Origin of the sequence: Glutamicibacter uratoxydans (assembly GCF_006539925.1) — a bacterium.
GTDB lineage: Bacteria > Actinomycetota > Actinomycetes > Actinomycetales > Micrococcaceae > Glutamicibacter > Glutamicibacter uratoxydans.
Genome location: NZ_BJNY01000016.1, coordinates 1 through 89,422, shown reverse-complemented (window position 1 = coordinate 89,422; position 89,422 = coordinate 1). Strand labels below are relative to the sequence as shown.

The 89,422-nt window shown below is 59.3% G+C and carries 95 protein-coding genes, 1 tRNA gene and 2 pseudogenes; 29 read left to right on the top strand and 69 right to left on the bottom strand.

Annotated features, from left to right (window positions below; genetic code table 11):
* Positions 1-62: 62 nt before the first annotated feature.
* Together mscL and coaA are read right to left on the bottom strand one after the other, a co-directional pair.
* Positions 63-461 (bottom strand): large conductance mechanosensitive channel protein MscL, encoded by a 399-nt coding sequence (mscL, locus tag AUR04nite_RS13765; protein ID WP_141366044.1) that lies wholly within the window; start codon positions 459-461, stop codon positions 63-65.
* 94 nt (positions 462-555) lie between these two features.
* Positions 556-1,515, bottom strand: a complete 960-nt coding sequence (gene coaA / locus AUR04nite_RS13760) for a type I pantothenate kinase (RefSeq protein ID WP_141366041.1) — start codon at positions 1,513-1,515, stop codon at positions 556-558.
* A gap of 168 nt (positions 1,516-1,683) precedes the next feature.
* Between coaA and glmS the strand changes: the two genes are divergently transcribed.
* The 3 genes from glmS (at position 1,684) to AUR04nite_RS13745 (ending at position 5,588) form a co-directional block, all read left to right on the top strand.
* Complete coding sequence (gene glmS / locus AUR04nite_RS13755) at positions 1,684-3,552, top strand: glutamine--fructose-6-phosphate transaminase (isomerizing) (protein ID WP_141366039.1); 1,869 nt, start codon at positions 1,684-1,686, stop codon at positions 3,550-3,552.
* Positions 3,553-3,642: 90 nt separating this feature from the next.
* Entirely contained in the window at positions 3,643-3,996 is a 354-nt protein-coding gene (locus AUR04nite_RS13750; protein WP_141366037.1) for a holo-ACP synthase, read from the top strand.
* Between the two features lie 98 nt (positions 3,997-4,094).
* Positions 4,095-5,588: an NAD(P)H-hydrate dehydratase gene (locus AUR04nite_RS13745; protein WP_170184212.1), complete on the top strand. Its 1,494-nt coding sequence runs from the start codon at positions 4,095-4,097 to the stop codon at positions 5,586-5,588.
* A 34-nt stretch (positions 5,589-5,622) separates the two neighbouring features.
* Here AUR04nite_RS13745 and AUR04nite_RS13740 read toward each other — a convergent pair whose 3' ends face one another.
* From AUR04nite_RS13740 to truA, 5 genes are all read right to left on the bottom strand, one after another.
* Positions 5,623-6,648, bottom strand: a complete 1,026-nt coding sequence (locus tag AUR04nite_RS13740) for a hypothetical protein (RefSeq protein WP_218024688.1) — start codon at positions 6,646-6,648, stop codon at positions 5,623-5,625.
* A 376-nt stretch (positions 6,649-7,024) separates the two neighbouring features.
* The gene (gene glmM, locus AUR04nite_RS13735) at positions 7,025-8,374 is read right to left on the bottom strand and encodes a phosphoglucosamine mutase (RefSeq protein WP_141366031.1); all 1,350 of its coding nucleotides are present in this window, start codon (positions 8,372-8,374) and stop codon (positions 7,025-7,027) included.
* 154 nt (positions 8,375-8,528) lie between these two features.
* The gene (rpsI, locus tag AUR04nite_RS13730) at positions 8,529-9,029 is read right to left on the bottom strand and encodes a 30S ribosomal protein S9 (RefSeq protein ID WP_141366029.1); all 501 of its coding nucleotides are present in this window, start codon (positions 9,027-9,029) and stop codon (positions 8,529-8,531) included.
* Between the two features lie 38 nt (positions 9,030-9,067).
* A complete protein-coding gene (gene rplM, locus AUR04nite_RS13725; RefSeq protein WP_141366027.1) occupies positions 9,068-9,511 on the bottom strand; it encodes a 50S ribosomal protein L13 in 444 nt (147 codons plus the stop codon).
* 315 nt (positions 9,512-9,826) lie between these two features.
* Positions 9,827-10,774 carry a tRNA pseudouridine(38-40) synthase TruA gene (gene truA, locus AUR04nite_RS13720; protein ID WP_141366025.1) on the bottom strand — a complete coding sequence of 316 codons (948 nt, stop codon included), beginning with the start codon at positions 10,772-10,774 and terminating at the stop codon, positions 9,827-9,829.
* A gap of 146 nt (positions 10,775-10,920) precedes the next feature.
* On the opposite strand from truA, the gene AUR04nite_RS13715 reads away from it, so the two are divergent.
* The 4 genes from AUR04nite_RS13715 (at position 10,921) to AUR04nite_RS13700 (ending at position 13,071) form a co-directional block, all read left to right on the top strand.
* Positions 10,921-11,289, top strand: a complete 369-nt coding sequence (locus AUR04nite_RS13715; RefSeq protein ID WP_141366023.1) for a hypothetical protein — start codon at positions 10,921-10,923, stop codon at positions 11,287-11,289.
* Between the two features lie 315 nt (positions 11,290-11,604).
* A complete protein-coding gene (locus AUR04nite_RS13710) occupies positions 11,605-11,868 on the top strand; it encodes a hypothetical protein (protein ID WP_141366021.1) in 264 nt (87 codons plus the stop codon).
* A 144-nt stretch (positions 11,869-12,012) separates the two neighbouring features.
* Positions 12,013-12,432 carry a hypothetical protein gene (locus tag AUR04nite_RS13705; protein WP_141366019.1) on the top strand — a complete coding sequence of 140 codons (420 nt, stop codon included), beginning with the start codon at positions 12,013-12,015 and terminating at the stop codon, positions 12,430-12,432.
* A 204-nt stretch (positions 12,433-12,636) separates the two neighbouring features.
* Positions 12,637-13,071: a hypothetical protein gene (locus AUR04nite_RS13700; RefSeq protein WP_141366017.1), complete on the top strand. Its 435-nt coding sequence runs from the start codon at positions 12,637-12,639 to the stop codon at positions 13,069-13,071.
* Between the two features lie 126 nt (positions 13,072-13,197).
* On the opposite strand, the pseudogene rplQ reads toward AUR04nite_RS13700, so the two are convergent.
* The 20 genes and pseudogenes from rplQ to AUR04nite_RS13600 form a co-directional block, all read right to left on the bottom strand.
* Positions 13,198-13,644 (bottom strand): annotated as a pseudogene (gene rplQ, locus AUR04nite_RS13695) (50S ribosomal protein L17); the annotation flags it as partial.
* Between the two features lie 83 nt (positions 13,645-13,727).
* Entirely contained in the window at positions 13,728-14,729 is a 1,002-nt protein-coding gene (locus AUR04nite_RS13690) for a DNA-directed RNA polymerase subunit alpha (RefSeq protein ID WP_141366012.1), read from the bottom strand.
* 166 nt (positions 14,730-14,895) lie between these two features.
* On the bottom strand, positions 14,896-15,297 hold the full coding sequence (gene rpsK, locus AUR04nite_RS13685) for a 30S ribosomal protein S11 (protein WP_022874114.1): 402 nt from the start codon (positions 15,295-15,297) through the stop codon (positions 14,896-14,898).
* Positions 15,298-15,340: 43 nt separating this feature from the next.
* Positions 15,341-15,715, bottom strand: a complete 375-nt coding sequence (gene rpsM, locus AUR04nite_RS13680; RefSeq protein WP_141366009.1) for a 30S ribosomal protein S13 — start codon at positions 15,713-15,715, stop codon at positions 15,341-15,343.
* Positions 15,716-15,866: 151 nt separating this feature from the next.
* Positions 15,867-15,980: a 50S ribosomal protein L36 gene (gene rpmJ, locus AUR04nite_RS13675; protein WP_071894985.1), complete on the bottom strand. Its 114-nt coding sequence runs from the start codon at positions 15,978-15,980 to the stop codon at positions 15,867-15,869.
* A gap of 125 nt (positions 15,981-16,105) precedes the next feature.
* The gene (infA, locus tag AUR04nite_RS13670) at positions 16,106-16,327 is read right to left on the bottom strand and encodes a translation initiation factor IF-1 (RefSeq protein WP_047119658.1); all 222 of its coding nucleotides are present in this window, start codon (positions 16,325-16,327) and stop codon (positions 16,106-16,108) included.
* 237 nt (positions 16,328-16,564) lie between these two features.
* A complete protein-coding gene (gene map, locus AUR04nite_RS13665) occupies positions 16,565-17,398 on the bottom strand; it encodes a type I methionyl aminopeptidase (protein WP_141366006.1) in 834 nt (277 codons plus the stop codon).
* A 108-nt stretch (positions 17,399-17,506) separates the two neighbouring features.
* Complete coding sequence (locus AUR04nite_RS13660; protein WP_141366003.1) at positions 17,507-18,079, bottom strand: adenylate kinase; 573 nt, start codon at positions 18,077-18,079, stop codon at positions 17,507-17,509.
* Complete coding sequence (secY, locus tag AUR04nite_RS13655) at positions 18,076-19,380, bottom strand: preprotein translocase subunit SecY (RefSeq protein WP_141366000.1); 1,305 nt, start codon at positions 19,378-19,380, stop codon at positions 18,076-18,078. Before secY ends, AUR04nite_RS13660 begins: the two co-directional genes overlap by 4 nt.
* 257 nt (positions 19,381-19,637) lie before the next feature.
* Positions 19,638-20,090, bottom strand: a complete 453-nt coding sequence (gene rplO, locus AUR04nite_RS13650) for a 50S ribosomal protein L15 (protein ID WP_141365998.1) — start codon at positions 20,088-20,090, stop codon at positions 19,638-19,640.
* Between the two features lies 1 nt (position 20,091).
* Positions 20,092-20,298 carry a 50S ribosomal protein L30 gene (gene rpmD, locus AUR04nite_RS13645; protein ID WP_141365995.1) on the bottom strand — a complete coding sequence of 69 codons (207 nt, stop codon included), beginning with the start codon at positions 20,296-20,298 and terminating at the stop codon, positions 20,092-20,094.
* Between the two features lie 5 nt (positions 20,299-20,303).
* Entirely contained in the window at positions 20,304-20,981 is a 678-nt protein-coding gene (rpsE, locus tag AUR04nite_RS13640; protein ID WP_174787890.1) for a 30S ribosomal protein S5, read from the bottom strand.
* 29 nt (positions 20,982-21,010) lie between these two features.
* Complete coding sequence (gene rplR, locus AUR04nite_RS13635; protein WP_141365990.1) at positions 21,011-21,382, bottom strand: 50S ribosomal protein L18; 372 nt, start codon at positions 21,380-21,382, stop codon at positions 21,011-21,013.
* A 2-nt stretch (positions 21,383-21,384) separates the two neighbouring features.
* Complete coding sequence (gene rplF / locus AUR04nite_RS13630) at positions 21,385-21,921, bottom strand: 50S ribosomal protein L6 (protein WP_141365988.1); 537 nt, start codon at positions 21,919-21,921, stop codon at positions 21,385-21,387.
* Between the two features lie 20 nt (positions 21,922-21,941).
* The gene (gene rpsH / locus AUR04nite_RS13625; RefSeq protein ID WP_141365985.1) at positions 21,942-22,340 is read right to left on the bottom strand and encodes a 30S ribosomal protein S8; all 399 of its coding nucleotides are present in this window, start codon (positions 22,338-22,340) and stop codon (positions 21,942-21,944) included.
* Between the two features lie 57 nt (positions 22,341-22,397).
* Positions 22,398-22,967 (bottom strand): 50S ribosomal protein L5, encoded by a 570-nt coding sequence (gene rplE, locus AUR04nite_RS13620; RefSeq protein ID WP_141365983.1) that lies wholly within the window; start codon positions 22,965-22,967, stop codon positions 22,398-22,400.
* Positions 22,967-23,311: a 50S ribosomal protein L24 gene (gene rplX / locus AUR04nite_RS13615; RefSeq protein WP_141365981.1), complete on the bottom strand. Its 345-nt coding sequence runs from the start codon at positions 23,309-23,311 to the stop codon at positions 22,967-22,969. Before rplX ends, rplE begins: the two co-directional genes overlap by 1 nt.
* A 2-nt stretch (positions 23,312-23,313) precedes the next feature.
* Entirely contained in the window at positions 23,314-23,685 is a 372-nt protein-coding gene (gene rplN, locus AUR04nite_RS13610) for a 50S ribosomal protein L14 (RefSeq protein WP_013349674.1), read from the bottom strand.
* 473 nt (positions 23,686-24,158) lie between these two features.
* Positions 24,159-25,109 (bottom strand): endonuclease/exonuclease/phosphatase family protein, encoded by a 951-nt coding sequence (locus tag AUR04nite_RS13605; RefSeq protein WP_141365978.1) that lies wholly within the window; start codon positions 25,107-25,109, stop codon positions 24,159-24,161.
* Between the two features lie 52 nt (positions 25,110-25,161).
* Positions 25,162-25,665 carry a VOC family protein gene (locus tag AUR04nite_RS13600; protein WP_246055529.1) on the bottom strand — a complete coding sequence of 168 codons (504 nt, stop codon included), beginning with the start codon at positions 25,663-25,665 and terminating at the stop codon, positions 25,162-25,164.
* 67 nt (positions 25,666-25,732) lie between these two features.
* Between AUR04nite_RS13600 and AUR04nite_RS13595 the strand changes: the two genes are divergently transcribed.
* The gene (locus AUR04nite_RS13595) at positions 25,733-26,530 is read left to right on the top strand and encodes a helix-turn-helix transcriptional regulator (protein WP_141365976.1); all 798 of its coding nucleotides are present in this window, start codon (positions 25,733-25,735) and stop codon (positions 26,528-26,530) included.
* Between the two features lie 72 nt (positions 26,531-26,602).
* On the opposite strand, the gene AUR04nite_RS13590 is transcribed toward AUR04nite_RS13595, so the two are convergent.
* From AUR04nite_RS13590 to rpsL, 17 genes are all read right to left on the bottom strand, one after another.
* Entirely contained in the window at positions 26,603-26,980 is a 378-nt protein-coding gene (locus AUR04nite_RS13590) for a hypothetical protein (RefSeq protein WP_141365973.1), read from the bottom strand.
* Positions 26,981-27,119: 139 nt separating this feature from the next.
* Positions 27,120-27,407 carry a 30S ribosomal protein S17 gene (rpsQ, locus tag AUR04nite_RS13585; RefSeq protein WP_141365970.1) on the bottom strand — a complete coding sequence of 96 codons (288 nt, stop codon included), beginning with the start codon at positions 27,405-27,407 and terminating at the stop codon, positions 27,120-27,122.
* Positions 27,407-27,676 (bottom strand): 50S ribosomal protein L29, encoded by a 270-nt coding sequence (gene rpmC, locus AUR04nite_RS13580; protein WP_141365967.1) that lies wholly within the window; start codon positions 27,674-27,676, stop codon positions 27,407-27,409. The genes rpsQ and rpmC overlap by 1 nt, the downstream gene beginning before the upstream one ends.
* Positions 27,677-27,678: 2 nt before the next feature.
* Positions 27,679-28,095, bottom strand: a complete 417-nt coding sequence (rplP, locus tag AUR04nite_RS13575) for a 50S ribosomal protein L16 (RefSeq protein ID WP_141365964.1) — start codon at positions 28,093-28,095, stop codon at positions 27,679-27,681.
* A complete protein-coding gene (gene rpsC, locus AUR04nite_RS13570; RefSeq protein ID WP_141365962.1) occupies positions 28,096-28,884 on the bottom strand; it encodes a 30S ribosomal protein S3 in 789 nt (262 codons plus the stop codon).
* Positions 28,885-29,247 carry a 50S ribosomal protein L22 gene (rplV, locus tag AUR04nite_RS13565; RefSeq protein ID WP_141365960.1) on the bottom strand — a complete coding sequence of 121 codons (363 nt, stop codon included), beginning with the start codon at positions 29,245-29,247 and terminating at the stop codon, positions 28,885-28,887.
* A 60-nt stretch (positions 29,248-29,307) separates the two neighbouring features.
* The gene (gene rpsS / locus AUR04nite_RS13560; RefSeq protein WP_022874134.1) at positions 29,308-29,589 is read right to left on the bottom strand and encodes a 30S ribosomal protein S19; all 282 of its coding nucleotides are present in this window, start codon (positions 29,587-29,589) and stop codon (positions 29,308-29,310) included.
* A 12-nt stretch (positions 29,590-29,601) separates the two neighbouring features.
* Positions 29,602-30,441: a 50S ribosomal protein L2 gene (gene rplB, locus AUR04nite_RS13555; protein ID WP_141365958.1), complete on the bottom strand. Its 840-nt coding sequence runs from the start codon at positions 30,439-30,441 to the stop codon at positions 29,602-29,604.
* A gap of 32 nt (positions 30,442-30,473) precedes the next feature.
* Positions 30,474-30,776, bottom strand: a complete 303-nt coding sequence (gene rplW, locus AUR04nite_RS13550) for a 50S ribosomal protein L23 (protein WP_141365956.1) — start codon at positions 30,774-30,776, stop codon at positions 30,474-30,476.
* The gene (gene rplD / locus AUR04nite_RS13545; RefSeq protein WP_141365954.1) at positions 30,773-31,375 is read right to left on the bottom strand and encodes a 50S ribosomal protein L4; all 603 of its coding nucleotides are present in this window, start codon (positions 31,373-31,375) and stop codon (positions 30,773-30,775) included. Before rplD ends, rplW begins: the two co-directional genes overlap by 4 nt.
* A 4-nt stretch (positions 31,376-31,379) precedes the next feature.
* Entirely contained in the window at positions 31,380-32,030 is a 651-nt protein-coding gene (gene rplC / locus AUR04nite_RS13540) for a 50S ribosomal protein L3 (RefSeq protein ID WP_141365952.1), read from the bottom strand.
* 20 nt (positions 32,031-32,050) lie between these two features.
* Positions 32,051-32,359: a 30S ribosomal protein S10 gene (rpsJ, locus tag AUR04nite_RS13535; protein ID WP_013349689.1), complete on the bottom strand. Its 309-nt coding sequence runs from the start codon at positions 32,357-32,359 to the stop codon at positions 32,051-32,053.
* Between the two features lie 414 nt (positions 32,360-32,773).
* Positions 32,774-36,646 (bottom strand): hypothetical protein, encoded by a 3,873-nt coding sequence (locus tag AUR04nite_RS13530; RefSeq protein ID WP_141365950.1) that lies wholly within the window; start codon positions 36,644-36,646, stop codon positions 32,774-32,776.
* A gap of 187 nt (positions 36,647-36,833) precedes the next feature.
* The gene (tuf, locus tag AUR04nite_RS13525) at positions 36,834-38,024 is read right to left on the bottom strand and encodes an elongation factor Tu (RefSeq protein WP_141365948.1); all 1,191 of its coding nucleotides are present in this window, start codon (positions 38,022-38,024) and stop codon (positions 36,834-36,836) included.
* A 240-nt stretch (positions 38,025-38,264) separates the two neighbouring features.
* On the bottom strand, positions 38,265-40,379 hold the full coding sequence (gene fusA, locus AUR04nite_RS13520; RefSeq protein WP_141365946.1) for an elongation factor G: 2,115 nt from the start codon (positions 40,377-40,379) through the stop codon (positions 38,265-38,267).
* 69 nt (positions 40,380-40,448) lie between these two features.
* Positions 40,449-40,919: a 30S ribosomal protein S7 gene (rpsG, locus tag AUR04nite_RS13515; RefSeq protein ID WP_038992204.1), complete on the bottom strand. Its 471-nt coding sequence runs from the start codon at positions 40,917-40,919 to the stop codon at positions 40,449-40,451.
* The gene (gene rpsL / locus AUR04nite_RS13510) at positions 40,919-41,293 is read right to left on the bottom strand and encodes a 30S ribosomal protein S12 (RefSeq protein WP_013349694.1); all 375 of its coding nucleotides are present in this window, start codon (positions 41,291-41,293) and stop codon (positions 40,919-40,921) included. The genes rpsG and rpsL overlap by 1 nt, the downstream gene beginning before the upstream one ends.
* 561 nt (positions 41,294-41,854) lie before the next feature.
* On the opposite strand from rpsL, the gene AUR04nite_RS13505 reads away from it, so the two are divergent.
* On the top strand, positions 41,855-42,316 hold the full coding sequence (locus AUR04nite_RS13505; RefSeq protein ID WP_141365944.1) for a hypothetical protein: 462 nt from the start codon (positions 41,855-41,857) through the stop codon (positions 42,314-42,316).
* Positions 42,317-42,406: 90 nt separating this feature from the next.
* Here the strand turns inward: AUR04nite_RS13505 and AUR04nite_RS13500 are convergent, their stop codons facing one another.
* Both AUR04nite_RS13500 and rpoB read right to left on the bottom strand, forming a co-directional pair.
* Positions 42,407-46,297 (bottom strand): DNA-directed RNA polymerase subunit beta', encoded by a 3,891-nt coding sequence (locus AUR04nite_RS13500; RefSeq protein ID WP_141365942.1) that lies wholly within the window; start codon positions 46,295-46,297, stop codon positions 42,407-42,409.
* A gap of 76 nt (positions 46,298-46,373) precedes the next feature.
* The gene (gene rpoB, locus AUR04nite_RS13495; RefSeq protein ID WP_141365940.1) at positions 46,374-49,880 is read right to left on the bottom strand and encodes a DNA-directed RNA polymerase subunit beta; all 3,507 of its coding nucleotides are present in this window, start codon (positions 49,878-49,880) and stop codon (positions 46,374-46,376) included.
* Positions 49,881-50,434: 554 nt separating this feature from the next.
* Between rpoB and AUR04nite_RS13490 the strand changes: the two genes are divergently transcribed.
* A complete protein-coding gene (locus AUR04nite_RS13490; RefSeq protein ID WP_141365938.1) occupies positions 50,435-50,932 on the top strand; it encodes an aminoacyl-tRNA deacylase in 498 nt (165 codons plus the stop codon).
* Here AUR04nite_RS13490 and AUR04nite_RS13485 read toward each other — a convergent pair.
* The 8 genes from AUR04nite_RS13485 to AUR04nite_RS13450 form a co-directional block, all read right to left on the bottom strand.
* Positions 50,904-52,055 carry an acyltransferase family protein gene (locus AUR04nite_RS13485; protein WP_246055528.1) on the bottom strand — a complete coding sequence of 384 codons (1,152 nt, stop codon included), beginning with the start codon at positions 52,053-52,055 and terminating at the stop codon, positions 50,904-50,906. The two genes, AUR04nite_RS13490 and AUR04nite_RS13485, sit on opposite strands and share 29 nt — an antisense overlap.
* Positions 52,056-52,213: 158 nt before the next feature.
* Positions 52,214-52,588, bottom strand: coding sequence for a 50S ribosomal protein L7/L12 (gene rplL / locus AUR04nite_RS13480; RefSeq protein WP_141365934.1), 375 nt, complete (start codon positions 52,586-52,588; stop codon positions 52,214-52,216).
* A 71-nt stretch (positions 52,589-52,659) separates the two neighbouring features.
* The gene (gene rplJ, locus AUR04nite_RS13475) at positions 52,660-53,181 is read right to left on the bottom strand and encodes a 50S ribosomal protein L10 (RefSeq protein ID WP_141365932.1); all 522 of its coding nucleotides are present in this window, start codon (positions 53,179-53,181) and stop codon (positions 52,660-52,662) included.
* 859 nt (positions 53,182-54,040) lie between these two features.
* A complete protein-coding gene (gene rplA / locus AUR04nite_RS13470; protein ID WP_141365930.1) occupies positions 54,041-54,742 on the bottom strand; it encodes a 50S ribosomal protein L1 in 702 nt (233 codons plus the stop codon).
* A 140-nt stretch (positions 54,743-54,882) separates the two neighbouring features.
* Positions 54,883-55,314 (bottom strand): 50S ribosomal protein L11, encoded by a 432-nt coding sequence (gene rplK, locus AUR04nite_RS13465; protein WP_141365928.1) that lies wholly within the window; start codon positions 55,312-55,314, stop codon positions 54,883-54,885.
* Positions 55,315-55,441: 127 nt separating this feature from the next.
* On the bottom strand, positions 55,442-56,263 hold the full coding sequence (gene nusG, locus AUR04nite_RS13460) for a transcription termination/antitermination protein NusG (protein ID WP_141365925.1): 822 nt from the start codon (positions 56,261-56,263) through the stop codon (positions 55,442-55,444).
* A gap of 73 nt (positions 56,264-56,336) precedes the next feature.
* Positions 56,337-56,585 carry a preprotein translocase subunit SecE gene (secE, locus tag AUR04nite_RS13455; protein WP_141365923.1) on the bottom strand — a complete coding sequence of 83 codons (249 nt, stop codon included), beginning with the start codon at positions 56,583-56,585 and terminating at the stop codon, positions 56,337-56,339.
* A gap of 117 nt (positions 56,586-56,702) precedes the next feature.
* Positions 56,703-56,775: transfer RNA gene (locus AUR04nite_RS13450), tRNA-Trp, on the bottom strand.
* Positions 56,776-57,036: 261 nt separating this feature from the next.
* Between AUR04nite_RS13450 and AUR04nite_RS13445 the strand changes: the two genes are divergently transcribed.
* Entirely contained in the window at positions 57,037-58,236 is a 1,200-nt protein-coding gene (locus tag AUR04nite_RS13445) for a pyridoxal phosphate-dependent aminotransferase (RefSeq protein ID WP_141365921.1), read from the top strand.
* Between the two features lie 89 nt (positions 58,237-58,325).
* On the opposite strand, the gene AUR04nite_RS13440 is transcribed toward AUR04nite_RS13445, so the two are convergent.
* Both AUR04nite_RS13440 and AUR04nite_RS13435 read right to left on the bottom strand, forming a co-directional pair.
* Positions 58,326-58,994: a LuxR C-terminal-related transcriptional regulator gene (locus AUR04nite_RS13440; RefSeq protein ID WP_407646705.1), complete on the bottom strand. Its 669-nt coding sequence runs from the start codon at positions 58,992-58,994 to the stop codon at positions 58,326-58,328.
* Complete coding sequence (locus tag AUR04nite_RS13435; protein WP_141365918.1) at positions 58,991-60,259, bottom strand: ATP-binding protein; 1,269 nt, start codon at positions 60,257-60,259, stop codon at positions 58,991-58,993. The genes AUR04nite_RS13440 and AUR04nite_RS13435 overlap by 4 nt, the downstream gene beginning before the upstream one ends.
* A 126-nt stretch (positions 60,260-60,385) precedes the next feature.
* Here AUR04nite_RS13435 and AUR04nite_RS13430 point away from each other — a divergent pair, with 126 nt between their 5' ends.
* The 4 genes from AUR04nite_RS13430 to AUR04nite_RS13415 all read left to right on the top strand — a co-directional run bounded on the left by AUR04nite_RS13430 (position 60,386) and on the right by AUR04nite_RS13415 (position 63,537).
* Positions 60,386-61,732: a PspC domain-containing protein gene (locus AUR04nite_RS13430; RefSeq protein WP_141365915.1), complete on the top strand. Its 1,347-nt coding sequence runs from the start codon at positions 60,386-60,388 to the stop codon at positions 61,730-61,732.
* A 13-nt stretch (positions 61,733-61,745) separates the two neighbouring features.
* The gene (locus AUR04nite_RS13425) at positions 61,746-61,994 is read left to right on the top strand and encodes a hypothetical protein (protein ID WP_141365912.1); all 249 of its coding nucleotides are present in this window, start codon (positions 61,746-61,748) and stop codon (positions 61,992-61,994) included.
* A gap of 48 nt (positions 61,995-62,042) precedes the next feature.
* Complete coding sequence (locus AUR04nite_RS13420; protein WP_141365909.1) at positions 62,043-62,285, top strand: PspC domain-containing protein; 243 nt, start codon at positions 62,043-62,045, stop codon at positions 62,283-62,285.
* Between the two features lie 223 nt (positions 62,286-62,508).
* Positions 62,509-63,537, top strand: coding sequence for a 6-phosphofructokinase (locus AUR04nite_RS13415; protein ID WP_141365906.1), 1,029 nt, complete (start codon positions 62,509-62,511; stop codon positions 63,535-63,537).
* A 75-nt stretch (positions 63,538-63,612) separates the two neighbouring features.
* Here the strand turns inward: AUR04nite_RS13415 and ygfZ are convergent, their stop codons facing one another.
* From ygfZ to AUR04nite_RS13400, 3 genes are all read right to left on the bottom strand, one after another.
* On the bottom strand, positions 63,613-64,695 hold the full coding sequence (gene ygfZ / locus AUR04nite_RS13410; RefSeq protein WP_174787887.1) for a CAF17-like 4Fe-4S cluster assembly/insertion protein YgfZ: 1,083 nt from the start codon (positions 64,693-64,695) through the stop codon (positions 63,613-63,615).
* 2 nt (positions 64,696-64,697) lie between these two features.
* Positions 64,698-65,312: an FABP family protein gene (locus tag AUR04nite_RS13405; protein WP_141365903.1), complete on the bottom strand. Its 615-nt coding sequence runs from the start codon at positions 65,310-65,312 to the stop codon at positions 64,698-64,700.
* Between the two features lie 282 nt (positions 65,313-65,594).
* Complete coding sequence (locus AUR04nite_RS13400) at positions 65,595-66,335, bottom strand: hypothetical protein (RefSeq protein ID WP_141365900.1); 741 nt, start codon at positions 66,333-66,335, stop codon at positions 65,595-65,597.
* 127 nt (positions 66,336-66,462) lie between these two features.
* On the opposite strand from AUR04nite_RS13400, the gene AUR04nite_RS18350 reads away from it, so the two are divergent.
* From AUR04nite_RS18350 to asd, 9 genes are all read left to right on the top strand, one after another.
* Positions 66,463-67,131 carry a response regulator transcription factor gene (locus AUR04nite_RS18350; protein WP_141365898.1) on the top strand — a complete coding sequence of 223 codons (669 nt, stop codon included), beginning with the start codon at positions 66,463-66,465 and terminating at the stop codon, positions 67,129-67,131.
* Between the two features lie 50 nt (positions 67,132-67,181).
* Positions 67,182-68,138 (top strand): mycothiol synthase, encoded by a 957-nt coding sequence (mshD, locus tag AUR04nite_RS13390; protein WP_141365896.1) that lies wholly within the window; start codon positions 67,182-67,184, stop codon positions 68,136-68,138.
* An 84-nt stretch (positions 68,139-68,222) separates the two neighbouring features.
* Positions 68,223-70,439, top strand: a complete 2,217-nt coding sequence (locus AUR04nite_RS13385) for an RNA degradosome polyphosphate kinase (RefSeq protein WP_141365894.1) — start codon at positions 68,223-68,225, stop codon at positions 70,437-70,439.
* The gene (locus AUR04nite_RS13380) at positions 70,439-71,446 is read left to right on the top strand and encodes an NUDIX hydrolase (protein WP_307723235.1); all 1,008 of its coding nucleotides are present in this window, start codon (positions 70,439-70,441) and stop codon (positions 71,444-71,446) included. Before AUR04nite_RS13385 ends, AUR04nite_RS13380 begins: the two co-directional genes overlap by 1 nt.
* A 114-nt stretch (positions 71,447-71,560) precedes the next feature.
* Positions 71,561-71,893 carry a GNAT family N-acetyltransferase gene (locus AUR04nite_RS13375; RefSeq protein ID WP_141365892.1) on the top strand — a complete coding sequence of 111 codons (333 nt, stop codon included), beginning with the start codon at positions 71,561-71,563 and terminating at the stop codon, positions 71,891-71,893.
* A gap of 60 nt (positions 71,894-71,953) precedes the next feature.
* Positions 71,954-72,757: a thymidylate synthase gene (locus tag AUR04nite_RS13370; protein WP_141365890.1), complete on the top strand. Its 804-nt coding sequence runs from the start codon at positions 71,954-71,956 to the stop codon at positions 72,755-72,757.
* Positions 72,754-73,317, top strand: a complete 564-nt coding sequence (locus tag AUR04nite_RS13365; RefSeq protein ID WP_141365888.1) for a dihydrofolate reductase — start codon at positions 72,754-72,756, stop codon at positions 73,315-73,317. The genes AUR04nite_RS13370 and AUR04nite_RS13365 overlap by 4 nt, the downstream gene beginning before the upstream one ends.
* A gap of 8 nt (positions 73,318-73,325) precedes the next feature.
* Positions 73,326-73,553 carry an NF038396 family protein gene (locus tag AUR04nite_RS13360; protein WP_141365886.1) on the top strand — a complete coding sequence of 76 codons (228 nt, stop codon included), beginning with the start codon at positions 73,326-73,328 and terminating at the stop codon, positions 73,551-73,553.
* A 112-nt stretch (positions 73,554-73,665) separates the two neighbouring features.
* Positions 73,666-74,784 (top strand): aspartate-semialdehyde dehydrogenase, encoded by a 1,119-nt coding sequence (gene asd / locus AUR04nite_RS13355; protein WP_141365885.1) that lies wholly within the window; start codon positions 73,666-73,668, stop codon positions 74,782-74,784.
* Positions 74,785-74,861: 77 nt separating this feature from the next.
* On the opposite strand, the gene AUR04nite_RS13350 is transcribed toward asd, so the two are convergent.
* The 7 genes from AUR04nite_RS13350 to AUR04nite_RS13320 form a co-directional block, all read right to left on the bottom strand.
* Positions 74,862-75,407, bottom strand: a complete 546-nt coding sequence (locus AUR04nite_RS13350) for a GNAT family N-acetyltransferase (RefSeq protein ID WP_141365883.1) — start codon at positions 75,405-75,407, stop codon at positions 74,862-74,864.
* Between the two features lie 33 nt (positions 75,408-75,440).
* Complete coding sequence (locus AUR04nite_RS13345) at positions 75,441-76,502, bottom strand: UDP-N-acetylmuramate dehydrogenase (RefSeq protein ID WP_141365881.1); 1,062 nt, start codon at positions 76,500-76,502, stop codon at positions 75,441-75,443.
* A 26-nt stretch (positions 76,503-76,528) separates the two neighbouring features.
* Positions 76,529-77,755, bottom strand: coding sequence for an MFS transporter (locus AUR04nite_RS13340; protein ID WP_141365879.1), 1,227 nt, complete (start codon positions 77,753-77,755; stop codon positions 76,529-76,531).
* Positions 77,731-78,171, bottom strand: coding sequence for a MaoC family dehydratase (locus AUR04nite_RS13335; protein ID WP_141365877.1), 441 nt, complete (start codon positions 78,169-78,171; stop codon positions 77,731-77,733). Before AUR04nite_RS13335 ends, AUR04nite_RS13340 begins: the two co-directional genes overlap by 25 nt.
* Positions 78,172-78,173: 2 nt before the next feature.
* A complete protein-coding gene (locus AUR04nite_RS13330; RefSeq protein ID WP_141365875.1) occupies positions 78,174-78,620 on the bottom strand; it encodes an FAS1-like dehydratase domain-containing protein in 447 nt (148 codons plus the stop codon).
* Between the two features lie 110 nt (positions 78,621-78,730).
* On the bottom strand, positions 78,731-79,012 hold the full coding sequence (locus AUR04nite_RS13325) for a hypothetical protein (protein ID WP_141365872.1): 282 nt from the start codon (positions 79,010-79,012) through the stop codon (positions 78,731-78,733).
* 100 nt (positions 79,013-79,112) lie between these two features.
* Positions 79,113-80,054 (bottom strand): DUF2797 domain-containing protein, encoded by a 942-nt coding sequence (locus AUR04nite_RS13320; RefSeq protein ID WP_170184209.1) that lies wholly within the window; start codon positions 80,052-80,054, stop codon positions 79,113-79,115.
* A gap of 279 nt (positions 80,055-80,333) precedes the next feature.
* On the opposite strand from AUR04nite_RS13320, the gene AUR04nite_RS13315 reads away from it, so the two are divergent.
* Positions 80,334-81,053: a GTP pyrophosphokinase gene (locus AUR04nite_RS13315; RefSeq protein WP_141366047.1), complete on the top strand. Its 720-nt coding sequence runs from the start codon at positions 80,334-80,336 to the stop codon at positions 81,051-81,053.
* An 85-nt stretch (positions 81,054-81,138) separates the two neighbouring features.
* On the opposite strand, the gene AUR04nite_RS13310 is transcribed toward AUR04nite_RS13315, so the two are convergent.
* Positions 81,139-81,543 carry a MaoC family dehydratase gene (locus tag AUR04nite_RS13310; protein ID WP_218024687.1) on the bottom strand — a complete coding sequence of 135 codons (405 nt, stop codon included), beginning with the start codon at positions 81,541-81,543 and terminating at the stop codon, positions 81,139-81,141.
* Positions 81,544-82,293: 750 nt separating this feature from the next.
* Here AUR04nite_RS13310 and AUR04nite_RS18445 point away from each other — a divergent pair.
* Positions 82,294-83,088, top strand: a complete 795-nt coding sequence (locus tag AUR04nite_RS18445) for a tyrosine-type recombinase/integrase (protein ID WP_141365865.1) — start codon at positions 82,294-82,296, stop codon at positions 83,086-83,088.
* A 228-nt stretch (positions 83,089-83,316) separates the two neighbouring features.
* Here the strand turns inward: AUR04nite_RS18445 and AUR04nite_RS13300 are convergent, their stop codons facing one another.
* Entirely contained in the window at positions 83,317-84,324 is a 1,008-nt protein-coding gene (locus tag AUR04nite_RS13300) for an Lrp/AsnC family transcriptional regulator (RefSeq protein ID WP_141365863.1), read from the bottom strand.
* A 188-nt stretch (positions 84,325-84,512) separates the two neighbouring features.
* On the opposite strand from AUR04nite_RS13300, the gene AUR04nite_RS13295 reads away from it, so the two are divergent.
* The 3 genes from AUR04nite_RS13295 to AUR04nite_RS13285 all read left to right on the top strand — a co-directional run bounded on the left by AUR04nite_RS13295 (position 84,513) and on the right by AUR04nite_RS13285 (position 89,051).
* Entirely contained in the window at positions 84,513-85,886 is a 1,374-nt protein-coding gene (locus AUR04nite_RS13295; RefSeq protein ID WP_170184208.1) for an MFS transporter, read from the top strand.
* Positions 85,883-87,055, top strand: coding sequence for an amidohydrolase (locus AUR04nite_RS13290; RefSeq protein ID WP_141365858.1), 1,173 nt, complete (start codon positions 85,883-85,885; stop codon positions 87,053-87,055). Before AUR04nite_RS13295 ends, AUR04nite_RS13290 begins: the two co-directional genes overlap by 4 nt.
* A gap of 520 nt (positions 87,056-87,575) precedes the next feature.
* Complete coding sequence (locus AUR04nite_RS13285; RefSeq protein WP_141365855.1) at positions 87,576-89,051, top strand: cation:dicarboxylate symporter family transporter; 1,476 nt, start codon at positions 87,576-87,578, stop codon at positions 89,049-89,051.
* A gap of 162 nt (positions 89,052-89,213) precedes the next feature.
* Here AUR04nite_RS13285 and AUR04nite_RS18175 read toward each other — a convergent pair.
* A pseudogene (locus AUR04nite_RS18175) lies at positions 89,214-89,422 on the bottom strand (class I SAM-dependent methyltransferase); the annotation flags it as partial.

Here is an 89,422-nt window from a genome sequence, read left to right as displayed (position 1 = left end):
GGGGATAGCAGCCGTTGGACGACTGCTATCCCCGCCTGCAGACGAGTGATGATGAAAGTTCTTTAGCGCAGAGACTTGAGCTCGTCGCGGATCTGCTCCAGCAGTGCCAGCTGCGGATCTGGCTCTGCTTCCTCTTCTTCTGCGGTGATGCCGCGCTTGCGGTTGAGCATTTCGGTGGCCTTGTTCATTGGCAGGACCAGTGCGAAGTACACGGCGGCTGCGATGAGCAGGAAGTTGACCAGGGCGGTCAGGAAGACACCGAACTTGATCTCGACACCGTTGATATCAACCAACAGGAAAGCGTCGAAGTTTGGCGAGCCGACCAATGCTGCGATCAGTGGCATCAAGATGTTGTCCACCAAGGCAGTTACTACTGCGCCGAATGCAGCGCCAATGACCACGGCAACGGCCAGATCGACAACGTTGCCCTTCATAATGAAATCGCGGAATCCCTTAAGCATGTTTAGAGCATACACAGATGACTACTAGCTGAGGGCGTTTTTCAGGCCAAAAATTCGAAGTATTTGATGAATGCACATGTGAAGTTCACGAAACTTAGATCTTTCGCAACAGCATTCGGCGCACAGAGTGGTCCGCATCCTTGCGCAGCACCAGCTGCGCCCTCCCGCGGGTGGGCAGCACATTTTCCTTCAGGTTCGGCTCGTTGATGCTGCGCCAAATCCCGTGCGCTGTTTCCCTGGCTTCTTCGTCGGTGAGCTTTGAATAACGGTGGAAATAGCTGGCCGGGTCGGAGAAGGCGCCGGAACGCAGCTTCATGAAGCGGCGGATGTACCACTCTTCAATATGCTTGGTCTTCGCGTCGACATATACGGAGAAGTCGAAGAAGTCGCTCAAGGCAAGGCCGACGGTTCCATCCGAACGGGTGCGCGCAGGCTGCAGCACGTTCAAGCCCTCGACGATCAGCACCTGCGGCGAGCGCACCCACTGGCGCTGGCCCGGAATGATGTCATAGGTCAGGTGCGAGTACACCGGGGCGCTGACTTCCTTGGCACCGGACTTCACCGCAGAAACGAACTTGAGCAGGGCCCGGCGGTCATAGGATTCTGGGAAGCCCTTGCGGTGCATGATGCCGCGGCGCTCCAGCTCGGCGTTCGGGTAGAGGAAACCGTCGGTGGTAATCAGCTGCACGTCCGGGGTTTCAGGCCAGCGGCGCAGCATTTCGCGCAGCACACGTGCGGTGGTGGACTTGCCCACTGCCACCGAACCTGCAACACCGATGACGAAAGGGGTGCGGCTGGTCTGCTCCCCGAGGAAGGTGGTGGTGGCCCGGTGCGTGGCCCCGGCCCCTTGGACATAGAGGTACAGCAGGCGGCTAAGTGGAAGGTAGACGTCGCGCACTTCCTGAAGGTCCAAGGCATCGCCCAGACCGCGCAGCCTCTCGATGTCATCGAGGTTCAGAGGCTGTTCCATCTGGTTGGAGAGTCGCGCCCAGGTAGCTCGTTCAAGATCTACGAACGGCGTGATGGTCGGTTCGAGTGTGTCGCGTGGTTCCACGAGGTCAAATTCTGCCAAGAATTAGTGCTCCAGCTCAAATACCGCTAACCCCGCTCCCAGTAATCCAGCGGATTATTACCCGGATTAGTGATCCATCACACGATCTTTTTTGAGGGGTGCACCACGATTAGTAACGCCCCCTTGGCCCGAACCGGTAGTCTTTTTCCCATGTGCGGAATTGTAGGATATGCAGGAACCTCCAGCGCTGTCGCCGATCACGGCGCACTGGACGTTCTAATTGAAGGCTTGCGCCGATTGGAATACCGCGGCTACGACTCTGCCGGCGTGGCAGTAGTAGCCGATGGCGCAATCCATGCCAGGAAGAAGGCCGGCAAGCTGGTCAACCTGGAAAACGAAATTGCTCAGGAGCCACTTCCCGAGTCGATGACCGGCATCGGCCACACCCGCTGGGCCACCCACGGCGGCCCAAGCGACGGCAATGCCCACCCCCACCTTGCCGACGGCGGCAAGCTGGCAATGATCCACAATGGCATCATCGAGAACTTCGCAGGCATCAAGGCCGAGCTCTTGGCCGATGGCGTCGAGTTCCTCTCCGAGACCGACACCGAGGTTGCAGCGGCCCTGCTGGGCAAGGTCTACGCCGAAGCCGACGGCGACCTGACCCGTGCCATGCAGCTGGCAGTGCAGCGCCTTGAAGGCGCATTCACCCTGCTGGCAGTCCACCAAGACCACCCGGGCGTCGTTGTGGCGGCACGCCGCAACTCCCCGCTGGTGCTGGGGCTGGGCGATGGCGAAAACTTCCTGGGCTCGGACGTCTCCGGCTTCATCGACTTCACCCGTCGCGCAGTGGAGCTCGGCCAGGACCAGATCGTCACCATCACCCCCGACTCCCACTCGATCACCGACTTCGACGGCAACCCTGCCGAAGGCAAGGAATTCACCGTCGACTGGGATGCGGCCAGCGCTGAAAAGGGCGGCTTCCCTTCCTTCATGGAGAAGGAAATCTTCGACCAGCCTGCAGCCGTGGCAGACACCCTGCTGGGCCGTGCCGACGCCGAGGGACGGCTGACCCTTGATGAGCTGCGCATCGAGCCTGAGAAGCTGGCGAAGATCACCAAGATCGTCGTGCTTGCCTGCGGCACCAGCGCCTACGCCGGCTCCGTTGCCAAGTACGCCATCGAGTCCTGGTGCCGCATCCCGGTAGAGGTGGAGCTCTCCCATGAGTTCCGCTACCGCGAACCAATCGTGGACAAGAACACCCTGATCGTCTCCATCTCCCAGTCCGGCGAGACCATGGATACCCTGATGGCCGTGCGCTACGCCAAGGAACAGGGCGCCAAGACCCTGTCCATCTGCAACACCAACGGGTCCACCATCCCGCGCGAGTCCGATGCTGTGCTGTACACCCACGCAGGTCCGGAAATCGCAGTAGCCTCCACCAAGGCATTCCTGGCACAGATCACCGCAACCTATCTGCTGGGCCTGTACCTGGCGCAGTTACGCGGGAACCTGTTCTCCGGGCAGATCAAGGACATCCTTGCCGACCTTGCCAAGATCCCCGCAAAGATCCAGGACATCCTGGACCGCAGCGGCGAAATCAAGGACCTCGCCCGCTCCATGGCCGAGTCCAAGTCGGTGCTGTTCCTCGGCCGCCACGTGGGCTACCCGGTTGCCATGGAAGGCGCGCTGAAGCTCAAGGAAATCGCCTACATCCACGCCGAAGGCTTTGCCGCCGGCGAGCTGAAGCACGGTCCGATTGCGCTGATCGAAGAGGGCCAGCCGGTCTTCGTGGTGGTTCCGTCCCCACGCGGCCGCGACTCACTGCATTCAAAAGTCGTCTCCAACATCCAGGAAGTCCGCGCCCGCGGCGCCAAGACCCTGGTGATTGCAGAGAACGGCGACAGCGCGGTCAAGGACTACTCGGAATGGGTCTTCTACGTTCCGGAGACTCCTACCCTGCTGATGCCGCTGCTGGCCACCGTACCGCTGCAGATCTTCGCCTGCGAATTGGCTACCGCCAAGGGCTATGACGTGGACCAGCCGCGTAACCTGGCCAAGTCGGTCACCGTGGAGTAATCCTTCACCAAGCACTGATTGCGGGTCTTCCATGTTGAATGGGAGGCCCGCAATTTTTTTGCCCCGAAACTGCTGGATAAACTGGAAGGCATGATTGCAGGAATTGGTGTAGACATCGTCGACGTGCCGCGCTTCGGCCGGCAGCTTGAAAAGACACCGAAACTGCGCGACAGGCTCTTCACCGACGTTGAGCGCGACCTTCCGCTGCGTTCCCTGGCCGCCCGCTTTGCCGCCAAGGAAGCCATTGCCAAGGCACTTGGCGCACCCTCGGGGATGAACTGGCAGGACTGCAGCATCATCAAGGACGCATCGGGCGACCCGCAGATCCACCTGATCGGTTCCGTGCAGGAAGAAAGCGAACGCCGCGGCATCACCTCATGGCATTTGACCATGTCCCATGACGGAGACATGGCCATCGCCATGGTCATTGCCGAGAAGTTGTAGATCACAGGCGACACGGATCGCATTAAACTGCTGGTTAGCGCCGCCGGGTGAGTATTGTTTGACTTATGATCCCTGTCTACAGTGTTGCGCAAGTACGTGTGGTTGAATCTCAGGAGATTGCTCGCCGCGGCGATGCCACGTTGATGAAACTGGCCGCCACCGCGCTGGCCAGCGAAGCTGTTGCCATGCTTGATGAGCACCCGCTGACTACCCAGAGCCTGGTTGTGGGTTTGATCGGCCCGGGCAACAACGGTGGCGACGGCCTCTACGCCCTGGCGCAGCTGGCTGAACTGGGATGCTCAATTCTTGCGCTGCAATGCACCGACAAGATCCATGCAGAGGCACTGGCAGACTATACGAAGGCTGGGGGCACATTGCTGCCGCTTTCCCAGGGCCAGGATGCACTGGCCAACGCCTCGCTGGTGATCGATGCGATCTACGGCATCGGCTACCGTCCCGGCGCCGACCTTCCAAATCTTCCCCGCGGAGCCCGCGTGCTCGCCTGCGACGTCCCCTCTGGACTTGACGCAGCCACGGGCCTAGCCGATGACGACGTACTGCTGGCTGAACGCACGCTGACCTTCGGCGCCATGAAGACCGGCCTGCTCATCGGGGACGGACCGCTGGTTACCGGTGAACTTTCGGTTGCGTCACTAGACTTCGACTTCTCAGAACAGAATGCCCAGACCCAGCTGGTGGATGAAAACGTTGCCCGCGAGCTTCTGGACCAGCACCGCTCCTGGCGCGACGCTGGACGGCACAAGTACCAGCGCGGCGTCCTCGGCCTGATTGCCGGCTCGGAACTCTACCCGGGAGCCGCACAGCTAACTGCCCGCGCCGCGGTGAACTGCGGCGTCGGCCTGCTGCGCACCCACGTGCCGGAAGAAATTGCTGGCTTAGTTGCCGCTGCGGCACCTGAAACCGTGCCGCTGGATGACGAGCAGATCCGCGAGGCATTGTCTTCCGCCCGCCGCTACCTGCATGGGCGCGGCGCTAAGATCTCTGCCTGGGCCATTGGCCCAGGACTGGACAGCCGTACTCCCCCAACCGGCATCATCGCCGATGTGTTCACCAGCCGTCAGCCGGCGGTCATCGATGCCTCCGGCCTTGAACTGGTGCCTACCGGACCGAGCGAGCAGCCTCGCGTGCTGACCCCTCATGCCAAGGAACTGCGCATGCTTCTGCGCCGTGCCGGAGTCAGCGTGACCACCGAGGAAATCGCTACCGATCCGGTGCGATGGACCCGATGGGCTGCGCTGGCCTATAACGCGGTGGTTCTGCTCAAGGGCCCCACCAGCTACATTGTGGCTCCTAACGGCAGCAGCCTGGTTGTGTGCCACGGAGCGGCGCAGCTGGCTACAGCTGGCAGCGGAGACGTGCTGACAGGCATCCTCGGTTACCTGCTCTCGGACAGCTCCATCACCGGCGTCAGCGGCCTGCAGACAGTCTCCAATAGCCGAATGATGGAACTGACTGCCTGCGCGGCATCCATCCACGGATACCTCGGCCGCATCACCGCCAAGGATGGCACCGTCAGCGCGTCGCGCCTGATCGACCGCTTGCCGGCAGCCATGAAGGAATTCGGGTTCTAGCAGATCCTCCGTCAGGCACTTTGGCCCGTCTTAGCTATTGCACGGCTAAATAAGCTAAGACCAAAGTGAACATTCCGGCCATCAAAATAATGGCGCTATAGCTCCAAAATGTCCAAGTCTTTTTGGCTCTGCCCTTCGGTGTACGCGAGAGAACAAACGCCGCAGCCAGCACGAGCGGCAGCAGAATCGGCAGCATTGCGGTCCAAGAGCCCAGGCCCTTGAATTTAAAGACTCCACTGGCGCCATAGAGCGCGAGGAACAATGCGGGCACACCGATGCCTATCGAGAACACCACGGCCAACACGTTGAACCGCGACTGTGCATCCGCTTCGCGAGAACTTGAGATTCCCACCACCGAAGAAACCAACGCTTGGATAGTCTGCGATTCCCTTTCCATCTGAAGCTGGAGTTGCAGGCACTGCCTGATAGCAGCATCATGTTGCCGAATCCATGGGCGCATCTCAGAAGTTGCAGGTTGCTCTTTAATAAGCAGTGTTGGGTCCTGCAGCTTTCGGTATCCGTGGTAAACGTCGCGATCGTACTCATAGACACGCAGGCCTTCACGGACTGCTTCACGCGCCTGATCGGCGACCTTGCTGCTGATGATATTGAATTGGAGTAGCTGCGCTGTAATTTCTGTAAAATCTTCCAGCGCATTTGAATTGCTGCTGGATTCAGCGAGACGGGACTCCAACTCATAACGGAGGTTTCGGATATCCACCACATTCTCACGAGACATCTCACAAATTGCCTTAGCCGCCGAAGGCAATAGATGTTCTCCGCGGTGCTCTACTTCGTGCTCTATGACATTCCTAAGTTCATTCCCGATAAAGTTCAATTCGGGGCAGTCACCTGAATTGGGCACCGTTGCTTCTGAGAAATGCACTATCGGAGTCCATGCAGACTTCTTGGTTCTTGACTTACGTTTAGAGTCTGCACGTGAAGTCAGCCGCCAAACGTCTGAGATAACAGTCTCCAACCTCAGCTCATCATCGTGTGTGAGCAACATAGTGCAATAGCCGACACCAATGACATGTTTCCCTTCGCCGACCTCAGTCATGCTGAAGATCGGGACTACGCGCAGATCCTTTGGCACAACTATGGCACCGCAGTCATTGGTGTATCTAAACGTCGAGCGCGCCACTTTAGAATTGCCAAAGTGCACCTGGCAGTCTCCGTTGAAGTTAGTAATCAATGCATCCTCGAATATTGCTCCTACATGGGCATCTCCAACCTAATCGATGTCTGTCCCTTTACCCAGTGACGCTATCGAATATTTCAGCTCTATGAGATAACTGGTTGGCTTCATCTTTGAGTACAGTGCGAAACTGACATTGTGAATTGAATGTGCCATACAAGGACAAGCATCAAAAACAAAGCAAAACGCCCCGCAGATCGTCATCAGTGACAATCTGCGGGGCGTAGCGCGCTGTGTATTAGTCCAGAGACAGGTGGGCTGAAACGGCCGCTGCCAGTACTTCAGCTTCGGCCTGGGCATGTTCTGGGGTAGCGGCTTCCACCATGACGCGGACAACCGGTTCGGTGCCCGAAGGGCGCAGCAGCACGCGCCCTGTGGAGCCCAGACGGGCTTCTACAGCAGCGATGTCGCGCTGCAGCGGCTCGGAGTCGGCAACGCCTGCCTTGTCCACTCCGCGTACGTTGATGAGCACTTGGGGCAGGACGGTGAGCACCGAAGCAAGCTCCTTGAGGGTCTTGCCGGTCTCCTTCACGCGCGCCGCAATCATCAGGCCGGTGAGCACGCCGTCGCCGGTAGTTGCGTACTGGCTGAAGATCACGTGGCCCGACTGTTCGCCGCCCAGCGAGTAGTTGCCTTCCTGCATGCCTTCCAGCACGTAGCGGTCACCCACTCCGGTCTGCTTCAGCGTGATGCCTGCGGCATCCATCGCAAGCTTGAGTCCGAGGTTGCTCATGACGGTGGCTACCAGGGTGTCGTCCTTGAGCTCGCCGCGTTCCTTCAGCGCAATGGCCATGATCGCCATGATCTGGTCACCGTCGACGACATTGCCTTCGTGGTCTACAGCCAGGCAGCGGTCCGCGTCGCCGTCGTGGGCGATGCCAAGGTCTGCCTTGTGTTCGATGACCGCGGCCTGCAGCTTCTCCAAATGCGTGGAGCCGTAGCCGTCGTTGATATTCACGCCGTCCGGCTCGGCGCCAATGACCACTACCTGGGCGCCGGCGGCCTTGAAGACCTCTGGGGAACAGCCCGAGGCCGCGCCGTGGGCGCAGTCAAGGACGACTTTGAGCCCCTCAAGGCGGTTGGGCAGCGACTGCAGCAGGTGCACGATGTAGCGGTCTTCCGCATCCGCGAAGCGTGCGACGCGGCCTACCTCTCCGCCGGTGGGGCGGGGCTTCGGCATCTTCAGACAGGCTTCGATGGCGTCTTCCAGCGCATCGTCAAGCTTCTTGCCTCCACGGGCAAGGAACTTGATCCCGTTGTCCGGCGCGGCGTTGTGGGAGGCGGAGATCATCACGCCGAAGTCTGCATCCAGGTCGCCGACCAGGTACGCGGCAGCCGGGGTCGGCAGGGTGCCGGCGTCTTGAACGTCAACGCCCGAGGCGGCAAGGCCTGCTTCGATGGCAGCCGAAAGGAAGTCGCCGCTGATGCGCGGATCCTTGGCCACTACCGCCACAGGTTTTCGCTCGCCTTCAGACTGGCTCAACCCCAAAACTACCGCAGCTGCTTGTGCGAGTTCCATCGCCAGCTCCGGAGTCAACAATTCATTTGCTTTTCCTCGGACACCATCGGTCCCAAATAACCTTGCCATCGTAATCAATCATAAGCCTTGGAATGCCCTTTGCCTTGAAAGTACGGGCGGTTTGAAGCTTCCAGTTCCCTCGGTGTTCTCGCGGTTAAACGGCCAACGGCCCCACAACTCCCGAATGGGAGTGTGGAGCCGTTGGGGCAAACCTTGTAAAGGTTTAGCGCTTCGAGAACTGCGAAGCCTTGCGGGCCTTCTTCAGACCAGCCTTCTTGCGCTCGATGACGCGTGCGTCGCGGGTCAGGTAGCCAGCCTTCTTCAGTGCTGGTCGGTTAGCCTCGCGGTCGATCTCGTTCAGTGCACGGGCGATGCCCAGGCGCAGTGCGCCAGCCTGACCGGAGATGCCGCCGCCGTGGATGCGGGCGATAACGTCGTATGCGCCTTCCAGACCCAGAACCTTGAAAGGCTCGTTAACATCCTGCTGGTGCAGCTTGTTTGGGAAGAAGTTGTCCAGTTCGCGACCGTTCAGGGTCCACTTGCCGGAGCCTGGGATTAGGCGAACGCGGGCAATAGCCTGCTTGCGGCGGCCAACAGCTGCACCTGGAACGGTCAGCGGAGCACGCTCGGTCTCGACAGCAGCGGTCGAGGCAGTGGTCTCGGTGGTGTAGGTCGAAGGAGCTTCGCCTTCGAATTCAGTGATCTCTTCAGCGTTCTGAGCCACGATAATCTCCTATTAAGTATTTCTTCTCGGGGCCAGGACTACTGAGCGACCTGGGTGATTTCCAGTGCCTTCGGGGCCTGAGCAGCGTGTGGGTGCTCGGAGCCACGGTAGACCTTCAGCTTGGACAGCTGGGTAGCTGCAAGCTTGTTCTTTGGAATCATGCCCTTGATGGCCTTCTCAACTGCGAGAACTGGGTTCTTCTCCAGCAGGTCAGCGTAGTTAACGCTCTTCAGACCACCTGGGAAGCCCGAGTGACGGTAAGCGCGCTTGTTCTGCAGCTTCTTACCGGTCAGAGCAACCTTTTCGGCGTTGATGATGATGACGTGGTCGCCCATGTCCATGTGTGGAGCATAGGTTGGCTTATGCTTGCCGCGCAGCAGGGTTGCGGCCTGAACTGCGAGGCGGCCGAGGACTACGTCGGTAGCGTCGATGACGAACCACTGACGGGTCTGGTCAGCCGGCTTTGGGGTGTACGTACGCACAGTAATTGCCTTACGTTGTTTCGTTTCTGGTCAAACAGTCGCAAGTCCGAAGGCGGTGAGATCCCCCGGTTACGAGCACTGTCGTGTTGTTCTTGTGTTTGGACCAGTACGTCAGGTGAGGACTGATATTGACCGGCCGTCCATATAGTGTTCGCGCACCCAGCAGACCAGCGGCTATGCAACTAAACCGTCACGCTTGGGTGTGTAGTGTCGAACGTGGACATACACAACTCATAAAAGTTTAGCTGATTAAAGTGTTTACGGCCAAAATTGCCCGACCCTCGTGAGCAACAACACCCTTAATCCACGCGGGTTTCAGCCCTGCTGATCCTCGGCCGCAGGCATCGACTCGACGTCGTCGTGCTCTCGCTTAGCTCGGGTCTGGGCAGCCCTGGCAGCAAGCTGGTCATCATCCGGGTAGTACACCTGCTCAAGGACCAGCGCCCGAGGGTGGGAGAGCTTGGTTTTTGAATCCCTGACCATTGCTTGAAGCCGACTTGCGACAAACCCTGGTTCTTCGCGCCCATCCCCCACCATCATTGCCGCGCCAATCAGTGCGCGAACCATGTTGTGGCAGAAGGCATCTGCTTTCAGGTGGGCAACAATCAGTCCGTCTTCGCCGCGCTCGAAGGTGAACTCCTGCAAGGTGCGGATCGTCGTCGCATCGGGGCGAGGCTTGCAGTACGAGAGAAAATCGTGGCGGCCCAGCACGCTTTGCGCTTCAGCATTCATGGCTTCGACATTCAGCGCCGAGCGGTGCCACGTTGTCAGATGCCGAGTCAGCGGATCCCAGCGTTCCAGGCCGTCTGCAATGCGGTAGGAGTAGCGGCGGGCAAGCGCCGAGAAGCGGGCGTCGAAGCCTTCTGGAGCTACCTGGGCTTCATGGACCCAAACGGCTCCGTCTTGACGGCCGAGAATACCGTTAATCCGACGTACCAGTGCTGGACCTGGAGCCAGCGGAGCACGGCGCGGCAAAGCGTCGAATTCGTCCTGGGTCAGGTCGAAGTGCACAACCTGGCGGCGTGCATGCACTCCTGCATCGGTGCGGCCGGCAACAACAACTCGAACCCTGCGCCGAATCAGCGTTTCAAGAGCTTCTTCGACCAACTGCTGAACTCCGATGACGTTAGGCTGACGAGCCCACCCGCTGTATGCGGCACCGTCATAACCCAAAACCATACGCATGCGGATCCATGCTGGCGCCTGCGTTGAACCAAGTGCTGTGGTGCCAAAAGGATCAATGGCTTCAGGATGCGAACTCATATATCCCATTATGCTCACCAGCAAGCAGTCGGTCCCAATCCAACCAGTGCGAAATACCTGACGCCGCATTACGGATGAACAGTGATTCGCCTGAATCTTCATCCCCGAAAAGGGAAAGTTGAAACTATTTATTAGTGTTCAAACGAATGCCGTCCGCCGTTGTCCAGCCAATGGACAAGCTGGATCACAGGAAGCGGCAGACGTTGAAAAAGTTTGCCACAGCACTCGCCATGCCAGCATTTCTCTTGATGACCCTAGCCAGCTGCAGCGCCCAACTTACTGCGACGGATACGCGCAACTATTTCAAAGAACAGATGGCAGCTTCAGATGTCAAAAGCACGTACTTGGCAAAGGAAGAGCTGGAGGGATCGATCAATAAGTTGGCCGTGCTCTTCAACAACGCATCTGCCAAGGCGGCTGATGCTCAACTGCTGTCAATCGACATGAACTCTTCGCCGACACTTCAGAAACTCTTGATCAAAAGACTGACGAAAAACTCTATGGCCAGCCATTAACAATTCGTATCCGCCGGCAACAATTCGTATCCGCCGGCGACTACTTTGCCAGCTCCTGCAAAGACTTCGGCGACTTCAAATAACACCGCTGCCAGACTAGTGCTCCCAAATCCGAATATAGACGGATAGACTCCAGTTCAAGTGATGCATCGCCCCGAACCGGAGATGGCTATGAAACGTACTCAGTTCGCAGCTGTTCTTTCAGCTGCAACTATAAGCGCCTCTCTGCTGTGAGTCTGCAGTGCGCAGCTGACTACCCAGGAGACTTGCGAGTACATCAGTTCCAGGGTCAGCGCTCCGGAACTGAACCAAACATTGGCAGATCGCAAAGATGTTGAGAAGATCTCGAAGACCGCCAGCGGCATTCTCGACGATGCAGCACAGCGTACCGGGGATGAGAAACTTCGTGATGCGCTGGTGATTCTCTCTGAATCGACCAAAGAGACGCTGCGGCAGTACAAGGCACACATGTCTGGTGGAACCGTTAGCGAACAAGAAGACTCAATGTACGATGCCAGACGGTATGAAACAGCCTCCTATTTCTTGACTGCGTGTCCGGGCATCAGCCCGTTCAGCTAACCTTGTTGGATTACAGTCAGCCTACTCATGGGGAGCACTACCCATTTTCGGCATTTCTGATACTCAATCAGTTGGCCATATGAAAGAGTGGAGACAACGGATTAGATTCCGATCATCGCCCAAATCTTGAAAGAGAGTTCCCCCATGAAGAAGATGCGTATCGTTTCACTCGTCGCCGCTCCCCTGATCGGCCTGACCCTGCTCACCGGCTGTGGCTCGTCCAACACCGCATTGTCTGACGACGCAGCGTGCAAGGAGCTGCGCAGCTCTCTGGAGTCCGTCGGCGCCAACATGAGCGCCGACTTTGACCCAACTAAGGACTTGGCCAAGCTGAAGGAAGCAGCCCCGAAGATCCAGGACATCGCCGACCGTACCGAGTCTGACTTCAAGACCCAGCTGGGCACCGTGGCCAACGGCTTCAAGGCAGTCGGCGATTTCATCGGTGATGATGGTCAGCTGGACATGGCCAAGATTATGGCTTCGAACGATGCTCAGAAGACCTTTACCGACATGGGTCCAGCCATCAACAAGGTCAGCGAAGTCTGCGGCGACACCCTGCGATAGTCACGCAGCTTGGCATTCTGAGATCCGTCTTCCTCGAGTTCTCGTTTACGTGAATGCTGTGGATTCCAACTGATTGTGAAAATCCGCCACTTTGCTAGGGCACAGTACTTCATCGAAGTCCTGTGCCCTTCGTTTAGATATCGACCGCTCGGTACCTCGACAACTTGTCAGCTCAGGACACCAGCTTTTTTCAAGGAGCATGCGATGCCATTGAGAGTCTTCGCCGCGGCAGCTCTCGTGCTTTCAACTGCAGCCATCACCGGTTGCTCTGCGAAACTTCCAGCAGCTGACACTTGTTCGCATTTTTTGGACAAGGCCGCCAAATCGGGTTTGGGAGAAAATCTTGCCGCAGCGAATAGAGCGATGGTCTCTGGTGACTATGGCATGGCAATAAAGCCCTATCGCGATTACGCTTCGCTGCTCTCCAAGGCAACCGATGATAGTTCCGATGAACAGCTTGCCACTTCCCTCAGAGCTGTTGCCGGCTGGTCTGATCGCATCGCTTCAATCTTGGGAGACGAAAGTCTAGACCGGACGTCGAAAGGGAAGCAGCTCACCGAGCAGTTGTTGAGCGCCGAATTCCAGGAGCAGTCACGTTCCCTCTATCGGGTTTGCCCTGGTATTGAGGAGCTCGGCTAAATCGCCTGGTGCTTTAGGACCGTGCTGCCTCTACGTGGTCGCCGCTCCAGTTTTCAGGCATAAAGAAATCCCTCCGTGAATTTCACGGAGGGATTTCTTTATGTGCTGAGCACTAAAGAGGATTTAGGCCTCTTCGGTTGCCTCTGCAGCCTTCTCGGCAGCCTTGGTGGCTTCCTTGACGACAGCCTGCTTTGGCGAAACTGGCTCCATCACGAGCTCGATAACAGCCATAGGAGCGTTGTCGCCCTTGCGGTTGCCGATCTTGGTGATGCGGGTGTAGCCACCGTTGCGGTCAGCCATTGCTGGTGCGATGTTCTCGAACAGCTCGTGAACGATCGACTTGTTGGTGCGCGAACGCGAAGCGATCACGGACTGGACGCGGCGACGCGATGCCAGATCCCCGCGCTTTGCGAAGGTGATCAGGCGCTCTGCGTGTGGACGCAGACGCTTTGCACGGGTCAGGGTGGTGGTGATCTTCTTGTTCTCGAAGAGCTGTGCGGACATGTTAGCGAAAATCAGTCGCTCATGTGCTGCACTGCCGCCGAGACGCGGACCCTTGGTAGGGGTAGGCATGGTAGTTCTCCTAGATGAATAACCCGTTCCGAACGGTCATAACCGTGCGGACGGATGAAGTAGTGTGTCGCGAGACGAGGTCTTTACAGACCTTCGTCGTAGTCGACGCCATCATCGATGGCGCTACGAGCGGCCAGATCGAAGCCTGGAGGGGAATCCTTCAGTGCTAGACCCAGTTCAACAAGCTTTGCCTTGACTTCGTCAATGGACTTTGCACCGAAGTTGCGGATGTCCATCAGGTCGGCCTCGGAGCGAGTTACGAGTTCACCCACGGAGTGGATGCCCTCACGCTTCAAGCAGTTGTACGAACGAACAGTCAGTTCCAGATCTTCAATCGGCAGAGCCATGTCTGCAGCCAGGGCTGCGTCGGTTGGCGATGGGCCGATCTCGATACCCTCAGCTGCGGTGTTCAGTTCGCGGAACAAACCAAACAGCTCAACCAGGGTGGTGCCTGCGGATGCAACTGCATCGCGCGGGGTGATCGATTCCTTGGTCTCCACGTCGACGATCAAACGATCGAAGTCGGTGCGCTGCTCAACACGGGTAGCCTCCACGCGGAAGGTCACCTTCAGCACTGGGGAGTAGATCGAATCAACTGGGATACGACCGATCTCGCCATCAGCGCTCTTGTTCTGCGATGCAGACACGTAGCCGCGGCCGCGCTCGATGGTCAGTTCCATGTCGAACTTGCCATTGGCGTTGAGGGTCGCGATGTGCAGATCAGGGTTGTGGAACTCCACACCGGCTGGCGGGGTGATGTCCGCTGCGGTGACGACGCCTGGGCCCTGCTTGCGCAGGTAGGCGACGACTGGCTCGTCGTGCTCGGAAGACACGGACAGGTTCTTGATGTTAAGAACCAGTTCGGTGACGTCTTCCTTGACACCGGCTACGGTGGTGAACTCGTGCAGTACGCCGTCGATACGAACGCTGGTGACAGCTGCACCAGGGATCGAGGACAACAGGGTACGACGGAGCGAGTTACCTAGGGTGTAACCAAAGCCTGGCTCCAGCGGTTCGATAACGAAACGGGAGCGGTTCTCGGCAACTACTTCTTCGGTCAGGGTTGGGCGCTGCGTAATGAGCACTTACATTTCCTTTCAGCGAGCGTCCGCTATATGACGCCTCACGGGGGTGGAAACGACGGTAGCCTTCAGGTGGCCGTTCGTCTTTTGCAGGCAGTGAGTCCAAGATAGTCACCGAGGCGTCAGTAGACACTTCGGTGACTTCCTTAGGCTTAGCCTAGCGAATCAATTAGACGCGGCGACGCTTCGATGGGCGGCAACCGTTGTGTGCGCTTGGGGAAACATCCTGGATGGATCCAACCTCAAGACCAGCAGCCTGCAGCGAACGGATCGCGGTTTCGCGTCCCGAGCCTGGGCCCTTGACGAAAACGTCAACCTTGCGCATGCCGTGCTCCTGAGCGCGCTTTGCAGCAGCTTCAGCAGCCATCTGGGCAGCGTATGGGGTCGACTTGCGCGAACCCTTCATGCCTACCTCGCCGGCCGAAGCCCACGAGATAACAGCACCAGTTGGATCGGTGATCGAAACAATGGTGTTGTTGAAGGTGCTCTTGATATGCGCCTGTCCCTGCGCAATATTCTTTTTGTCCTTGCGACGCGGCTTACGTACCGCTCCACGAGTCTTTGGGGGCATTTCTTCTCCTACGAAAAAGGTTTATAGATTAGGCCGCTAAAATTTAGCGGGCCTTCTTCTTACCGGCTACGGTGCGCTTCGGGCCCTTACGGGTACGAGCGTTGGTCTTGGTGCGCTGACCGTGGACCGGCAGGCCCTTACGGTGACGAAGACCTTCGTAGGATCCGATTTCAACCTTGCGGCGGATGTCGGCCTGAACCTCGCGGCGCAGGTCACCTTCCACCTTGTAGGTGCCTTCGATGAAGTCACGCAGCTGAACCAGTTCAGCGTCGGTGAGATCCTTCACGCGGGTGTCCGGGCTGATGCCGGTGGCCGCGATGGTCTCTTCTGCACGGGTCTTGCCCACGCCGTAGATGTAAGTCAGCGCGATGATTACGCGCTTCTCGCGTGGAATGTCCACGCCTGCTAAACGAGCCATATGTTGGCTACCTTTCAACGAACGGAGGTCTGGAGCAGTACCTTCCGCGAGTTTCCTCGCGGCCCCGGCCTCCGAATCCGGGGGTATACAGCACTTTCGTGCTGCGGCACTGCCTATTTTCGACTACGCGTGGGAATCCCGAAGAACGGGATTAGCCCTGACGCTGCTTGTGGCGTGGGTTCTCGCAGATCACCATGACGCGACCATTGCGGCGGATTACCTTGCACTTGTCGCAGATCGGCTTCACGCTTGGGTTAACCTTCAAGGGTTACTCCTCTTGCGGTTGCAGTTATTTGTGGAGCAGTAAAAAGCTTATCCAAGAACATTGCTCTAGCGGACGTTTTGCGATTGAACGCACAACATCCGCTAGGAAAGTCTTTTCAGTGCTGTTTACTTGTAGCGGTAAACGATACGACCTCGGTTGAGATCGTATGGGCTCATTTCAACCTGCACTCGGTCCTCTGGGAGGATTCGAATGTAGTGCTGACGCATCTTACCCGAGATAGTGGCGAGCACCACGTGTCCATTTGGCAGCTCCACGCGGAACATCGCGTTCGGCAGCGCTTCGGTCACAGTGCCCTCTACCTGGATGACACCTTCCTTCTTGCCCATTTTCCCCGCTAACTTTGGTTGTTGAGGATCACCCTCAACAAGTAATTGGTTCAAGTTCGCAACCAATGCGTCCAAGACCTGAAGTTTTGGGCGCACTTAAATAGCGAACCAACAAATAACAATACGCTATTGATTCTTCAATGGCCAATTCGAGTCGGCTTTTAAAGTGTTAGATCCAGCACTACGGCAGTTCGCCGGTGCTGGATCTAATCTGCGCTGTTGAGTTGCGGCTTGGCGCTATGGACGGATTGGCGATGGAGTCACGCCGAAGGGAGCAAGCCCAGCTTCTCCCCCGTCGTGGGCTGAGAGCACCCAGATGCCGCCCATGTGGAAGGCGACCGTGTGCTCCCACTGCGAGGCGTTGGACTTGTCGTTGGTGACAACCGTCCAGTCGTCTTCCAATACCGAGGTCTCAATGCCGCCGCGCACCAGCATCGGCTCGATGGCCAGCGCCATGCCCGGCTTGATGCGCGGGCCGCGGTGGCCGGAGTTGTAGTTCAGCACATCGGGCGCCATGTGCATGGCGGAGCCGATGCCGTGGCCGCAGTAGTCTTCCAGGATGCCCAGCTCATCGCCTGGCTGGCTGGTGACGAAATCGTCGATAGCTTCGCCGATCTGCCCGATGAACCGTGCATTGGCCGCGGCGGCGATGCCGGCCCACATGGCCTGCTCGGTGATGTCGCTCAAGCGCTGGTCTGCGGGGTCGATGTTCTTGCCGACCAGCACGGTGCGCGCCGAGTCCGAATGCCAGCCGTTGACGATAGCGCCGCCGTCGATCTTCAGCACGTCCCCGTCCTTGAGCTCGTACTCCGAAGGGAAGCCATGGACCACTTCGTGGTTGACCGAGGCGCAGATGGTTGCCGGGAACCCGTGGTAGCCCAGGAAGTTGCTGGTGGCGCCGTGGCGTTCAAGCACCTTGGCGAAGACCTTGTCGATGGCCGCGGTGGTCACTCCGGGCTGGGCCTTGGCGACAGCCTCGTCCAATGCCTCTGCCAGCACCAGGCCGGCTTCACGCATCTTCAGGATTTCCGAGTTGGATTTGTATTCAATGCGAGGCTGTCCAAAAGCCAAGATGACTCCCCTGGTTGTTCATGGGCTGATATAGGTAAAAAGAGCGCAGGGACCGTGCGGCAGCTGCATTGCTGCCTGTTCACGATCCCTGCGCGCTGCGCCTAGGACTTAGGCGTTGACGTTCAGTGCGGCCAGCACGCGGTCGGTGACCTCGTCGATGGCGCCGATGCCGTCGACCTTGCGCACGATGCCGCGCTCTTCGTAGCGGTCGACCACGATGCGGGTCTCAGCGTGGTACAGGCTCAGGCGGTGGCGGATGACGTCTTCGGTGTCATCTGCACGGCCTTCGATCTCTGCACGCTTGAGTAGGCGGGCAACCAGCTCGTCGTCGTCAGCGGTCAGCTGCAGCACCGCATCCAGCGCGATGCCCTTGGCTGCCAGCATGGCATCCAGTGCGTCGACCTGGGCGCTGGTGCGTGGGTAGCCGTCCAGCAGGAAGCCGTTGGCTACGTCGTCCTGGTTCAGGCGGTCCTCGACCATGTTGTTGGTGACCGAGTCCGGAACGAAGTCACCGTTGTCGATGTACTTCTTGGCTTCGATGCCCAGCGGGGTGCCGCCCTTGACGTTGGCGCGGAAGATGTCGCCGGTGGAGATCGCGACGATCTCCAGGCGCTCGGAGATCTTTATGGCCTGGGTGCCCTTGCCGGCACCTGGGGGACCAATGATTAGCAGTCGACTCATCGCAGTAGCCCTTCGTAGTTTCGTTGCTGCATTTGAGCATTAATTTGTTTGACGGTCTCGAGGCCAACACCAACCATGATGATGATCGAGGTTCCGCCGAATGGGAAGTTCTGGTCTGCGTTGATCAGCACGAAGGCGATCAGCGGGATCAACGCCACGAATGCGAGGTACAGCGAACCCGGGAAGGTGATGCGGGAGATCACGTACTGCAGGTATTCGGCGGTCGGCTTGCCGGCGCGGATGCCCGGGATGAAGCCGCCGTACTTCTTCATGTTGTCAGCCACCTCAACAGGGTTGAAGGTGATGGCCACGTAGAAGTAGGTGAAGCCGATGGTCAGCAGCGTGTAGACCAGCATGTACCACGGCGACGAGGTCGAGGAATGGGTCTGCAGCCACATGGCCCAGCCTGGCAGGGTGCCGTCGTCGTTCGTGTTGAACTGGACGATCATCTGCGGCAGCGCCAGGATCGAGGATGCGAAGATCACCGGGATCACGTTGGCCATGTTGACCTTCAACGGGATGTAGGTGGAGGTTCCGCCTACGGTGCGCCGGCCGATGGTGCGCTTAGCGTACTGCACCGGCACGCGGCGCTGAGACTGCTCCACGAACACGATCAGTGCCACGATCAGCAGGCCGATGGCCAGCACGCCAAGGAAGGTGGCCCAGCCCTTAGTCTGCAGAATGGAGGACATCGATGCAGGGAAGCCCGAAGCAATCGAGATGAAGATCAAGATCGACATGCCGTTGCCGACGCCGCGTTCGGTGATCAGCTCGCCCATCCACATGATCAGGCCGGTGCCTGCGGTCAGCGCGATGATCATCAGCATGATGACCATCAGGGAGTCGTCTGGAACCAGCGGCAGGCTGCAGCTTGGGAAGAGGTTTCCGGTGCGCGCCAGGGTGACCAGCGTGGTGCCCTGCAACAGGGCCAGTGCAATGGTCAGGTAGCGGGTGTACTGGGTGAGCTTGCCCTGTCCGGCCTGGCCTTCCTGGTGCAAAGTCTCAAAGTGCGGAATAACCACGCGCAGCAGCTGCACAATAATGGCAGCCGTAATGTACGGCATGATGCCCATCGCAAAAATGGAGACCTGCAACAGGGCACCGCCGCTGAACAGATTCACAAACGAATAGAGTCCACCGGTGGTGTTTCCCATAGCCAGACACTGCTGAACGTTGCTGTAGTCAATGCCCGGAGCCGGGATGAAAACACCGATGCGGTAGATCGCAATGATCCCGATCGTGAACAGCAACTTGTTGCGCAGGTCAGGCGTCCGAAAAATTCGGGCTATGGCGCTGAACAAGCGTCCTCCTGAAGTATGTTCCAAAGTCTAGTTGTCAGATATGACATAAGACCTAAATGATTCTAGCCGTCCAAGGTACTTATCCGCCAAACAGGCGACACGAAAAGTGGCCTGGTTGCGCTGATCTGTCATAAATACGACCTGATCAACTTCGGCTTTCGCAGATATGTGAAGAAATTCTTTCACGGATAGCAAAATTCCCCGCACACATTGATTGCTCAACGTGTGCGGGGAATTTCAGCAGCTTACCCGGTAAATTACAGGGTGTTAGCCGAGCCGCCAGCAGCGACGATCTTCTCGGATGCGGAAGCGGAGAAGGCGTCAACCTTCACGTCAACCTTGACCGAGATCTCGCCGGTGCCCAGGACCTTGACAGGCTGGTTCTTGCGAACGGCGCCCTTGGCAACCAGTGCCTCGACGGTGACTTCGCCACCCTCTGGGAACAGCTCCGAGATCTTGTCCAGGTTTACAACCTGGAACTCGACGCGGAATGGGTTCTTGAAGCCGCGCAGCTTTGGCAGACGCATGTGCAGCGGAAGCTGTCCACCTGCGAAGCCTGCCTTCACCTGGTAACGAGCCTTGGTACCCTTGGTACCGCGGCCGGCGGTCTTACCCTTGGAGCCTTCACCACGACCAACGCGGGTCTTGGCGGTCTTGGCACCCTCTGCTGGACGCAGGTGGTGAACCTTCAGTGCTTTTTCTTCAGCCATGTTACTTAGCCTCCTCAACCTTCAGCAGGTGCGGGACCTTGTTGACCATACCAACGGTCACTGGGTCAGCGGTGCGGACAACGGTCTGTCCGATACGTTTCAGACCCAGCGAACGTACTACGCTGCGCTGTGCCTCAGTGCCACCGATGATCGACTTGATCTGGGTGATTTCCAGCTTGGCGTCGCTTGGAACAATGTTCTTAGCCATTGAGATTAAGCACCTGCCTTCTGGGACTGGATGTGACGCAACATTGCTGCTGGTGCAACCTCGTCCAGCGGAAGACCGCGGCGAGCTGCAACAGCCTGAGGCTCTTCCAGAGCCTTCAGTGCAGCGATGGTGCCCTGAACGATGTTGATCTGGTTCTGCGAACCCATCGACTTCGACAGGATGTCGTGGATGCCTGCGCACTCCAACACGGCGCGCACTGGGCCGCCGGCGATAACACCGGTACCTGGAGCGGCTGGACGAAGCATGACGACGCCAGCGGCGGCCTCACCCTTGACCATGTGTGGAATGGTGGTGCCAACGCGTGGAACGCGGAAGAAGGACTTCTTAGCCTCTTCAACGCCCTTGGCGATAGCAGCAGGAACTTCCTTAGCCTTGCCGTAGCCAACGCCGACCAGGCCGTTGCCGTCGCCGACAACTACCAGAGCGGTGAAGCTGAAGCGACGACCACCCTTGACGACCTTGGAGACGCGGTTGATAGCTACAACGCGCTCAAGGAACTTGTCCTTGTCTTCGTTGCGGTTATCCTTCTGGTCGCGACCGCGGCCACGACCTTCACCACGACCGCGGCCTTCGCCGCGACCGCGACCCTCGCCACGGCGGGATCCGGCGTTCTCGGTAGCGGGAGCAGCTGCAGTCTCGACTGCCTCAGTAGCTTCAGACACCTGAGTTTCCTTCTTGTTAGTTGCTTCGCTCACAGTGCCAGCCCACCTTCACGTGCGCCGTCAGCAACAGCAGCCACGCGGCCGGTGTACTTGTTGCCGCCGCGGTCGAAGACAACAGCCTCAACGCCTGCAGCCTTGGCACGCTCTGCAACGAGCTCGCCAACGCGCTTGGCCTTTGCGGTCTTGTTGTCCTCGCTTGCGCGAAGATCTGCTTCCATGGTCGAAGCGCTGGCCAGGGTGATACCCTTCGAGTCGTCAACGATCTGTACGAAGATGTGACGTGCCGAGCGGTTGACGACCAGGCGTGGGCGGAGTTCGGTACCGACGATGCGCTTGCGCACACGCAGGTGGCGGCGACCGCGCTGAGCGGACTTGCTCTTACCCTTGATTCCGATAGCCATAATTACTTACCAGCCTTTCCAGCCTTGCGCAGGATCTTCTCGCCGGCGTAGCGGATGCCCTTGCCCTTGTAAGGCTCGGTCTTGCGCAGCTTGCGGATGTTGGCAGCAACTTCGCCGACCTGCTGCTTGTCGATGCCAGCAACGGTGATCTTGTTGTTGCCCTCGACAGACAGGGTGATGCCTGCTGGTGCTTCTACGTTGACTGGGTGGGAGTAACCCAGAGCAAGCTCCAGGCCGGTTCCCTTAGCCAGCACGCGGTAACCGGTACCGTGGATTTCGAGCTTCTTCTCGAAACCATCGGTCACACCGATGATCAGGTTGTTGATCAGGGTGCGGGTCAGACCGTGCAGCGAACGAGCCTCGCGGGTGTCGTTCGGGCGTGCAACGGTAACAGTGTTCTCGTCCTTGGAAACGGTGATCGGAGCCGAAACGGTCAGCGAAAGCTCACCCTTCGGGCCCTTGACGGCAACATTCTGGCCATCAACGTTCAGTTCAACGTTTGCAGGAACGGTGATCGGAAGACGTCCAATACGTGACATAGTGTTTTCCTTCCTTCCCGTTACCAGACGTAGGCGAGGACTTCCCCACCCACGCCCTTCTTTGCAGCCTGACGGTCAGTAAGCAGACCGGAGGAGGTGGACAGGATAGCAATGCCAAGACCGCCAAGTACGTGTGGCAGGTTGGTGGACTTTGCGTAAACGCGAAGACCTGGCTTGGAGATACGGCGTACGCCAGCGATCGAACGCTCGCGCGATGGGCCGTACTTCAAAGTGATGGTCAGCTTCTTGCCAACTTCAGCAGCCTCTTCCTCGAAGGAGGCAATGTAGCCCTGTTCCTTCAGGATGTTGGCAATGCGCACCTTGAGCTTGCTCGACGGCATCGACACAGTGTCGTGGTAAGCCGAGTTTGCGTTGCGCAGACGAGTCAGCATATCTGCGACTGGATCTGTCATAGACATGTGGGCTTCAGCCCTTCCTCGTTACGGTTTCCTTAGCGGACCTGTAACGTAGTGAGATTAGTTGTTGGTCTTGAATGGGAAGCCCAGAGCCTTAAGCAAGGCGCGGCCTTCGTCATCAGTCTTGGCGGTGGTCACCACAGTGATGTCCATACCGCGCACGCGGTCGATCTTGTCCTGATCGATTTCATGGAACATCGACTGTTCGGTCAGACCGAAAGTGTAGTTGCCATTGCCATCGAACTGGCGGTCGCTCAGGCCGCGGAAGTCGCGGATACGAGGCAGTGCCAGGGTGATCAGGCGATCAACGAATTCCCACATGCGATCGTTACGCAGGGTGGTGTGGGTACCGATCGGCATGCCTTCGCGCAGCTTGAACTGAGCGATCGACTTGCGGGCACGGGTAACCACTGGCTTCTGACCGGTAATTGCGGTCAGATCGCGCACGGCGCCTTCAATGAGCTTCGAGTCCTTGGCGGCCTCGCCGACACCCATGTTCACGACAACCTTGGTCAGGTTAGGAACCTGCATTGGGTTAGCGTACTTGAACTGCTCCTGCAGTGCAGGGCGGATGTCTGCGGCGTACTTAGCCTTCAGACGTGGCTGGATCTTGGTGGCTGCTTCAGTCATTACAGATCCTTTCCGGAAGCCTTGGCGTAACGAACGCGTACAGTCTTGGACACGCCGTTCTTTTCTACGGTTTCCTCGCGGAAACCAACGCGGGTTGGCTTCTTGGTTTCTGGATCAACCACAGCAACGTTCGAAACGTGCAGTGGAGCTTCAACAACCTCGATGCCGCCGGTGGCGTTACCGTTCTCGTTCTGGCCAGCCTTGGTGTGCTTGGTGACGCGGTTAACGCCTTCAACCAGTACACGAGCGTCGGTTGGGAAGACCTTCAGTACCTTGCCCTGCAGGCCCTTGTCCTTGCCGGCGAGGATCTGAACCAGATCGCCCTTCTTGATCTTTGCGCCCATGGTTACAGCACCTCCGGAGCCAGGGAAACGATCTTCATGAACTTCTTGTCACGAAGTTCGCGACCCACTGGGCCGAAAATACGAGTGCCACGAGGATCGGCAGCGTCACCCTTGAGGATCACTGCAGCGTTCTCGTCGAACTTGATGTAGGAACCGTCTGCACGACGGATTTCCTTCTTGGTGCGAACGACGACAGCCTTGACGACGTCGCCCTTCTTTACGTTGCCGCCAGGAATTGCATCCTTGACGGTAGCGACAATGGTGTCGCCAATGCTTGCGTAGCGACGCTTCGAGCCACCGAGCACACGAATGGTAAGGATTTCCTTAGCACCGGTGTTATCGGCAACCTTGAGTCGCGACTCCTGCTGAATCACTTCTTACTCCTGTCGTCTCGCTGGTTCTCATAAATGAGCCTTGCGGAACGGATATGGTCTCCACGATACGATCGCTTACCCCCACCGACGCGGGCGCACCGAATGCTGATCCCAAATGGCGGCAGGGCCGAGGCGTAAAATATCGAGGCTGTGTTGTGCATCCGGAACGTTTTCCGACCGCACTGCATCATGCCGAAGGTGGATAGTCCTCGAACATCATGCGCACAGATTCTTAAGTCTAGCCTAGAGTGGCGCGAATCTGAAATGGTGTGGTAGTGCGAATTGGCGCGTTCTTCGTCACACTCGCCATACAGAAGATCCCCGTAATATCAACGTTTCGACGTTGCGTGCATCTGAGCCAGATGGAACTCCACTCCCCCGCGATGGCGCATTGAACGCACTCCTGTGCCACGTAGATGGACACTTTCAGAAATTCTTGAGCACTCCCACAGCTCCTGGCTGCGAAGCCTCTACTACAAGCTGGAACGTACTGTCACGCTCAGGGCCAAATGATCGGATCCGGCGATCTTGATGCTCCGTGCATCCAAGACACTCATTCCGCGGGCAAGTACACGATCGATCCCCATAATCGGCGGATACTGGCGATCTGCTGGCCAAGTGTTCAGCGGCCACATCGTATTTTCCGCAGACATGTCCGCTGCCAATCGCCTGAACTGTGGATGAGTCCTCGTTGCGTTGAAGTCCCCGGCGAGAATGACCGGCTGCATTCCCTGCTGCCTGGCCCAGCGGTTCAACTGGTCAAGACCATGCTCCCACCGTTCTGCGTCATCCAGCGGCGGATAAACGTGCACTCCAACAACACTGAACACCCCCGAAGGCGAAGCAATATCAACTACCGGGAACCCGTACCAGCCAGTTTTCTGCGCGCTGATTTCTTCCTGACGTTCGGTCATCGGATAGCGAGAGAAGACGACGGTATCGCGGTCTCCCCCGGTCGGCACCGTGCCGCTGCGATGGCTCAGCACTTCGAGTGCGTTGAGCTTACCGATGGAGGCAATCAGCGGCTCGCTGGTTTCTACGAGTACCAGCACATCAGGGTCAGCCTCGCGTATGGCTTGGGCCAGCTGTAGCGGGTCAGCTTGAGCCCGCCCGGCGTTGAACGAGAAGACCTTCAATTCATGGTTTCCATTGCTGCCATTAGGCGCAGCACCGCTGAAGTGCACCAGGGGAAGTATGCCTACAAGCAACAGCGCTGCAGTGATTCCCGATGGCAGCCAACGCCTGCGGATCAGCGCGGCGATGATCGCGAAGACGATAATCGCCAGCAGCCATGGTTGGATTGCTTGGATCCGAGGGAGAAAGCCCGCCGCCAGCCACGGCATGTAGGGCAAAATCCCGATGAAGATGCAGCAGACACAAAGGACCGCCCAAAACCAGTTGCGGTTTGGACGGTCACTTTTCATGGTTCCAGACTATGCGAAAGACATTCCCGGCTCCCGCATTGAGCAACAGGCCTTACTGTTCAGCAGCCCATTGAGCCACCCGTCGAGCGCTTTCTTCCTCGGACAAGTCCTCAATCCTGCTGAGGATCGTCCAGCGTATTCCGAATGGGTCGATGATCGAAGCAAAACGGTCACCTGAAACGAAATTCATGGCGGGTTCTCGAACTGTTGCGCCCGAGTCGACTGCTTTGGCAAGCACGGCGTCGACGTCCTGGCAATAGAGCCCCATCGAATAGCAGGCGCTCGGCGCCGCGGGCGGAGGCACCAGGCCATAGTCCGGGCTCGGCTCGCCGATCTGAAGATGGCCTTGGCCGAAATCGATTTCCGCATGAACGACTACACCACCCAATTCGGTGGCATCAACAACCCTTGCGCCGAAGACGCCCGTATAGAATTCCAGAGCCTGCGCTGCTCCTTGGACCGCAAGAAAAGGTGTCAAAGTAGTGACTCCGTTGGGCACTCCAGCTGTGGCGTGGTTTCCAGTGATTCCCTTGGCTGGGAGATTCTCCATTTCCATGTCTCAAGGCTATGGGCTCATGGCATCCTTGTGCTTGTAAATTTGCGACAACCTTGAGGTGTGCTTGATGACTGGCATCGTTGACAAGCGCGGGGTCCTGTATCCGGCCCGGCTGCCCGAGTTCGAGCGCATTTTGCCGCCTAAAGATTTGAGCGACCGAGTCTATTGGTTCTGGATTTCGCGCTGGAGTATCGCTCCGGGACGTGTTTCACGGCAGCAGCTTTTGCCGTTCCCGCTGATGAACCTGGTGGTCCAGCCGGATGAAATTACCTTGGCCGGACCCGCCAGCGGTGCCTCTCACAAGGATCTCTCCGGGCAGGGGTGGGCAGTTGCCGCATTGCTGAAACCCGCGGCTGGCTTCGTATTCAGCAAGACCCTGCACACTCCAGTGAAGGACCTGCTGGACAGCGAGGTAGCTTACCCTTCCCCGGATTTGGCGGGCGATATCCGAGAACTACACTCCGACACGGGGCTGCGCCAGCTTAATCAGGAATGTGTGGATGTGTTCAGCACCTGGATCCAGCGATCGACTGAACAAGTTGACGCTACCGGCCTGCAGGCAAACTCCTTCATAGAATTTGTCTCTGCCACTCGGTCAATCATTCGCGTCGATCAAGTGGCCGAGCAGCTGAATATGACACCGCGCAGCCTGCAGCGCCTCTCAATGAAATACCTAGGGCTTTCGCCACTCAGTGTCATTCGCAGGTATCGCCTTCAAGAAGCAGCGCAGCAGCTGCGCGAGGATCCTGGAACATCCATAGCGCAGATCGCCGTGAACTTGGACTACTCGGATCAAGCACATCTAGCCAGCGACTTTCGCAAGGTCCTTGGTTTTAGTCCCAGCAATTACCGGCTGTCGGGCTGACCCGCCAGCGGTGCTCGTCTTCCCCGGTTCAGCTTCATGAAGAACTTGGAAACTAAAAGGTCCACGACAGCGCTAGACCATCCCCAAACGACTCCACAGTTCATCTCGTTCCTCTCCGCTGATCGGTCTCGCTGCAAAAGTAGTTTCCTTGCCGTTCTGAGGGTCATCGGCGACAAAGGATCCGCTCAAGAACTCTTCAACGGTGTACCACCCCGGGCCATAGTCCTCTTCTAGCTGTTCCTGGGTTCCATCGTCCCAATGGACTTGAAACCACATTTGCTCTTGTTTTTCCCAGAAAATGGGAAATGAACGCATCATGCCGATCGAGGTTGTCACCCATCCCCTTAATTCGCCATTGAACGACAATTCCCATACGGCATCACGGAATACGTCTAACCTAGCGTCACGCGGCCAGTTAGTTTCGTCGAACCACTTCTCAATCCAGTTCATGCCCCTGTTTCGATTTCGCTTCTAGTGACAACGCTGCGGGGACTCATTGCACGGCATGCAAAAACGCCCCGGCCTCATCTTGCGATGATACCGGGGCGTTTTCAGCAATTCACGTAATCCGTGAGATCACCAAGAAAGCTTACTTAGCCTTCTCAACGATCTCAACGAGACGCCAGCGCTTGTCAGCGGACAGCGGGCGGGTCTCAGCGATTACAACCAAGTCACCGATGCCGGCCTCGTTGTTCTCGTCGTGAGCCTTCACGTTCTTGTTACGACGCATAACCTTGCCGTAGAGGGCGTGCTTAACACGGTCCTCAACGTCAACGACGATGGTCTTCTGCATCTTGTCGGAAACCACGTAACCACGGAGGGTCTTGCGGTCGTTGCGCTCGGTTGCGTCAGCCACACCGTTCTCCTTCTCGCTCATTACTTAGCTTCCTTGCCCTTTTTGGTCTCTTCAACCGGGACAACGACTTCCTGACGAATGCCCAGCTCGCGCTCGCGCAGCACAGTGTAGATGCGTGCGATGTCGCGCTTGACGGACTTCAGGTTGCCATGGGTCTCGAGCTGGCCGGTGGCCGACTGGAAACGCAGGTTGAACAGTTCAGCCTTGGCCTTCTTCAATTCCTCGTTCAAACGAGCGTTATCGAAGCCGTCCAGGGACTCGATGTTAAGGTCCTTAGAACCGATAGCCATCCCTATTCACCACCCTCACGACGTACGATGCGTGCCTTCATCGGCAGCTTGTGGATCGCAAGGCGCAGAGCCTCACGAGCTACTTCTTCACTGACGCCACCGAGTTCAAACATGACTCGTCCTGGCTTGACGTTGGCGACCCACCACTCAGGTGAACCCTTACCGGAACCCATGCGGGTTTCAGCAGGCTTCTTGGTCAGCGGACGGTCTGGGTAGATGTTGATCCACACCTTACCGCCACGCTTGATGTAACGGGTCATGGCGATACGCGCGGCTTCGATCTGACGGTTAGTCACATAAGCCGGGGTAAGCGCCTGGATACCGAACTCACCGAAAGTTACGGTGGTTCCGCCCTTGGCAGCGCCCGAACGCTTCGGGTGGTGCTGCTTGCGGAACTTTACTCGACGTGGGATAAGCATTTAAGCCTCTCCTCCTTCCGCAGCCGGAGCTGCAGCAGCGCCCTTGTTGCGGTCGTTGCGACGACGACGCTCGCCACCACGTGGACGATCGTTGCCGCCACGGCCGCCACGAGCTGGAGCAGCAGCAGCCTGCTGTGCAGCCAGTTCCTTGGCGGTGACGTCACCCTTGTAGATCCAAACCTTCACGCCGATGCGGCCGAAGGTGGTCTTGGCTTCGAACTTGCCGAAGTCGATGTTCGCGCGCAGGGTGTGCAGCGGCACACGGCCTTCGCGGTAGAACTCCTTGCGCGACATTTCAGCGCCGCCCAAACGACCGGAGCACTGAACGCGGATGCCCTTGGCACCAGCGCGCATTGCCGACTGCATTGCCTTCTTCATCGCACGGCGGAATGCCACGCGGGAAGCAAGCTGCTCGGCGATGCCCTGGGCGACCAGCTGGGCCTCCATGTCAGGGTTCTTGACCTCGAGGATGTTCAGCTGAACCTGCTTCTTGGTGAGCTTTTCCAGCTCGCCGCGAATGCGGTCAGCTTCGGCGCCGCGGCGGCCGATAACAATGCCCGGGCGAGCGGTGTGGATATCCACACGCACGCGGTCACGGGTACGCTCGATCTCTACGCGGGCGATGCCTGCGCGGTCCATACCGTCAGAAAGCAGTGCACGGATCTGCACGTCTTCCTTGACGTAGTCAGCGTAGCGCTGACCTGGCTTGCTGGAATCGGCGAACCAGTGCGACACGTGGTCAGTGGTGATGCCGAGACGGAAACCGTTCGGGTTTACCTTCTGTCCCATTTAGTTCTCCCCACCCTTCTGGGTTGAAACAACCACAGTCACGTGGCTGGTGCGCTTCTTGATCTGGAATGCGCGACCCTGTGCACGCGGCTGGAACCGCTTCATGGTCGGACCCTCGTCAACAAACGCCTCGCTGATGTACAGCTCGTCCTCATTGAATGCTTCACCTGCGCGGTCCGCGGCGGCACGGGCGTTAGCCACTGCCGATGCAACAACCTTGTATACCGGCTCCGAAGCTGCCTGTGGGGCGAACTTCAGGATTGCCAGTGCTTCGTTGGTCTGCAGACCACGAACAAGGTTGACGACGCGCCGGGCCTTCATAGGCGTCACGCGGATATGGCGCGCAATTGCCTTGGCTTCCATTGCTTTCCTTCTCTCGTCTTTCGAAGAAGTGCTAAGCGATCACTAGTTCCCTTGCGGGGACTAGCGGCGCTTGCCCTTCTTGTCGTCCTTTACGTGGCCACGGAACGTGCGGGTTGGAGCAAACTCACCGAGCTTGTGACCAACCATGGATTCGGTAACGAACACAGGAATGTGCTTGCGACCGTCGTGCACGGCGATGGTGTGTCCCAGCATGTCCGGGATGATCATCGAACGGCGGGACCACGTCTTGATGACGTTCTTGGTGCCCTTTTCGTTTTCAGCAACGACCTTCAGGAACAGGTGCTGATCGACGAAGGGGCCTTTCTTCAGGCTGCGTGGCATGTTTCCAGGCTCCTATCGCTTGTTCTTGCCGGTCTTGCGACGACGCACAATGAGCTTGTCGCTTTCCTTGTTCGGACGACGGGTGCGTCCTTCACGCTTACCGTTAGGGTTGACCGGGTGACGACCACCGGAGGTCTTACCTTCACCGCCACCGTGTGGGTGGTCGATTGGGTTCATAGCCACACCACGCACGGTTGGGCGAACGCCCTTCCAGCGCATACGGCCGGCCTTGCCCCAGTTGATGTTGATCTGCTCGGCGTTGCCAACTTCGCCGATGGTTGCGCGGCAGCGCACATCAACGTTGCGGATTTCGCCGGAAGGCAGACGCAGCTGGGCGAAGCGACCTTCACGGGCTACGAGCTGGATCGAAGCACCAGCGGAACGTGCCATCTTGGCGCCGCCGCCTGGGCGAAGCTCAACAGCGTGAATCACGGAACCAACCGGGATGTTACGCAGTGGCAGGTTGTTGCCTGGCTTGATATCAGCGTTCGGACCGGCCTCAACGGTGTCACCCTGGTTGAGGTTGTTCGGAGCGATGATGTAGCGCTTGGTGCCGTCCACGTAGTGGAGCAGCGCGATGCGTGCGGTACGGTTCGGGTCGTACTCGATGTGAGCGACCTTTGCCGGAACGCCGTCCTTGTCGTGACGACGGAAGTCGATCACGCGGTAAGCGCGCTTGTGTCCGCCACCCTTGTGACGGGTGGTGATCTTACCGGAGTTGTTGCGGCCGCCGCTCTTGGTGAGCGGGCGAACCAGCGACTTTTCCGGAGTCGATCGGGTGATTTCTGCGAAGTCGGCTACCGACGAGCCGCGCAGGCCCGGGGTAGTCGGCTTGTACTTACGAATTCCCATTTATTCTTATTCCTCGTTAAAGTGGTCTCCGCTTAGGAAAGCGGACCGCCGAAGATGTCAATCGAACCGTCCTTCAGGGTGATGATGGCACGCTTGGTAGCCTTGCGTGCACCCCACCCGAAGCGGGTGCGCTTGCGCTTACCTGCACGGTTGATGGTGTTTACGGAGTCAACCTTGACGTTGAAGATAGCTTCAACGGCATTCTTGATTTCCGACTTGTTCGAACGTGGGTCGACCAGGAAGGTGTACTTACCTTCGTCGATCAGACCGTAGCTCTTTTCCGAAACGACTGGTGCGATGACCACGTCGTGTGGAGCCTTGGAGAAGGTGCTCACTTGGCTTCCTCCTTCTGGACCAGGGCATCGAAGGCAGCCTTGGTGAAGACTACGTCATCCGAAACCAGAACATCGTAGGTGTTCAGCTGGTCGACGTACAGAACGTGCACATCTGCGAGGTTGCGCACGGACAGTGCAGCAACATCGTTGGCGCGATCGATGACGACAAGCAGGTTCTTGCGCTCAGTCAGCGAGCGCAGGGTTGCCAGAGCGTCCTTGGTCGATGGCTTCTCGCCAGCAACCAGGTTCTCAATCACGTGGACGCGGTCGAAGCGTGCGCGATCAGACAGGGCGCCGCGCAGAGCAGCAGCCTTCATCTTCTTCGGGGTGCGCTGCGAGTAGTCACGTGGGGTTGGACCATGGACGATGCCGCCGCCGGTCATGTGAGGAGCACGGATCGAACCCTGACGAGCGCGGCCGGTACCCTTCTGCTTGAACGGCTTGCGACCTGCACCCGAAACCTCGGAGCGGTCCTTGGTCTTGTGGGTACCCTGGCGGGCAGCAGCAAGCTGTGCGACGACAACCTGGTGCAGCAGCGGGACATTGGTCTGTACGTCGAAGATTGCTGCAGGCAGCTCGACGTTAAGTGCCTTAGTCATTTACTTATGCTCCCTTCACGGCGGTGCGTACGAGGACGACGCGGCCGCGGGCGCCTGGAACGGCACCCTTGATCAGCAGGAGGTTCTTCTCAGCGTCGATAGCGTGAATGGTCAGGTTCTGAGTGGTTACACGCTCAGCACCCATGCGACCGGCCATCTTCTGTCCACGGAAGACGCGACCTGGGGTCGATGCGCCGCCGATGGAACCTGGCTTACGGTGGTTCTTGTGAGCACCGTGGGATGCGCCAACGCCCGAGAAGTTGTGACGCTTCATGGTACCGGCGAAGCCCTTACCCTTCGAGGTGCCTACGACGTCGACCTTCTGGCCGGCTTCGAAGATCTCGACGGACAGTTCCTGGCCAGCTGCGTACTCGGCAGCGTCTGCGGTGCGCAGTTCTACCAGGTGACGACGTGGGGTCACGCCAGCAGCTTCGAAGTGACCAGCCAGTGGCTTGGTTACCTTGCGAGGATCGATCTGGCCGTAGCCGATCTGAACTGCGGTGTAGCCATCGCGGTCAGCGTTGCGAAGCTGGGTGACAACGTTGCTATCAGCCTGCACGACGGTGACAGGGATCAGGTTGTTGTTCTCGTCCCAAACCTGGGTCATGCCGAGCTTCGTGCCCAGCAGGCCCTTAACATTGCGGGTTGCGGTCATAGTTTTCTCGCCACCTCCCCTTAAAGCTTGATTTCGATGTTGACATCCGCTGGCAGGTCGAGACGCATCAGCGAATCAACAGCCTTCGGGGTCGGATCGACGATGTCGATCAGACGCTTGTGCGTGCGCATTTCGAAGTGCTCACGGCTGTCCTTGTACTTGTGTGGCGAACGGATAACGCAGTACACGTTCTTCTCCGTTGGCAGCGGCACTGGGCCGACTACGGTTGCGCCTGCGCGCGTTACCGTCTCAACGATCTTCCGAGCAGAAACGTCAATGACCTCGTGGTCATACGACTTCAGCCGGATGCGGATTTTCTGTCCCGCCATGGCGTCATGCCTCTTTCTGATAGCACTATTTACAAGTTCTGTGCCTAATACGGGCTCTTGCGAGCCGGCACGCCTTACTCTGCGGCTGAATCCGGATAAATCCGGGTTCCTCAACCCCAGGAGGCTCCGACCCCCGAAGTCGGGCGTGTCGCAAATATTTTTGACACGCGTCGACCATCAAAGTTTTCACTTTTATCGAAGGCCTTATAGTTTGAAGCAGTTGTATCGATCCCGAACCCCAGGCATTATCCTGCGTGAGAGTCGATCCCGGTCGTTCAAACCAGACCGATTACCCTGTCAGACAGGGATCGGGTTGCACTGAAGCAACTTATCTAGTCTGACAGGTCGGCGGTGATCGCGCAAATCATTTGGGCGCATCGAGGCCCGTGATCTTGACCTCACCGCGTCCGGCGGCTATTGCCCCGGACGGTCATCTGCCTCATCAGGCCTGTTGGGCTGCCGGTTTTGCGGGTTCATCCACGGCATCGGGTTCGCGGCTGGCGGCTGGTGCTCGGGCCGCTGCTGCATCTGCGGCGGGCCCGGCTGGAAGTGCGGCTGCACTGGATGCCGTGCAGGAAGGTTCTGGGACGACAAGTCTTCTTGCTGTTCGGCAGGCTTGCGGTCTACGCGCACCAGCTTGCGCACTGCCACCACGATCAGGCCGATGCCCAGCAGCACGAGCCAGAGGAATGCCATGGAGCGCAGCGTCCACAGGATCGCTAGGGTAATTGCCGCAGCTCCCCACCAGATATACAGCTTGCGCCCCAATTTCAATCCCCAGGAAATCAACGCCGCGAAGAAGACCAGTGCGTAGGTGCGGGTCAGGCTGTTGCCATCGACCATGTTCAGCAGCATCACCACTGACACCAGCGCGCTGGCGGCCATGACGTATCCGTGGTGCAGCTGGCCCAGCGGCCGGTAGACGCGCCAGGCTGCAAGTGCTGCGATCACCAGGCTGAAGTAGGAGCACATCACATCTGCTGCAGGCACGTGGTCCAGGATGCTGTAGCTGTTCATGGCCAGCACAGCTGCCAGCGCGAAGAGCACGTCCACGGTGAACACGTTCAGACGCGCGGGAGATTCAAAAATGCGCAGGCCCACGACCGCGGCGAAGATCAGCACCGCGCCGCTGATCACCGGAATTACTGTGTAGTTGTCCAGGTGCAGCAGGAAGCCTGCGGCGAATACCGCGGCAAGGCACATCAGCAGGTACAACCTTGAAGATTCGGCTGCCGCCTCCTTCGAAGGATACCCGCCATTGGGATAACTGGGAGCAGGATCGGCGAAGCGTCCATGCGCTGCCGCCAGGAGCCCCAGCACCAGCCCGATGCCCAGCAACACCCAGGCGGTGTCGATGCTGCCCGAGGCGTAGTAGAGCTGCTCGGAGCGCCACAGGTCCACCCAGCTCCTCAGCCCTACAAAGAGGAACAGCGGGACTGCGATGGCGAACCATGCAACCTTTCGGGTGTGCACCATGGCGGCAAAGAACACCGCCGCCGCCAGCAATGCTGCCACCACCCAGCCCGCGTATGGATCCCAAGCCAGAACCATCCCCAGCGGAAGGAACATCGCCAGCCCGGTGGCATAGGTCAGTGAACCGACAGCACGCTGCAGCCATTCGGCAGCCAGTCCAAGCACTGCAATCAGCAACAGCAGAGCCATGGCGGTGTTTTCCGTCCACCAGGCGGTCCTGATCCATCCGGTCTGGTCGGCAAAGTGCCAGGCAGGAACCTGGGCCAGTGCAGTCAGGGCAACCACGGGGGCGCAAAGGTAGAACTGGCGGGCCTGGCGCAGTTCGCGGTCAGCAGCGAAGGCCGCGGCGCCGTAGATGCCCAGCAGCATTGCGGAAAGCAGCAGCACTCCCCTGTCGACCATGAACGCGGTTGCCGCGTACCCCACGATTGACGCCGGCAGGAACACGAGCATGGCGATCGCGATCACCCGCAGTTCCGCGCGAAGCCCCGTACCGGCTCGCCAGCTGGCGGCCAGGCGGAGCAGCTGCGGGACAGCCAGGGACAGGAGGAAGAAGGCGAACTTGCCGTGCACGTCGAAGTGCATGCGGTCCACAAACCAGTAGATGGCGCTGGAGAAGACGAGCTGCGCGCAGGCGGCATAGGCAATCTTCCATCCTTGCTCGCCCGCTTTTCTGGACTCGCGCAGGAAATAGCCAAGCAGCAGCAGCGCGACAAGTTCGGCCACCGGCCACCACTGAGGCAGGAAGCTGAGCCCATAGCCGGCCAACAGGCCGAGGCCCGCCACCATACGGATAGCTGCACCCAGGCGGCTACCGTATGAGGCAGCCGCGGTGTACTTGACGGCGCTGGCGATGACCAACAGGGTGAAGAGCACCAGGCCGGCAGTATACCAAGCCGAATCGATGATGCCTGCTACGGAGCTGTCATGGTACGGCGAGCTGACATGTGTTCGCAGCAGCACCAGGCTGATCAGCACCACGAGCGCCGAGCCAGCGATGCGCGGCAGCCTTGCCCCTGCGGCGGCCCAGCCGCCCTGGACACCAGTCCCGCCAGTTCCGTTTGGCCGGGCAATGTCAAGGATCCACCAGGCGAAAGCGGCGGCCCACACGCCAAGCGTGCTCGCCAGAGCCAGGGTGCTGGAGAGGTTGGTGACCAGTTCCGTGTCCACGGTGTAGCGCAGCAGTGCTCTGGCGGCGAAAAAGCCGAACACCAGGCTGCTCCCCCAGCTCGCCAGAGCGTAGGCAAGCTTGGTGTGGCCCTGGGCCCTGCGCTGCAGGGCAAGGAACAGAACGAATGCCAGCAGGAGCGAAACCAGCGGGCGCTGCGGGTTCATCACGGCAACGCCAATCGGAGACAGGGCGAGCAGCAGCAAAGCGGCAGCTTCGATCTTCGCGTTGCGCATCAGCGCCGACACACTCATCAGCATCAGCACCGGCACCGCCGCAAAGCTGATCCAGGCAAGGCCGGTCCCGGTTGGTTCGAGAACATAGGCCATCGCCGTGGCCAGCAGGACCAGTGCCCACAGCACCGCACGTTCGGCCCGCCACAGCGATGCCGAAATCTTCAGCAGCTTGCGGTAGGAACTCGAATACACCAGGACCAGCACACCCTGGATGCCCAAGGCCAAAGCCAGCACCACGGCGGCGGCCGAGGAACGCAGTCCCAGCACGCTGCAGGCGCTGACCAGCGTGACCATCGCGGCGGCCCGCGCCCCGAAGAATCGATAGGCCCGCAGGTTGTCGAAGAGCTTGACCGACAGCAGCAGCTGTACGGTGAGCAGGAAACCTGCCCAGAGGATCTGGGAATCGCTCAGTTCGGTGAACAGCACGGCACCCAGAGCGGCGACCAGCAGCGGCAGCAGCTGCGCGGTGGCGCTGGTGGCTTCGAAGAAGAGCGAGCCCCGCACGGCTTTGCTTCGGGTAGCTGCAAGCATCAACAGGATCGAGAGCACCAGCATCAGGAGCAGGTAGTAGAACACGCCTCGCTGCAACGTGGCCGCGGCGGCCATGGCGGTGCTGACCAGTATCAGCACGGCAACCCACGCCAGGACCCTTGAACGGAGGCGGATGGTGGCAAAACCGACGGCAACGGTTCCGATGACGGAGAAGATCAGCCACACGCTGGGGCCGCTCAGTGCCACGGTGTTGTAGGTGGCGATGGCGCTCAGCGGCAGCAGGGCCAGTCCCGTGCCGGCGAAGGCAGCCGCCGCCGGACGCAAGGACTTTTTGGTGGCGTGGACGATCAGGCCGCCGGCATAGAACGCTGCGGCGAGGACAAACAAGCCGACGACTTTGGCCAGCGGCGGGAGTGCGAAACTCAGGAACAGTGCACCTGCGGCGACGATCAGCAGGGCTGCCACATACAGAGTGATGTTGATGTTGCGCAGTTCGCGTTCGCGTTTGCTCAGCACCTTCACGGGAGCAACCATCTTCTGCGCTGAAGCTGGAACCCGCTGAATGACCGGGGTGCGCTGCAATGCAGGGTTCGCTGCAGCAGACGCAGCGGCTGATTGCGCATAGCCTGGATGTTCGGGGACAACAGGTTGAACCGGCGCTTGGCTGTTGGACAGGCCATTAGAAGTACCGACCCACTGATCCTTCAGGGTGGTTCCTTCGTTTGCCGGAGGGGCGTTCGGCTGTCCGGGGCGCCGCTCGCTCATGTAGGCGATGGCCGCGTCGTAGCCTTGGCGCCAGGCTTCAGCGCGGGCTTCCTGCATCGGCTGCGCGTCGACCGGCACCTTCCGACCGCCGACCTTGTAGCCGATGAAAAAGCTGATCGCCATGAAGACCAGGAAGATCACAACACCGAGCATCGGCTTTCCCCTTAAGCGAAGCGAGTAATATTAGCCGAATACTTACTCGACTACCATCAATTAGACCACCTTGTTGAAATACTCTCCACTTTGAACGCGGCTTAAATCAAAGAACCCCGCTTGCCTCACAAGGAGGCAAGCGGGGTTCTTTAGAAGATCAGTAAAGATCTACATCATCAAGTAATGACTACTTGGTGATTGCGGTGACCTTGCCCGAACCAACGGTGCGGCCGCCTTCGCGGATAGCAAAGCCGAGGCCCTCTTCCATAGCGATTGGCTGGATCAGCTCAACCGACATTTCGGTGTTGTCGCCTGGCATAACCATTTCGGTGCCCTCTGGGAGGGTGATAACGCCGGTAACGTCGGTGGTGCGGAAGTAGAACTGCGGACGGTAGTTCGAGTAGAACGGGTTGTGACGTCCGCCTTCGTCCTTCGACAGGATGTAGACGTTTGCATCGAAGTTGGTGTGTGGGGTGATGGAGCCTGGGGCTACAACAACCTGGCCACGCTCAACGTCGTCGCGCTTCAGACCGCGAAGCAGCAGACCACAGTTCTCGCCTGCCCATGCTTCGTCGAGCTGCTTGTGGAACATCTCGATACCGGTAACGGTGGTCTTCTGGATTGGGCGGATGCCAACGATTTCAACTTCCGAGTTGATCGCCAGGGTGCCACGCTCGGCGCGACCGGTAACAACGGTACCGCGGCCGGTGATGGTGAAGACGTCCTCGATTGGCATCAGGAATGGCTTGTCGCGATCGCGAACTGGATCTGGGATGAAGCTGTCAGCAGCGTCCATCAGTTCCTCGATCTTAGCAACCCAAGCTGGATCGCCTTCCAGAGCCTTCAGAGCCGAAACGTGGATGACTGGTGCGTCGTCGCCATCGAAGCCCTGGGAGGACAGAAGTTCGCGAACTTCCATCTCCACGAGCTCGAGCAGCTCTTCGTCGTCAACCATGTCGGACTTGTTCAGTGCGACCATCAGGGTTGGAACACCAACCTGGCGGGCCAGCAGAACGTGCTCGCGGGTCTGAGCCATTGGGCCATCGGTTGCGGCAACAACCAGGATAGCGCCGTCCATCTGAGCAGCACCGGTGATCATGTTCTTGACATAGTCAGCGTGGCCTGGAGCATCAACGTGTGCGTAGTGACGCTTCTCGGTCTGGTACTCGATGTGCGAGATGTTGATGGTAATACCGCGCTGGCGCTCTTCCGGAGCCGAGTCGATGTTAGCGAAGTCGCGCTTCTCGTTCAGGTCTGGGTACTTGTCAGCCAGAACCTTGGAGATAGCTGCAGTCAGAGTGGTCTTACCGTGGTCAACGTGACCGATGGTACCGATGTTAACGTGCGGCTTGCTGCGCTCGAACTTTGCCTTTGCCACAAGTTCCTCCTAGAAACATTTACAGAAGACATTTTTCGTCTGCGCGGTTCGCAAACGAACTGAACTTAGTCTACTGGGGGCGTGGATAAATATGGAAATTTCGGTCCTCTGCGGGCCCTGCATGTGATGCAAATCCCTCGTTGGCCGTTTGCGAGGCCGGCTTCAAGTGTTATCCGCCGGCCTCGCGATCGGCCACTTCCCCGCTACGGGGGTCACGGCCAAGTTTTTGTTCCGGGACGATTACTCGCCGCGGGACTTCTGGATGATCTCGTCGGCAACTGCCTTCGGGACCTCAGCGTAGCTGTCGAAGGTCATCGAGTAAACTGCACGACCCTGGGTCTTCGAACGCAGGTCGCCGATGTAGCCGAACATCTCGGACAGCGGCACGCCAGCGCGGATGACCTTGACGCCAGCAGCGTCGGACATCTCCTGGATCGAACCACGACGGGAGTTCAGGTCGCCGATAACGTCGCCCATGTACTCTTCCGGGGTACGAACTTCAACGGCCATCAGTGGTTCAAGCAGAACAGGGTTAGCGCGGCGTGCGCCTTCCTTGAATACCTGGGAGCCAGCGATCTTGAAGGCCATTTCCGAGGAGTCGACGTCGTGGTAAGCGCCATCGATGAGGGTAGCCTTGACGCCAACCAGTGGGTAGCCTGCGAGGATACCGTACTGCATTGCGTCCTGGATACCTGCGTCAACAGATGGGATGTATTCACGAGGAACACGACCGCCGGTAACAGCGTTCTTGAACTCGTAGGTTACGCCGTCCACAACTTCCAGAGGCTCGAAAGTAACCTGGACCTTTGCGAACTGGCCCGAACCACCGGTCTGCTTCTTGTGGGTGAAGTCGACCTTCTCCACAGCCTTCTTGATGGTTTCGCGGTATGCAACCTGTGGCTTACCAACGTTTGCTTCCACGCGGAATTCGCGCTTCATGCGGTCCACCAGGATGTCCAGGTGAAGTTCGCCCATGCCGCCGATTTCGGTCTGGCCGGTGTCTTCGTTCAGGGACACGGTGAAGGTTGGATCTTCTGCGGACAGCTTCTGGATAGCGGTCGACAGCTTCTCCTGGTCACCCTTGGTCTTTGGTTCGATGGCCACGAAGATCACTGGATCCGGGAAGGTCATCGACTCAAGAACGATTGGGTTGGCTGGATCGCACAGGGTGTCACCGGTGGTGGTGTCCTTCAGGCCGATCACAGCGTAGATGTGGCCTGCGTGGATCTCGTCTACCGGATTCTCCTTGTTGGAGTGCATCTGGAAGAGCTTGCCAACGCGCTCCTTCTTCTGCTTGGTGGAGTTCAGCAGCTGTGCGCCGGACTCTACCTTGCCGGAGTAAACGCGGATGAAGTTCAGCTGGCCAAAGAATGGGTGGGCTGCGATCTTGAACGCAAGTGCCGAGAATGGTGCATCCTCGGAAGGCTCGCGCACCAGTTCGATGCTTTCGTCCTTTGGATCGTGGCCGACCATTGCGCCCACGTCGAGTGGGGATGGCAGGAAGTCGATCACTGCATCCAGCATTGGCTGTACGCCGCGGTTCTTGAAGGCCGAACCACAGAATACTGGGTAGGCTTCCGAGTTCACGGTCATCTTGCGGATGCCGGCCTTGAGCTCCTGAAGGGAGATCTCTTCGCCTTCGAGGTACTTCTCCATGAGCTCTTCGGACGACTCAGCGACGTCTTCGATCAGCTTGGCGCGGTACTCTTCAGCTTTTTCCTGCAGGTCTGCAGGAATTTCGCGGGTCTCGTAAGCAGCACCCAGGGAAACGTCGCCCTTGGCGTCGCCTTCCCAAACGAATGCCTTCATGCTCAGCAGATCCACAACGCCGATGAAGTCGGACTCGGAGCCGATTGGCAGCTGCATAACCAGCGGCTTGGCACCCAGGCGCTTGATGATGGTGTCTACGGTGAAGTAGAAGTCAGCGCCCAGCTTGTCCATCTTGTTGACGAAGCAGATGCGTGGAACGTTGTACTTGTCAGCCTGGCGCCAAACGGTCTCAGACTGAGGCTCAACGCCTTCCTTGCCGTCGAATACTGCTACGGCGCCATCGAGCACGCGCAGCGAGCGCTCCACCTCAACGGTGAAGTCAACGTGGCCAGGGGTGTCGATGATGTTGATCTGGTTCTTGTTCCAGAAGCAGGTAACAGCAGCGGAGGTAATGGTGATACCGCGCTCTTTCTCCTGCTCCATCCAGTCGGTGGTCGAAGCACCGTCGTGGGTCTCACCGAGCTTGTGGTTCACACCCGTGTAGAAAAGGATGCGCTCAGTAGTAGTGGTCTTACCAGCATCGATGTGAGCCATGATGCCGATATTGCGGACCTTGTTCAGGTCAGTAAGCACGTCCTGTGCCACGTTGTCTCCCTAAAAGGTGGTGCTGGGATTGCTGGGCGCCCGTAGACGCCCAGCAATCTCATGCGATTCTTACCAGCGGTAGTGGGCGAAGGCCTTGTTGGACTCAGCCATCTTGTGAGTGTCTTCGCGACGCTTCACAGCGGCACCCAGACCGTTCGATGCATCGAGGATCTCGTTCATCAAACGCTCAATCATGGTCTTCTCGCGGCGAGCCTTCGAGTAGCCAACGAGCCAGCGCAGAGCCAGTGCGGTTGCACGGCCTGGCTTGACTTCTACTGGCACCTGGTAGGTCGCGCCACCAACGCGGCGGGAACGAACCTCAAGGGCAGGGCGGATGTTATCCATAGCCTTCTTGAGGGTCGAAACAGCGTCGGTGCCGGACTTAGCGGCTGCGCCTTCGAGTGCACCGTAAACAATGCGCTCTGCAGTGGACTTCTTGCCGTCTACGAGTACCTTGTTGATCAGCTGGGTGACCAATGGGGAATCGAAAACTGGATCAGAAACTAGTGGGCGCTTTGGCGCCGGACCCTTACGAGGCATTACTTACCATCCTTCTTTGCACCGTAGCGGGAACGAGCCTGCTTACGATCCTTCACACCCTGGGTATCCAGAGCACCACGAACAATCTTGTAGCGGACACCTGGCAAGTCCTTCACACGACCACCGCGAACGAGCACGATGGAGTGTTCCTGCAGGTTGTGGCCGACACCTGGGATGTAAGCGGTAACCTCAACGCCACCAGCAAGGCGCACACGTGCGACCTTACGAAGTGCCGAGTTTGGCTTCTTAGGGGTGGTGGTGTACACACGGGTGCACACGCCACGGCGCATTGGGTTGCCCTTCAGGGCAGGGGCCTTGGTCTTGACGACCTTAGGCGAGCGGCCCTTGCGGACCAGCTGCTGAATAGTAGGCACTTGCGTGTCCTTCCATTGTCTAAGTTCTTCGGCGCGGCAACACCGCGAAATCCGGAAAGGATCCACACTGCGCTGCAGCACTAACTGCTTGCTTTACCGCCCTACTCAAGACTGAATGTCTTCAGGCGTGCGAAAGTGTGGCATTCGTTGCGCAACCTACCCGCAACCCGGACCGTGTCCATTTTGCCACACATAAAACAATTGCTTTAAGACTAGCATTAATCAGCGCGCATGCCACGAACAGTAAGCTATCTCACCGAACGGCACCGTGCGACTACTGCTTGGCACCTTCTCGGCAAGACAACAAAACCACTGTGGCACCCCATCTTGAACACGGACCCGAAGTTGCATGACCATCAGCTGAACAGCAGCGCATCAACCAAGAATATTAGTCGTTTTATCACCTGATGTTTTTACATCTAGAGTCTCTAATTGCCGACCACTCCCCCATCGAGCAAAAAGCTGTAGCCGGCTGGTTGATTTGTCACCGACCTATTTCCCAGAGGTGATTAACTCTATCCGTTAGGCTGTATAGAAACAGTCTTTCGGGAAGGATCACCTGTGGGTGAAAAACAAGGCAAAGACGGAATCTTCTCCACGGCGGGAAGTGTCATAATCGTCGTACTATTGCTGTTGGTCATCCTGCTTCTCATCAGTCTTCCGCTGGTGGCAGGAATCGGCACAACGATCTGGATTTTCGGTTCAGAAGCAGTCAGGGATTCTCTGGGCGCGTGGCTGATCCCCTGGGCTGCCGGCAGTTTAGTCGCAACGTTCATCGTGACCGAAATTGTCGAGGCGAAACTCAAGAAGCACTCAAGCGCAGGAAAATTCACCATCGAAGCTGCTTCCTACACTGCATCCCTGGGCGTCATGGCATTGTGCTATTCCGGGTTCTTCGTCTCGTGGAAACTAAGCATGATTGCCGCCTTGTTCTCCCATGCGGTGATGATCCCGCTGTACCTATTGCTGGCAAAGCTGCCGGATCCGCAAAAGAAGCGGCCCGCGGCAGCTGACGAGGATTAGCCAGCTACCCCAAAAGGCAAAGCGCCCGCCGACACCATTGCTGGTGCCGGCGGGCGCTCTACGTTCTAACCGAAGCTAGGGCCTTCCGGTTTAGCGGAAGTCCGAGCCGTGGTCGTAGTCGTCCATCGAGATGGCACGGAACTCAGGCGACAGGCCGCCGTCCAGTGCATCGTCGTAGAGACCCGAGGAGAAGGCCGAGGTGCCGGTGAACAAAGTTGCCTTTGCTTCATCGGTTGGCTCGACGTCAACCTGGGTGTAGCGGTCCAGGCCGGTACCGGCCGGGATCAGCTTACCGATGATGACGTTCTCCTTCAGACCGCGCAGCGGATCTTCCTTGCCCTCCATCGCAGCCTGAGTCAGGACGCGGGTGGTTTCCTGGAAGGAAGCAGCCGACAGCCACGAGTCGGTGGCCAGCGATGCCTTGGTAATACCCATCATCTCGTCACGACCTGCAGCTGGGCGCTTGCCCTCTGCAACAGCCTTGCGGTTCGCCGCGGTGAAGCGCGAACGGTCTGCCAGCTCACCTGGCAGCAGTTCGGTTTCGCCGGACTCGATCACGGTGACGCGACGCAGCATCTGGCGGACGATGACTTCCACGTGCTTATCGTGGATGCCTACACCCTGGGACTGGTACACGTCCTGAACCTCGCGGACCAGGAACTTCTGAGCCTCACGTGGGCCCAGAACTCGCAGTACCTGCTTTGGATCCAGGGTACCGCTGGTCAGCTGGGTACCAGCCACGATGGACTGGCCCTCTTCCACCAGCAGGCGGGCGCGGCGCAGAACCGGGTAGGCCTGCTTCTCGTCGCCGTTGTCCGGGGTGACAACTACACGCAGCTGCTTCTCGTCGTCCTCGATCGACACGCGACCGGTGACCTCGGACATCGGAGCCACACCCTTAGGGGTACGGGCTTCGAACAATTCCTGAATACGAGGCAGACCCTGGGTGATATCGTCAGCCGATGCAACACCACCGGTGTGGAAGGTACGCATGGTCAGCTGGGTGCCAGGCTCACCGATGGACTGTGCGGCGATAATGCCAACGGCCTCGCCGATGTCAACGGTCTTGCCGGTAGCCAGCGAACGGCCGTAGCACAGTGCACAGGTTCCAACAGCGGAGTCGCAGGTCAGCACCGAGCGGACGCGGATCTCATCGACGCCTGCGTCATACAGGGTGTCGATCAGCACGTCGCCCACATCGGAACCGGCTGCTGCCAGTACGTTGCCTTCGGCGTCCTTGACGTCGGCTGCCAGCGTACGGGTGTAGGCCGAGTTCTCTACGGTTTCGTGCTTGATGCGAACACCGGTGGAGGTGTCTGCAATGGCAACGGTCAAACCGCGCTTGGTACCGCAGTCCTCTTCGCGGACAATGACATCCTGCGAAACGTCCACCAGACGACGGGTCAGGTAACCCGAGTTAGCGGTCTTCAGCGCGGTATCGGCCAGGCCCTTACGAGCACCGTGGGTAGCGATGAAGTACTCCAGAACCGACAGGCCTTCACGGTAGGAAGACTTAATCGGGCGAGGAATAATTTCACCCTTAGGGTTGGACACCAGGCCACGGATACCGGCGATCTGGCGCAGCTGCAGCCAGTTACCACGAGCCTTGGAGGTCACCATTCGGTTAATGGTGTTCAGCTCTTCCATGCCGTTCTTCATCGCCTCGGCAACCTCGTCGGTAGCCTTGGTCCAGATGTCGATCAGGTCTTGGCGGCGCTCGGTGTCTGCAATCAGACCCTTGTCGTAGGCTGCCTGCACCTTGCGGGCACGTTCCTCGTATGGCTCAAGGATCTGCGCCTTGTTCATGTTCGAGGTGATGTCCGAGATCGCCACGGTGACGCCCGAGCGGGTTGCCCAGTGGAAACCGGCATCCTTCAGGTTGTCGAGGGTTGCTGCTGCAATGACCTTCGGGTAGCGCTCTGCCAGATCGTTGACGATCTCCGAGAGTGCATCCTTGCCTGCCACGCGAGCCACCCATGGGTAGTCCTCAGGCAGGGTGTCGTTGAACAGCACCTGACCCAGGGAGGTCTCCAGCAGTGCCGGGGTGCCTGGCTCCCAGCCCTCAGGGGCTGGCTGCTCGGCGGAAGGCACGAAGTTCTCTACGCGGATCTTGATCGGAGCGTTCAGGTGCAGCTCGCCGCGGTCCTTGGCCATGATGGCTTCAGATACCGAGGTGAACACGCGGCCTGCGCCGGTCTCGTCTTCGCGCTTGGTGGTCAGGTGGTGCAGACCGATGATCATATCCTGCGAAGGCAGGGCTACCGGACGGCCATCCGAAGGCTTCAAGATGTTGTGCGAGGACAGCATCAGGATGCGTGCTTCAGCCTGGGCTTCTGGGCTCAGCGGCAGGTGCACTGCCATCTGGTCGCCGTCGAAGTCAGCGTTGAACGCGCCACACACCAGAGGGTGCAGCTGCAGGGCCTTGCCTTCAATCAGCTGTGGTTCGAAGGCCTGGATGCCCAAACGGTGCAGGGTTGGTGCACGGTTCAGGAGTACTGGGTGCTCGGTGATGATCTCTTCGAGAACATCCCACACCTGTGGGCGGTAGCGCTCGACCATGCGCTTTGCGCTCTTGATGTTCTGTGCGTGGTTGAGGTCAACCAGGCGCTTCATCACGAACGGCTTGAAGAGCTCCAGAGCCATCTGCTTAGGCAGACCGCACTGGTGCAGCTTCAGCTGCGGGCCGACCACGATAACCGAACGGCCCGAGTAGTCAACGCGCTTGCCGAGCAGGTTCTGACGGAAACGACCCTGCTTGCCCTTGAGCATGTCGCTCAGGGACTTCAGCGGACGGTTGCCCGGACCGGTGACCGGACGGCCGCGGCGGCCGTTGTCGAACAGCGAGTCAACAGCTTCCTGCAGCATGCGCTTTTCGTTGTTCACGATGATCTCAGGCGCACCGAGGTCAAGCAGGCGCTTGAGGCGGTTGTTGCGGTTAATCACGCGGCGGTACAGGTCGTTCAGGTCCGAGGTGGCGAAGCGGCCGCCGTCGAGCTGAACCATTGGACGCAGTTCCGGCGGGATCACTGGAACGGCGTCGAGCACCATGCCCTTTGGCGAGTTGCCATTGGCCAGGAATGCGTTGACGACCTTCAGGCGCTTGAGGGCGCGAGCCTTCTTCTGGCCCTTGCCGTTGTCGATGATCTGCTTGAGCTCTTCGGCTTCACCGGCAAGGTCGAAGTTCTCCAGGCGCTTCTGGATGGCTTCTGCACCCATGGAGCCTTCGAAGTACAGTCCGTACTTCTCGCGCATGGTGCGGTAAAGGCCTTCGTCGCCTTCGAGGTCTGCAACCTTCAGGCCCTTGAAGCGCTCCCAGACCGCGCGCAGGCGCTCGGCCTCGGCCTTGGCGCGCTTGTCGATCTGCAGAACAGTCTTCTCGGCCAGGGTGCGGGCCTTGTTCAGCTCGGCGTTCTTGGCGCCGTCTGCTTCCATGCGCTCCAGCTCTGCTTCCAGGTCGGCTGCAACAGCCTTCTTGTCGGCTTCGGCGTTGGTAGCCAACTGGCGCAGCTCAAGATCGTGCTGTGCCTGCAGGTTTGGCATTTCTGCGTGGCGGCGGTCCTCGTTCACGGAGGTGATCATGTAGGCGGCGAAGTAGATGACCTTTTCAAGGTCCTTCGGAGCCAGGTCCAGCAGGTAGCCCAAGCGCGAAGGAACGCCCTTGAAGTACCAGATGTGGGTCACAGGAGCTGCAAGCTCGATGTGGCCCATGCGCTCGCGGCGCACGTTGGCACGGGTCACCTCAACGCCGCAGCGTTCGCAGATGATGCCCTTGAAGCGCACGCGCTTGTACTTGCCGCAGTAGCATTCCCAGTCGCGGGAAGGGCCGAAAATCTTTTCGCAGAAAAGACCGTCCTTCTCCGGCTTCAGGGTGCGGTAGTTGATGGTTTCAGGCTTCTTAACCTCGCCGTAGCTCCACGCGCGGATTTCGTCCGCGGTGGCAAGGTTAATGCGCATGAGGCCAAATGAGGAATCGGTGGACATAGGGTCCTTTTCTCTCTTCTATGGTGTCTGAAGTCGATATGAATGAAGTGTTGTGCGGGCCGGTGCGGCCCGCAGACTACACCTCTTCTACGGAGTTTGGCTCTGACCGGGAAAGGTCAATGCCCAACTCTTCAGCGGCACGGAATGATTCCTCGTCCGATTCGCGCATTTCGATGGTGTTGCCGTCGGTGCCAAGCACCTCGACGTTCAAGCACAGCGACTGCATTTCCTTGATGAGCACCTTGAACGATTCCGGAACACCTGGCTCCGGTACGTTCTCGCCCTTGACGATGGCTTCGTACACCTTCACACGGCCGTGGATATCATCCGACTTGATGGTCAGGATTTCCTGCAGCGTGTAAGCGGCGCCGTAGGCCTCCAGCGCCCAAACTTCCATTTCACCGAAGCGCTGGCCACCGAACTGGGCCTTACCGCCCAGCGGCTGCTGGGTGATCATGGAGTATGGACCGGTGGAGCGGGCGTGGATTTTGTCGTCCACCAGGTGGTGCAGCTTCAAGATGTACATGTAGCCGACCGATACCGGATCCGGGAACGGCTCGCCGGAGCGGCCGTCGAACAGGCGGGCCTTGCCGGAGTTGCCGATCAGGCGCACGCCGTCGCGGGTCTTGTTGGTCGAGTCCAGGATGCCGCGGATTTCTTCTTCCGAAGCGCCGTCGAAGACCGGGGTTGCCACGGTGGTGGAATCGGACTGGCGAGGCAGGTTAGGAAGATCCTTGACCCACTCTGGCTCGTTCTCGATGTTCCAACCCTGCTTAGCAGCCCAGCCCAGGTGGATTTCCATAACCTGGCCGACGTTCATACGACCTGGCACACCCAGTGGGTTCAGCACGACGTCCAGCGGAGTGCCGTCCTCGAGGAATGGCATATCCTCCAGCGGCAGGATCTTGGAGATAACACCCTTGTTGCCGTGGCGGCCTGCAAGCTTGTCACCGTTGGTGATCTTGCGCTTCTGGGCAACGTAGACGCGCACCAGCTGGTTCACACCAGGGCTGAGCTCGTCGTCGTTGTCGCGGTCGAAGATGCGAACACCGATGACGGTGCCGGACTCGCCGTGCGGAACCTTCAGGGAGGTGTCGCGCACTTCGCGGGACTTCTCGCCGAAGATGGCGCGCAGCAGGCGCTCTTCAGGGGTCAGCTCAGTCTCGCCCTTAGGGGTGACACGGCCTACCAGCACGTCGCCGGCCTCGACCTCTGCACCGATGTACACGATGCCGCGGTCATCCAGCTGGGAGAGGATGTCTTCCGAGACATTCGGGATGTCGCGGGTGATTTCCTCGGCACCCAGCTTGGTGTCGCGGGCGTCGACCTCGTGCTCTTCGATGTGGATCGAGGTGAGCACGTCTTCGAAGACCATGCGCTGGGAGAGGATGATCGCATCCTCGTAGTTGTAGCCTTCCCAGGACATGAATGCCACGAGCAGGTTCTTGCCCAGGGACAGCTCGCCCTTGTCGGTGGACGGGCCGTCGGCGATGATCGACTGGTACTCCAGGCGGTCGCCCTCAGACACGCGAACGCGCTGGTTGTAGGCGTTGCCCTGGTTGGAGCGGGCGAACTTCATGATCGGGTACATGGACTCGGTGCCGTCGTCGTTCATGACGACTACCAGGTCTGCGGAAACCTCGGTGACCACGCCTGGCTTCTGGGCCACGACGGAGTCGCCGGCGTCGATTGCAGCGTACTTCTCCATGCCGGTACCCACCAGCGGGCGCTCGGAAGCCAGCAGCGGCACGGCCTGGCGCTGCATGTTGGCGCCCATCAGTGCTCGGTTGGCATCGTCGTGCTCGAGGAATGGAATCAGGGCGGTTGCCACGGACACCATCTGGCGAGGGGAAACGTCCATGAAGGTCACTTCAGAGGCGTCGACGATGACAGGCTCGCCGCCGCCGCCCTTTTCACGCACCAGCACGCCGTCTTCGATGAAGCGGCCGTTCTCATCCAGAGGCGCGTTGGCCTGTGCGATGTAGTGCTGCAGCTCGTCATCGGCGGTCAGGTACTCCACAGCGTTGGAGACAACGCCGTCGGTGACCTTGCGGTATGGGGTTTCGATGAAGCCGAAGGCGTTGATGCGGCCGTAGGTTGCCAGCGAGCCGATCAGACCAATGTTCGGACCTTCGGGAGTTTCAATCGGGCACATACGTCCGTAGTGGGACGGGTGCACGTCTCGAACTTCCATGCCTGCGCGGTCGCGCGACAGGCCGCCTGGGCCCAGAGCCGACAGGCGGCGCTTGTGGGTCAGGCCGGCCAGCGGGTTGTTCTGGTCCATGAACTGCGAGAGCTGGGAGGTTCCGAAGAACTCCTTGATCGCGGCGACAACCGGACGGATGTTGATCAGGGTCTGCGGGGTGATGGCCTCGACGTCCTGGGTGGTCATGCGCTCGCGCACAACACGCTCCATACGGGACAGACCGGTGCGGACCTGGTTCTCGATCAGCTCGCCAACAGCGCGGATGCGGCGGTTGCCGAAGTGGTCGATGTCATCCACGTTCACAGGGATGTCGACGATCTCGCCCTTGCGGGTGCCGGAGACGGTCTTCTCACCTGCGTGCAGGGCGACGAGGTAGCGGATCATTGCCACCAGGTCGTCCAGCGAGAGCACCGAAGCGTTCTCTGCGTTGACAGGAGTCTCCACGCCCAGCTTGCGGTTGATCTTGTAGCGGCCAACCTTGGCCAGATCGTAGCGCTTAGGCTCGAAGTACATGTTCTTCAGCAGTGCCTGGGCGGCTTCGACCGTTGGAGGCTCGCCTGGACGCAGCTTGCGGTAGATGTCCAGCAGCGCTTCGGACTGGTCCTTGATGTTGTCCTTCTCAAGGGTGGCGCGCATCGAGTCGTACTGGCCGAATTCGGACAGGATCTGCTCTTCGCTCCAGCCAAGGGCCTTGAGCAGGACGGTGACCGACTGCTTGCGCTTGCGGTCAAGGCGAACGCCGATCTGGTCGCGCTTGTCGATTTCCAGCTCGAACCATGCACCACGCGATGGGATGATGCGAGCCGAGTAGATGGTCTTGTCACTGGTCTTGTCCGGTGCGGACTCGAAGTACGCGCCCGGGGAACGGACCAGCTGGGAGACGACGACACGCTCGGTGCCGTTGATGATGAACGTGCCCTTTTCGGTCATCAGCGGGAAATCGCCCATGAACACGGTCTGCTGCTTGATTTCGCCGGTTTCATTGTTCATGAATTCGGCCTTGACGTACAGCGGTGCCGCGTAGGTGGCGTCGCGATCCTTGCACTCAGCAATGGTGTACTTCGGATCAGCGAACTCCGGATCCGAGAAGCTCAAGGACATGGTGTCCTGGAAGTCCTCGATTGGGGAGATCTCCTCGAAGATTTCAGCCAAGCCGGAGGTGTTGGGGACACTGGTGTCGCCAATAGCTTCGGCTGCTGCCAGGCGCTCTACCCAGCGCTGATTGCCGACGAGGCGGTCAAAGCTCTCGGTCTGCAATGCCAGCAGGTTAGGCACTTCAAGGGGTTCGTGAATCTTTGCAAAAGAAAGTCGGCCAGCGTATGCAGCATCGCGAGCCGAACTAGCGGTTTGGTTGTTAGGGTTGCTCGAGGCGACCAAGATGGATCCTTCCAAAGACCGTCAGGTTTCCTAACGCTTACCGTGATAAGGTGCCTGTCTTAGGACAGGTCCTCATTTTTCGACCACGCAGCCCACCGCTATATGAAGGTTGCGCGCGCAAACAGTAAGGCGCAAATTTCCACTCTACAGTAGGTTTTTCGGGTTGTCGATACCTGTCGCCCAAATCCGTGCTATAGTTTTCCGTTTGCCTTAAACCCACCGGACGTTCAACTCCGGAACCCAACACTTGTCCTGCGCCGACCACGCGCGAGCGGCACCGGAATTCTTCGACTTTTCCCACATGATCAACGGATTTTCCATGATTTAGGATAATCTCCGGCAAACCTCCGACAGGCCGTCTTGAAGTGCCGCAATCCCTGAGCCAAATGGTGGTGTGCATTTGATCACTCATGTCCCAAAAGTCCGACTTTTGGTTGCTTCTGCATTAAATTCAGCTGCCGGCACAGCCGGAATAGGCTTCTGCACCAATGACGTGCACTAGGCTCGTTGCTAAGTTGAACACTGCCCCTGGATGAAAGCCGAGGAAGCACGCGATGAGCGAACTGCAGGATTCGGAAGCACTGACCCGCGTCATGCTCGACGCCACTCGGCGCAATATCCCCATCGAGGTGGTGCCCCGCGCCAAGGCGAATTCGCTGGAAGAAGCCGCGCAGCTGCTGGGCGTGGTTCCGGAGCATCTGCTTAAGACTCTGGTGCTCAAGCGGTCGGATGGAACCTTCGTGTTCGCGTTGATCCCGGGAGGCAGGAAACTCGACTGGGCGAAGATCCGCACGGTGCTGCAGGTCAACAAGCTTTCGCTTCCTGATGCAGACACGGCGCTGGCTGTCACCCACTACGTCCGCGGCACCATCACGCCCTTCGGGTCGCACACTGTATTGCCCGTGCTGATAGACTCCAACGTTTTCGAGGAGCCTATCCCGGAGAAGATCGCTCTGGGCAGCGGCGACCCAGGCTACGGGCTACTGGTCGCCCCCGATGCCCTTGCCGCAGGCTTCGAAGCAACTATTGCTGATATTTCGGTCCCGCAATAGGGGTGCCGACCTGGCCGCGGCGTTTGGAGAACCAGCCTGCGGCAGCGGTGAGCGCATTAGTCGTCGCGTTGCGCAGCTTGAGACCAACCGGCTTCTCCACATATCGGGCAACCACGTAGGCCCAGGCAAGCATCAGAACAATGGTGCCAATCAACAGCACATACTTGTTCACCCATGGGTGTAGCTGGTTGATAATCCACCAGCCCCAGATCTCATGGAAGAGGTAGAGCGGGAACGTCAACGAGCCGGCGACCATGAGCCACTTGGTCTCAACCTTGTTCAGCGGCGTCAAGGTGAATAGAGCCAGCAGTCCCACGCACAGCACCACTAGGAGCTGGTAATGCCAGGCCGGCACCTGCATATTGGACAGGCTCAGCGCGTCGCTGCTTCCCTTGATGCCGGTGAAATAAGCGGCGATCACGGTATTGAAACCCACCAGCAGCCAGCGAATCATGCTGTGCCCCTGCTTGTAGATGAGGTAGATGACCATCCCGGCGGAGAAGAGGGCGGCGTACTGGCCAGCAATCCAGTCCTGGAGCTCGGTCAGTTCGGTGAAGTGCAAGAGGAATCCAGCCGACGGCCACAGCACGGACAACGCCATGATGTAGCGGTCTTTCGCCAGCCCGAGGGCGAGCATGACGCCCAGCAGTATGTAGAAGCGCAGCTCTACCCACAGCGTCCAATACACGCCGTCCAGATCTTCAATATTGAAGGCCCCCTGCATCATGGTCAGGTTGGGAATGATGTCGCTCGGTGCTCGGCCTTCGCCGATGCGCGGCCAGAGCACAAAGCACAGGATGGCCGCCGCGATGACCGCTAGCCAATAGGCAGGGTAAAGACGGCCAACACGCGAGCCAATAAAGTGGGCGACGTTTCGTCCCTGAAGCGACATCAGGATCACGAAGCCCGAGATCAGGAAGAACAGCTGCACACCGAGCTGCCCATAACGCGTCACAGCCGAAAGCAGCGGCCACACATCAGGGGCGTATGCGCCCCAATAGCTATGTCCCCAGGCAGTGTAGTGATACAGCACGACCAACAGGGCTGCCATAATGCGCAGCCCATCCAGCAAGCCCAGCCGTGGCCTTGCGCTCTTGTTAACTAAGATCTCGCGTTTTGACACAAAAACAAGAATAAACCTTACAGATACATAATTCCTGTTAATAGAAACGTTATATAGCTTTTATACAGAGATGTACAAGAGTTTCTCAGTTAACGGCCGAAGGCCCACAGGCAAAAACCTGTGGACCTTCGACAATAAGTTGCGAGTGACCGCTGAACTTACTTAACGGTGACGGTAGCGCCGGCAGCTTCCAGAGCTTCCTTAGCCTTCTCGGCAGCGTCCTTTGCAACACCCTCAAGCAGAGCCTTTGGAGCGCTGTCAACGAGCTCCTTAGCTTCCTTCAGGCCCAGGGAAGTGATTGCGCGAACTTCCTTGATCACTGCGATCTTCTTGTCGCCAGCCGACTCGAGAACTACGTCGAATTCGGTCTGCTCTTCAGCAGCAGCTTCGCCACCGGCAGCTGGGCCAGCAACGGCAACAGCAGCAGCGGTAACGTCGAAGGTCTCCTCGAATTCCTTAACGAATTCCGAGAGTTCGATGATGGTCATTTCCTTGAATGCGGAAAGCAGCTCTTCGTTGGTGAGCTTCGCCATGGTCGGCGTCCTTTCGGTTTTGGCCCAAAGGCCTATGAATTTGGGTTACGTTGCGAGAGAATCGCGAAAGCTTAGGCTTCTGCCGGAGCTTCCTCGGCAGCAGCGCCACCGTTCTCTTCGAGCTTTGCGCGCAGAGCGTCGACGACACGAGCAGCGGCGGAAGCTGGAGCCTGCAGCACAGCGGCAACGCGTGCCAGCTGGGTCTCGCGGGATTCCAGTGCAGCCAGGGCTGCAATGCCGGCGTTGTCCAGTGCCTTGCCTTCGAACCAACCGGTCTTGATAACCAGCTTGTCGTTGGTCTTGGCGAACTCCGTGAGGCTCTTAGCGGCAGCAACTGCATCGCCCTTGATAAAGGCGATTGCGGTTGGACCAGCAAGCGCGTCATCGAATGCATCGATGCCGGCTTCCTTCGCTGCGATAGCGGTCAAGGTGTTCTTAACAACGGCGTACTTGGTCTCCTGACCAAGCGAGCGGCGCAGATCCTTGAGCTGTGCAACGGTAAGCCCACGGTATTCGGTCAAGACAGCCGCAGTCGAATCTTTGAAGTCAGCAGTGATCTCTTCAATCGCTGCAGTCTTGCTCGGGGTTGCCATAACACTCCTTCCGGGGATTTGTTCGGTACCGTTTCATAACCGGCGAGGCCATAAAAAAGGCCCCGCGCAGGAGCACAGGGCAGTTTAACTCATTCAAAGTCAAAACAAATCTATGAAACCTGCGTTGGTTGTCCATGCGGACCTTTAGGGGCAGGTATTGCAACATGCCCAACCGACGGTCTTCGGTATTTCTATTTTATGCACGTGTTGGCGCGCACTCCAAATCCAGAGGGCTGTGGGATGCATGAGCTTGATCACTCGCCTGCCGCACGGATTAAAAAGACAAGGCCTGCGGCTAGCACTTGGGGGACGCTAGCCGCAGGCTACTTGTCGACGAATTGGCTTGGGGAAACCAACCCGCCCAGCGTCTGCATAGTCTTGGGGGTCCCATGCAGACACCGCTGAATCAATCAGTGCTTAAATCCTAACATTCAGAACTCATAGGATTGAACGCAAAGCCGCTATTTTTTAACTATTTTTCGTTTTTCGCGTCACGATTTGCGGATTCGCCTATGCATCCAGCGCGCTAAGCGCTTAATGAACAAGCTTCGGACGACATTCACATCTTGTAATGTACGCACCACTTGGCAAAACGGAGGAAATTACTCAGCTTTCCTTTCACTTTTCATGCCCTTCCTTGCTGGATATTAGTATCTTCGAGCAGTCGAGTTCTGGGTCCTGCATCGCTGAAAATGAACGCAAAGGCAACAGGAGTCAAAATTCAAGCTGTGCGCGGTCTTCCACTGCAATAGCAACTCAAGCTGCCGGTAATTCAATTGCCATGAATTATTGTTTCAATTAAAAAAATCCGGGGCATCATCACTTTCGTGACAATGCCCCGGCTCTTTAGCTATAAAGCTTAGACCTCAACGCGGGTTACGTTCGGGTCAACAGGGATGCCTGGACCGAAGGTGGTAGCGATGGTTGCCTTCGAGATGTAGCGACCCTTCGAAGCCGAAGGCTTCAGGCGCAGAACCTCATCGAGTGCAGCTGCGTAGTTCTCGGTCAGCTGCTTGGCATCGAAGGATGCCTTGCCGATGATGAAGTGCAGGTTCGAGTGCTTGTCGACGCGGAAGTCGATCTTGCCGCCCTTGATGTCCGAAACAGCCTTGGCCACATCCATGGTCACGGTGCCGGTCTTAGGGTTTGGCATCAGGTTGCGTGGGCCCAGGATCTTGCCCAGGCGGCCAACCTTGCCCATCAGGTCTGGGGTAGCAACTGCTGCGTCGAAGTCGGTCCAGCCGCCCTGGATCTTTTCGATCAGGTCGTCCGAGCCAACGAAGTCTGCGCCAGCTTCGCGAGCTGCCTCAGCCTTGTCGCCGTTAGCGAATACTACGACGCGAGCGGTCTTGCCGGTGCCGTGTGGAAGGTTCACGGTACCGCGAACCATCTGGTCGGCCTTACGTGGGTCAACACCCAAGCGGAAAGCTACCTCAACGGTGGAGTGTGCCTTCTCGCCCGAGATTTCCTTAGCCAGTGCGATTGCCTCGGCTGGGGCGTAAACCTTGTCAGCCTCGATCTTTGCCGCGGCGGCTACATATGCTTTGCTGCGCTTTGCCATCTGCGTTATCTCCTTATGCAGTCGTGGTCATATGGACCGCGCCCGGTCCTGCCACGGACGGTAAGTTCGCCAGGGAACTTATCGCCTTAGATTGAATTCTTTGGTGCCGTTCACCCAAGGGTGAATGACCGAAGGCGTTATTAGCCCTCTACGGTCACGCCCATGGAGCGAGCGGTGCCGGCGATGATCTTTGCTGCAGCAGCCAGATCGTTAGCGTTCAGGTCAGCCATCTTCGAGGTAGCGATTTCCTCTACCTGAGCCTGGGTCAGGTTGGCAACCTTGTTGGTGTGCGGAACACCCGAACCCTTAGCAATGCCAGCAGCCTTCTTGATCAGCTCTGCTGCAGGTGGGGTCTTGGTGATGAAAGTGAACGAACGGTCTTCGTACACGGTGATTTCAACTGGAATCACGTTACCGCGCTGCGCCTCGGTGGCAGCGTTGTAAGCCTTGCAGAATTCCATGATGTTGACGCCGTGCTGGCCAAGCGCTGGACCGATTGGAGGAGCTGGGTTAGCAGCACCTGCCTGGATCTGCAGCTTGATGAGTCCGGTGACCTTTTTCTTTGGGGCCATGTCGGGTCCTTCTACTCTTGCGGTTCCCACAGCACAGGAGCGTGGTGCGGGGGTTGGCTGTCGTGGCGCGACAGCCGAACGCGCCCGCACCTCAAAAGCAATTGAAGTGGGGCACGAAGACTTAATACTACTGGATCTTGGTGACCTGGTTGAAGTTCAAGGTCACTGGGGTCTCGCGTTCGAAGATCGAAACGAGCACTACCAGCTGCGATGCGTCCAGCTTGATCTCGGAGATCGTCGCCGGCATAGTTTCGAACGGACCGTCGTTGACGATGACCGATTCGCCGACCTCGAAGTCCACGGTGACCTCGGTGATTGGAGCACGGCCAGGCTTTGCAGCGGACGGCTGTTCCACCGGATCGATCACGGTGTGCTCAAGCATGGAGAACACTTCGTCCAGGTTCAGCGGGTTCGGATCATGGGCGTTGCCAACGAAGCCGGTGACGCCTGGAGTGTGTCGAACAACACCCCACGAAGCGTCGGTGAGCTCCATACGGACCAAAACGTAGCCCGGGATGCGCACGCGGCGGACGATCTTGCGCTGGGTGTTCTTGACCTCAACGACTTCTTCCATTGGAACCTGGATCTCGAAGATGTAATCTTCCATGTCCTGGGTCTGGATGCGGGTTTCGAGGTTGACCTTGACGCGGTTCTCGTAGCCTGCGTAGGTGTGGATGACAAACCAGTCGCCTGGAAGACGGCGCAGCTTGGTGCGGAATTCTTCCTTCAGCTTTGCAACCTTGGCGGCAGGATCTTCTTCCTGATCCTGTTCTGCTTCGGCTTCTGCGTCATCTGCAGCATCCTCTACGGATTCTTCAACAGGTTCGGTGGCCTCTACGGTTTCGTCGAAGTCAACCAGCTCGGTTTCCTCCACCTGATCGCCGGCGGCTTCAACGAACTCGTTTTCGACCTCGTCACTAATCTGCGGTTCGAGTTCCTTGTCGGACACTGCGGATCCTGCTTTCTTTGACTGGATGACACTAAAATTGCCTCGGAGCGATTATACCGCCGAGGCAATCAAATTACTGTTCTACTTGCCGTGTGAACAGGAGGATCGAACCCTGTCCGAAAACGAAGTCGAACGCCGTGACAATTCCGATAACTACCAAAACGAATGCCAGAACGACTAGGAAGTAGTTCACCAGTTCGCTGCGGGTTGGGGTAACAACCTTTTTCATCTCGGAAATTACTTGGCGCAAGAACAGAATGATGCGGGCGAAGAAGCCCTTCTTCTGCTGACCCTTGCCAGAGTTATATGCAGCGTCTGTCACGTTGCTCCTCGTTTCAATTTTTTTGGCCAGTTGAAACAATCACGGTGTGTCGCAGCCGATGACGACCACAACACACCGTGACGTGAGATTCTCGCTGAGCGATTTATCGCTACTGCGCAGGGCAGACAGGACTCGAACCTGCAACCTGCGGTTTTGGAGACCGCTGCGCTACCAATTGCGCCACTACCCTTTAGAGCATTGCTCCCGTTGAAAGATCTTACCGGACTTGGCGCTTTCGCGTTTTCGCCGGCTGCCTTTGCAACGAGAAATAACTCTACGCAACGAAATCCAAAATGTCGAACTGGCGGCATCCAGTGTGGCGCAGAACGCATTTTTTGCCGATTCAAAACGTGTTGCTAGGTCATTTTCCTGCAGCGTGATTCGATCGACAGCTGTGGGATCTAGACTGGAAGCATCAGCAACCCTCGTAGACTTCAGGATGAAATTTTCTATGTCCAGAATCTCTCGCCGCATCGGCGCTATTTCCGAATCAGCCACCCTCGCAGTTGACGCCAAAGCCAAGGCGTTGAAGGCGGCGGGCCGCCCAGTGATCGGATTCGGCGCTGGTGAGCCAGACTTCCCCACTCCGGACTACATCGTCGAGGCCGCAGTTCAGGCGGCCCGCGATCCGAAGAACCACCGCTACTCCCCCGCAGCAGGTCTTCCAGAGCTGCGCGAAGCCATCGCAGCGAAGACCCTCCGCGACTCAGGATACGAAGTATCGGCATCCCAGGTTCTGGTGACCAACGGCGGCAAGCAGGCCGTGTACAACACCTTCGCCACCCTGCTGGATCCAGGGGACGAGGTCATCGTCCCTGCTCCCTACTGGACCACCTATCCAGAGGCAATCCAGCTGGCCGGCGCCAAGCCGGTGGAGATCTTTGCAGGCCCAGAGCAGGGCTACAAGGTCACCGTCGAGCAGCTGGAATCGGTACTGACTGAACGCACCAAGATCCTGCTGTTCGTTTCCCCGTCGAACCCTACCGGCGCCGTGTACACCCCGGAGCAGGTTCGCGAGATCGGCCTCTGGGCTGCCTCCAAGGGCCTGTGGGTTGTCACTGACGAGATCTACGAGCACCTGACCTACGGCGATGCATCCTTCAGCTCCATCGCCACGCTGGTTCCAGAGCTGGAAGACCGCGTGGTCATCCTCAACGGCGCAGCAAAGACCTACGCCATGACCGGCTGGCGCGTGGGCTGGATGATCGGCCCGAATGACGTCATCAAGGCCGCCACCAACCTGCAGTCCCATGCCACCTCCAACGTTTCCAACGTGTCCCAGCGCGCGGCGCTGGCCGCGGTGGCAGGCCCGTTGGATGCGGTCAATGAAATGAAGCTTGCCTTCAACCGCCGCCGCCTGGCCATCGTCGAGGGCCTGAACTCCATCAACGGCCTGCACTGCCCAACCCCGGATGGCGCATTCTACGCCTACTCCGATGTCCGCGAACTGCTGGGCAAGGAAATCCGCGGCGTCGTGAACAACACCAGCGCCGAACTGGCGGCCTTCATCCTTGAACAGGCCGAGGTTGCTGTAGTTCCAGGCGAAGCTTTCGGCCCTTCAGGCTACATCCGCATGTCCTACGCACTGGGCGACGCAGATCTTGCAGAAGGCGTACAGCGCATGATCTCGCTGTTGAACGAAGCCAAGTAGCTTCAGCGCTAGGCCACCAACCAAAGGCTGGGCCCCGGAACGTCGAGTTCCGGAGCCCAGCCTTTGGCGTTTCCCCGCCAGCTGCCGCGCTAGAGGATTTTGCGCTCCACTGCCCAGCGGGTCAGTTCGTGCCGGTTGGACAGCTGCAGCTTGCGCAGCACATTGGACACATGGGATTCGACGGTCTTGACCGAAATAAACAGCTCCTTGGCGACTTCCTTGTAGCTGTAGCCACGGGCGATCAGCTTCATGACCTGCAGCTCGCGGTCGGTGAGCAGGTCAAGCTCCTCGTCGATTTCGGCAATTGACGCGTTCGAGCCGAAGGCATCCAGGACAAAACCCGCAAGCCGCGGCGAGAACACCGCATCGCCGGAGGCCACCCGGCGCACCGCGTCCGAGATCTCTTCACCGGAAATGCTCTTGGTGACATATCCGCGGGCGCCGGAGCGGATCACCAGCACCACGTCCTGGGCGGCGTCGGAGACGCTGAGCGCCAAGAACTTGGTCTGCGCGAAAAGGTGAGCGCAGGCCTTGAGCACTTCGGCTCCGCCTCCGCCCCGGCCGCCGGGCAGGTGCACGTCAAGCAGCACCACATCGGGCCGCTCGCGCTCGATGACCTCTATTGCCTGTTCCACGCTGCCTGCCTCGCCGACAATCTCCAGATCATCGGCCAGATCTGCGCGCAGGCCCGATCTGAAGATGGCGTGGTCGTCAACCAGTACAACCCGGTAGCCTGCTTCTGCTGCTTGATTCATCATGCTTTCTTGTCTTCTTGTTCCGCCAGCCGAGGCATGCTCAGCTGGACCTCCGTGCCGTCTTCGCCGCTGCGGATTTTCGCGGTGCCGCCAGCCCTGCTCATGCGCCGCAGGATCGATTCGCGCACCCCGTGCCGGTCATCGGGGATCGCGTCCATGTCAAAACCTGCGCCGCGGTCCCTGATGAACACTTCCACCTCGGTCTGCGTGCAATCGATAAACACCGAGATCTTGCCCTCCGCATGCTTGGCGGCGTTCATCATCGCCTCGCGGGCGGCCGCCACCAGCGATTGCTGGCCTGCGAAGACCTCTGCGGAGCCCGCAGAAATCACGTCGATGTCGCGCAGCATCAGCTGCTCGATATTCTCCGCTTCATGCTGGATTTCCACCACAACATTTTCTTCATCCAGGTCCTGCTCGCCGTAGAGCCACTGGCGCAGCTCGCGTTCCTGGACCCTGGCCAAGGTGCGCACCGCCGCAGGCTCTTCGCTGCGCTTTTGGATGACCGCCAGGGTCTGCAGCACCGAATCATGCAGGTGCGCGGCGAACTCGGCCCGCTGGGCCGCGGCCTGGCGGCTGCTGCGCTCGGCGAGGAAGTCGCGCCAGAGCTTGGCGCCCCACGGCAGCATCACCACCGCGGCGCCCGCCAAAATCCCCACGGCGGTCAGCAGACCGCCGAACAGGTCCGAGGTGCTTACCGTCCCGCTCAGGATGGCCAGCAGCCCGCCGATGACCAGCAGCAGCCCGACGCTGAGCCGGATGGCCAGGGAGGTCCTGGCCCTGCGGTCGTTCTTGGCATCGCTCTGGTCCACCTGCATCCAGGCCAGCAGCACGCCGGCGGCGATGCCGATGCACGGCCAGATCAAATCCCAGCGGATGTCCCAGCCGGCCCACTGTCCCCAGGCAAGCACCGCGAGCACCAGCATCGACGCCCCGATCAGCGCATCGCGCCAGCGGCCCATCCCGGCAGCGTTCTCGCGGGCGGCGAACAGCCCCTGCTGCACCCGGGACATCTCCTCGGACAGGGTGCGGCTCCTGGTCCCCCAGGAGCGCTCTTCATCCGCCTGCGCCTCGGCGACGCTGGGCGTGAAGACCCACAGCCAGCCGTAGAGCAGCGCGCCTACTCCGCCCAGTACGCTCAAGGCGATGAATCCCACGCGCACATAGTTCACCGGAACGTCCAGGTGCTCGGCCAGTCCCCCGCAGACGCCGGCAATCATTCGATTGTCGCTGCGCACAATGTCATGCCGAGGTGTTGGGGTCTGCATAGGTATAAGTCAAGCACGAAAACACCGATTACGTAGGGAATCTAGGGGTTGGCCCGGCTACCCCTAGGCAAAGATCAGGGTAGCCCCTCATAGCGGCCGGGGCGGCGCCTGCGGGAAAATTGATGCATGAGCAACCAGAGACCAGCATCCGGCGGCGGCTTCTTCAGCCAGATGCGCAAGACGCAGATTGTCCGCCAGGATTCACAGTGGCTGGGCGGGGTGTCCGCCGGCATCGCCCAGCGCTACAACATCGACGTGGTGCTGGTGCGCGGCGTCGTCGTCGCGCTGAGCATCCTCGGCGGCCTGGGCCTGGTGCTCTACGCCTTGGCGTGGGCCCTGCTGCCCGATGCCAAGGACCAGATCCACCTGGAGCAGGCGCTGGCCAAGAACTGGACCAGCGGCATGACCGGATCGGTCGTCATGCTCGCCATCGGAGTCTTCCCCGCCCCCTGGTTCCTGGACACGATCGCCCCGGTGCTCTGGCCCGTGGTGATCGTGGCGGCGGTGCTCTTCGTGGTCTTCTCCCGCCGCAACACCAAGTTCGAGAGGCCTAATAAGGCCAGCTCCTCTTCCGGGCCGCAGGGCTTCAGCGCGGCGGCCCCATCCGCCGGGGCCAGCGACGAGGACCTGACGGTGCACGGCAGCATTGTCGAAAAGAACTGGAGGAGCGACCAGCAGTCTTTTAGCGCACGGGCCTCGGCACAGAGCACCGAGCCGAAGCCCGCCCAGCAGCCAACAGCACCCAATGACTTTCAGGAGTACACCATGGGATCCCAGTACCAGGCACCGAGCGATCCTCTGCAGCCTGGCAGCGAGCCGACCGGCTCCTATGACTACACCAGCCACAACCCTGCACAGCAGGCCAAGGCGGAGCGCAAAGCGCGGCTGGCGCCCCCGGTTCCGGGCTGGGCCGCCACCACGGTGGTGGGCCTGACCGTCCTAGTGGTTGCCGGGGTGCTGGGCCTTGACTACCTGGGCATCATGGATCTTCCGGGCAGCGGCTGGGGCATCGCACTGGCCGCCGGGCTGCTGATCGTCGGATTGTGCATCGTGCTCGCCTCTGCCGCCAAGCGCACCAGCGGAGGGCTGCTTGGGCTCGCCATCCCGCTGCTGGTGCTGACGCTGATCTTCGGCAACAACATCGGCTCCTCCACCGATGCGGCGCCGGACAGCACGGACTCCGGCCGCTCCTACAGCGCGGTGTTCAGCAACTCGACAATTGACCTGAGTGACATGTCGGGAATCGCCGAAAACACCACGGTGGACGTCAGCTCCGTCTTCTCCAAGGTGGACCTGAAGCTGCCGCCGATGGTGAAGGTCAAGGTGCTGAACAACGGCGTCTTCATCTCCGACCTGGACGGGGAACTGCCACAGGACCGCTACTCGATGTCCGAGCAGACCCCGACCCTGACAGTCAACGTCACCGGCGCCTTCTCCAGCATCGACGCTTCCGTCTACACTCCGAACTCTTAAGGAGCCTAAGGTAATGAACACTCAACCCACCCGTGAAACGAAGTTCCCCACCGGAACTCTGGTCTTTGGACTGATCCTGATGGTCATTGCCGCGGTCTCGCTGAGCAAGAACCTCTTGAACTGGAGTCTGGACACGCCATTGCTGTTCATCGGAGTGTTCGCCCTGGCCGGCATCGTCATGATCGTCTCGGGCATCACCTCTGCCCTGCGCCGCAGCGAACGCAGCGACAAGATCCCGCCGCCGGCGAACCCCAACTTCTAGATCCACTGCGACAACCAGATCCCACCCGACAACCACCAAGGAAAAACCATGGACAAGTTCTTCAATTCCCTCCGCTCGATGCCGCTGCGCCGCGGCCCGGCCCGCATGGCAGGCGGCGTGGCAGGCGGCATCGCCGACAAGTTCGGCTGGGATGTGACCATCGTGCGCATCATCATGCTGGTCTCCTTCCTGCTTCCGGTGCTGGGCATCGGCGCCTACATCGTCGCCTGGCTGCTGATCCCGGCTCAGGACGACACCATCATCCTGCAGAAGTGGCTGCGCAAATTCTAGGATGCGCAGCGCGGCGCTCCGGGCGGGCTCATCTGCGGCTTTGGCCGCGGGCGAGCTCGCCCTTGTGGCGTTAAGCACGTACACTTAAACTCAAAGTCGATGCTCAATGGCGCGCGAAATCGAGTCGGATCCATACGGGAACCGCTGCCACGCTGCTATGGGTCTGAGCACCGACCTCCGCAGCCAGGTGGCAGCGCATCCCATCCTTAGCAAGCGAGGGTAAATGCGCATTGGAATCATGACCTCCGGAGGCGACTGCCCCGGCCTGAACGCCGTCATCCGCGGAGCAGTGCTCAACGGTATCAAGAGCTACGGCCACGAATTCGTGGGCTTCCGCGACGGCTGGCGCGGGGTCAAAGAGGCAGACTTCTTTGAACTGCAGCGCAGCGCCGTGCGCGGCATCTCCAAACAGGGCGGCACCATCCTGGGCACCTCCCGCACCAATGCCTTCGAGGGCGAGGACGGCGGGGCCGAGAACATTGCGGCAATGCTCGCCAAGAACAACATCGACGCGCTGATCGCCATCGGCGGCGAGGGAACCCTGGCCGGGGCCCAGCGCCTGTGCGAAGCGGGGCTGCCGATCGTCGGGGTGCCCAAGACCATCGACAACGACCTGGACGCCACCGACTACACCTTCGGCTTCGACACCGCGAACCAGATCGCGGTGGAGGCCATCGACCGGCTGCGCACCACCGGAGATTCGCACCACCGCTGCATGGTCGCCGAGGTCATGGGCCGCCACGTGGGCTGGATTGCCCTGCATGCGGGCATGGCCTCCGGAGCCCACGCCATCTTGATCCCGGAGGTCTCCACCTCCATGGACCAGATCTGCCAGTGGGTCAACGAGGCCCACGAACGCGGCCGCGCCCCGCTGGTCGTAGTGGCCGAGGGCTTTGTGCCCGAAGGCATGGAGGAGGCCTTCTCGGTGCGCGGGCTGGACACCTTTGGCCGGGCCCGGCTGGGAGGCATTGGCGAAATGCTGGCCCCGCTGCTCGAGGAGCGCACCGGCATTGAAACCCGCGCCACGGTGCTGGGGCATATCCAGCGCGGCGGCGTGCCAACTGCCTTCGACCGGGTGCTGGCCACCCGGCTGGGCATGGCCTCGGTGGATTCGGTCAGCGAAGGCGCCTGGGGCACCATGGTGGCCCTGCACGGCACCAAGGTGAACCGCATTCCACTGCGCGCGGCGCTGAACAACCTCAAGCGGGTGCCGCTCGAACGCTACAACGAGGCGAGCATCCTGTTCGGCTAAAGCTGCGGCAGACGCGAAAATGCCCTGGATCCATCGAAGGATCCAGGGCATTTCCAGTCTGCGGCAGATGCCTGGCTAGGCGCCGGGCGGGGTGCGCAGGAAGCCGGTGAAACGGCCCGCGACCTGGCCTGCGTCGGTGGCGACGATGACCTGCTGGGCCGCCGGGTAGACGCTGTCCCCGTCAACGACCGAGAGCACCTCTCCCGGATCCACGTTGCGCTTGATGACGCCCAGGGCGATGGGCCCCTCTTCAAAGTGCAGCGCAGCGGAGGTCACGCGCCCCACGGTGCGCTCCCCCAGCTTGATCTCGGAGCCCTCCGCCGGCAGGGTGTGCATCGACCCGTCGAGGTCAAGCAGCACGATGCGCCGCGGCGGGTGGCCGATGTTGTGCACGCGGGCGATGGTTTCCTGGCCCTTGTAGCAGCCCTTGGACAGGTGCACCGAGGTGCGCAGCCAGTCCAGCTCGTGCGGAATCGTCTTGTCGTCGATTTCTGCGCCGAAGCGCGGCTCCCAGGCGGCGATGCGCAGCGCTTCGACTGCCATCATGCCTGCCAGCTGCTCTTCGCCGGCTGCCTGCTCCAGCTCCTCCAGCTGAACGATGTGCAGGAACCAGGGGCGCTCGGCGCCCGGGTGGTCTTCGCGCGAATACGCCCAGCCCCCGGCGCTGACGCCGGGCCACGGATCCTGCCAGACCAGCTGGCCAGCCGTGGGGATTTCGCGGGTGGCGGCAAGCACGCCGTGGGTCGCCGACAGGTTCTTCACCTCGACGCGCAGCATAAAGCGCATGGAGTTCAAGAACTCTTCCAGCGCGGCCCCGCGTCCCGGCTCCACGATCAGCAGCAGCCTTTCGGCGCCGACCAGCACCTTCATCTCGTGTTCGATGCGGCCCTGGACCGAGAGCAGCAGCGCCTGGGTGCTGGCACCCGGTGCAAGGCTGTTGATCCGCTGGCTGCTGAGGGTGTCGAGCCAGCTTTGCCGGTCGGCTCCTGAAATTTCAAGCACGTCGAAGTGCGACAGGTCGGCAATCGCCTCGCCCCTGAACAGCCGGCGCGCTTCGCGGGTCGGCGCCCCATAGTGGGCCGCCACTCCGGCGTCCACGCCGCCTGCCTCCACAGCGCCTTCGCGCTGCAGGAGAATTGAACGGTAGTTTTCGCTCATCGTCAGTTCGCCGCTTCGCTGCCTGCCACGCGCTTGAGCGCGGCTGAGGCGTGGGCCTGCAGGTCCATGTTTCCCTCGGAAACATCCCAGCGCCAGAACAGTTCACCGTTGACCAGCCCGTAGATGCGGGTGGACGAGGCGTACTGCTTCGCGTGCTTGCTGCGCAGCAGCCCCTCGGTGGCCAGCTGAACGCGCGGGCCGTTGATCAACCCGTAGTACAGCTCGGAAACGCCGCCGGGGCGCACAATATGCGCCTGAATGTTGAACCCGTCATCGGTGTGCAGCTCCTGGACATCCTGTGCCGAACGCAGCACCGGGAAGATGTCGCCGGGCATCATGCCAGGGCCTGCATCCGCCTCGTGCTGTTCGCGCGCCAGGGACCAGAATCCGGTTTCGATGGTCAGCAGGCGCAGCTTGTTGCCCTGCTCATCGGCAAGCCACGATTCGCTGCGGTATTCCAGGTAGGGCGCCCCGCTGTCGCGGAAGACAACCTGCTGCCAGAAGTATTCGTCGTCGGCCTCGCCCTCGCCCAAACGACCCATGCCTTCCCAGGTGCCAATCAGCCACGCAAAGGGGACAAGTTCGGGGGTGAGGTCTGTTGGAAGCTCAAACGCCATGGGCTATTCGCTCCTTTTGAAAGTCGGCAAATAAAAACAGCGCACACGTTCTCGTGTGCGCTGTCAGTTATTTCTGGCCCTGGAACAGACGCTTGACGACCAGTCCGGCGAATCCGGCCATTCCCAGTCCAGCGATGACTACGAGGGCCTGGAAGAAAATCTCGAGTGCAAGGTAGTTTTCATTCATGGCTTCATCTTAGCGCGAGCTAAGTTCTCCTTGCGACATCTGCGTCCAAATCATGGTGATCAAACTGCCAGCGGTTGATTTGCTAGCCGAAATGTTCAGCCGAAATGCAATAATTCAACGGCGTACCAACTGGTCGCGCCCGAGATTAAGATCATGCCCACGGCCACCGCCAGCACCCCGGTGAAGTTCTTCACGCTGCGCGTGGACAGCGCCATCGCTCGAATCGCCGCAACCAAAATGCCGGCAACCAGGCCGATCACAGCCCCCTCGTACCAGGCCATGCCCAGCGGAAAGGCCGTCGCAGCGGCGCCCAGCGCGCCGGCCGCCAGCGGACCGAAGCCCAGGGTGATGCGGTTGGGCAACCGCGTCATCGCAAAAACACCCGAACCCAGCAGGCCGAGCACGGTGACCAAGGCCAGTGGGAACCCAAAGCTGGTAGTTCCGGCGGCCGCCCATGAGGAGCCGAGCACGGCCATCACCACGCCGGTGGTTCCAGCCACCACGGAGGACATGCGCCCCTGGGCTTCCGCGCCGCGCTGCACCTGGCTGATGAACACCAGCAGCACGCCGGCGGCGATGACCTCGATACCGTGGGACATCGGCGAATCGCCGGGCATGAAGAGCGTGGCGGCAGTGGCCGCGGCGGAACACAAGACCAGGATGGCGCTTAGCGCCCACCGTGCGTGCGCGCCGACAAGCCGGGGCCAGGCATAGGCGAATACCAGCTGCAGGACCAGGGCGGCCGCGCCCATGGCCCAGTCGACCGCCCCGATGCCTGCAGCACCCAAAAGCAGGGCCGAAGCGAGCAAACCGCTCAGTAGTACCTTGATTCTCAAACTTAGATTCCTGACCATTGTGTCGACGCACCTGTGTCTTCACATGCGCGCACCAACTGTTCCATTCCTTATACTGTCACACGTAAAAACGATTTTTTAGCAACCATCTGGCAGGGGGTCTTAGGCTGTGGCGCACCTACTGCTGCTGACAAATCATTCTGAGAACGCCTCCGAAGTGCTTCCGGCGCTGGAATTGCTGCTCCACGAGATCACCTGCCTTCCGGCGCGGACCGAGTCACTGGCCCAGCTGGCGGAGGTCCAAGGAGTCATCCTCGATGCCCGCACCGATCTGGTGGCGGCCCGCTCCCTGGCACAGGTGCTGCACTCGACGGTGAAGCTTCCGCTGCTGCTGGTGCTGGGCGAGGGCGCGCTGAGCATCGTCAACGCCGAGTGGCACTGCACCGACTTCATCCTTCCCACCGCGGTCCCCGCAGAGCTGGAGGCCCGCATCCGGCTCATGCTCGCCGCCGCAGCGCCGGAAGCTGAAGAGCCGGTGCAGATTTCACACCGGCTGGGGCTGGTGATCGACGAGCTGAGCTATACGGCGAAAATAGATCACCGGGTGCTGGATCTGACCTATAAGGAATTCGAGCTGCTCAAGTACCTTGCGCAGTTCCCAGGACGCGCTTTCACCCGTGAACAGCTGCTGCATGAAGTGTGGGGCTACGACTATTACGGAGGCACCCGCACGGTCGACGTCCATGTGCGCCGCCTACGCGCAAAACTGGGCACCGACCACGAACAACTGATTGGAACTGTCCGTAACGTGGGGTATCGATTCCACACCGAGCAATAACATTTCTCCATCTGTAGCGAGTCGCGGCGCCGAGCGGATATCGTGTGAGCATGAGTGAACAGCCGCAGAACACCGTGTCCCTTCTCAAGGTCCTTGGCGAGCTGGAACAGCAGACGCTGGCCGAGGTACGTAATTTAGCAACTGCCGCCCTGGAAGCCGACGGCAATCCGCCGCTGAGCGACCAGACGCTCGTAGCCCTGGGCTCCGAGGCTTCCGATGATTCGGTGATCTCGCTGCTGGCCCAATCCGGCCGCGGCGCAGAATCGCATATCAGCGGCATCATCGTGGCCATCCGCGACGAAGGCTCCGGCCGCTGGGTCGTGGAGCTGGTGGTCCATCCGGCGGACCGCGGCACCGGCATCGGGCGCCAGCTGCTCCAGGCGCTGGGCGGCGAAATCGACCTGGCGCAGATCAACACCTGGGCCCATGGCGACCATGAAGCCGCACGCAAGCTGGCTGAATCCATCGGGCTGTCCCGGGTCCGCGAACTGTACCGGATGCGCCGCGAAGGCACCGACTCGCTGGAGGAACCGGTGCTGCAGCGCGGACTGAGCGTGCGCACCTTCCGCGTGGGCGAGGACGAGTCGGCATGGCTTGAAGCCAATGCGCGGGCCTTCGCCCACCACCCTGAACAGGGTTCGCTGAGCCTCGCGGACCTGGACGCGCGGATGAACGAGAGCTGGTTCGACCCCTCCGGCTTCTTCCTGGCCTTCGACCCGGATGAGCGGCTGGTCGCCTACCACTGGACCAAGATCCACCCGGCCTCCGCCGACGCGGTGCGCCCCATGGGCGAGGTCTACGTCGTGGGCGTGGTGCCCGAGGCGCAGGGCCTGGGCCTGGGCCGGGCGCTGACCATCACCGGCATCAACTACCTGCTGGAGCAGGGCGTGGATCCGGTGCTGCTGTATGTGGATGCCGACAATGAACCGGCGGTCAAGCTCTACCGTTCGCTGGGCTTCACGCTATGGGATGCCGACATCATGTACGGCCCCGAACAGATAGACTAATACCAATGCGCGGTCCCGGTGCGCCGGGGCCGCCCAATTTCGCCGTACTTGGCCTCCACTTGCAGGAAGAAGTGAGTTCAGCACATGACAACCACCCCGAAGCAGCCACCAGCACAGTTGCGGGATGTCCCTTCTTCAAAGGTCAACGAGGACCGCATCGAACCGGCCGGCTCCCTGCCTGACCTGCACCCCGAAGGCGGCTTCGAGAACGAGCGCTTCCTGGACCGCGAGCTGAGCTGGCTGCACTTCAATGCCCGCGTCCTGGAACTTGCCGAAGACCCCGACCTGCCGCTGCTGGAGCGGGTGAACTTCCTGTCGATCTTCGCCTCAAACCTCGACGAGTTCTTCATGGTGCGCGTGGCGGGCCTCAAGCGCCGCATCGCCACCGGCCTGGCGGTGCCCGCCGCCAACGGCATGAACCCCATCGACCAGCTGGAGCTGCTGCTGACCAGCGCCCACGAGCTGCAGACCCGCCATGCCAAGGTCTACTCGGATTCGGTGGCCCCCGACCTTGCCTCGCACGGCATCCGCATCACCGGCTGGGATGACCTCTCCGCCGCCGAGCAGAAGACCCTGTCCGAGTGGTTCGTCGCCCAGGTCTTCCCGGTGCTCACCCCGCTGGCGGTGGACCCGGCGCACCCCTTCCCCTACATCTCCGGGCTCTCGCTGAACCTTGCGGTGGTGGTGCGCAATCCGCTGACCGGCAAGGAGCTGTTCGCCCGCCTGAAGGTGCCGGACACCATCTCCCGGCTGATCAGCATCGACGGCCCGCGCGCAGCGCATTCATCGCACCGCTCAGCGCGCTTCATCGCGCTGGAAGACCTGATCGCTGTGCACCTTGAGCTGCTCTTCCCCGGCATGGAGATCGTCGAGCACCACTTCTTCCGCGTCACCCGCAACGAGGACCTGGAAGTGGAAGAGGACGACGCCGAGAACCTGCTGCAGGCCCTGGAAAAGGAGCTGCTGCGCCGCCGCTTCGGCCCTCCGGTGCGCCTTGAAGTGGTGGATGACATCAACCCGCAGATCATGGACCTGCTCACCCGGGAACTGGGCGTGGAAGAGGACGAGGTCTTCAAGCTTCCGGCCCCGCTGGACCTGCGCGGCATGGGCGTGATCGCAGGGCTTGACCGCACCGAGCTGCACTACCCCAAGCATGTGGGCCATACCTCCCGCTTCCTGAACGAGTCGGAGACCGCCAAGGCCGCGAACGTCTTCGCCGCGGTGCGCCGCCGCGACATCCTGCTGCACCACCCCTATGACTCCTTCTCCACCTCGGTGCAGGCCTTCCTGGAACAGGCGGCCGCGGATCCCAAGGTCATGGCCATCAAGCAGACCCTGTACCGCACCAGCGGCGACTCCCCCATCGTCGATGCGCTGATCGACGCCGCGGAGGCCGGCAAGCAGGTGCTGGCACTGGTGGAGATCAAGGCCCGCTTCGACGAGCAGGCGAACATCACCTGGGCGCGCAAGCTGGAGCAGGCGGGCGTGCACGTGGTGTACGGCATCGTGGGCCTGAAGACCCATTCCAAGCTCTCCCTGGTGGTGCGCCGCGAGGGCGACAAGCTGCGCCGCTACTGCCACATCGGCACCGGCAACTACCACCCGCGCACCGCCCGCTACTACGAGGACTTCGGCCTGCTCACCAGCGACGACGAGGTCGGCGAGGACGTCTCGAAGCTGTTCAACCAGCTTTCGGGCTACGCCCCGCGCTCCACCTACAACCGCCTGCTGGTCGCGCCGCGCTCGGTGCGCACCGGACTGCTGGCGCACATCGAGCAGGAGATCCGCAACGCCCAGGCCGGGGTGGACGCCAAGGTGGTCATCAAGGTCAATTCCATCGTGGACGAGGCAATCATCGACGCCCTCTACCGGGCCAGCCAGGCCGGGGTGAAGGTGGACGTGATCGTGCGCGGCATCTGCGCGCTGCGCCCGGGAGTCCCGGGGCTGAGCGAGAACATCCAGGTCCGCTCGATCCTGGGCCGCTTTCTGGAGCACAGCCGCGTGTTCATCTTCGCCAATGCCGGGGACCCGCTGGTGTACATCGGCTCCGCGGACATGATGCACCGCAACCTCGACCGCCGCGTCGAGGCGCTGGTCTCGCTGAGCAATGAGGAAGACATCGCCGACGTGATCTCGCTGATGGACCGCTATGTGGACGACGGCACCGCCTCCTGGCACCTGAACGCCGACGGCCAGTGGGACCGCCACTACAAGGACGAGGAGGGCAATCCGCTCTCCGATGTGCAGTTCTGGCTGATCCAGGACCACTTCCAGCGGCGAAACAGCGGGCGCAACAGCTAGTGAATGAATCCAAAGCCCTGGACGCCGTGGAACGCGTGCGCGAACTGCACCGTTCCTGCGACGCCGAGGAAATACGACTAGGCAGCTTCGACATCATCGCCGCCGGGGCCATCCCCTGGCGGCTGGTCGACGGTTCCCTGCAGGTATTGCTGATCCACCGCCCCAAGTACAACGACTGGTCCTGGCCCAAGGGCAAGCTCGACGAGGGCGAGTCAATTGCCGAATGCGCGGTGCGCGAGGTCGACGAGGAGATCGGGCTTCAGATCACCCTGGGACTGCCTCTGGCCGCCACCACCTATTCGGTGCGCCAGCGCACCAAGGTGGTGTACTACTGGGCGGCCAAGGTCGCGCCCGGCACCGCCATCAGCCCCGACGGCGGCGAATGCGACGCGGTGCAGTGGGTGGCTGCTAAGCAGGCGGCGCAGTTCCTGACCAACCCGGCAGACAGCGCTCCGCTGGCAGACCTGGTCGCCGCGCACAAGGCCGGACACCTGGCCGCCAAGCCCTTCCTGCTCATCCGCCATGCCAAGGCCAAGCCGCGCGGCAAGTGGACCCGGGCGGAGGGCGAACGCCCGCTGGCCGCCACCGGACGCCGGCAGGCCCAGGCGGTCGCCCGGCTGCTGGAGGCCTGGAAGCCGGGCCACGTGGCCTCCTCGCCGTGGATGCGCTGCGTGCAGACCGTCGCACCCTATGTCTCCGCCCATGCGCTGAAGCTGAAGTCCATCCGCGCGGTCACCGAGCATGCGGCCAACCGGCATCCCAAGGCCGCAGCCCGCGCGGTGCGCAAGCTGCTGGAGAAGAACCGCTCCCAGGTGCTGTGCACCCACCGCCCGGTGCTGCCCCTGGCCTTGAAGGTCCTGGCCGGCCACAGCTCCAAGCAGGTGGCCCGGGTGCTTCCCGAGGCTGACCCCTACCTTGAGCCCGGGAGCCTGATTGTGGCGCACCACCTGCCAGGGTCCAAGGAGCGGATCATTTCCCTTGAGGTGCACACCCCGTACCACGATTAGCGGCTCGTTCGTTCAGAGCATTGCCGCTAGTCATTGCATCTATTGGCGATTGCGGCTATGACTGTTAACTAAGAAGGTTCGCCGCGCGGGCGGCCAGGGAGAAAGGGCCGGATCATGAGCGCTCATCAGCCGCAGCAGCCAGTGGAAAAGATCGTGCACCAGGGGCTGCGCCTTGACCATGAAGAAGACCGCGGACGCTATGCCCTGTGGCAGGGGCCCACCTACGTCGGCTTCATCGGCTACCACCGCGAAGGTGATGTGGCGACCATCCAGCACACCATCGTCAATGAGGAATTCGGCCGCCGCGGCTACGCCCGCGCGCTGGTCACCCTGGTGCTTGACCAATTGCGCAGCGAGGGCGTGAAGATCGTCCCGGAGTGCAGCTATGTCCAGGACTACCTGCGCCGCTACCCCGAGTACCAGGACATGGTGGTCGCCGCCGGCTAGCGGCAGTGGCCTGGCTTACCTTCGGGCCGGAGAAAACCTGTGGTGCACTAAACTGTTGGGGTGAGCATTCTGACCCCGTATGAAGACCTCTTGCGCGACGTTCTGGAGAACGGAGCAGCCAAGGAAGACCGCACCGGCACCGGCACCCTATCGGTGTTCGGACGACAGATCCGCTTTGATCTTTCCGAATCCTTCCCGCTGGTCACCACCAAACGCGTGCACTTCAAGTCGGTGGCCGCCGAGCTGCTGTGGTTCCTGCGCGGCGAATCCAATGTGAAGTGGCTGCAGGACCAGGGCGTGCGCATCTGGAACGAATGGGCCGACGAAAACGGCGAACTGGGCCCGGTCTACGGGGTGCAGTGGCGCTCCTGGCCCACTCCCGACGGCGGGCACATCGACCAGATTTCGCAGCTGGTGACGTCGCTGAAGGAGAACCCCGACTCGCGCCGCCACATCGTCTCCGCTTGGAACGTTGCAGAAATCCAGAACATGGCACTGCCGCCCTGCCATGTGTTCTTCCAGTTCTACGTGGCAGACGGCAAGCTCTCCTGCCAGCTCTACCAGCGCAGCGCAGACATGTTCCTGGGCGTGCCCTTCAACATCGCCTCCTATGCGCTGCTGACCATGATGCTTGCCCAGCAGCTGGACCTGGAGCCTGGCGAGTTCATCTGGACCGGCGGCGACGTGCACATCTATACCAACCACCTTCAGCAGGTGCGCGAACAGCTTTCCCGCGAACCCTACCCCTACCCGAGCCTGTCCTTCGCTTCGAAGCCTGCCTCGATCTTCGACTACAGCCTCGATGACTTTGTCGTCAACGGCTACCAGCACCACCCGACTATCAAGGGAACCGTCGCCGTATGACCCCGGACCCACGCCACGCCGCCACACCCGCAACACTGGTGGGAGCCATCTGGGCCCAGGCCAAGAACGGCATCATCGGCGCCAACGGCACCATGCCCTGGCATGTTCCAGAAGATCTGGCGCACTTCAAGCGCACCACCGCAGGCCACCCGGTGATCATGGGCCGCACCACCTGGGATTCCTTCCCCGCCAAGTTCCGCCCGCTGCCCGGCCGCGAGAACATCGTGCTGACCTCGCAGCAGGACAAGCACGATGAGCTGCGCGAGGCTGGCGCCCTGCCGGTGGCAAGCCTTGGCGAAGCTTTGGCCTTGGCCAAGACCTGCAAGGGCGGCGAAGAAATCTGGATCATCGGCGGCGGCAAGGTCTACGCGCAGGCCATGGACCTGCTCGACGTTGCCGTGGTGACCAAGCTGGACCTGGACGTCGATGGCGACACCCGCGCCCCGGTGCTCGACGCCAGCTTCACCGCTGGCGCCTGCGAGCCGGAGAATCCCGCCTGGCTGGAATCATCCACCGGCACTCGATACCGTTTTGAAACCTGGCTGCGCACAAAGGACTGACACCGCCAATGAAAAAATACATCGCTGACCTCAAACAGCACTCAGAGGCACTGTTTGTCCTCGGCTACATGCTTTTCCCATTGCTGGCGTTGGTCGTCGCGGTGCTTGGATTCTTCCTGGTGCTGGGCGGCCACAAGATCTTCGGCATCATTCTGCTGTTCGTCCCCACCCAGATCTTCATCTTCAGCGCCTATTGGGCGATCAAGAACCGCAAGCTGCTGCTTGAGGAGAAGTAGTACTTTCGCTTCGCCGAATCACACTCGAACCCTGCTGGGGCTCGGGTGTGATTCTGCTTTAACTCCTGTAACGAACCGGGGCCAAGGACCTGATTCCACCTACCATGGAGACATGACTTCATCTGTTGGTTTTGTTGGTTACCGTGGCATGGTTGGTTCCGTGCTGATGCAGCGCATGCTCGAAGAGGGCGATTTTGCGCAGATTGATCCAGTGTTCTTCTCCACGTCCAATGCCGGCGGCAAGGCCCCGGCATTCGCCGAAGGCGCAGACGCTCTGCAGGATGCCTATGACATCCAGACACTGGCCAAGCTGCCGATTATTGTGACTGCCCAGGGCGGGGACTACACCACCAAGGTGCACAGCGAACTGCGCAAGGCAGGCTGGGACGGCCTGTGGATCGACGCGGCCTCCACCCTTCGCATGAACGACGATTCGGTGATCGTGCTCGACCCGATCAACCGCAATGTCATCGACCAGTCGCTGACCGCTGGAGTCAAGGACTTTATCGGCGGCAACTGCACCGTCTCCTGCATGCTCATGGGCTTGGGAGGCCTGTTCAAGAACAACCTGGTCGAGTGGGGCACCGCAATGACCTACCAGGCGGCTTCCGGTGGCGGCGCACGCCACATGCGCGAACTACTCACCCAGTTCGGCGACATCAACTCCTCGGTGGAAACCGAACTTGCCGACCCGGCCAGCGCCATCCTAGAGATCGACCGCAAGGTGCTTCAAACCCAGCGCGGCGGCCTCGATGCTTCCCAGTTCGGCGTGCCGCTGGGCGGCTCGCTGATCCCATGGATCGACTCGGACCTGGGCAACGGCCAGTCCCGCGAGGAGTGGAAGGCAGGAGCAGAAACCAACAAGATCCTGCAGACCAGCGGCAGCCACCACATTGCCATGGACGGGCTGTGCGTGCGCATCGGCGCCATGCGCTCGCACTCGCAGGCGCTGACCCTGAAGCTGAAGGAAAACCTTTCGGTCTCCGAGATCGAAACCCTGCTGGCAGAAGACAACGAATGGGCCAAGGTGGTCCCGAATGAAAAGGAAGCCACCGTCGAGCAGCTGACCCCGGTGGCGGCCTCGGGCACCCTTGACATCCCGGTGGGCCGCATCCGCAAGCTGGAGATGGGCCCGGAGTACATCTCCGCATTCACCGTGGGCGACCAGCTGCTGTGGGGCGCTGCGGAGCCGATCCGCCGCATGCTCGCCATCGCGCAGGGCCGCCTCTAAACAAGCAGAGCGGGCCAGAAGCACAAAGCATAGCGCCGGCGTTCGAACACATTATTCGAACGCCGGCGCTATCGCAATTAAGGTGCAGCTGGCTCCGCAGCAGCCCATTCATCGCGCAGCAGCGAATACAGCAGCTGGTCATGCCACGCTCCGCCGCGCCACTGGGCTTGGCGGACGGTGCCTTCCAGCGTGAACCCCAGGGATTCCAGCACCCGCTGTTCTGCAATGTTCTCGGCGGCCGTTGTTGCCTGGATCCGGTGCCGCGGATAGTGGGTGAACAGGTAGTCGACCAGCAGGCGCTGGGCAGTGGTCCCGATCCCTTGTCCTCGGTAGTCGGCGAAGATGCCCACCGCGATTTCCCAGCAGGCCGAGGTGTTCGCCCGGCCCCAGGTGGTGCTGGTGAACCAGTCGACCTTCCCGACGATCTCATCCTGGAAGGCAATGGCCAGCGCGCCGTCCTGGGCGCCGATGAACTGGTCCTGGGCCAGCCTGGCGCGCAGCTTGGCGGTGTTCCAGAAGCCGAACCACTGGGATTCGCCGGCGCCTTCAAGGCACTGGAACTGCGACTCGATTTTCACGATGTCTGCATCCACGAGTTTTCGCAGCGCAACTTCCCCGGCCATCTGTTCCCGCTTTTCTTCGCTTGTTCTGTGCTGCTAGAGGCTCAGCCCGATCAGCAGCGGCTCGTTCACCAGCTTAATGCCGAAGCGCTCCTGCACCCCGGCACGCACCGCACGGGCCACCGCAAGAATGTCCTGCGCACTGGCCTCCCCGCGGTTGGTAATGGCAAGGGTATGCTTGGTGGACAGCGACGCCCGGCCGCCGGCCAGCTCAAACCCGTCCGTGCCTTCCAGCCCATAGCCCTTGGCGAACCCCGCCTGGTCGATCAGCCAGGCGGCGGAGAGCTTGACCATCCCAGGCTCGGCCACTGGGTAATTCGGCGCGTTCTGCGGCAGCTGTTCCAGGATCCCCTGTTCCACAATCGGGTTGGTGAAGAAGGAGCCCGTGGAGTGCGAGTCAGCATCCTTGGCCTCGTACACCATGCCCTTGGAGCGGCGAAGATCCAGCACCGTCTGGCGGACCTTGGCCGCTTCGGCGCTCTGCCCTGCCTCCACCCCGAGGCGGCGGGCGAGCTCCGCATAGCGGATCGGCGCAGAGGACTCGCTGCGCGCCAGCGTGAAGGCGACCTCAAGCACCACGTAGCGCGGCGAACCGTCAACGCTGGTCTCCTTGATTAGCGAATGGCGGTAGGAAAAGTCCAGCTGCTGGTTATCCAGCATCATGACCGCGCCTTCGCGGCGGTCCCATACCCGCGCCCAGGCAAGGCTCTGCGAGACGTCGGCGCCATAGGCTCCGACATTCTGCACCGGGGTGGCGCCGGCGCAGCCGGGAATGCCGGACAGCGCCTCCAGGCCGCTCAAGCCCTCCGCCAGGGAATACTCGACCACCGCATCCCAGTTCTCGCCGGCGGCCGCGAGCAGCAGCACCTTGTCCTCCCCCAGCTCTTCGAGCCGGATGCCGCGGGTGGCAATCTGGACGGCGGTGCCTACGTAGCCTGCGTCGGCGATGACCAGGTTGGACCCGCCGCCGATCAGCAGCACCTGCTCGCCGCGGGCGTCCGCCTGCTGCACAGCCTCGATGAGCTGTGCTTCGGTATCGGCGCGCACCAAGCGCTGTGCCGGGCCGCCGACGGCGGTGGTGGTCAGGTTCTTGAGCATTGGGAAGTACTTTCGGTCGAAATTCGTTATTCAGCAGTCTTGGCCCGGTAGCCGGCCGCATTGTTTGACAGGGCAAATGCCACCACGACCAGCACCGCGATGCATCCGAGCGCCGGCAGCAGGCCGATCGCCCCGGCCAGCAGGCCCAGCAGCGGCGGGCCGCCGAGGAACGCGGCATAGCCGATGGTGGAGACCACCGATACGCGGGCCGCGGCATGGACCGGGTCGTCGGAGGCAGCGCTCATGGCTAGCGGGAAGGTCAGCGCTACGCCCATGCCCCAGATGGCCAGGGCGATGAAGGCGAGCACCAGGTTCCCGCCGAAGGCGAAGAGCAGCAGGCCAACAAAGGCGAAGACCGCGCTGACGCGGATCATGAAGACCCTGCCCCTGCGCAGGATCATGTCCCCCGAGAGCAGCCGGGTCAGCGTCATGGCGGTGACAAAGGTTGCATAGCCCAGCGCGCCGGTGGCCTCGCTGGTGTCGTAGCCGTCGGCGAGCGCCAGCGCCACCCAGTCCCCCGCTGCGCCTTCGGCGAGCGCCATGCCCAGCACCAGCACACCGAGCAGCACGGTTTGCGGCTCTTTCCAGGTGTCCTTCAGGGACTTGCTGTTCGATGCGCTGTTCGTGCTCGAGCGGCTCGAGTCCTCGCCAAAGTAGCGGGCCGAGTAGAGCACGATGCCGATGACCAGCAGGCCCATGAGCGCGTAGTGCACGCCCAGCGGCAGCGCAATGGCCGCCGCCCCGGCGCCGATGCCTGCGCCCACGACCGTGCCGATGGAGAAGAAGCCGTGCAGGGCGGGCATGATGCTGCGCTGCAGGGCCCGCTCCATGGCTGCGCCCTGGACGTTGGAGGCAACGTTCCAGGAGGCGGAGCCCAGGCCCTGGATGAACAAGATCAGGGCGGTGAGCGTGGTGGAGTGCAGGATGCTGGCCGCAGAGCCGACGCCCAGCAGCCCTAGCCCCGAGACCGTCGCCCCGACGCGCATCACATTGGAGGCGCCGAACTTCATCACCAGGTGTCCGGCAAAGGAGACGGAGATGAAGGAGCCGGCGCTCATGCCCAGCAGCAGCAGGCCGACCTGGGCGTGGTCCAGTCCCAGCCCGTCGCGGACGGTGGGCAGGCGGGAGACCAGTGTTGCCAAAATCAGGCCGCTGGCCAGGTAGGCGGCCATCAGCCCGTTTCTCCAGTGCTTTACAGCCGCCGGAGCGTCAGGTGGCGGGGTCTGGTTCAGAGCTGCACCACTGCCTGGCATTTGAGCAGCACCTTGGCGCCGTTGGCGGAGACCGCCAGGTCGACGCGGGCGGTGCGGGCCTCGGCGTCCAGTGCGCCGATCTTGCCTTCCACCTCGATGGTGGTTCCTTCAAAGTCCGACGGGTTGGTGCCTTCCGGGTCCTCGACCACTACCGGCTTGGTGAAGCGGGTCTGGTAGTCGATGACGGCTGCCGGGTTGCCCACCCAGGTGGACACCAGATCGATGACCGAGCCCATGGTGAACATGCCGTGGGCGATGACCGATGGAAGCTCTACCTCCTTGGCGAAGCGCTCGTTCCAGTGGATCGGGTTGAAGTCTCCCGAAGCTCCTGCGTAGCGGACCAGGTCTGCGCGGTTGACCGTCACGGTGTGGGTGCCGATGACCTGTCCCTTTTCAAGGGTGTCGAAGTTGATCATGATTAGTCCTCGGCTCGTACCAGAAGGGATGAAACGGTGGTGGCGATCTTTTCTCCGCCCACGGTGGTGATTTCCGCGCGGGTGGTGATCATGGCGCCTGCGCCCATTTCGCGGATCTGGTCCACGTAGAGTTCGGCGAGCAGTTCGTCGCCGGCAACGATGGGGCGGTGGTGGGTGAAGCGCTGGTCGGCGTGCACCACGCGGGAGAAGTCGATGCCTGAGGCCGGGTCTGCGATCAGCTGCGCGTCGGCGCGCTGGGCGATGATGATGGCGAAGGTTGGCGGTGCGACGACGTCGCTGTAGCCCAGCTTGCGGGCGGCTTCCACGTCATAGTGTGCGCGCGAGGTCGCCTTGGTTGCTGCTGCGAATTCGCGGATCTTCTCGCGTCCTACCTGGTAGGACTCGCCAGCGGGATAGATGCGTCCCGCCAGATCAGGGTTGATGCCCATTGATTCTCCTGAATGTGGTGACTTGTTCGGGTGGTGCGGCCGCCTGTTGCTGAGCGCTGTGCCTTGCGGCCCGGCCGCGGAAGTTCGGTTCCCTGCCTGGGACAGGATTTCTAGCTGCCGGACTTGTTCTGTTTGTCCTTCGCCTCGCGGGGGTTTCTGACCAGCTCGTTGGCGATGCGCCAGTTGCGGGTGTCGCGTGCGCGGACTACCAGCCCTGCAAGATGGCAGATCATGCCGACTGCCAGCAGGCCAATGGCAACATACACGACGGGGCGGATATGGCTCAGCGAACCGATGATGGTCAAGATGATCCCCAGTCCAATCAATCCCATCGCAGAAAAGACGAGCTTTTTGTAGTGCGGTGAGGCCGCTTCCCAGGGAGTGTTGGTCATAGCTTCCAGTCTAGTTCAGTCGCTCCGCGCGGCGCTGGCGCCATTGGCCCATTTCTGGTGAGAACGCCCACGCAGTGTCGGGAAGATGTCAGCGCAGCTTCTAGAACAGCGCGGACTGCTCCTGCTCGAATTCGCCGTACTCGTCGCTGAGCGCGACATTCCTCGTTTTCAGCTCGGCTGCATCGATGAGGCGCAGGCTGCTCTGTTCCCCCTGGTCGACGAGCAGGCTCTGCCCCAGTACTCCGCGGAGCCTGAACTTCATGGTGCTGTCGGCAACGGCTGCAGTCCATGTGTGCAGTGTGCGCGCGTCCCATGCCGCAACAACCGGTTGAGCGAAGTTCGGCTGTTCCCAGCGTTCGTCGCGCAACTCGATTCCGTAGGCGTCCAGACCTCGCTGGCTGCTGAGGAATCCGCGGGCCTGCTGGGCCAAGTTGCTGTTCAGCTCGTCGAGCTGTGCATAGTTGAATTCCCAGCTGGTCAGTCCCTTGATCTTGGACTTCTGCCGCACCTGCTGGCTGAGGCCGACATGTTCGGTCACGAGATCTTCGAGGACTCTGATCGCGGCTCCGTCCGGAGCCTTGGCGATGTATCTGGCAATGACGGCGCCCTGTTGTGCCAGGCGGCTCCATTTGCTCTGGGTGGAGGTGGTTCCCACCTTGGTGGCGCCGTGGGCAAAACTGGCGATGTAGAGGAAATGCGGCTGCTCCAGATACTTCTTCAGGCCAGCTGGTGCTTCACCTGTCTTGTGGAAGTGGTGCATGAACTTGGTCTGGTCCAGCCTGCGGCACCCCTCGCATTGGGTTCCTGTGCGGATCGCCTTGTTCTTGGGGCAGGGAATCGTGTTTCGGCTGCCATCGCCGTTCATCGTGACGTATCCCAGACAGAATTTGAGTTCGCCGACGCTGACTCGCAAGTGGCGGTTTGCTTCCAAAGCTTCGTTGATCCAGGTATCCCCTCGGCGCAGCCTCAATGTGGGTGCCGGCTCGTGCTCAGAGAAGCTGATCCCATGGCACAGCTGCCGGCCTGCATTCTCGAATTCCATCTGCTGCCTTTCCACGATGAGTCGCATTCAACCCTAAGGCAGAGCCTTACGTGCTGCCGAACTAGAAACCATGCCAACAAGAAATCTCTGATTTTGTTGCACTGTCGCTATCCGTATTCCTAGCACGGCGCTCTAGTATGAGGTCAGAAGCCATCAAACGCTGTGCACGATGGTGTTAGACAATTAGAGGTGATCGAGATTTCAACTCAAAACTCAGACTCAGGGGCATCCGGCCCGGTAACAGTTCCGGTAAGCGCTATTGCTAACCCCGAACTGCAGATGATGGCTAAGAAGTTCCAGCAGCAGTTCCAACGCTTCATGATGGAGCATCAGTTTGCTGTGGATGAGATCCTCACCAAGGTGTCCATTCTCCGCGAAGAATTTCTGTATCTTCACAAGTACAACCCGATCGAACACGTCAGCTCCCGGGTGAAGTCCCCGGAGAGTATTGTCCGCAAGGTTGCTAAGCGCCAGATTCCCCCGACCTTCGATGCCATCCGCGAGAACATCAGCGACATTGCCGGCGTTCGAATCACCTGCAGTTTCGTCAAGGACATCTACAAGGTGCTCAATACCTTGACTTCCCAAAATGATCTCAAGGTCATCCAGATCAAGGATTACATCAAGAATCCGAAACCCAACGGATACAAAAGCGTCCACGCCATCGTACAGATTCCGGTGTTCCTGTCCGAAGGCCCTGTAGATATCACCGTTGAAATTCAGATCCGCACCATCGCTCAGGATTTCTGGGCGAGCCTGGAACATAAGATCTTCTACAAGTACGAAGGCGAAGTTCCCGAGCATCTAGTTGAAGAGCTAGCTCGGGCAGCCCGGGTGGCGGAGAAACTGGACATGAAGATGCAGCGGCTGCATACGGAGGTCCACGGCCACGACGTCAACAGCCAAGAAAACGACGATAACCGAGGCTTTGACGATTCGGTTCTCAAAGAATTGCTGATGATTGCGCAGCAAGGCGCCAAGCCCGCTGATAACGAGTAGAAAGGCACTAGTTGAGTGCCGTTTCATCAGACATCTGTTGAAGCGGCACTCATTGCTTTATGCAGAACCTTCTGCCGGTGCGAAGCTAAATTCTCTCGCTTGGCATCACAAGGCTTTTCGACTCGGCCATCACGCAAAGTTCCCCAGTGCTATTGCGCAGTTCTCCATGCAGTGAGATCAAATCTCCCCCTAGCTTTGATGCAGGTTCGATTTTTTTGATAACCCAATCGGCCGTGACTTGATCGTTTGCCAGTACTGCTCGACGAAATTGAAAATTGAATTCTAGGCCCAAACCGGTGCCCCGCTCTGTCAGGTATGATCCTACCATTCCCATCATCAACGCCGAGTAGTGGGTACCGCTGACGATAAGACCGCCAAACCGGCTGTTGCGTGCAAATTCTTCGTCGTGGTGCAATGGGCTGTAGTCGCCAGCAAGAGCAGCAAATTGTTTGACGTTCTGGGCGTTGAATTCGAACGTCTTCGTAAACACCTCGCCGACACTATACGTAGTACTTGGCAAAAGTCTCCTCCTTTGATGCGGTGCCTTATTCATGGGACGCAAGCCGAAAGAAAAGCTTGAAAAGGAGTCAAGAAACGGTCAACGTACTGTTCCGAGCACTTTACGATGCCCTCTGGCTGTGTTCGTCCCTTTGCGGACACACTCTGATCCAACTGTAGCGTCCGCTGGGGTGACGCAAAGAAGCCGAAGTTGCTGACAAGGGCGCCCGCAGTTTTACAGCATGGAGGCTATTGCGGAAGAAGGACCCCGAGCCAGCTCGGGGAGGGCTGGTCAGGTTGGACAGATTCACTGCTAAAACCTGCTGGAAATGGTGGTTTGAGTCGGAGCTCTCCCCGGCCGAGGCACCACTTCTGTCCTTTAGCCCCCTATAGGCTAGGCAATCCCATTTTCACCGAAAACGAGCAGGCCCTGACGTGGACACGTCAAAGTCAGGGCCTTAATTTCGGTAGCGGTGCCGGGACTCGATCCCGGGACCTCACGATTTGAAGTTTTAGAGCGCTCTTTCACTAATGTTGGATCTCTAAAATTCATTTAGACCCGGAAATTCGTTACTCAATCCCGCACTCGTGATATTTAGCTCAAACCGTGAAAAAGCGACCTCAGAACCACTCTCAATTAAGAACCTTTCGATCTTCAAAGATGAAGATTGACAAGGGGATTCTCACGAATCCCCTTTTTTCGCATTTAACCGGTTCTTTCAGAGGAGAGTAAGAAGGTGGATTGGGAACCACAGTAATCGACTGGTTAGATTGGCTCAAAGTTGCCAGGCGTGAAGATACGGTAAAAACACGTCAATACTGGATCGAGAGATTCCGAAAAGAACACCAGCACGTTTTCGAAAGCCCATTGGATGTGCCGACAGGCCAAATTGTTCGATGGCTAACAAATCCGTCCTGGGAACCACAAACCCGACGAAGCGTGGCAGCTACCATCAGGGGTTTCTACAACTGGATAGAACTCATGGATGAAGACATCAAGAACCCGACGACAAAGCTTCCGTCCATCCGGGTTCCACGCGGAATTACAACACCAGCGCCCCACGAAGTGATTTCCCGGGCGCTTTCACGATTTGATGATCCAGAACTGCAGAGACTGGTGGCACTTGGGATATACTCCGGCCTGCGAAGAATGGAAATCACGACGCTATACACCAGCAACATTTGGGGGTCTAGATTAAAGATCGTTGGCAAAGGCGGCAGGGAACGCCTCATTCCAATTCACGACGGATTGGCTCCACACCTATTTGAGGTGAAGTCAGGATGGTTCTTTCCTAGAAGATACACAGGACACCGTCATCACGACTTCATTGGCCGAAGAATTCGAACGGCACTCGGGAAGCCATGGCACACACATTCACTACGCCACCGCTTTGCTACGGATTTATACACGGCCACCAAAGACATTCGCGCCGTTCAACAACTCCTCGGCCACTCTTCAATTTCAACAACCGAAATTTACCTCATGCTCATGACAGATGATCTTGACCTAGCGCTACAGCAACTACCTCGGTATTAGGACGCAAAAGCATGATGATCAAATAGGAGCGCCCTGAACCTTTCAGCGTTACACGCGCTTCAGGTTCAGGGCAACACATTCACATTGACCTTCAGTGTGTTCATCCTGCTTGCCCCTTCCCTAAACGTTCTCGATCTCAGCAATTCGAAAGCAGCTCTCTGGATTCACGCATACCCAGCTAGTGAACGCAAAGTAATTTTGACATCCCAGCGTAGAGAAAACACCTGCTTACACCAATGGAATTGCCAATCCTTTGACACGACGTCCTGCATCATCAAGGATCTGCCCACCACGTTTTAAGGTTTTCAGTGCAATAAACCGATCCTGAACATAACTTTGCGGTGACAGTTTCTGAACTGTAATTTCATGGACATGGGAGGCATTCAGATCACGCAACCAAAACGTGGCGGCAAGATTCGACGAGTCAATCGTCCTTGCGCTAACCCTGCAAGCAGAGTCGTTGGCTAGAGCCTGGCCAACTTGATCCACGTCGATAGGGGGCACCGACCAGGAGATATTGAAGTCCTTTAACCCTCTGCTCGTCAATTCACCGCTGTCACAACGAAACGCTACTAGTCCACTGGCTACGAGCCTATGCACTCGTCGCTGAATAGTTTGAGCTGAGACGTCTAGAAGATTTGCTAGGTGCTGCCAGCTCTGCCGAGCGTCGATAAATAGGAGTTCAACGATTGCAGTATCGAGGCCATCTGGTTGAAAGTACCCAATTTCAGCGGTTTCAGATTCATTGAACTTTTGCTTATCGACTGCAGCGAGGGTACCGCTGCTCCATTCATTCGCTTGACGGTAGATCTTAGAAATGGGACTGATGTGTCGGCTTCGCACTCCGGGCAGTCTCCTGAATATCGTCTGCAACGCATCCATTCCGGCATGGTGTGACGCCGCGAAATAGTCGACATGAAATTGACGATGGTGGGTAATAAGCGCCACGGTGCCAAATGCTGGTTCAGCACAAAGCGCCTTTGCGAGCTCATCCTCCTGCCCTGGTTCGCATTCAATAGCAATGAAGGCAGACCACCCTGTTTCCAAGAATCGAGCTCCAGGTATAACCGTTGTCCATGCCACTCCTTCCGATTGCATCAGATCCCAGCGTCGCGCAACGGTAGAGCTGGAGACACCTAGGATTTGCGCCAGTTTAGTGAATTCGACTCGCGGTTGAACTTCAAGAGCGCCGACAATGGCAAGATCCAGCTCCGATCCAATGGAGTATTTTGGCATTACTGACTCTTCTTTGGAGGAAATCTAACATTTTGGAGAAAGCTCACGGATCATTTTTACACTTGTGATGGTTGGCACACAAGGTGCCTCGCATCACTTCAAGGTTGGGAATGACAATGGACAAACCTATATCCTCTGTGGCCAAGACGGCACCTAGGGGTACGTTTATCGGGCTGTTAATAGTTCTAGTGACGATTGAATCTCTCAGTGGCGTTGTACAAGGCTTTCTTAACCCGATACTCCCGGCGCTGGGCCCAGTGTTCGACATTGATGCCCCGACGATCAATGGCATTTTCCTCATCGCCAATGTGAGCTTTGCAGTCCTCACGCCGTTGATCTCACGGTTAGGTGACAGCTTCGGATATAAACGCGTCCTACTCATTTCCACCCTGCTTGTAGCCGCCGGCGTAGGTCTGCTGTCTTTCGTCCCAAGTCTGACCGCAATCATTATCGGCGTCATCCTGATCACCTGCGTCGTGGGATTCATTCCACTAATGATGGGCATATTGCGGCTTTCACATCCCGATGAAACACGACGAGGCGTCAGCTATTTGATCGGCACCCTAATGGTCATGGTCGGTCTCGGCGGATTGGTCGCGGGTATTTTGGGAGCCGTAGATCCTCTGCGTGGATTCTGGGTCGGGATTCCATTCGCGGTGGCGGCAATTATCTGCGCACTGCTCTTGCCAGATGTTCCTAGGCCAGACAAGGAGCCCATCGCGATATTCCCCATGGTCAGCTGCCTGCTCGGAATCATCCTCTTCATGGCAGGATTGTCAATGGCACCCGACTGGGGATGGGCATCGTGGAAAACACTAACCTGCGTGGTACTCGGTACAGGGCTGTTGGCGACATGGGCCTTGATGGATTCACGGTCAGACGATTCGATACGGCGCTTCACTGATCTGAGGATGCTCAAGCTGCGTTCTATTCGAAGCGTATCAATAGCGACTTTCTTCTTCGGTTTCGCATCGATTAGCTACTTCGGCACCAACGGTCTTGTTCTTCACTCTGAACGTGCGTCGACCGGCTATGGATTTGATTTCTCTCCCATGGTTATCGCAGTAATACTCGCGGTGACTTCCCTGTTCTCGCTGTTCTCTTCGCTCAGTGCTGGACAGATGATGAATCGGATTTCTGAACGCGCAGCGCTGGTTTCCTCTGGTGCGCTTTTGGCTTCAGGGTTCGTGGTGTTCCTTATCGCCGGCGACACTTTGATTGGCTATCTTGTTGGTTTCAGCGTCTTCAACCTTGCGCTCGGTTCTTACCAGAGCGCAACGAGAGCTCTCAGCGTTGAAGGTGTTCCGGTCGAAGAAACATCTTCGGCGGCTGGCATCAATGAGCTGGCATTGTCGGTTGGTATTGCCTGCGGGGCTGCCGTCATCAAGATGCTGTCTAGTATGAACGTCGATGCACAAGGTGCTATCACGGCCAATGGCATTCACGTCATCTGGGGCACGCTAGCCATTGCAGCAGCCATTGCTGCCTTGGCCGGCAGCCGCTATCCCAAGCGCCAGTTCACCCGACCTATCCGACAGGCAGAAGGGAGCGACATCCAGTGAGCACGAATCCAGGACTATCAGGATTGATGGAACAAATTACCGCTTCTCTTTCAAAGATCAAGAACGAGGTTGTCGAGTTAAGTCATCAGATACATCAGAATCCTGAACTCAGCGGAGAAGAATTCTTCGCACGTAAATCAACTATTGCTGTCCTGCAGAGGCATGGATTTATCCTGGACCGACAGCAACCCAGCGCTCCAACCGCCTTCAGTATGCGTAAAGGTTCCGGACAATTGGTCGTGACCCTTTGCGTTGAATATGATGCGCTACCAAACATTGGGCATGCTTGCGGCCACAACGTCAACGCTGCGTCCAGCGTGGCGGCGGCCATCGCTCTTAGCGAGCTCTGCGAAGAAATTGATATCACGGTCCACGTCCTTGGAACACCTGCAGAAGAGAGTCATGGTGGCAAAATTGATTTGCTCAACGAAGGTTTCTTCGACACCTCGCACCTGGCCATGATGGTTCACGCTAGCGGCGAAGATACCGTTGGGAACAGTTCTCTCGCCTTGAATGCTTGGGATATCACCTTCCTCGGTAAAGCAGCTCATGCCGCCGCTGCTCCAGAGCTGGGAACGAATGCTCTTGATGCCGCCAGTGTTACCCAGCATGCTATTGCACTAGCCCGGCAGCAATTGCCGCCGAATTCGATCGTCTCGCTCATAGTGCTTCAGGCAGGAAGATCCGTAAATATCATTCCCGACGAGAGCAATTTGAGAATTGAAATGCGTGCGCCCAGCCGCGAGCAACTCGACCTCATCAACCAGAAAATACGCAACTGTCTTGAAGCCGGCGCATTGGCCAGTGGATGCCGTTTGCAAGTACAAGAGCGTGGACACACTTTTGCTGAGCTACGCCAGGATCCTTTCCTTTCCACGGCTTATGCAACGGCTCTCTCCGAGCGCGGACGGCTGGCGGTCGTCAATGATTCCCCTGTCGCTTCAACAGACATGGGCAATGTTTCACTGGCTGTCCCTGCAATCCACCCGATGATTGGTTACGACGTCCAATCGGCAGCCCACCACACGCGGGAGTTTGCGCACTACGGAACTACAGCTCAAGCCGATGCTGCAATCATCGACTCGGCATACGCATTAGCTGGTGCAGCGGTACGTGCAGCGGTTGATGCTGATCAGCGCACGCGATTGCTGAGTCGAACTAAGCATTAGTGTGCGCTGGTTTGCCCTCGAGTGTGGCACCTGGACACTTGCTAGGCAATACAGCATGGTGTATGCCGAAATGGCTAGACAAAATCCTGCCAAAGATCCAAGTTGAAGGTTCAGCGCTCAATAAGGAGACTGCCTTCAAAGACAACTCTGAATTGATCTCTGCCGAGAAGGTGAAAACGTCGAGAAACCGGAGTGAAACGCTAGTCGTTCACCCCGGTTTCTCGCATTTCAGCCCCTAGTTTCGTGTCGCTCAGCTACCTTGATCTACTGAAACTTCAAAATGGCACGGCCTGCAGAATGCAAATCCATTTTCCATTTGGTATACGGACTGAATCCTACGAAGAAGCGAGCCCATGACCCAAGGAGAGGGGTGCAACACCATACACCCCGAAGCCACAAGCCGTCTTTCGTATTGTGAAATTTTGATCCCGTGTTGCGAAATGATGTGAAGTGGCTTACATTGATATTTGTCATCAAATACGGCACATATCTCGGAGAGAAATCTTCCTCAGGAGCAGCCATGAAAATCAAGTCTGCCGACGACTTCAAAGTCGCCGAACCAGCACCAAAAAAGCCCTTCTACACCTCCCTGTTCTTCCAGCTTGGCGTTGCCATTACTGCAGGTGTTCTGATCGGTCACTTCTTCCCCAACATCGGGTCGCAACTCCGTCCACTTGGCGACGGATTCATCATGTTGATCAAGATGATCATCGCCCCATTGATCTTCCTCGTCATCGTTACTGGCATCGCAGCGGTGGGCGACGTAAAAGCTGTCGGCCGCGTCGGCGTCAAGGCACTGCTGTACTTCACCTGCGCCACAGTGTTTGCTCTGATCTTCGGCCTAATCATCGGCAACATCTTCCAGCCGGGCGCCGGCCTGAACATCGACCCTTCCACGCTGGACGCGGGTTCGGTTGCGGAAAAGACCGGCGAAGCAAAGGGTGCCGCCGACTTCATCCTGGGCATCATCCCAGTAAGCGTGATCGGCGCCTTTGCCGACAATAATCTGCTTCAGGTGCTGTTCTTCTCGGTCTTCTTCGGTGCAGCCATCGTAGTTGTCGGCCAGGAGCGCTGCGCTCCCCTGTTAGCGGTATTCGAGAACATCCTCGAACTGATCTTCAAGGTCATGTCATGGGTCATGCGCGTTGCTCCGCTGGGCGCTTTGGGCGCCATGGGCTTCATCATTGGCCAATACGGGATTGAAACGCTGGGAACCTACGCGAAGCTTATCGCCGCCTGTTACTTAGCCGCACTGTTATTCATCGGCATTCTCTTCATTGTCGCTTGGAGCATCGCTCGTGTTCCGCTGTGGCAGTTCCTGAAGTACTCCCGAGAGGAATTCCTCCTAGCACTGGGCACCGCGTCCACAGAGTCAGTGATGCCTCGCATCATGACCAAGCTGACCAACGCAGGTTGCTCCCGCGCGACCACAGGCCTGGTAGTTCCCACCGGTTACTCCTTCAACCTGGACGGCGCTGCAATTTACCTGTCGATCTCACTGCTCTTCCTTGCCCAGGCGTTCGGACACAGTCTCAGTTTTGGCCAGCAACTGGCCGCACTTGGCGTTCTGCTGCTGACTTCCAAGGGCATGGCTGGAGTTCCGGGTTCATCATTCCTCGCGCTGTCGGCCACCGCGGCCGCTTTGGGTATCTTCCCCGTGGCAGGCGTGGCCCTGCTGCTAGGCGCGGACCGAATCATGGACTCCATGCGTGTAGCCGTGAACCTGTTGGGCAATTGTGTGGCAACTTTCGTTGTCGCCAAGTGGGAAGGTCAATTCGACCGCGACGCCATGAAGCGTGCATTCGCCGGTGAAATCACCAACGAAGATTCAGCCCGCATGCTGGGCCGGGACGACGAATGGGAAGCCATGGAGGCAGAGCGCATCGCTAAGGGCGAGGAGCCTTCACCGAAGTTCGGCGGTGGACCAACTCCAGATCAGCTTCCGCAAATCGATGTTAAGCATGCATCCGAGGTCGATACGATTGAAACCAAATAAAACAGGCGCAATCGGTCGAGAAATTTACACCTAAATATCAACTGAAGGTTTTCCCGATCACGCATACGTTCACGGCATTCTGCTAAAGAAACAACCCGTGCACAACGAAGTCGCATGTCGGTAGGTCCCACAATTTTTGTTGGACATACCGACATGCGACTTTCATTTCTGTCGTAGTGCTATTCGTTCGTTATGCGGTTGCTGACGTCTACAGTCGCGAATCTCATAGATTAGAAGCTCGAGAACTCCACCAGGCTTAAGCACTCGACGAATCGAATTCCAGTCGGGCTGCACGTGGTGGCGTGAAGTCACCAGTTCGAAAGCCGGGTCAGGAAAAGGCATCGGGTTCTCATCCGTCGTTTCCACTACCT

Bases quoted from the DNA above. Each gene is read 5' to 3' on its own strand.
- mscL (WP_141366044.1), bottom strand. From the start codon at position 461: ATGCTTAAGGGATTCCGCGATTTCATTATGAAGGGCAACGTTGTCGAT.
- glmS (WP_141366039.1), top strand. From the start codon at position 1,684: ATGTGCGGAATTGTAGGATATGCAGGAACCTCCAGCGCTGTCGCCGAT.
- AUR04nite_RS13750 (WP_141366037.1), top strand. From the start codon at position 3,643: ATGATTGCAGGAATTGGTGTAGACATCGTCGACGTGCCGCGCTTCGGC.
- AUR04nite_RS13740 (WP_218024688.1), bottom strand. From the start codon at position 6,648: ATGACTGAGGTCGGCGAAGGGAAACATGTCATTGGTGTCGGCTATTGC.
- glmM (WP_141366031.1), bottom strand. From the start codon at position 8,374: ATGGCAAGGTTATTTGGGACCGATGGTGTCCGAGGAAAAGCAAATGAA.
- truA (WP_141366025.1), bottom strand. From the start codon at position 10,774: ATGAGTTCGCATCCTGAAGCCATTGATCCTTTTGGCACCACAGCACTT.
- AUR04nite_RS13715 (WP_141366023.1), top strand. From the start codon at position 10,921: ATGCCGTCCGCCGTTGTCCAGCCAATGGACAAGCTGGATCACAGGAAG.
- AUR04nite_RS13705 (WP_141366019.1), top strand. From the start codon at position 12,013: ATGAAGAAGATGCGTATCGTTTCACTCGTCGCCGCTCCCCTGATCGGC.
- AUR04nite_RS13700 (WP_141366017.1), top strand. From the start codon at position 12,637: ATGCCATTGAGAGTCTTCGCCGCGGCAGCTCTCGTGCTTTCAACTGCA.
- rpsK (WP_022874114.1), bottom strand. From the start codon at position 15,297: ATGCCCCCAAAGACTCGTGGAGCGGTACGTAAGCCGCGTCGCAAGGAC.
- rpsM (WP_141366009.1), bottom strand. From the start codon at position 15,715: ATGGCTCGTTTAGCAGGCGTGGACATTCCACGCGAGAAGCGCGTAATC.
- infA (WP_047119658.1), bottom strand. From the start codon at position 16,327: ATGGGCAAGAAGGAAGGTGTCATCCAGGTAGAGGGCACTGTGACCGAA.
- AUR04nite_RS13660 (WP_141366003.1), bottom strand. From the start codon at position 18,079: ATGAGTCGACTGCTAATCATTGGTCCCCCAGGTGCCGGCAAGGGCACC.
- rplO (WP_141365998.1), bottom strand. From the start codon at position 20,090: ATGGCTGAAGAAAAAGCACTGAAGGTTCACCACCTGCGTCCAGCAGAG.
- rpmD (WP_141365995.1), bottom strand. From the start codon at position 20,298: ATGGCTAAGAACATTGTTCCAAGCGACGCCAAGCTGGAAATCACCCAG.
- rplR (WP_141365990.1), bottom strand. From the start codon at position 21,382: ATGGCTATCGGAATCAAGGGTAAGAGCAAGTCCGCTCAGCGCGGTCGC.
- rplF (WP_141365988.1), bottom strand. From the start codon at position 21,921: ATGTCACGTATTGGACGTCTTCCGATCACCGTTCCTGCAAACGTTGAA.
- rpsH (WP_141365985.1), bottom strand. From the start codon at position 22,340: ATGTCTATGACAGATCCAGTCGCAGATATGCTGACTCGTCTGCGCAAC.
- rplE (WP_141365983.1), bottom strand. From the start codon at position 22,967: ATGACTGAAGCAGCCACCAAGATCCAGCCACGTCTGAAGGCTAAGTAC.
- rplX (WP_141365981.1), bottom strand. From the start codon at position 23,311: ATGGGCGCAAAGATCAAGAAGGGCGATCTGGTTCAGATCCTCGCCGGC.
- AUR04nite_RS13605 (WP_141365978.1), bottom strand. From the start codon at position 25,109: ATGAAAAGTGACCGTCCAAACCGCAACTGGTTTTGGGCGGTCCTTTGT.
- AUR04nite_RS13600 (WP_246055529.1), bottom strand. From the start codon at position 25,665: ATGGAAATGGAGAATCTCCCAGCCAAGGGAATCACTGGAAACCACGCC.
- AUR04nite_RS13595 (WP_141365976.1), top strand. From the start codon at position 25,733: ATGACTGGCATCGTTGACAAGCGCGGGGTCCTGTATCCGGCCCGGCTG.
- AUR04nite_RS13590 (WP_141365973.1), bottom strand. From the start codon at position 26,980: ATGAACTGGATTGAGAAGTGGTTCGACGAAACTAACTGGCCGCGTGAC.
- rpsQ (WP_141365970.1), bottom strand. From the start codon at position 27,407: ATGAGCGAGAAGGAGAACGGTGTGGCTGACGCAACCGAGCGCAACGAC.
- rpmC (WP_141365967.1), bottom strand. From the start codon at position 27,676: ATGGCTATCGGTTCTAAGGACCTTAACATCGAGTCCCTGGACGGCTTC.
- rplP (WP_141365964.1), bottom strand. From the start codon at position 28,095: ATGCTTATCCCACGTCGAGTAAAGTTCCGCAAGCAGCACCACCCGAAG.
- rpsC (WP_141365962.1), bottom strand. From the start codon at position 28,884: ATGGGACAGAAGGTAAACCCGAACGGTTTCCGTCTCGGCATCACCACT.
- rplV (WP_141365960.1), bottom strand. From the start codon at position 29,247: ATGGAAGCCAAGGCAATTGCGCGCCATATCCGCGTGACGCCTATGAAG.
- rpsS (WP_022874134.1), bottom strand. From the start codon at position 29,589: ATGCCACGCAGCCTGAAGAAAGGCCCCTTCGTCGATCAGCACCTGTTC.
- rplB (WP_141365958.1), bottom strand. From the start codon at position 30,441: ATGGGAATTCGTAAGTACAAGCCGACTACCCCGGGCCTGCGCGGCTCG.
- rplD (WP_141365954.1), bottom strand. From the start codon at position 31,375: ATGACTAAGGCACTTAACGTCGAGCTGCCTGCAGCAATCTTCGACGTA.
- rplC (WP_141365952.1), bottom strand. From the start codon at position 32,030: ATGACCGCAACCCGCAATGTTAAGGGCCTGCTGGGCACGAAGCTCGGC.
- rpsJ (WP_013349689.1), bottom strand. From the start codon at position 32,359: ATGGCGGGACAGAAAATCCGCATCCGGCTGAAGTCGTATGACCACGAG.
- AUR04nite_RS13530 (WP_141365950.1), bottom strand. From the start codon at position 36,646: ATGCTCGGTGTTGTGATCTTCCTGGTCTTCATGGCGATCAGCTTTTTC.
- rpsG (WP_038992204.1), bottom strand. From the start codon at position 40,919: ATGCCTCGTAAGGGTCCGGCGCCAAAGCGCCCACTAGTTTCTGATCCA.
- AUR04nite_RS13500 (WP_141365942.1), bottom strand. From the start codon at position 46,297: ATGTCCACCGATTCCTCATTTGGCCTCATGCGCATTAACCTTGCCACC.
- AUR04nite_RS13490 (WP_141365938.1), top strand. From the start codon at position 50,435: ATGAGCGAACTGCAGGATTCGGAAGCACTGACCCGCGTCATGCTCGAC.
- rplL (WP_141365934.1), bottom strand. From the start codon at position 52,588: ATGGCGAAGCTCACCAACGAAGAGCTGCTTTCCGCATTCAAGGAAATG.
- rplJ (WP_141365932.1), bottom strand. From the start codon at position 53,181: ATGGCAACCCCGAGCAAGACTGCAGCGATTGAAGAGATCACTGCTGAC.
- rplA (WP_141365930.1), bottom strand. From the start codon at position 54,742: ATGGCAAAGCGCAGCAAAGCATATGTAGCCGCCGCGGCAAAGATCGAG.
- rplK (WP_141365928.1), bottom strand. From the start codon at position 55,314: ATGGCCCCAAAGAAAAAGGTCACCGGACTCATCAAGCTGCAGATCCAG.
- AUR04nite_RS13445 (WP_141365921.1), top strand. From the start codon at position 57,037: ATGTCCAGAATCTCTCGCCGCATCGGCGCTATTTCCGAATCAGCCACC.
- AUR04nite_RS13440 (WP_407646705.1), bottom strand. From the start codon at position 58,994: ATGATGAATCAAGCAGCAGAAGCAGGCTACCGGGTTGTACTGGTTGAC.
- AUR04nite_RS13435 (WP_141365918.1), bottom strand. From the start codon at position 60,259: ATGCAGACCCCAACACCTCGGCATGACATTGTGCGCAGCGACAATCGA.
- AUR04nite_RS13430 (WP_141365915.1), top strand. From the start codon at position 60,386: ATGAGCAACCAGAGACCAGCATCCGGCGGCGGCTTCTTCAGCCAGATG.
- AUR04nite_RS13425 (WP_141365912.1), top strand. From the start codon at position 61,746: ATGAACACTCAACCCACCCGTGAAACGAAGTTCCCCACCGGAACTCTG.
- AUR04nite_RS13420 (WP_141365909.1), top strand. From the start codon at position 62,043: ATGGACAAGTTCTTCAATTCCCTCCGCTCGATGCCGCTGCGCCGCGGC.
- AUR04nite_RS13415 (WP_141365906.1), top strand. From the start codon at position 62,509: ATGCGCATTGGAATCATGACCTCCGGAGGCGACTGCCCCGGCCTGAAC.
- ygfZ (WP_174787887.1), bottom strand. From the start codon at position 64,695: ATGAGCGAAAACTACCGTTCAATTCTCCTGCAGCGCGAAGGCGCTGTG.
- AUR04nite_RS13405 (WP_141365903.1), bottom strand. From the start codon at position 65,312: ATGGCGTTTGAGCTTCCAACAGACCTCACCCCCGAACTTGTCCCCTTT.
- mshD (WP_141365896.1), top strand. From the start codon at position 67,182: ATGAGTGAACAGCCGCAGAACACCGTGTCCCTTCTCAAGGTCCTTGGC.
- AUR04nite_RS13385 (WP_141365894.1), top strand. From the start codon at position 68,223: ATGACAACCACCCCGAAGCAGCCACCAGCACAGTTGCGGGATGTCCCT.
- AUR04nite_RS13375 (WP_141365892.1), top strand. From the start codon at position 71,561: ATGAGCGCTCATCAGCCGCAGCAGCCAGTGGAAAAGATCGTGCACCAG.
- AUR04nite_RS13365 (WP_141365888.1), top strand. From the start codon at position 72,754: ATGACCCCGGACCCACGCCACGCCGCCACACCCGCAACACTGGTGGGA.
- AUR04nite_RS13360 (WP_141365886.1), top strand. From the start codon at position 73,326: ATGAAAAAATACATCGCTGACCTCAAACAGCACTCAGAGGCACTGTTT.
- asd (WP_141365885.1), top strand. From the start codon at position 73,666: ATGACTTCATCTGTTGGTTTTGTTGGTTACCGTGGCATGGTTGGTTCC.
- AUR04nite_RS13350 (WP_141365883.1), bottom strand. From the start codon at position 75,407: ATGGCCGGGGAAGTTGCGCTGCGAAAACTCGTGGATGCAGACATCGTG.
- AUR04nite_RS13345 (WP_141365881.1), bottom strand. From the start codon at position 76,502: ATGCTCAAGAACCTGACCACCACCGCCGTCGGCGGCCCGGCACAGCGC.
- AUR04nite_RS13340 (WP_141365879.1), bottom strand. From the start codon at position 77,755: ATGCCAGGCAGTGGTGCAGCTCTGAACCAGACCCCGCCACCTGACGCT.
- AUR04nite_RS13335 (WP_141365877.1), bottom strand. From the start codon at position 78,171: ATGATCAACTTCGACACCCTTGAAAAGGGACAGGTCATCGGCACCCAC.
- AUR04nite_RS13330 (WP_141365875.1), bottom strand. From the start codon at position 78,620: ATGGGCATCAACCCTGATCTGGCGGGACGCATCTATCCCGCTGGCGAG.
- AUR04nite_RS13325 (WP_141365872.1), bottom strand. From the start codon at position 79,012: ATGACCAACACTCCCTGGGAAGCGGCCTCACCGCACTACAAAAAGCTC.
- AUR04nite_RS13320 (WP_170184209.1), bottom strand. From the start codon at position 80,054: ATGGAATTCGAGAATGCAGGCCGGCAGCTGTGCCATGGGATCAGCTTC.
- AUR04nite_RS13315 (WP_141366047.1), top strand. From the start codon at position 80,334: ATGATGGCTAAGAAGTTCCAGCAGCAGTTCCAACGCTTCATGATGGAG.
- AUR04nite_RS13300 (WP_141365863.1), bottom strand. From the start codon at position 84,324: ATGCCAAAATACTCCATTGGATCGGAGCTGGATCTTGCCATTGTCGGC.
- AUR04nite_RS13285 (WP_141365855.1), top strand. From the start codon at position 87,576: ATGAAAATCAAGTCTGCCGACGACTTCAAAGTCGCCGAACCAGCACCA.